Source organism: Mycolicibacterium bacteremicum (assembly GCF_002086115.1).
In the GTDB taxonomy this organism is placed as follows: Bacteria; Actinomycetota; Actinomycetes; order Mycobacteriales; family Mycobacteriaceae; genus Mycobacterium; species Mycobacterium bacteremicum.
Genome location: NZ_MVHJ01000001.1, coordinates 172,506 through 287,848 on the forward strand (window position 1 = coordinate 172,506; position 115,343 = coordinate 287,848).

A 115,343-nucleotide genomic window follows, 5' to 3' on the forward strand; every position below is an offset into this window, starting at 1 on the left:
AACTGTCCGACTTCTGGAAAACGCTGACGCCAAATGTTCAGAGTCCGGTTTCCGGAGCGCCCGACCGTCCGGAACCGTCCGACATGACGGAGCCCGACGCTTGGTCACCGCGCGCCGAGCGTGCTGTGAAGTAGCTGTACTTGACTGATCTTGATCATCGATAGTTGCGGCGGGAAAGGTGTGGCGTGGCGCGTTCGACGTGGCTGGTCAGTTCGAACGCCTCGATCGGTCCGTTCCTGCCCCCGGGTGTCCGCGCCGCGACTACGAGTGGCGCCGACCGCACGGTGTGGTGTACTTAGCGCCGACAGACGGCGTCTGCAGCAACCCCGCACGGGTAGTCCGCAAGGCAGCGTGCGGCGGGACGCGAGATAGGCAAGGAGAGTTCTTTGGCGGGCACAGTCCTTCCATCCTCGTCGAACATCGTTCCTGTGAGAGCTTGGAGTTGGGCCTGATGAAACTGAGTGTGATCGGAACGGGCTACCTCGGCGCCGTCCACGCCGCCTGCATGGCAAAGATCGGGCATGAGGTCGTCGCCTACGACACCGACGAGAAGAAGATTGCCGCACTGGCCGCTGGGACCTCTCCGTTCTTCGAGCCCGGATTCGATGAGCTGCTCGGTGAGGTGCTGGCCACCGGCCGATTGCGGTTCACCCAATCCGTCGAGGATGCGGTGTCGGGCGCCTCGGTGCACTTCGTCTGTGTCGGCACGCCCCAGCTGGCGGGTTCGGATGCGGCCAACATCTCATATGTCGACAGTGCGTTCCGGTCCGTCGCGGTCAACGCCGACTGCGACGGCCTGATCGTCGGAAAGTCCACCGTGCCGGTCGGTACCGCGCAGCGACTGGTCGGTGAGGTCGCCGCGACCTCCTCGCCGCACCGGTTGGAGGTCGCCTGGAACCCGGAGTTCCTCCGCGAGGGCAAGGCGATCGAGGACACGCTGCAACCAGACCGCTTGGTGTTCGGCGTGACCTCCGAATATGCCGAGAAGACGCTGCAGGAGGTGTACGGGCCCCTGCTGGACGCAGGCACCCCCCACCTGACGGCCGACCTGCCGACCTCCGAGCTGGTCAAGGTTGCCGCCAATGCCTTTCTGGCGACCAAGATCTCGTTCATCAACGCAATGGCCGAAGTGTGCGAGATCGTCGACGCCGATGTGGTCACCCTCAGCCGCGCGCTGGGTTACGACGAACGCATCGGCAAGCGGTTCCTCAACGCCGGGCTCGGTTTCGGCGGCGGCTGCCTACCCAAGGACATCCGCGCCTTCAGCGCGCGAGCCGGTGAACTTGGCGCCTCGGACGCGCTGAGGTTCCTGCACGAGGTCGACAAGATCAACCTGCGTCGCCGGGAGAAGGCCGTCTCGGTCGCGCGCGCGGTCGTCGGCGGTGAGTTGCTGGGCAAGAGCATCGCGGTACTGGGCGCGGCCTTCAAGCCCAACAGTGACGATGTCCGCGATTCGCCGGCACTCAACGTCGCGGCCGCCATGCACCTCAAGGGCGCCGATGTCCGCGTGCACGATCCGAAGGCCATCGAGAACGCCAAGGCGCGGTTCCCCACCCTGGGCTACTTCGATGACGTGGAACAAGCCTGCCGCAACGTCGATCTCATCGTGCTGGCCACCGAGTGGGACGAATACACCGGCATCGATCCCGCGGCGTTCCGGGCGGTGGTCAAGGAGCCGCGTCTGCTGGATACCCGCAACGCGCTCGACCGGCAGTACTGGTCCGGCGCCGGGTGGCAGGTGTACAGCCTGGGCAGGGGTGGACTGACCGCGTGACCCGGATCGAGGTGATCATCCCGGTCCGGGACATGGCGGGACACCTACCGAAACTTCTGGCCCCCACCCTCGACCAGCTCGCCGACGGGGATCGGGTGACCGTCGTCGACGACGCGTCCACCGACAACACCGCGGCCGTGGCCCGATCGCTGGGCGCCAACGTCGTGACGGTGTCGAAGAGTCGCGGCCCGTATTACGCACGGCAGTTGGCGGCCAGCAGGTCCGATGCCGATGTCCTGCTGTTCACCGACGGGCGCTGCCGTCCGTTGCCGGGACTGCTGGAGGCGCACCGCGGACTTCAGCAGCAACCCGGAGTCGCGCTGTCCTGTACAAACGTCCGCACACTGACCGGTCCCACGCTGGCCGCCAAGTTGGCGGCGGCGATGCAGCCATTCATGTTGCCCCGCGGCGGTGGGGCGATGAAGGCGACCATCGGAATGGTGCCGCCCAAGCCGGATTACTTCCCGACCGCCAACCTCGGTATCGACCGGGCGGCCTTCGTCGCGGTCGGCGGCTTCCGCTCGATGCGCGGCGGGGGAGACCTCGACATCTGCTGGCGCATCCAGGAACAGGGCCTGGGGACCATCGCCACCGACACCCGGGTGCTCATGGAATGGGAACCGCGGACCGCGATGCGGGACCTGGCCAGCCAGTGGAAGCGCTACGGAAACAGCAACGCCTACATCCGCTGGGCCAATCGCAATGACGGCGCGGCGGCGGGGGTCCACGTGCCGGCCAAGACCTCGCCGAAGGAGGCCTGGTCGATTTTGCGGGCCGAATTGCAGCGCCCACCAAGCGAACTGCTGGCCAACGCGCTGGTGGGCCTCGCATTCCAGTACGGCTACTTCACCGCGACGTTGAAGCGCTCGGAGTTCGAGATGCCCGCCCCTTTCGACATCGCGGCGGACTGAGCTCGCTCAGCCCTCCTGCTTACCGCCCTCGACGGCCGCGCGGTAGCCGCGCACCGTGATGGGCACGAACACAGCGCCGATCACCACGGTCCAGAGGACCATGAGCAGCACCGGTTGCAGCAGCGGTCCACCGGAGGACAGCGCCCGCATGGTCGCCGCGGCGGGTGCGACAGGCTGATACTCGGCCAACGGTCGCAGCAGCGCGGGAATCCGGTGCAGGGGAATCAGCGTCGCGAACGCCAAACCCATGCACGCGGACTGGATCCACGTGAGAATTACCCGGGCCTTGGGTTGCAGAGCAAGTGTGATGACGATCGTCGCGAACGACACCACCAGGATCGAGGGGATCAACAGGTAGAACGCGAATCCGAACCCGTTGCCCGCGAAGCGGAACCCCATGGCGTAAGCGACCGCGACCACCAGCGCTGAGCCGAGAAAAGTGCGGATCGCCTCGGCGATCAGCGCGCCGAGCAGTACCGATGTCCGCCGGACCGGCATGAGCCACATCCGGGTGAGCAGTCCGCTGTCGCGGTCGTAGGGGACCACGAGGCCGGCGCCGACGGCGGCCGACATGGCGCCTGCCAGCGTGCAGACCGGGATCAACAGATCCAGACCGCTGTTTCCGGTGAGTCGGACCATCGACTTGCCGACCAGCAGGCCGTAGATGACCAGCAGGCCGGTCGGGAACAGCAACGCCTGCACGGGAACCATCGGGAAGCGGCGCCACTGGAGGAACAATCGGCCGGCGAAGATCCAGGCCTCGCTCAGGAGTGCATGGCGATACGCGGTTTCAGCTTTCACGATTCGCGTCCCTGCAGTCGAACGGCCATGGCCCCGAACACGATCAGCATTCCCACGCACCATGCCAAGGCCGTGAGCAGTGTGCCTGTCTCCAGCTGGCCGCTGGTGAATCCGCGCAACGTATCGATGATCTGTGAGATCGGCTGGTACTGCACGAACGGGTGAATCCAGGACGGGAACGCGTCGACGGGCACCAGGCCGGTCGACAGCACCACGAGGACCACCTGGGGAATCATCAGGAGCTGGCTGGCCACCTCCGGCCGGCCGGCCTTGGTCCCGATCACATCGGCGCCGAAGGACAGGGCCAGCGTCAGCAACAGGGACAGCAACACGAACGCGGCGAAATAGCCGAATCCGGTGGTGAACCGGAAGCCCAGGATGTAGGCCCCGAGGATGGATGCGGCCAGGCCGAGCACACCGCGAATCAAGCAGAAGTTCATCCGCGCGAGCAGCATCGCGTATGGCGAGATCGGCAATGTCCGCATGCGGGTATCAAGCCCGCTGACCTTCGCCCAGGCCGCACGGTCGGTGGTGGTCAGCGCCCCGAACAGCATGGCCTGCACCACGATGGCGGGCAGGATGTACTGCTGGTAGCTCATTGCTCCTGTAGGGATCACATCGCGCAGTAGCAGCGCCAGGCCGATCAGACCCGAGATGGGCACCAGTACGGCGAACGCCAGGTCGAGCTGACCGCGGCGCACCACGCGCGCGGTCAGGATGCCGGTTGCCGTCACGTCGAGGTGACCGGGGTGGTCAGGTGCAGGAACACCTCGTCCAGCGACGGCCTGCGCAGCGAGATGTCGATCAACTCGACCTCGATCTCGTCCATCCGACGGAATACCTCGGTCAGGGTGGCGACACCGTTGGGTGCGGGCACAGACACCGTCGAGGCGTCGGCGTCCACCTCGACCTCGTCGAAGTCGGACAGCGCGGCGGCGATCCGGGCCAGGTCGGCCGGATCCAGCGGGGTCATCTCGCAATAGCTCGAACCGGTCTGGCGCTTGAGCTCGTCGGCGGTGCCGCTGGCCACGATCTGTCCAGCGTTGAGGATGACGATTGAATCGCTCAGGATGTCGGCCTCTTCGAGATACTGCGTCGTCAGCAGGACCGTGATGCCTTGAGCTTTCAGGCTCGACACCAGATCCCAGACATCGCGGCGGCTGCGCGGATCCAGGCCCGTCGTCGGCTCGTCGAGGAACAGCACCTTGGGCAGCACGACCAGGGACACCGCGATGTCGATGCGCCGCCGCATGCCACCGGAGTAGCCCATGACCAATCGATCGGCTGCGTGTCCCATGTCGAACTGGGCGATCAGCTCCTCGGCCCGGGCGCGCGCCTGGGCGCGGCTCATACCGCGCAGGCGGCCGAAAAGAACCAGGTTCTCGCGGCCGGTCAGCCGCGGATCCAGTGCGGCATCCTGACCGGTGACCCCGATATGGTGCCGGACCTTCGCCGGTTCCTTGGCGACGTCGTAACCGGCGACGATGGCCTGCCCCGAGGTCGGCATGAGCAGGGTGGACAAGATCTTGACCGTCGTGGTCTTGCCGGCCCCGTTGTGCCCCAGCAATCCGCACACCGAGCCGGTCGGCACGGAAAAGCTCACGTCACGAAGGGCGGGAACGCCACCGCCGAATGTCTTGGCGACATTGATGAGCTCGATCACGGAGTCATACGATACAGCCGACGGGAGATATCTGAGACCTACGGTACGACGCCCGCTGCGCTGCCGTGGCCTCAATCTCCGGTGCTGCGCGAAAGGGTCGCGACCACCGTGGTGATCGTCAGCACGACGAGCAACGGGTAGATCAGCAGCAGGTCGAGTCGGATGTTGGCGTCCTGGCCCTCCGTGACGATGAAGAACTCCCAGAACCCGTAGCCGAGCCAGGCCAGTGCGGCCGCGGCCGCCCACCGCGAACGCTTCCACCACCAGAGGGCCGACATGGCCGCGCCGGCGGGCAGCGTCAGCCATGGATGGGTGATCAACAGGTCCACCCGGCGAGCATGCCGGGGCCACGGACCCGGGCCGAAAACCGACACGCCGCGCGGCACGCCGACGGGCCCAATTCCTCCCGCGCGTCCGGCCGGAGCTGTCGGTGCCGCGCCCTAGACTGACTGGCCTATGGGTACCGGTGCCACCCCTTCTGGGTCTTCGAGCTTCGTGCATCTGCACAATCACACCGAATACTCGATGCTGGACGGCGCTGCCAAGGTCAAGCCGATGATCGCCGAGGCGCAGCGCCTGGAGATGCCGGCCATCGGGATGACCGACCACGGCAACATGTTCGGCGCCAGCGAGTTCTACAACGTCGCCACGGCCGCCGGCATCAAGCCGATCATCGGTATCGAGGCCTACATCGCTCCGGAGTCACGATTCGACACCAAGCGCGTGCTCTGGGGCGACCGCAACCAGAAGGGCGACGACGTCTCGGGCTCCGGTGCCTACACCCACATGACGATGGTCGCCGAGAACGCGACCGGGCTGCGCAACCTGTTCAAACTGTCGTCGATGGCCTCCTTCGAGGGACAGCTGGGCAAGTGGTCGCGGATGGATGCCGAGCTGATCGCCGAGCACGCCACGGGCATCATCGCCACGACCGGGTGTCCGTCGGGGGAGGTGCAGACCCGGCTACGGCTCGGGCATGAGCGGGAGGCCCTTGAAGCCGCCGCCAAATGGCAGGACATCTTCGGTAAGGAGAACTTCTTCCTGGAGCTGATGGATCACGGCATCGAGATCGAGCGCCGGGTCCGCGAAGGCCTGCTGGAAGTGGGCCGCAAGCTCGGTATCCCGCCGCTGGCCACCAACGACTGCCACTACGTGACGCGCGAGGCCTCGCAGACCCACGAGGCACTGCTCTGTGTGCAGACCGGCAAGACACTCTCCGATCCGACCCGGTTCAAGTTCGACGGTGATGGCTATTACCTGAAGTCCGCCGCCGACATGCGGGCGCTGTGGGATCTCCAGGTCCCCGGCGCGTGTGATTCGACCCTGCTGATCGGTGAGCGGGTCCAGTCCTACGCCGATGTGTGGTCGCCGCGCGACCGGATGCCGGTGTTCCCGGTGCCGGAGGGCCATGACCAGCAGACCTGGCTGACGCACGAGGTGATGACCGGCCTGGCGGAGCGGCGGTTCCCGGGCGCGGCGATTCCGCAGGAGTACATCGATCGCGCCAACTACGAGATCAAGGTCATCTGCGACAAGGGCTTCCCGGCCTACTTCCTGATCGTCGCCGACCTGATCAACTACGCCCGCTCGGTGAACATCCGGGTGGGCCCGGGTCGTGGGTCCGCGGCCGGTTCGCTGGTGGCCTACGCCATGGGCATCACGAACATCGACCCGATCCCGCACGGTCTGCTGTTCGAGCGGTTCCTGAACCCTGAACGCCCGTCGGCACCCGATATCGATATCGACTTCGACGACCGCCGCCGCGGTGAGATGGTGCGCTACGCCAGCGACAAGTGGGGCAGTGACCGCGTGGCGCAGGTCATCACCTTCGGCACCATCAAGACCAAGGCCGCACTCAAGGACTCGGCCCGGGTCAACTACGGTCAGCCCGGTTTCGCCATCGCCGACCGCATCACCAAGGCGCTGCCGCCGCCGATCATGGCCAAGGACATCCCGCTGTCGGGTATCACCGATCCCAAGCACGAGCGGTACAAGGAAGCCGCCGAGGTCCGCGGGCTCATCGACACCGATCCCGATGTGCGCACCATCTACGAGACCGCCCGCGGCCTGGAAGGCCTGGTCCGCAACGCCGGCGTGCACGCCTGCGCGGTGATCATGAGCTCCGAGCCGCTGGTCGACGCGATCCCGCTGTGGAAGCGCCCGCAGGACGGCGCGATCATCACCGGCTGGGACTACCCGTCGTGTGAGGCCATCGGCCTGCTGAAGATGGACTTCCTGGGGCTGCGCAACCTCACCGTCATCGGTGACGCGCTGGAGAACATCAAGGCCAACCGCGGCATGGACCTGGACATGGACCATCTGCCCCTCGATGATCCGGCGACCTACGAACTGCTCTCCCGCGGTGACACCCTGGGGGTGTTCCAGCTCGACGGCGGGCCGATGCGCGATCTGCTGCGTCGCATGCAGCCGACCGGCTTCAACGACATCGTGGCCGTGCTGGCGCTGTACCGGCCCGGCCCGATGGGCATGAACGCGCACAACGACTACGCCGACCGCAAGAACGGTCGCCAGCCGATCACGCCGATCCATCCCGAGCTCGAAGAGCCGCTCAAGGAGATCCTGGCCGAGACCTACGGCCTGATCGTCTACCAAGAGCAGATCATGTTCATCGCCCAGAAGGTCGCCTCCTACACCATGGGCAAGGCCGACGCGCTGCGAAAAGCCATGGGCAAGAAGAAGCTTGAGGTGCTCGAGGCCGAGTACAAGGGCTTCAAGGAGGGCATGACGGCCAACGGTTTCTCCGAGGCCGCCGTGAAGGCCTTGTGGGACACCATCCTTCCGTTCGCCGGATACGCGTTCAACAAGTCACACGCCGCCGGGTATGGCCTGGTGTCGTTCTGGACCGCCTATCTCAAGGCCAACTATCAGGCCGAGTACATGGCCGGTCTGCTCACCTCTGTCGGTGACGACAAGGACAAGGCCGCGATCTACCTGTCGGACTGCCGTCGGCTCGGAATCACCGTGCTGCCACCGGATGTCAACGAGTCGGTGCACAACTTCGCCTCGGTGGGCGCCGATATCCGCTACGGCCTCGGCGGTGTGCGTAACGTCGGCGCGAATGTCGTGCAGTCGATCATCAACGCCCGCAACGAGAAGGGCAAGTACACCGATTTTTCGGACTACCTGAACAAGATCGACATCGCCGCTTGCAACAAGAAGGTGACGGAGTCGTTGATCAAGGCCGGCGCCTTCGACTCGCTGGGGCACCCCCGCAAGGGTCTGTTCCTGGTGCATGCCGACGCCGTCGACTCGGTGCTGGGCACCAAGAAGGCCGAGGCCATCGGGCAGTTCGACCTGTTCGGCGGCGGCGACGCCGACACCGGCATGGAGTCGGTGTTCACCATCCCGGTACCCGAGGGCGAATGGGAGGACAAACACAAGCTCGCCCTCGAGCGCGAGATGCTGGGTCTCTACGTGTCCGGGCACCCGCTCGACGGCGTCGCCCATCTGCTCAGCGCGCACGTCGACACCCAGATCCCGGCCATCCTGGAAGGCGATATCGCCAACGACACCCAGGTGCGCATCGGCGGCATCCTGGCGTCGGTGAACCGACGGGTCAACAAGAACGGCCTGCCGTGGGCGTCGGCACAGGTCGAGGACCTGACCGGCGGCATCGAGGTGCTGTTCTTCCCGCAGACCTACTCGGCGTTCGGCGCCGACATCGCCGATGATGCGGTCGTCATCGTCGGGGCGAAGGTGGCCATCCGCGACGACCGGATCTCGTTGATCGCCAATGACCTTGTGGTACCGGACTTCTCGAATGCCCAGGGCGACCGGCCCGTCGCGGTGAGCCTGCCGACCCGGCAGTGCACGGTGGACAAGGTCACCGCACTCAAGCAGGTGCTGGCGCGCCATCCGGGCACCTCGCAGGTGCACCTACGGCTGATCAGTGGCGAACGCATCACCACGCTCGAACTCGACCAGTCGCTGCGCGTGACACCGTCCTCGGCGCTGATGGGGGACCTCAAGGCGCTGCTGGGCCCCGGCTGCCTGGGCGGCTGAGGACCGATCTCAGTCCGGCAGGACCTCGAATTCCCGTATGCGCCGATCAAGCTCGTCGGCGCTGAAACTCGTGGTGCTGTGGAATACGGCGATCCGGTCGGCCACATATTCGTCCGGCTCGGCGAACTCGGTGATCACGTGGTACTTGCGACGACGCGCATAGTCGTCGACTGCGAGCGTCCACCCGTCGCGCCCGTGCAGCATCCGCAACGCCTTCAGCGCACAAGCGACCCGGAAGCGCCCGTCGACGAGGACGAAGTCGGGCGTCTTTCCGCCGGCGAGGCTTTGTGCTGGAGGGTCGGAGTATCGCCGGAAAGCGTCCAGCCTCTCCGAATCTGCGGTCTTCCAATGCAGGGGGCGTCCGCGGCCGCCGGTCTTGCCGATATCCGCGTGGACGAATGTCTGCCTCATTGGATCGGCAAACCCTTCATCCGTGATCTTCTTCTCGACTGCGTCGAGGAACTCACGATCTGAATCGACCGCCACGAACTCCACTCCGAACTTCGCCGCGGTGTACGTCGAGCCGCCCGTGCCGAACTCCAGATACCGGTCGGTGTTCTTGATGGTGTCCAGGAACCAGTCGGTGGCCGTGCTGCTGCCGAACCATGGCTGGTTGTAGATCTTGATGCCCAAAAAACGACGCTTGAGCAGGAATTCGTAATCCTCAAGATCTCTCACAGAACCCCTTGATGCGTAGACGATGCGCGATGAATTGACCGGAAGCAGTGGCTGTCGGCCGTGCTCCGTTCGGCGCCGCCAGTCTACGGAGTGCACACGCACTACCTGGATTACTTTGTGCCCCTTGCCGGATACAGATACCGGATCGAGACAGTCTTGGCGCTAACGGCGTGCGGTGATGCTGCCGACCAGCCACACCAGCGTCGCGGCGCCGGCGGCGGTCAGCACCGCGGTGCCCATGCTCACGGTGACGACACCGACGAGCAGCAGCATGACGACACCGACGATCACGGCAAGCAACTTGTACACCGGCCAGGGGATGCCGGCGATCGCGATTTCGGTGTGGGTGGTCACGCCTACACGATAACTCTGATCCGAGAGTTCGGGCAACCGAAACTCTGGATCCGGTGTGTCGCGTCAGTCATATCAATTTTCATGGACCGCCCAGGTGGTGGCACCATTGTCGGGGTGTCCACCGATCTGAACCAGAGCACTTCGCCGCTGACCGCCACCGACGTGGACGAGGCCGCCGAGCGAATTTCCGGGGTGGTCACCGTCAGCCCGTTGCAGTTCAGCGATCGGCTCTCCCAGATCACCGGCGCCCAGGTCTATCTCAAGCGGGAAGACCTGCAGGCGGTCCGGTCGTACAAGCTGCGTGGTGCGTACAACATGCTGATGCAGCTCACCCCCGGCGAACTCGCCGCGGGCGTGGTCTGCTCCTCGGCGGGAAACCACGCCCAGGGCTTCGCGCTGGCCTGCCGGTCGATGGGCGTGCACGGTCGGGTCTACGTACCTGCCAAGACGCCGAAGCAGAAGCGTGACCGCATCCGCTACCACGGCGGTGACTTCATCGAGCTCATCGTCGGCGGCAAGACCTATGACCTGGCCGCCCAGGCCGCCCTCGATGACGTTGCCCGCACCGGCGCGACCCTGGTCCCGCCGTATGACGACCCACGCACCATGGCCGGCCAGGGCACCATCGCGGTCGAACTGCTCGACCAGCTTCCCGGCGAACCCGATCTGGTGGTTGTCCCGGTCGGCGGCGGCGGATGTATCGCCGGCATCACCACCTATCTGGCCGAGCGCACCACCGGCACCGCGGTTCTCGGCGTCGAACCGGCCGGCGCCGCGTCGATGCTCGCCGCGCTGGCGGCGGGCGCGCCGGTGACCCTGGACCACGTCGATCAGTTCGTCGACGGTGCCGCCGTCGCCCGGGCCGGCACCCACACGTTCGCGGCGCTGGCCGCAGCAGGGGACATGCTCTCCATCACCTCGGTCGACGAGGGCGCGGTCTGCTCGGCGATGCTGGACCTGTACCAGAACGAGGGCATCATCGCCGAACCGGCGGGGGCGCTGTCGGTGGCCGCGCTGCTGGAGGCCGACATCACCCCGGGGGCGACGGTGGTGTGCATCATCTCCGGGGGCAACAACGACGTCTCGCGCTATGGCGAGATCCTCGAACGCTCCCTGGTGCACCGCGGCCTCAAGCATTACTTCCTGGTCGACTTCCCGCAGGAGCCCGGGGCGCTGCGCGGCTTCCTGGACACCGTGCTCGGGCCCAACGACGACATCACGCTCTTCGAGTACGTCAAGCGCAACAACCGGGAAACCGGCGAGGCGCTGGTCGGCATCGAGATGGGATCGGCCGGTGATCTCGATGGCCTGCTCAAGCGGATGCAGGCCTCCGACGCCCATGTCGAGCTGCTGGAGCCGGGTTCACCAACATATCGCTACCTGACCTGATACGCCGAAGTCGTTGTGCGACACGATCACTATCCAAAGTTGCGTTCGGCGAGCGCGATCACGCTCGGCAGCCGTTCAGCAATCTTTGCCACATAGCCGTCGTGATCGTCGAGCACCGCAGTGGTCGTGACAGGCATGTCGCTGAGCTGTGGGTCGGCGCCCACGCAGCATTCGGGCATGCCGAACATCTCCATCAGGCCTTCGACCTTGCCTTGCGTGGAAACGATCACCGCCGGCGTCCCCATTCGCAAGGACATCACGCCCAGATGCATACGCCCGGTGACGACAGCGGTCGCACCTGCGCAAAGGCCGCGGACGACATCGGGCAGTTGTAGCGAGGACACCCGCGGCAACGGATCGGTCACCGCTGCGACGATCTGATCGAGTGCGTGTTGATCGTCGGCGGTCTTTCGGGACACATGCGGCAGCAGCACCGGGGTGATACCCCTGGCCCGCACACTGCGGATCACCTCGACATAGGACGCCACCTGTGCCGACTTGCCGACCAGTCCACTGGCGTTCACCAGTACATAGCGCTCACCGTTAGTGACCCCGATCTGATCGAGCACCCGGCGTGCGGCGTCCCGGTCCGCTGAGTCCTGGGTGAAGACGACATCGGCGGCCGACGCCGGCTGCACGCCGATCTTGTCCAGCCGGCGGTGGCTCGCCGGGTCGCGGGCGTACAGCACCACACCCGCATCGCTGGCCCTCTTCACCGCCCGGACGGCCCGCGCCCGGGCTTTCGGACTCCAGCTGAAACCGAGCACGGCCGCCGGGACGCCGTGCTCGACGGCTATCTGCGCCATGCGGGCGCGGGCGATCGAGGCGCGTAGGCAGTAACGGCCGTCCATGATGTCGGCGCCGACGATGCGGACGGAGGACGCATCGTTCAGCAAACTTCGATACCGCCGCACATCCCGGCGACGCGCGAGCCCTCGGCCATAGATGAGATCCGGGAGCACGATTTCGGTAAGTGCGCGCCCCGTCGCCGGGAGGTGCTCGAGTTGCACGTCACCGGCCTTGCGCACGATCAGGTGGACATCGCCGACGATGTTGTGCAGGGCACTCTCGACCAGCGCCTGATCACCGATGTTGCCCGCGGCCGGCGGCGCGATGACCACTGTTGTCATGCTTTCGCATTCCTGTGATGTTTTGTATGAGCGGCGGGGAAGGGATAGTCGCGCAGTGCGAGCTTCTGAGAATACTTACAGGTTCCGTCGTGACATGGCACCGAGAGCCCCCTAACGAGCGGGCCGAGGGGCCGTCTGGCGGGCAGCACGCGGGCGTGACGACGGGGCGGCCATCCCGACGGCATACCGGTCCTGCCGAATCGACGACACCGCCACCCGGCTGTCCTCGGCCGGATATCCGACCGCCACCATCATGATCACGACCTCGTTCGGAGGAAGACCGATCTCCCTGCGCAAACCCCTGTCCTTCGCCTGGGTCGTGCTCCAGTTCAGGCAACACGTTCCAATCCCACGTGCGTGCAGGGCATACACCAGCGTCATCGCATAAAGCCCGCCATCGACAAACGCCTGATTCCGCTCGGAGGGCGCCACCATTGTTTCGAGATCGTGCGTGATCAACAGCGTGAAGCTCGCGTCGGCGCCGAACCCAGTATTGCCGTTCTGGTACTTGAGAAGCGCATCTGCTGCTGGTCCGCGGGCGAATACTCTTATTCGGGATCCTTGACGATTGCACACCGACGGCGAGTTGTCGGCGATCCGTGCCGCCTCCTCGATATCCGACAACGCAACGGCTGATTTGGCAAAGTGCCGTACGCTCTCCCTGGACTCGATGAGATTGTCGAATGCCTCCACGCTTGGAAAGCTGGCAACCGTACGCGGTTTCGTCCCGCCGAGTGTTAGGTCGGGGGAGTCCGGCAGTAGCGCCGTCCGCAGTTCTGCTGTCAACCACTTCGGTGCCGGCACGCCAGACGCATCGAAGTGCGCAAAGTAGGCGGCTAGCGCCCCATGGGCCATTGAACGAGCGTGCTCCACGTGATGTTCGCCGGAGTGCGGAAGTCTGTCCAAGTTCCGCTTGAGTCGCGGCAGCACGTCCTTCCCGAACCATTCTTTCGGAGCTCTGAGCGCGAGCCCCTTCTCGATCCGGTGCGCGTCCATGACGACCCGAGCCGTCAAACGGGTACCGCGCGCACCGAACAGCCCGGAGTGGCGGCGGAATTGCTTCCAGTCAGAAATGTATTGATGCGCCAGCAGCAATTCGTCGCGAACGCGTACGGTTCCCGGGACGTCGTCGATCGAGTATTTCATCGGGTGCGATATTCCTCCGGCAGACGAAAAGCGACGGAGTGGTGTGACCACTCCGACCAAGACTATCGCTGACGGCCGCACCGCACGTACGCAAGTCGAGCGGCGACAAGTCCAATCAAGGCTCCTGCAGAGTCCGCAGCACCGCGAACGACTGTCCCGGAATGCGGGTGCCGTCCCCGTCGGGTGCCGGTTGCTCCCAGGCCAACACGACCTCACCCGTGACCGGCACCGTCACCGCGGTATCGGCCAGGTTGCAGACCACCGCGAACTCGCCGCGATACATGATGATCCAGCGCGCCGCCTCGTCGTAGTCGATGCGCAGATGCGTCAGCCACGGATCGGCGAAATCGGACTCGTTGTGCCGCAACGCGATCAGGCCGCGATATGTGTCGTGTAGGCGGGCGTGCACACCGTCGTCGACCTCGCCCCAGTTCAGCTTGGACCGTTCGAACGTCGCCGGGTCCTGCGGGTCGGGGATCTCGTCGGCATCCCATCCGTGCGCGGCGAACTCGGCCTTGCGGCCCTCTGCGGTGGCGCGCGCCAGTTCCGGCTCGGGGTGCGAGCTGAAGAATTGGAACGGACTGCTCGAGCCCCACTCCTCGCCCATGAACAACATCGCGGTGTAGGGCGATCCCAGCGCCAGGGCGGCCTTGACCGCCAGCTGTCCGGGTGTCAGGTTCTGTGACGGCCGGTCGCCGACGGCCCGGTTGCCGACCTGGTCGTGGGTCAGCGTGTATGCCAACAGCCTGGTGGCGGGGATGGTCGCGATGTCCAGCGGCCTACCGTGCCTGCGGCCGCGGAAGGACGAGAACGTGCCGGCGTGGTAGAAGCCGTGTGCCAGGGTCTGGGCCAGGGTCTGCATCGACCCGAAATCGCTGTAATAACCCTGCCGTTCGCCCGAGACGGCGGTGTGGATGGCGTGGTGGATGTCGTCATCCCATTGGGCGGTCAGCCCGAGCCCACCCTGCGCGCGCGGGGTGATGGTCCGGGGGTCGTTCATGTCGCTCTCCGCGATCAACGACAGCGGACGCCCCAACTGCGCTGCCAGATCGTCGGTTTCGGCCGACAACTCCTCCAGGATGTGGATGGCGGTGGTGTCCACCAGTGCGTGCACCGCGTCCAGCCGCAGGCCGTCGGCTCCGAAGTCGCGCATCCAGCGCAACGCACAGTCGATGATGTAGCGGCGCACCTCGTCGGCACCCTCATCGGCGATATTGATCGATTCGCCCCACGGATTGCTGCCGCTGGACAGGTACGGCCCGAACCGGGGCAGGTAGTTGCCGGACGGTCCGAGGTGGTTGAACACCGCATCGATGAGCACACCGAGTCCGTGGGCATGGCAGGCATCGACGAAGCGCACCAGCGCATCCGGCCCGCCGTAGGGTTCGTGGACCGCGTACCAGAGCACGCCGTCATAGCCCCAGCCGTGGGTTCCGCTGAACGCATTGACCGGCATGAGCTCGACGAAGTCCACGCCGAGATCCACGAGGTGGTCCAACTTCTCGGCGGCCGCATCGAGCGTGCCCGCCGGCGTGAACGTGCCGATGTGCAGTTCGTAGATGGTGGCGCCCTCGATGGAACGTCCGGCCCAGGGTGCCGGCCCGGTGGCCGGCCGCCACAACTGGGACGGGCCGTGTACGCCGTCGGGCTGGCGTGCCGAGCGCGGGTCGGGCAGCGCGGTGTCATCGTCGTCCAGGACGAACCCGTACCGGCTGTCTGCGGGCGCGTCCACCTCGGCGCGCCACCAGTTCCCGGTGTCGCGCACCATCGGGTGCCGGGTACCGTTCACCTCCAGCTGCACCCGGTCGGGTCGGGGAGCCCATACTTCGAATGTGGTCATCAGGCACGCTCCAGCAGCACACCGGGCAGCTCGGCGAACAGGTCGGCCGCGTTCACCGCGCCGGTGAACCCACGGCCGGTCAGCCGATCGACCCACTGACCCTCGGGCAGCGTCAAACGGGTCTCCTCCCAGCCGATTTCCTCCAACCGCGCGGTCCATCTGCGGACTGCCACCACGACGTCGTCACCCCGGCCGAAGGCCACCACGTGGTCGGCGGCCGACCCGTCGGCGAGCAGGGCACGGTATCCGCCGGACAGGTAGGTCTCCGGCCGCTCGCGCCGGGAGCGCAGCGCCCCGTGTACGACGCGCATCTTGGGATCGGACAGCTCCGCCAGCGCGGCACGCCGCGCCGCATAGTTGACCGGTCGACGGTTGTCCGGGTCGACCAGACTGTCGTCGAGCAACTCGGTGCCCTGGTAGACATCGGGGACACCGGGCACCGTGAGTGCCAACAGCTTCTGGCCGACCGCGTCATTGTGGCCGTGCGGGTGCAGCTGGCCGACCAGCGCGGTCAGCTCGGTGGCCACCGGCCCGTCCAGGACGGCATCGAGCCAGTCGTGTACGGCCCGCTCGAACTCGCTGTCGGGGTCGTTCCAGGTGGTGTGCACCGCCGCCTCCCGGATTGCCTTCTCGGCATAATCGTGCAACCGCGTGCGCAGCTCGTCGGACACCTCGCCGTCGGTGGGCCAGACGCCGAAGATGTTCTGCCACAGGAAGAGCCCGGTTCCGGGGTCGGGCGGAATGACCACCTGCGACCACCGCGCGATACGGTCGGCCCACAGCGCCGGAACCTGGGACAGCACCCCGATACGGGCCCGGACGTCCTCGCTGCGCTTGGTGTCGTGGGTGGACGTGGTGACCATCGCGTGCGGCCACAACCGCGCCCGGGCCGCGGCCCGGGTGTGAAACTCGGCGGCACTGACGCCGAAGAAGTCGGGTTCACCGCCGACCTCGTTGAGTGTCACCAGCCGGGCGTCCCGGTAGAACTGGCAGTCCTCGACGGCCTTGGCGGTGACCGCCCCACACAGTTGCTGGATGCGTTTGGCGGATTCACCGGCACCGGCCAGCGCGGCCGAGATGATCTGCAGGGGTGCCGCGAGATCTGGTCGCGCCGCGATGGTTTGGCCGACCGCGACCGGCCCGAGGGCGGCCAGCGCGGGATAGTCGAAGCGGTATACCCCGATGTGGGTGAGCAGGGCGGTGACGGCCTCGGGCAGCTGTGGGTGATCCGACCCGGTCTCGGCGACGATGGTGCGGTGCACGCGGGCCAGCTCACTGGCCAGGGTGACGGTCGCCGCGCGGGTCTTCAACTCGGCGACCTGCGCCTCGTAATCGCCGTCCTGGCCGTAGAGTCCGGTCAGTTCGGGCTCGGCGGCGGGGTCGATGAACACCCCGCCGACCTCGCGCAACGCGTCGTAGCCGGTCGCGCCGTCGACCGGCAGCGCGGTGTCCAGAGCCTCGTCGGGGGCCAGAATCTTCTCGATCACGATCCAGGCCGCCGGACCGACCAACTCGCGCAGCCGCTGCAGATAGTCGGCGGGATCGGTCAGGCCGTCCGGATGGTCGATGCGCAGCCCGTCGACCAGCCCTTGGTCGAACCAGCGCGCCACCTCCCCGTGGGAGGCCGCGAAGACCGCCGGGTCCTCCTGTCGTAGCCCGGCCAGCGAGGTGATGGAGAAGAAGCGGCGGTACCCGCACACGTTGTTACGCCAACCGATCAGCGAGTAGTGCTGACGCGCATACACCTCGGCGGCGCTGCCCTCGCCGGTACCGGGCGCTATCGGCCACGTCCGGTCCCCGAGTCGCAGCACCTCACCGTCGATGCTCAGGTCGGCCACATCGTCGTCGGATCCCAACACCGGCAACACAACTCGGCCGCCGGCCAGATCCCAGTCGATGTCGAAATAGCTGCTGTAGCGGGAATCCCGGCCGTGGGTGAGTACGTCCCACCACCACGGGTTGGTCGCCGGGTCGTCGACGCCGACGTGATTGGGCACGATGTCGACGATCAGTCCGAGACCCCGTTCGCGCGCACCGGCCGCCAGCGCCGCCAGGCCCTCGGGTCCGCCGAGGGCAGCCGAGACCGAGGTGGGGTCGGTGACGTCATAGCCATGGGTGGAGCCCTCGGCTGCGGTCAGGATGGGGGACAGGTACAGGTGCGAGACACCGAGATCGTCCAGGTAGTCGAGCAGATCCACCGCCTCGGCGAAGGTGAAGGCGTCACCGCGCATCTGAAGCCGATATGTGGAGAGCGGGACACCCATCAGCCGTTACCGCCTAGGTCGTTTTCTTGAGCACCCGAAGCGAGCGCGGCTGCAGGCAGATCTTCTCGCCCGCAGATGTGGTCACCTCTTCGGCACCGGCGGGTTCGCCGGTGTCCAACGCGGTTACCCACTTTTCGGCGTAATCATCGGAGGGCAACACGAAATCCAGCGGTTCGTCGTGTGCGTTGAAGCACAGCAGAAACGAATCGTCGCGGACCCGCTCACCGCGCGCGTTCGGTTCCGGGATCGCGTCACCATTGAGGAACACCGCAATGCTCTTGCCGAAACCAGAACCCCAGTCCTCCGGGGTCATCTCGGCCCCCGCCGGAGTCAGCCAGGCGATATCGCGTTCCTGCTCGCCGCTGCGGATCGGATTGCCGGCCAGGAACCGCCGGCGGCGGAACACCGGATGCTTCGTGCGCAGCGCCACCGCCTTGCGGGTGAACTCCAGCAGCGCGGCGTTGTCGGCCAGCTTCGACCAGTCCACCCAGGCGACCGGCGAATCCTGGCAATAGGCGTTGTTGTTCCCACCCTGGGTCCGCCCGATCTCGTCACCGTGGCTGATCATCGGGGTGCCCTGGGACACCATCAGGGTGGCGATCATGTTGCGCATCTGGCGGGCCCGCAGTTCGAGGATGTCCGGGTCGTCGGTGGGGCCCTCGACCCCGCAGTTCCAGGACCGGTTGTGGCTCTCGCCGTCCCGGTTGTCCTCACCGTTGGCCTCGTTGTGCTTCTCGTTGTAGGACACGAGGTCGGCGAGGGTGAAGCCGTCGTGGCAGGTCACGAAGTTGATGCTGGCACCGGGGCGTCGCCCGGTGTGTTCGTAGAGATCCGAGGACCCGGTGAGCCGGGAGGCGAACTCGCCGAGGGTGGCCGGCTCGCCCCGCCAGTAGTCGCGCACGGTGTCGCGGTACTTGCCGTTCCACTCGGTCCACAGGCCGGGGAAGTTGCCGACCTGATATCCGCCCTCGCCGACATCCCAGGGCTCGGCGATCAGCTTGACCTGGCTGATCACCGGGTCCTGCTGCACCAGATCGAAGAATGCGCTCAGCCGGTCGACATCGTAGAACTCACGGGCCAGGGTGGAGGCGAGATCGAACCGGAAGCCGTCGACGTGCATCTCCAGCACCCAGTAGCGCAGTGAGTCCATGATGAGCTGCAGGGTGTGCGGATGCCGCGCGTTGAGGCTGTTGCCGGTGCCGGTGAAGTCCTTGTAGAACTGTTCCTCGCCGTCGAGCAGCCGGTAGTAGGCGGCATTGTCGATGCCGCGGAAGTTCAGGGTCGGCCCCAGATGGTTGCCCTCCGCGGTGTGGTTGTAGACCACGTCGAGGATCACCTCGATACCGGCCGCGTGGAAGGCGCGGACCATTGCCTTGAACTCGGCGACCGCGCCGCCGGCGTGGCGGTTGGCGGCGTACTCCGAGTGGGGTGCGAAGAAGCCGAAGGTGTTGTACCCCCAGTAATTTCGTAGCCCCAGATCCAGCAGCCGGTGGTCGTGCAGGAACTGGTGCACCGGCATCAGCTCGATGGCGGTGACGTTGAGCGACTTGAGGTGTTCGATGATCACCGGATGGGCCAATCCGGCGTAGGTACCGCGCAGCTCCTCGGGGATGTCGGGGTGCTGCTGGGTCATGCCCTTGACGTGCGCCTCATAGATCACCGTCTCGTGATACGGGGTCTTCGGCGCGCGGTCGGAACCCCAGTCGAAGAACGGGTTGATCACGACACTGGCCATCGTCTGGCCCAACGAGTCCACCGCCGGGTCGGCCGGAGTAACCGCGGGGTGTTCGGACTCCAGATCGTAGGAGAACAGCGCCTGGCTGAAGGTGAAGCCGCCGTGGAAGGACTTGCCGTACGGGTCGAGCAGCAGCTTGCTCGGATCGCACCGGTGACCGGCCGTCGGGTCCCATGGCCCGTGCACGCGGAATCCGTAGCGCTGTCCGGGGCTCACCGTCGGCAGGTAGGCGTGCCAGACGTAACCGTCCACCTCGTCGAGCGGGATACGTTGTTCGGTACCGTCCTTGGCGATCAGGCAGAGATCGACCTGGGTGGCCACCTCGGAGAACAACGAGAAGTTGGTGCCGGCACCGTCATAGGTGGCGCCCAGCGGGTACGGCGTGCCCGGCCAGACCGTGGTGACCATCTCACCACCAGCCGGTCGCCGCTGCGAGCTGACGGCCGAGTTCGTTCGTCATGGTTCGCACGTATGTCGTCGAGAGGTGGTGAGAGTCGTGATACATCAACACATTTCCCTCCACTACTCGGCAGAAGTCCGGTCGGCACACGGCGTCGGTCATATCGAGCGGCTTCAGGTTGGGGAACCGTTCCACATAGTCCAGGGTGGGGTTGTGGTCGGACAGTACCGCAGCGCGCTTGATGCCGCAGGAGATGGCGTCGCCGCCGCCGGCCAGGCAGTCGGCCGGGAAATACGGCTTGTTGTTGCGGACCAGCCACGGGGTGTCGCGCATCGCCAGCACGTCGATACCGGCATCCGAGAAGGCTTGCCAGATACCGAGATACTGGCTCGGCATGACATCACCGGGTTTGATGTTCCACGGCCGGGTGGACGTGGTGAACACGAAATCGGGCTTGTCGGCCAGTAGTTCGGGCATCACCTTCTCGTTCCACTCCCGGCATTTCGGGTAGGGGCGGTTGTCGCCCATCACGAGTGGTTTCTGCTCGGTGGTCAAGGGGCAGCCCATCTTCAGGTAGGTGACCACCTTGAAATTGTGCAACCGGCCCAGCAGATCCAGCGCGGTGATCCAGTGCTCGGCGTGCGACCCACCGGCCAGCGCGATGGTGCGCTGGGCCGCGGCGTCGCCATAGGTGCAGTTGATGACATCCACGTTGTCGAAATCGCTGATGCAGCCTGCCGGGGTGGATTCCGGGATGTCGTTCTTGGCCTCCAGCACCGTCGGGCGCATGGGGAGCTTGGGCACCTTGGCGTTGTTGATCAACGCCCGTGCCCCGGGATAGTCACGTGCCGAGAGCCCGGAGAGCTCCTTGCCGCTGGCCCGTTCGACGGTGACGTGCTCGCGCCAGGTGAACGACGTGGCGGTCAGGGTGACGCCGAGCAGGGTGACGATCGAGCCCAGCACGATGGTCGGGCGGCGTAACCGCTGTCGCCACGGGATCACCGTCGCCGTCGCGCTCGACCGGGCCGGCGCCCGGTACCGCAACGGGGTCTCGACGAAGCGCATCGTCAGCCACGCCAGCACACCGGAGATCAGCAGCACCACCGCGCCGTCGACGAAATCGACGTGTTCCTTGCCGCTGTAGGCGAGCCAGAAGATGAGCAACGGCCAGTGCCACAGGTACAGGGAGTAGGCGATCGAGCCCAGCCACACGAACGGGCGCGTCGCCAGCACCCGGTTCGGCAGCGGGAGTTTGCCGTCCGACCGCGGGTCGGCAGCGCGGTTGGCCGCTGACAGGATGAACAGCATGGTCGCGCCGACCGGGACCAGCGTCCACGGGCCGGGGAACTCGCGCACACCGTCGATCAGCCAACCGCACGCCAGGATGGCGGCCAGCGCGATGGTGGCGACGACGGTGCGCAACCACATCGGCCAACGCACGTAGGGCACCAGAGCGCCCACCAGCGCACCGAGCGTCAACTCCCACGCCCGGGCGAAGCTGTTGTAGTAGGCCACGGCCTGATCGGTGTTGTGCGCGATGATCGCGTAGACGAAGGAGGCGACGGTCACGCCGACCAGCACGACCACGAACACCGTCCGCAGGTGCCGGCCCAGACGGCCGCGTAGCAGGTAGGCCAACGCCAAGATCAGGATCAGGAAGGCGATGTAGAACTGGCCCTGCACCGACATCGACCAGATGTGCTGCAGCGGGCTGACGGTCTCACCGGCCCGCAGATAGTCGGCAGCGGTGTTGGCCAATTCCCAGTTCTGGTAGTAGCCCAGGCTTGCCAGGCTCTGGTCGGCGAACGTCTCCCAGCGGGTTTCGGGCTGGATGAGGATGGTCAGCACGGCCGCGGCGGCGAGCACCACGATCAGCGCGGGCAGCAGCCGTCGCACCAGCCGGACGACCTCCGACACCGGCCGGATCGCCGTGGCCTCGTCGAGCGCCGAGCGCAGCAACCGGCCGCCGAAGAAGAAGCCCGACAGCGCCAGGAAGACGTCGACGCCGCCGGAGACCCGCCCGAACCAGACATGGAACACCGCGACGAGCGCGATGGCCACACCGCGGAGTCCGTCGAGGTCATGCCGGTAGAAGCCCGAGGCGCGGGTTCCGGTTCCGGTGCCGGCGGGCCGTGCGGGCCCGGCATCCGAACCGGTGCGTGCCGCAGGTCGGGCTGGAGCGAGGGTCATCATGGTCGGGGAGTCAATCTACCCAATTATCCTGGGTGCCTCAGGCCACGGGCGTGGCGTCACAGCGACCGGGCGAGGCGATAGTGTCCGGACCCATGCCCGCGTTGACGCCGGCCGAGATCAGTGCGATCGATACCGCGCACATCTGGCACCCCTACAGCACCATCGGCCCCGGCGCGCTCGCGCCGGTGGTGGCGACCGCCGCGCGCGGCGCCTGGCTCGAGCTCGATCACCGCGGCCGCCGGATCGACGCACTGGACGCGATGAGCTCGTGGTGGACCGCCGTGCACGGGCACGGCCACCCTCGGCTCGACGCCGCCATGTCCGCGCAGCTGGCCACCATGAACCACGTCATGTTCGGTGGACTCACCCACGAGCCGGCCGCCCGACTGGCCCGGCTGCTCGTCGACATCACGCCCCCCGGGTTGGAGACCGTCTTCTACAGCGACTCCGGGTCGGTGTCGGTGGAGGTGGCCGCCAAGATGGCCCTGCAGTACTGGCGCAGCCGCGGCCGGCCCGCCAAACACCGGCTGATGACCTGGCGCGGCGGCTACCACGGCGACACCTTCACGCCGATGAGCGTGTGTGATCCGGACGGCGGGATGCACGCGATCTGGAGCGATGTGCTGGTGCGCCAGGTGTTCGCGCCGCAGGTGCCCGGCCCGTTCGACCCGGCGTACGTCGCGGCATTCGAGGCGCAGCTGGTCGAGCATGCCGACGAGCTGGCCGCGGTGATCGTCGAGCCGGTGGTGCAGGGTGCCGGTGGCATGCGCTTCCACGATCCGCGTTATCTGGTCGAGCTGCGCCGGATCTGCGATGCGCACGGCGTGCTGCTGATCTTCGACGAGATCGCCACCGGATTCGGTCGCACCGGCGAGTTGTTCGCCGCCGACCATGCCGGCGTCAGCCCGGACATCATGTGTGTGGGCAAGGCGCTCACCGGTGGCTATGTCACCTTGGCGGCCACGCTGTGCACCGCCGATATCGCGCGGACCATCAGCACCGGCGACCCCGGGGCCCTGATGCACGGGCCGACCTTCATGGCCAACGCCCTGGCCTGCGCGGTGTCGGTGGCCGCGGTCGAACTGCTTCTCGAGGGCGACTGGCGCGCCGCGGTCGGCGGGATCGAGGCGGGCCTGCGGGCCGGCCTGGAGCCGGCCCGCGGCTTGGCGTCGGTCGCCGATGTCCGGGTGCTGGGCGCCATCGGTGTCATCGAGATGGTCGCGCCGGTCGACATGGCGGTCGCCACCGAGACGGCGCTGGCACACGGACTCTGGCTGCGGCCCTTCGGCCGGTTGGTCTACGCCATGCCGCCGTTCATCTGTACGCCCGCCGAGGTCGATCAGATCGGTGCCGGCATGGTCGCGGTGGCGCGTGCATTAACCTGAACGGTGTTCAAGTGTCGAAAGGACGTCCATTGACACGCACCGGTCTGTCCCCGCTGGCCTGGCTCGCCGGCGTCGAGGAGCGCCGCCGCGCGCAAGGGTTGCGCCGCTCGCTGCGGGTCCGCCCGCCCGTCGGCACCGAACTCGACCTGGCCTCCAACGATTACCTCGGGCTGTCTCAGCACCCGGATGTGCTGGCCGGCGGGGTCGAGGCGCTGCGTACCTGGGGTGCCGGCGCCGGGGGATCACGCCTGGTCACCGGCAATACCGAGCTGCACGAGGAGTTCGAGGATGCGCTGGCCGCGTTCGTCGGTTTCGAGTCGGCCCTGGTGTTCTCCTCGGGGTACACGGCCAACATCGGTGCGCTGGTCTCGTTGACCGGCCCGGGCACGCTGCTGGTCTCCGACGCGCTGACCCACGCCTCGATCGTCGATGCCTGCCGCTTGTCCCGGGCGCGCGTGGCGGTGACCGCGCACCGCGACATCGCGGCGGTGGCCGATGTGCTGTCGACCCGATCGGAGGAACGCGCCGTCGTGGTCACCGAATCGGTGTTCAGCACCGATGGGGTGTTAGCGCCGCTGCGCGAACTGCACGAGGTGTGCCGGACGTTCGGGGCGCTGCTGGTCGTCGACGAGGCGCACGGTCTCGGGGTGCGCAGCGCCGGCGGGCAGGGTCTGCTGCACGAGGTGGGGCTGGCCGGTGCACCCGATGTGGTGATGACGACGACGCTGTCCAAGGCGCTCGGCAGCCAGGGCGGTGTGGTGCTCGGGCCGGCCGCGGTGCGGGCCCACCTGATCGACACCGCGCGCCCGTTCATCTTCGATACCGGCCTGGCCCCGGCCGCGGTGGGTTCGGCATTGGCCGCGCTGCGGGTGCTGATCGAGCAGCCGCAGCTCGCGGCGACGGTGCTGGCCAGGGCCGCCGAGCTGGCCGAGATCTGCGATGTCGCCGAACAACCGACCTCGGCGGTGGTCTCGGTGATCCTCGGGGACCCGGAAGTCTCCGTCGCCGCGGCGGCGGCGTGCCTGGAGCGCGGGGTGCGGGTCGGGTGTTTCCGCCCGCCGACGGTGCCGGCCGGGACCTCGCGGCTGCGGCTGACGGCCCGGGCCGCGCTGACCACCGAGGAGATGGCGTTGGCGCGGGCTGTGCTGACCGAGGTGCTCGGTCTCTCGAGATGAGCGGGGCCTGCGGGGAAACAGCATGACGATCCTGATGGTCACCGGCACCGACACCGGTGTCGGCAAGACGGTGACGACGGCAGCGCTGGCCTGCGCCGCGCGGCTGGCCGGCGTGGACGTGGCGGTGTGCAAGCCGGTGCAGACCGGCACCCGGGACGGCGACGATGATCTGCGCGAAGTCGGTCGGCTCGCCGGAGTCGCCGCGCTGCACGGCGGGTGGCGCTATCCGGAGCCGCTCGCCCCGGTCGCGGCGGCAACCCGCGCCGGATCGGCCCTACCCACCCGGGACGAGTTGCTCGACGCCGTGCGCGCCGCCGACGCGCCGGGGCGGTTGACCATCGTGGAGGGTGCCGGCGGTCTGCTGGTCGAACTCGGCGTCGACGGTGTGACGCTGCGGGATCTGGCCGCGGCATTGTCGGCGCCGGTGCTGGTGGTGGTCGGACCCGGTCTGGGCACCCTCAACCACACCGCGTTGACGCTGGAATCGCTTGCCGGACAGGGGCTGGAGAGCGCCGGTCTGGTCATCGGGTCGTGGCCCCCGCAGCCCGGGATCGCCGAACAGGGCAACCGGGCCGCCCTGGCGGACCTGGGGCACATCCGGGCGGTGTTGCCGGCCGGCGCGGGTGCTGCCACCCCGCAGGAGTTCGAGACGGTCAGCGCCCAGGCCTTCGATCCCGCCTGGGTCGCGGGGCTGGGGTAGCGGTGGTCCATTCGGTGGAGTTGACCCTCGATGAGGCAGGCGATGCCGCGGTGCGCCGGATCTGGACCGCGCTGCAGGATGCCGACCTGCCCAGCCAGGCCAACCACACCGGGGCCAGCAACCGGCCGCACACCACGCTGACCGTCGCCGAGGAGATCTCGGGTGCGGCCGACGCCGAGCTGGTCTCGATGCTGCCGAAGCTGCCGTTGCCGTGCCGCCTCGGCGCGCCGGTGGTGTTCGGGCACGGTCGCTACACGGTGGCGCGGTTGGTCGTCCCGTCGGCCGAACTACTCGCCGTGCACGCCGACGTGCATCGGATCTGCTTGCCGCACATGCCCTCCGGCGCGCTGCACCACACCGAACCCGGGCAGTGGACGGCACACGTGACGGTGGCCCGTCGGGTGCGCGCCGAACAGGTCGCCGACGTGCTGGCCATCGCGGCCGGTGCGGAGATCGACGGCGGTTTCGCCGGCCTGCGGCACTGGGACGGCAACGCTCGGGTCGACCACGCGATCAGCGGATGACGGAGTCGTACGCAGCCATCCCGTCGACCAACAACGTCAGTCCGAAGGCGAAGCGCTGGCCGCCGTCACCGGCCAGTGCGGACTGGCTCTCGGGGAGCTCGGCACCCGCGGCGTCCCACTGCAACCGGGATTGCTCGTCGACGGTGAACCCCAGCACGTAGTAGACGACGGTGCGGGCCGCGAGCTCGCTGTGCCGGCCCGCCACACCGGCGTCGGTGGCCGCGGCGCTCAGCCCGGCCACGATCTGCGTCATGGCCTCGGACTGGCCGGCGGCGAAGCTCGCCGACACCAGTTCGGCCCCGTCGGTATGCGACAGCAGCGCGTCGCGCAACCGGCCGCAGACCGCCGTGAGCTGCTGCTGCCAGCCGTCGGCCGTCGGCGCGTCCAGCGCGGGCTGCAGGATCCGGTCGGCCACCGCGCCGAGGAGTTCCTGTTTGTTGGCGAAATGCCAGTACAGCGCCCCCGGGCTGACGGAGAGCTCACGCGCGAGCCGGCGCATGGTCAGGTCGGCGATCCCGAAGTTGTCGAGCAGCGACACCGCCGCGTCGACGACATCCCATTTGTGGAGCTGCACGTCATTACCTTAACCTGAACACCGTTCAAGCCTGAACAGTGTTCAACAGGTCGGCCGCCACGGATTCCACCCGCTCGCCGACAGGTTCAAGACGGAGGATCTCTGGTGACCGACATTCTGGCAGTGGCACGCGAACAGGTACTCGAGCGCGGGGTCGGCCTCGATCAGGACCAGACGCTGCAGGTGTTGCAAACCCCCGATGATCAACTCGACGCGCTGCTGGAGCTGGCGCACGAGGTGCGGATGAAATGGTGCGGCCCGGACGTCGAGGTCGAGGGCATCATCAGCCTCAAGACCGGCGGCTGCCCCGAGGACTGCCACTTCTGTTCGCAGTCCGGGCTTTTCGCTTCACCGGTGCGCAGCGCCTGGCTGGACATCCCCAGTCTTGTGGAGGCCGCCAAGCAGACCGCCAAGACCGGTGCCACCGAGTTCTGCATCGTCGCCGCGGTCCGCGGACCCGACGAGCGGTTGCTGGCGCAGGTGGCCGCCGGCATCGAGGCCATCCGCAATGAGGTCGACATCCAGATCGCCTGCTCGCTGGGCATGCTCGACCAGGAGCAGGTGGACCGGCTGGCGGGCATGGGCGTGCACCGCTACAACCACAACCTGGAAACCGCCCGATCCTTCTTCACCAATGTGGTGACCACCCACACCTGGGAAGAGCGGTGGGACACCCTGCGCATGGTCCGTGAGGCCGGCATGGAGGTCTGCTGCGGCGGCATCCTGGGCATGGGGGAGACGCTGGAGCAGCGCGCCGAGTTCGCCGCCAACCTGGCCGAGCTCAACCCGCACGAGGTACCGCTGAACTTCCTCAACCCGCGTCCGGGCACCCCGTTCGGCGACCTGGAGGTGCTGCCGGCCGCCGAGGCGCTCAGGGCGGTGGCCGCGTTCCGGCTGGCGCTGCCACGAACCATGCTGCGCTTCGCCGGCGGTCGCGAGATCACCCTCGGCGACCTGGGTGCCAAGCAGGGCATCCTCGGCGGGATCAACGCGGTGATCGTGGGCAACTACCTCACCACGCTGGGCCGCCCGGCCGAGGCCGACCTGGAACTGCTCGACGATCTGCAGATGCCGATCAAGGCGCTCAACGCGACGCTGTGACGCGGGCTGCAAGACTGACAGTGTGATGATCGACGAATCCCCGGCCCTGCCCGCACCCGTCGGCGCCGGCGTCTACAACGTCTACACCGGTGCCGAACTGGGTGCCGCCGCGGGCACGGTCATCCCGACCGCCGCCGAACTCGGTCTGGAACCACCCCGGTTCTGCGCCGGGTGCGGTCGCCGGATGATCGTGCAGGTGCGGCCCACCGGGTGGTGGGCGAAGTGCTCGCGGCACGGCCAGGTGGACTCGACCGACCTGGACACCCGCCGGTGACGATGACGAATCCGACTGCGGCACCGACCATCTCACGAACCGGCGCGGCGTTGCGGGTGTTCGCCTGCGTCCTGGTCGCCGGTGTTCCCGCCGGCGCCCTGTGGGCGTGGCTGGCCCCGCCCGCGCAGGGCATCGTCGCGCTGACCCGCGCCGGCGACCGGGTGCGCGCCTACCTCGGTAATGATTCCGACCAGTTGTTCCTCGGGGCCTTCCTGCTGGTGGGATTCCTCGGCGTGATCGCGGTGGTGGCCGCCGTGGTGGCCTGGCAGTGGCGCGCGCATCGCGGGCCGGTGCTGCTGGCCGGGCTGGCGGCCGGCGCCGCCGGGGCGACCGCTGTCGCCGCCGGTGTCGGCGCGGTGTTGGTGCGCTGGCGCTACGGGGTCATCGACATCGACACCGCACCGGTCAGCGAGGCCGACCGGGTGTACTACGTCAACGAGGCGCCCGCGGTCTTCTTCGGGCACGGACCGTTCATGATCGCCGCCACGATCCTGCTGCCGGCCGCGGTGGCGGCCATGACCTACGCCCTGATGGCGGTGTCGGCCTCGCGTGACGACCTGGGTGCCTGGCCGCCCGTGCAGCACGGCGGGGTGTACCCGCCGGTGCCGGTGCCCGTCACACCGGCCGGCGCGGCGGCGGATCAACAGCCGCCCGGGCCGCAGCAGATCTCGCAAACGTAGACCCCACAGGCGTCACGCGGGCAGGTAAGTTGTCGGGCGCGCTACCACATGTCAGCAAATTGTGGTTTGCGTCAATAGTCAACTCCTCTACGGAAGTGCGCCATGCCGTTTCTCGAATACGTCCCGACGCCCACGTGGCTGCAGGCCTCCCGCCGCCGGATGGTCGACAAGCTGCCGGTTCTGACGATGCGCAAGGCGTTGTATCTGATGATGATCCGCAAGCGGGGCAACTTCACCGAGCCGAGCACCTTCAACGAGAAGGTGAACTGGCGGATCTTCAACGACCGTCGCGACCGGATCGTGCGGGCCTGCGACAAGATGTGGATGAAGGAGATGGCCCGGGAGGCCTATCCCGGGGATGATCTGCGGATCCCCGCGACGTACTGGTCGGGCACCGACCTGCGCGACGCCCCCGACCTGAACTCGCTGCCGCCGTGGGTGCTCAAGCCGAATGCCAGCAGCGGCCGGGCGGTGTTCGGCCCGGACCCCGGTCTGGACCTGACCGAGTTGCAGGCCCGGACCAGGACCTGGTTCCAGGAGACGCCACTGGAACTGGGCGAGTGGGGGTACAGCGCCGCACGGCCGCAGCTGCTGCTCGAAGAGCGAATTCCGACCCCGGACGGATCGGCCCCGGTGGACTACAAGTTCTTCGTGTTCAACGGCCGCGTGGAACTGATCCAGGTGAATCGGGGCCGGTTCGCCAAGCATCAGACCACCACGTTCCTGGACGCCGACTGGCGCCGGTTACCGGTGCGCTGGCGTATCCAGCAGACCGGTGACGAGCCCCGCCCGCTGGAACTGGACAAGATGCTCGACATCGCCCGGGTGCTGGGCGCGGACTGGGATTTCATCCGGATCGACCTGTATGCCGTCGACGGTGAGGTCTGGTTCGGCGAGTACACCCCGTACCCGGGCAGCGGCCTGCTGCGCTACAAGCCGATGACCTTCGATCTGGAGCAGGGTCTGCACTGGCAGCTGCCGAGCAAGGAAGACGTCGCGCTCGGCCGGCCCTGACGCTGAATTTCCAGCAACTTATCATCTTGGTTATCCGCCTGTAACACGCTGGGTGATCTAGCCTCAGAGTCGGTGTCAGCGCATTCCGCGCGCTGCGCTCGACGTCCCGGGGGTAGACATGCCTGCACTTACGCACCGCGATACCCCGGCGGCGTTGTCGGCGCCGCGGCGGATGGTCGTCTCGGCGATCCCGATCCCGGTGCTGCGCCACGCGCTGTTCTTCGCGATGATGGGCCGCCGCGGTCATTTCCGGAACCCCAGGACCTTCAACGAGAAGGTGAACTGGCGGATCTTCAACGACCGGCGGGACCGGATCGCGGCGGCCTGCGACAAGACCCGCATGAAGCAGATGGCCCGCGCCGCGTATCCGGATGGCGATCTGCGGATTCCGGACACCTACTGGTCGGGCACCGACCTGCGCGACGCCCCGGACCTGGACGCCTTGCCGCCGTGGGTGCTCAAACCGAACGCCAGCAGCGGCCGGGCGCTGTTCGGTCCCGACCCGCGGCATGACCTCGCGGAGCTGCGCGCACAGACCCGGAGCTGGTACGACGAGACGCCCGCGGAGATGGGCGAGTGGGGTTACGGGGTGTCCGGTTCCGGCCTGCTGCTCGAGGAACGCATCCCGACGCCCGACGGCTCGCCGCCGGTGGACTACAAATTCTTCGTGTTCGCCGGGCGGGTGGAGATGATCCAGGTCAACCGGGACCGGTTCGGCCGAAATCCGACGGTGACATTTCTCGACGCCGACTGGCGCAGGCATCCGGTCCGGTGGACCAAGCTTGCGGTGGCCGACGAACCGCGGCCCGCCGAACTGGACAAGATGCTCCACATCGCGCGCGTGCTGGGTGCGGATTGGGATTTCATCCGGATCGACCTGTATGCCGTCGACGGTGAGGTCTGGTTCGGCGAGTACACCCCGTATCCGGGCGGCGGCCTGTACCGCTTCAAGCCCGAGGCCTTCGACCGGGAGCTGGGGCGGCACTGGACGCTGCCGACGGTGGCCGACGTTCGCCCCGGTCGGCCCTGATCAGCGGTCCAGCACCGACAGCGGCAGCCGGTGAAGTGTCCTGCCGGTCAACACCTTTGCGGTGATGACCGCCAGCCGTGCCATCCCGCGGTAGGTGGACGGGTTGAACAGCGTCGGCCACTTCGTACGGGCCAGATTCGCACCCAGCGGGCGGTCGGCGAACCGGTCGGACAGCCAGCGCAGCGCCATCGGCGCCGACATCGGGTGCAGCAGCAGATGTTCGCTGAACATGTCGCGGTGATACGTCACGTGCGCGCCACCGGATGCATAGGTGTCGGCGAGTTCGTCGATACCGTCGACGGAGATGATCTCGTCGTGGACGGCCTGGATGATCAGCACCGGCGGGGTCGGCACCGCCGCCCCGAGTTTGATGTCGGCGAACACATGCTGCACCTCGGGCGTGGACAGGATCTGCTCCAGAGGCTGGTCGAGCATGTCGCCCATGTCGGTACGCCACAGCCGCACGATCGCCTCGACCGTGGTCATGTGGTGCAGCCGGTCCAGCAGCGCGCGACCGTGTTCGCTGGCGTGCTCGGCGATGATCTTCTGCAGTCCGGGATACACATCGGCCAGCGCGGCGACGACGAGCGCCGGTAGCGCCGAGGCGAACGTGCCGTTGAGCTTGCGGAAGGTGCGGCCCAGATCGCCCACGGGTGAACCGAGGACCGCGCCCACGATGTTGAGCTCCGGGGCGTAGCTGCCGCTCATTTCCGCGGCCCAGGCGCTGGCCAGCCCGCCACCCGAATAGCCCCAGAGCCCGATCGGGGCCTGCGCGGACAGCGTGAGCTGCTCGGAGCTCAGCGCCGCGCGCAACCCGTCGAGGATGCGGTAGCCCGGTTCGAGCGGGGTGCCCCAGGTGCCGTTGACGCCCTCGTGGTCGGGCACCGACACCGCCCAGCCCTCGGCCACGGCCGCGGCGATCAGCAGCATCTCGAACTGCGGCACCGAGCCGGGCGCCACCGCGTGCCTACGCAGCGCATACGACGGGAAGCACCTCGAGGAGATCGCGTCGATGGCGCACTGATAGGAGACCAGCGGACAGACGTGTTCGGGGCCGCGCTCAGCGGGCATCACCACGGTGGTGGCGGCGACCTCGGGCCGATCGTTCATATCGGTGGTCCGGTAGAGCAGTTGGACGGCCCGAATCTGCTGGGGGATCAGACCGAGGAAGGCCAACTCGACGTCGCGGCTGCGCAGCACGGTGCCCGGGGTGGCGTGCCGAAAACCCTCCGGCGCGACGTAGAAGGGGTCGTCCTTGGGCAGCTGTGGGCGCGCGGCGCGATCGAGTGCCTCGTGCGGGACGGCGCCGATCCACTCGGCATCCGATACGGCGGAGCTGCCAAAGTCCATCCGGGCATTGTTGCTTAAGAAGGGTCTAAGAATCCAGTCCGAATCACCCCGGTGGCCGCAATGCTGCGAATTCGTCGGTCACTCGATACCTGTCCTCGGTGAACCGGTACAGCGCCGCGGGACGTCCACCGCTACGGCCCGACCGCGCCGTCGTCCCCGTCCTGGTGATGACGTGGCGTCGTTCCAGCACTCGCTGCAGGTTCGTCGCGTCGACCGGGTGGCCGAGTGCTGCGCTGTAGATGTCCCGCAGCGTCGACAGTGCGAATTCCCTTGGTGCCAGCGCGAATCCGATGTTGGTATAGGACAGCTTGGCAACCAGTCGGGCGCACGCGTTCTCGACCATGGTGCCGTGGTCGAAGGCCATCGGCGGCAGCGCCGAGACCGGGTGCCAACGCGTGTCGGGCGGCAGGGCCGGGGTCGCGGGGGAGGGTACCAAGCCCAGGAAGGTGGAGGCGATGGTGCGCGCGCCCGGGACCCGGGTGGGGTCGGAGAACACGGCGAGCTGCTCCAGATGGGTCAGTTCCCGCAGGTCGACCTTCTCGGCGAGCTGACGCCGCACTGAACTGAACATGTCCTCGTCGTGCCGTAGCCGGCCGCCCGGTAGTGACCATGCACCCCGTTCGGGGTCCATCGCGCGTTCCCACAACAGCACGCTGAGCTGCGGATTCTTCGTGTCGAGCCGGCGAACCTGGAGCACGACGGCGAGTACCTCGTGTTCGGTGCTACGATGAGCCATGTTTTCGATCATAAGTCGAAAACCTCGGTAGGCAAAAGGAGACTGCCATGACGGTCCTGGATCGCACCGGCGCACCCAGCAGCGTGCTGGCTTCACGCATCGTCGACGGCCCCGGTGGCTACAGCGGCATCGTGCCCGACGGGCAGTGGGCCGCGGAGGTGCGCCGACTCGCCGATCTGCGCAACGCGACACTGCTGGCACACAACTACCAGCTGCCGGCCATCCAGGACGTCGCCGACCATGTCGGCGACTCGCTGGCCTTGTCGCGCATCGCGGCGGAGGCCGCCGAGGACACCATCGTGTTCTGCGGGGTGCACTTCATGGCCGAGACGGCCAAGATCCTCAGTCCGGACAAGACGGTGCTGATACCCGATCAGCGGGCCGGCTGCTCGCTGGCCGACTCGATCACCGCCGACGAGCTGCGGGCCTGGAAGGACGAGTTCCCCGATGCCGTCGTCGTCTCGTATGTCAACACCACCGCCGCGGTCAAGGCGCTCACCGACATCTGCTGCACCTCGTCGAACGCCGTCGAGGTGGTGGCGTCCATCCCCGCGGACCGCACGGTGCTGTTCTGCCCCGATCAGTTCCTCGGTGCACACGTCCGTCGCGTCACGGGCCGTGAGAACCTGCACGTCTGGGCCGGCGAATGCCATGTGCACGCCGGTATCAACGGCGACGAGCTGGCCGACCAGGCCCGCGCACACCCGGATGCCGAGCTGTTCGTCCATCCCGAGTGCGGATGCGCCACCTCGGCGCTCTATCTCGCCGGCGAGGGCGCGGTGCCCGAGGACCGGGTGAAGATCCTGTCCACCGGCGGCATGCTCGACGCCGCACGCGAGACCGCGGCCCGTCAGGTACTGGTGGCCACCGAGGTCGGCATGCTGCACCAGCTGCGCAGGGCGGCACCGGAAGTCGAGTTCCTGGCGGTCAACGACCGGGCGTCGTGCGGCTACATGAAGATGATCACCCCGGCAGCGCTGCTGCGCTGCCTGGTCGAGGGCGCCGACGAGGTGCATGTCGACTCAGCGACCGCCGAGCTGGCCCAGGCCAGCGTGCAGCGCATGATCGAGATCGGGCAGCCCGGCGGCGGGGAATGACCGGCCCCGGGGGTCGCAGCGCAGCGACCCGGGGAACCAGCTCATGCGGTGGGGCCGGATTCTGGCAACAACGCGCTGACGTCGTCGTCATCGGCACCGGGGTGGCCGGACTGGTCGCCGCGCTGGCCGCGGTGCGGGCGGGCCGGAAGGTCGTGGTGCTCAGCAAGATCGCCGAGACCGCGACGTTCTACGCACAGGGCGGCATCGCCGTCGTGTTGCCGGACAACGATGATTCCGTGGCGGCGCACGTCGCCGACACGCTGGCGGCCGGTGGCGGGCTCTGCGATGCCGAGGCGGTGGGCTCCATCATCGCCGACGGGTCCGCCGCGGTCGCCGAGCTGGTCGCGCACGGAGCGCGTTTCGACGAGTCCCGGCCCGGGCGCTGGTCGCTGACCCGCGAGGGCGGACACACCCGGCGCCGCATCATCCACGCCGGCGGTGACGCCACCGGGGCCGAGGTGCAGCGTGCGCTGAATCATGCTGCGGCGCAGTTGGACATCAGACACAATCACGTCGCCATCCGAGTCTGCCACGACGACGAGGCGGTCACCGGGGTGCTGGTGCACAGCGCCGCCGGACCCGGCCTGCTGCATGCGCCGTCGGTCATCCTGGCCACCGGTGGACTCGGCCACCTCTACGCGGCCACCACCAATCCGGAGGGATCGACCGGCGACGGTGTCGCCCTGGCGCTACAGGCCGGGGTGCCGGTCAGCGATATCGAATTCGTCCAGTTCCACCCGACGATGCTCTACACCGGGCCGGCGGGGGGACGGCGCCCCCTGATCACCGAGGCGCTGCGCGGCGAGGGCGCGGTCCTGCTCGACCGGCGCGGCGACGCGGTGACCGCGGGCGTGCACCCGCTGGGCGATCTCGCGCCGCGCGATGTGGTCGCGGCCGCGATCGACGCCCGGCTGCGTGCCACCGGCGACCGCTGCGTGTACCTCGACGCGACCGGGATCGATGACGTGGCCGCCCGCTTTCCCACCGTCACCGCCGCCTGCCGGGCCGCCGGCATCGACCCGGTGCGCCAACCGATCCCGGTGGTGCCGGGCGCGCACTACAGCTGCGGAGGCGTCAGCACCGATGTGCACGGGCGCACCGGGCTGGCGGGACTGTTCGCCGCCGGCGAGGTGGCCCGCACCGGTATGCACGGCGCGAACCGGCTGGCCTCCAACAGCCTGCTGGAGGGGCTGGTCGTCGGTGGCCGGGCCGGCCGCGCGGCTGCCGAGCATGCCGGGCAGGCGGGACCCGTCCGCGCGGTGCCCGACGCCGCGCCGCGCCTGCCGATGCTCGACCGCACCACCCTGCAGCACGCGATGAGCCGCGACGCGTCGGTCGTCCGCGACGCCGCCGGTCTGGACCGGCTGACCGCCGTGCTGGCCGGTGCCGTCCGAGGACCGGTGACCGACCGGGTCACGGTCGAGAACGCGGCGCTGACGCTGACCGCGCGCGCCGTCGCGGCCGCCGCGCAGACGCGTACCGAATCGCGCGGTTGTCACCATCGTGGCGACCATCCCGACACCCATGCGGCACAGGCACAAAGCCTCACCGTCCGACTCGACGAATCCGGCGACCCGATCGTGGTCGCACCACTGGGAGTGAGCTGATGAACGGATTGACCGAGCTGTCCGAGACCGAACTCGGCGAGGCCCGCGCGCTCATCGGGCGCGCGCTCGAGGAGGACCTGCGGTACGGACCGGATGTCACCACCCTGGCAACCGTGCCGACCGACGCGGTGATCACCGCCTCGATGGCGACCCGCGAAGACGGCGTCGCCGCCGGTATCGATCTCGCGCTGCTGGTGCTGGATGCGGTGCTGGGCCAGGACGGCTATACCGTGCTGGATCGGCTGGCCGACGGTACCCGGCTGCAGGCCGGCCACACCCTGCTGCAGGTGCGGGCACCCGCGCAGGGGCTGCTGACGGCCGAACGCACCATGCTGAACCTGGTCTGTCACCTGTCCGGGATCGCCACCGCCACCGCCCGCTGGGTGGACGCGGTGGAGGGTACCGGCGCGAAGATCCGCGACACCCGTAAGACCCTGCCCGGCATGCGCTCACTGCAGAAGTACGCGGTGCGGGTCGGCGGTGGCGTCAACCACCGGATGGGCCTCGGTGACGCCGCCCTGATCAAGGACAACCACGTCGCAGCGGCGGGTTCGGTGCTGGCCGCGCTGAACGCGGTCCGGGCGGCGGCACCGGATATCGAGTGCGAGGTGGAGGTGGACTCGCTGGAGCAACTCGACGAGATCCTCGGAGCCGGTGTCGAACTCGTCCTGCTGGACAACTTCCCGGTGTGGCAGACCCAGATCGCGGTGCAGCGCCGCGACACCCGGTCACCGGAGACGAAGTTGGAGTCTTCCGGTGGCCTCTCCCTGGAGTCGGCCGCAGCCTATGCGGCCACCGGCGTCGACTACCTCGCGGTCGGGGCGCTCACCCACTCGGTGCGGGTGCTCGACATCGGCCTGGACACCTAGCCTCCCGGCGCGTCAGCCGTCGCTGCCGTCGGCACCGTTGCGGCTACCCGAATCGGACCCGGTGCCCGTGCCGCCGCTGCCGCCGGAGCCACCCGGGCTGCCGATACCGCCCGAGCCACCGTCGCCGCCGTTGCCGCCGCGCCCGATTCCGCTTGTGGCCGAACTGCTTCCACCGTCTCCGCCGTCGCCGCCGCGGCCACCGGGGCCGGCGCCCGCCCCGCGACCACCGTTGCCGCCGTGTCCGCCCGCCGAATAGCCGTCGTCGGTCTGGGCGGAACCACCGGATCCGCCGGTCCCGCCGGATCCACCCGCCGTGGCGCTGCCTCCGTCGCCACCGGATCCGCCGAAGGAACTGGTGCCACCGGCGGCAGCGCCGCCGCCACCGCCACGTCCGGCATTGCCGTTGGTGGAGTTGCCACCCTGGCCGCCGCGGCCGCCGACGCCGTCGCCGGTCGCGGAGTCACCGTCCCCGCCCCGGCCGCCGTTTCCGCCGTTGCCGAACAGTCCACCGCGGCCGCCGTCACCGCCCGCCGCCCCGCCGGCCTGCCTGTCATCGGTGGAGAGTCCGCTGCCGCCGGCGCCGCCATCGCCTCCGGACCCACCGAGAACACCGCCGTTGCCACCGCGTCCGCCGGCCCCGCCGTAGTTGCTCGACGAGCCCGAATCGGTGTTGGTGCCGCCGGTCCCGCCCTTGCCGCCGTTGCCGATCACGCCGGCGTCGCCACCGTCGCCGCCGCGGCCACCCAGATCGCCGTTGCCGCCGGCTCCGCCGTTGCCGATCAGCCCGGCCTTTCCGCCCGCGCCTCCCGGCCCGCCATTGACGCCGTCACCGCCGCGACCGCCGTTGCCGAACAGCAGGCCGCCGTTACCGCCCTTCTGGCCCGGGGCGCCGGCCGCACCGTTGCCGCCCAGTAGGCCGCCGTTGGCGCCGGGTTCGATGCCGTCGCCGATGAGCAGGCCGCCGGGGCCGAACAGCACCTGCGGATCGAACGGAACAGGTTCGGCCGCCGCCGCGGACGCCTCGCCGATCCGGCTGGAGCCGGTGGGCGTGGTGGCGGCTGCGAAGCTGGTGGGCAGGATGAAGGCCGGGATATCGCGCTTCGCGGTGGTGGCGATGTCGTTCTCGGAATCGACCGCTGTGCGGACGTCCGGTGCCCGGTTCGGCTCGATCGGCCCCGTGGCGGGAGCGGTCTCGACGGCACCGGCATACAGGGCGTTGGGGGTCGGCGAGGCTGTCGCCACCAGTGGTTGCGATGCGTTCGCCGGGCGGATGGCCGGAGCCGCGAGCACCGCACCGGAATCGATGTGGCCGCCCGGCGTCGGTGCGGTCGCCGGGGACAGATCCACGCCGCCGAATCCGGTGGCGGCCACCACCCCGGCAGTCAGGGCCGAGGCCAGAACTGTGCGGTGTGCCGTCACAAGAACGGTCGGCCTCATGAACAATTTCCCTCCGGTCGGCTGGATCGGTCTCGAGCGTCATCTATACACGCCGCCCGTCTGCGTGGATAGCTCTGCTTTCGACGAAAAGGCTTGCGGTGCAAGGCGACACACGAACACGGATATCAACTCGATTCCGGCCCGACAGAATTGGGCAACCCGCGGCGGGCGTCGCGGGCGGGTGTCACGAGCGCTTAGGCCCCGCGAGCCCAGGTGCAGCTACGGAGCGGTCGCCGACCGCGGCTTTGCTGGGTGGGACGGGCGCGCGCGGAAAGCCGGACCCCATCCATCAGGTGGTTGTGCGCGCGTCGCACGGCCTTCTTCGCATGCCGGCCAGTGTCCGCGGTGGTCCGACCACCGGAATATCAGGCCGGTGCCCCGCGGCGCACCAGAGACAGCACGACGGCCGCCACGGCGAACATCGCCGAGATGGCGCGGTTCAAGATCGTCTGCTGCCGGGCGTTGTTCAGCCAGCCGACCAGCCGCCCGGCGAGCCCGGTGTACACACCCATCACCACGATGTCGACGACGATCATGGTCAGCCCGATCGCCAGATACTGCGGCAGCAGCGGTGCGTCCGGCGTGACGAACTGGGGCAGGGCGGCCAGGAAGAAGACCAGCCCCTTGGGATTGGTCGCGTTGACCAGGAACCCACGCAGCACCAGGCCGCGCCTGCTGCTCACCGCCGCCGCACCGATCTGTTCGCGTAGATCGCGCGGTGCGGTGCGCCATTGCCGGACCGCCAGGTAGCCCAGGTACGCCACCCCGAGCCATTTCACCACCGTGAATGCCACCGCCGACCCCGCGACGACGGCACCGACGCCCGCGGCCACCAGCACCAGCTGCAGCATCAGCCCGATCTCGAGCCCGATGACGCTCCACCAGCCGCGGCGCAGCCCATCGGTCATCCCGGTGGCCATCGACTGCACCGCGCCGGGCCCGGGAGCAATGCTGATCGCGATGGCGGCGCCCAGGAACGCCAGCCACACCTGCCAGGTCATGACCGAAATTCTGTCAGGTCTGCGCAACCGGGTTTACGGCATCGGGTCCGATCGCCGCGAGTCAGGCGATGTCGGCGACGAAGACCCCGGTCTTGCGCAGCATCAGGCGCGCGATGAGCGGCAGCGAGCGATCCACCGTGCCGGCGGGCAGCACGCGCGGATTCACCAGGTGCAGGTCCTTGCCCGACACCCGGATGTCGGCCGCACCGGCGGCCAGTACGTTCTTGACCCAGTTCGTCTTGCCGTGGATCAGACCGATGGCCAGGATGTCGCCCTTGCGGTACGAGGTGACCGGCGTCTCGTATGCGGTTCCCGAGGTGCGGCCGGTGTGCTTGATCACACTCATCCCGGGCAGCTTGCGGCTCAGCGGTGTCATCAGTGGATTGATGTACTTGATCTGGAATTTCTCCAGCGCCGGCGGCACCAGCATCGGCACGCCTGCGGCGTTGTTTGGGTGATCCTTGCGCGACGGTGACGCGGACATGGCGGCTCCCGAATTCGATTTGGCCTGCTCTGGGACAATAGACCCGTGACGTCATCAGGATCCCTCATGTCCCGCATCGACCTGCGCGGTGCGGACCTGTCCGCGGCCCGCCTGCGCACCACGCTGCCGCGTGGCGGGGTCGACGTGGATGCGGTGATCCCGAAGGTCCGCCCGATCGTCGATGACATCGTGGCGCGCGGCGCGGTCGCCGCACTGGAATACGGCGAGACCTTCGACGGAGTGCGTCCGGAGACGGTCCGGGTGCCCGCCGAGAAACTGGCTGAGGCGCTCCGTTCGCTCGACGCCGACGTCCGGGCCGCCCTCGAGGTCGCGATCGAACGCACCCGGAGCGTGCACGCCGACCAGCGCCGCACCGACACCACCACCACGCTGGGGCCCGGCGCGACCGTCACCGAACGCTGGGTGCCGGTCGAGCGGGTCGGGCTCTACGTCCCGGGCGGCAACGCGGTCTACCCGTCGAGCGTCGTGATGAACGTGGTGCCCGCCCAGACCGCGGGCGTCGACTCACTGGTGATCGCCAGTCCGCCGCAGGCCTCGAACCCGCCCGGATTCCAGGGCCTGCCGCACCCGACGATCCTGGCCGCCGCCGCGCTGCTCGGCGTCGACGAGGTGTGGGCCGTCGGCGGCGCGCAGGCCGTGGCGCTGCTGGCCTACGGCGGTGCCGACACCGACGGCGCGCCCCTGGATCCGGTGGACATGATCACCGGCCCGGGCAACATCTATGTGACCGCCGCCAAACGGATCTGCCGCTCCCAGGTCGGCATCGACGCCGAGGCCGGGCCCACCGAGATCGCGATCCTGGCCGACCACACCGCCGATCCGAGGCACATCGCAGCTGATCTGATCAGCCAGGCCGAGCATGACGAGATGGCGGCCAGCGTGTTGGTCACCGACAGCGTCGCGCTGGCCGATGCCTCCGATGCCGAGGTGCGGGCGCAACTGGAGACCACCGCACACCGTGAGCGCGTCACCACCGCGCTGACCGGAAGGCAGTCGGCCATCGTGCTGGTCGACGATGTCGAGGCCGGGCTCAAGGTGGTCAATGCCTACGCCGCCGAGCATCTGGAGATCCAGACCGAGGACTCCGCGGCGGTGGCGAGCCGGATCCGTTCGGCCGGAGCCATCTTCGTCGGCGCCTGGTCGCCGGTGAGTCTGGGCGACTACTGTGCCGGGTCCAACCACGTGCTGCCCACCGCCGGGTGCGCCCGGCACTCCAGCGGCCTGTCGGTGCAGACCTTCCTGCGCGGCATCCATGTCGTCGAGTACGACGAGGCCGCCCTCAAAGATGTTGCCGGACATGTCATCACGCTGTCCAAGGCGGAGAACCTGCCGGCCCACGGCGAGGCAGTCCGACGACGGTTCGAAAGGTGAGCACCATCGCTGCAGCATCGAGGATCACCCTGGACGATCTGCCGCTGCGGGACAACCTGCGCGGTAAATCGCCCTACGGCGCACCGCAACTCGCGGTGCCGGTACGGCTGAACACCAATGAGAACCCGCACCCGCCCACCCAGGCGCTCGTCGACGATGTCGCCGAATCCGTCCGCGACGCCGCCGCCGAACTGCACCGCTACCCGGACCGGGACGCGGTGGCCCTGCGCACGGATCTGGCCGGCTATCTGAGCACCCAGACCGGTGTCGAGGTGAGCGTGGACAACGTCTGGGCAGCCAACGGCTCCAACGAGATCCTGCAGCAGCTGTTACAGGCGTTCGGTGGACCGGGCCGGAGCGCCATCGGTTTCGTGCCGTCCTACTCGATGCACCCGATCATCTCCGACAGGACCCAGACCGACTGGCTGGAGGCGGCCCGGGCCGAGGACTTCGGCCTGGACACCGACCGTGCCGTCGCCGCGATCACCGAACACCGGCCCGATGTGGTGTTCCTGGCCAGTCCCAACAACCCGTCGGGCCAGAGCGTCACACCTGACGAGTTGCGCCGGGTACTCGAGGCCGCACCCGGGGTGGTCATCGTCGACGAGGCCTACGGGGAGTTCTCCTCCCAGCCCAGCGCCATCGGACTCATCGCCGAGCACCCGGCCAAGCTCATCGTCACCCGCACCATGAGCAAGGCCTTCGCCTTCGCCGGCGGGCGGCTGGGCTACCTGATCGCCGACCCGGCCGTCATCGACGCCATCCTGCTGGTCCGGCTGCCCTATCACCTCTCGGTGCTCACCCAGGCCGGTGCCCGGGCCGCCCTGCGGCATGCCGAGGAGACGCTGGGCAGTGTGCAGACGCTGATCGCCGAGCGCGGCCGGATCACCTCCGCGCTGACCGGCATGGGCTATCGGGTCATCCCCAGCGACGCCAACTTCGTGCTCTTCGGCGGCTTTGCCGACGCCCCGGCCGTCTGGCAGCGCTATCTCGACGCCGGCGTGCTGATCCGCGACGTCGGCCTGCCGGGCTTCCTGCGGACCACCGTCGGGCTGGCCGAAGAGAACGACGTCTTCCTCGATGTGAGTGCCACGATCGCCGAATCCGGCGTCCTAACGGAGAACCAAGGAGCCTCATGACCCGCCGCGCGAAGGTCGAACGCACGACCCGCGAATCCGACATCGTCGTCGAGATCGACCTGGACGGCACCGGTCAGGTCGACATCGACACCGGTGTGCCGTTCTTCGACCACATGCTGACCGCACTGGGCAGCCACGCCAGCTTCGATCTGACCGTGCACGCCAAGGGTGACACCGAGATCGAGGGGCACCACACCGTCGAGGACACCGCCATCGTGCTGGGCCAGGCGCTCGGTCAGGCGCTCGGCGACAAGAAGGGCATCCGCCGCTTCGGCGACGCCTTCATCCCGATGGACGAGACATTGGCGCACGCCGCCGTCGACGTGTCCGGCCGGCCCTACTTCGTGCACACCGGCGAGCCGGATTACATGGTGGAGTTCACCATCGCGGGATCCAGCACGCCGTACCACACCGTCATCAACCGGCATGTGTTCGAGTCGCTGGCCTACAACGCCCGGATCGCGCTGCACGTCCGCACCCTCTACGGCCGCGACCCGCACCACATCACCGAGGCCGAGTACAAGGCCGTCGCCCGGGCGCTGCGCCAGGCCGTCGAGTTCGACCCGCGGGTCACCGGGGTGCCGTCCACCAAGGGCACGTTGTAACCGTGGGGCTTTCGAAGAAGGTCACCATCCTGGACTACGGGTCGGGCAATCTGCGCTCGGCGCAGCGCGCCCTGGAACGTACCGGCGCCGAGGTCGTGGTGAGCGCCGATGCGACCGCCGCGCTGGAGGCCGACGGTCTGGTGGTACCCGGCGTCGGCGCCTACGAGGCATGCATGGCCGGGCTGCGCGAGATCGGCGGGGAGCGGCTCATCGCCGACCGGCTGGCCGCCGGCCGGCCCGTGCTGGGTGTCTGCGTGGGAATGCAGATCATGTTCACCGAGGGTGTCGAGTTCGGTGTGCAGACCCACGGGTGTGCCCAGTGGCCCGGGGCGGTCACCCGTCTGGACGCGCCGGTCATCCCGCACATGGGCTGGAACGTCGTCGATGCGCCCGAGGGCAGCACCCTGTTCAAGGGGCTCGACGCCGACACCCGGTTCTACTTCGTGCACTCCTACGCCGCGCAGACCTGGACCGGTGCCGCCGATGCGAAGCTGACCTGGGCCACCCACGAGGTGCCGTTCCTGGCCGCTGTCGAGAACGGTGCGCTGTCGGCCACCCAGTTCCACCCGGAGAAGAGCGGCGACGCCGGCGCGACGCTGCTGCGCAACTGGGTCGACAGCCTCGACTGAGCAGACAAGTAAGGTAACCGCACGTGTCATTGATTCTTCTTCCCGCCGTCGATGTCGTCGAGGGCCGCGCGGTGCGTCTGGTGCAGGGCGTGGCCGGCAGCGAGACCGAGTATGGCTCCGCGCTGGACGCGGCCCTGGGCTGGCAGCGCGACGGTGCCGAGTGGATCCATCTGGTCGACCTCGACGCCGCCTTCGGGCGCGGCTCCAACCGTGAGCTGCTCGCCGAGGTCGTCGGTCAACTCGACGTGGCCGTGGAACTGTCCGGTGGCATCCGCGACGACGAGTCGCTGCGCGCAGCGCTGGCCACCGGCTGCCGCCGGGTGAACCTGGGCACCGCCGCACTGGAGAATCCGCAGTGGTGTGCCGCCGCGATCGCCGAGCACGGCGACAAGGTTGCCGTCGGCCTGGATGTGAAGCTGGAGGACGGCGAGTACCGGCTGCGCGGTCGCGGTTGGGAAACCGACGGTGGCGATCTGTGGCCGGTCCTGGATCGCCTTGTCGGCGAAGGGTGCTCGCGCTTCGTCGTCACCGATGTCACCAAGGACGGCACCCTCAACGGTCCCAATCTGGAGCTGCTCTCCTCGGTGACCGATCGAACCGACGCACCGGTGATCGCCTCGGGCGGCGTGTCCAGCATCGACGATCTACGGGCCATCGCCACCCTGACCGATCGCGGTGTCGAGGGTGCCATCGTCGGAAAAGCCCTTTACGCCGGGCGATTCACCCTTCCCGAGGCGCTCAGCGCGGTCAGCGGCTGATGCTGCGACCCGAGCAGTTGGCCGACCTGGTCGCGACGGCCACCGAGATCCTCGACGAGGCCTCGGGCCCGTTCGTCGCCGGCCACCGCGCCGACTCGGCTGTCCGCAAGCAGGGCAACGACTTCGCCACCGAGGTGGATCTGGCCATCGAGCGGCAGGTGGTCGCCGCCCTGACCGAGCGCACCGGCATCGGGGTGCACGGCGAGGAGTTCGGTGGAGCCCCGGTGGATTCCGAGCTGGTGTGGGTGCTCGACCCCATCGACGGCACGTTCAACTACGCCGCCGGTTCGCCGATGGCCGCGATTCTGCTCGGACTGCTGCACGAGGGAACTCCGGTCGCGGGGTTGACCTGGCTGCCGTTCGTCGGAAACCGGTACACCGCCGTGGTCGGTGGGCCGTTACGCGACAACGGTACCGAGCTGCCCGCGCTGTCGACCACCGGGCTGGCCGAGTCCATCATCGGCATCCAGACCTTCAACATCGACTCGCACGGCCGGTTCCCGGGTCGCTACCGCGTGGAGGTGCTGGCCAACCTCAGCCGGGTGTCGTCCCGGGTGCGGATGCACGGTGCCACCGGGGTGGACCTGGCCTATGTGGCGGCCGGGATCCTGGGCGGTGCCATCAGTTTCGGGCATCATGTCTGGGATCACGCGGCCGGGGTGGCGCTGGTGCGCGCGGCGGGTGGCATCGTCACCGACCTGGCCGGCCGACCGTGGACCGTCGAATCGAAGTCGGCGCTGGCCGCTGCGCCGGGCATCCACCAGGACATCCTGGAACTGGTGGCCGCCGCGGGCGCACCGGAGGACTACTGACATGAGCGTCGCAGTCAGGGTCATCCCGTGTCTGGACGTCGACGACGGCCGGGTGGTCAAGGGTGTCAACTTCGAGAACCTCAGGGACGCCGGTGATCCGGTCGAGCTGGCCGCCGCCTACGACGCCGCCGGTGCCGACGAACTGACCTTCCTGGATGTCACGGCGTCCTCGGCCGGGCGCAGCACCATGCTCGAGGTGGTGCGTCGCACCGCCGAGCAGGTCTTCATCCCGCTGACCGTGGGTGGCGGGGTCCGTTCGGTGGCCGATGTCGACATCCTGCTGCGTGCCGGTGCGGACAAGGTCTCGGTGAACACCGCCGCGATCGCACGGCCGGAACTACTGGCCGAACTGTCCCGCCAGTTCGGTTCGCAGTGCATCGTGTTGAGCGTGGATGCCCGCACCGTGCCCGAGGGCGAACCGCCGACCCCGTCGGGCTGGGAGGTCACCACGCACGGCGGACGGCGCGGCACCGGGATCGACGCTGTCGAATGGGCCCGGCGCGGAGCCGAACTCGGGGTGGGGGAGATCCTGCTCAACTCGATGGATGCCGACGGCACGAAGGCCGGTTTCGACCTGCCGATGCTGCACGCGGTCCGCGAGGCCGTCTCGGTGCCGGTGATCGCCAGCGGCGGGGCGGGAGCGGTCGACCACTTCGCGCCCGCGGTGCACGCCGGTGCCGATGCGGTGCTGGCCGCCAGCGTCTTCCATTTCGGTGAGCTCACCATCGGTGAGGTGAAGGCCGCGATGGCCGCCGACGGGATCACCGTCCGATGAGCGCAGCGACATCGGCGAATCGAAGCGAGGTCAGATGATGGCACTCGACCCCGCCATCGCCGCAAGGCTCAAACGCAATGAGGCCGGATTGTTCACCGCGGTGGTGCAGGAGCGCGGCAGCGGTGACGTCCTGATGGTCGCCTGGATGGACGACGATGCGCTGGCCCGCACCCTGGAAACCCGGGAGGCCACCTACTTCTCGCGTTCGCGCGGCGAGCAGTGGATCAAGGGCGCCACCTCCGGGCACACCCAGTACGTGCACTCGGTACGGCTGGACTGCGACGGGGACAGTGTGCTGCTGCAGGTCGATCAGGTCGGCGGTGCGTGCCACACCGGCGACCACAGCTGCTTCGACGCCGACCAGCTGCTCGACGAGAGCTGACCGGTTTTGTCGGTGCCATCGGCAACAATGCTCTGATGACCGACGGCAGGGTGGCCACCGACAGTGCCGCCGAACGAAAAGCGCGCGGCGCCTTCTTCACCCCGACGGCCATCACCCGGTATCTGGCCGACTGGGCGGTGCGCGGGCCCGGCGACAGCGTCTTCGAGCCGTCGGCCGGTGATGCGGCCTTCCTCGTCGCGGCCACCGAGCGGCTGCGCAGTCTGGGCGTGGAGCGGCCGCAACTGCACGGTGTGGAGATCCACGCGGCCAGCGCCGCCACCGCCCGCCGCCGGGTCGCCGAGGCGGGCGGCCGGGCCACCGTGCGCACCGCCGACTTCTTCGACGTCACCCCGCGGCCCGTCCACACCGCCGTGCTGGGCAACCCGCCCTACATCCGCTACCAGGACTTCCGCGGTAAGCAGCGGGCCCAGTCCCGGCGGGCCGCGCTGCAGGCCGGGGTGACACTGTCGGCGTTGGCGTCGAGCTGGGCGGCCTTCACGGTGCACGCGGCGCTGTTCCTGGCGCCCGGCGGACGGATGGCTCTGGTACTGCCCGCCGAGCTGCTCAGCGTCAACTACGCCGCCGCGGTCCGCAAGTTCCTGTTCGACCGGTTCGCCAGCGTCGAACTGGTGATGTTCGACGAGCAGGTCTTCCCCGGCGCGGAGGCCGATGTGGTGCTGCTGCTGGCCGACGGTTTCGGTGCGGGCCCGTCCGGACACGCCGTCATCCACCGCGCCCGCAATGCCGATTCGCTGAATGCCGAACTGGTGCAACGTCATTGGTCGCCTGCCGACCCGTCGGACAAGTGGGTCAGCGGGCTCATCGGGCATCGCCCGGTCGACGCGCTGCACGCCCTGCAGGCCGGCGGCCGCTTCGATGTGCTGGAACGCTGGGGTGAGACCACGCTGGGCATGGTCACCGGCAACAACGGCTACTTCGCGTTGTCTCCGGCGCGGGTGGCCGAACTCGGGCTCGAGGCCGAGGACCTGCTGACGCTCTCACCGCCGGGCAGCGCCCACCTGCGCGGGCTGGCGCTGTCGGCGCAGCAACTGGCCGGCCTCGGCGCGCAGGGGCGGTCGGTGCATCTGTTCCGGCCCGGCGAGCGACTCTCGGCCGCAGCCCGGCGTTATGTGGAGGCCGGACAGGCCGCCGGGGTGCACCTGGCCTACAAGTGCCGGGTGCGCACGCCGTGGTATCGGGTTCCGTTGCTGGCACCGGCGGACCTGCTGCTGACCTGCATGAACGCCGATACGCCGCGGCTGGTCACCAATCGCGCGCACGCCCATCACCTCAACTCGGTGCACGGGGTGTATCTGCGCGCCGAGACGGCCGCGCTGGGGCGCGATCTGCTGCCGCTGGCAGCGTTGAACTCGGCGACGCTGCTGCATGCCGAGATGGTGGGACGCGCCTACGGCGGCGGTGTGCTCAAGATCGAACCGCGCGAAGCCGACCGCTGGCTGGTACCGGCACCCGATCTGCTCGCCGACCGGGCGGCGCCGCTGCGGGCGGTGCGGCGCCAGGTGTCAGGTCTGCTGTCCCGCGGTCGGTTGCTCGATGCCGTGGCGGTCGTCGACGACGCGCTCGGCGTGGACACCGACCTGGAATCGGTTCGGGCGGCTCGTCATTCGCTGGCATCGCGGAGGGCGGTAAGGTCGCGGCGTGCCCGCTGAACCGTCCACCAAGGCCACCGCGTGGGCCATCTTCGACCGCATCGTCGCCGATGCCGCGCCCGGCGGGGAACACAGCAACCCGTGGGTCCGCACCGCGGAGACGCTGACCTACCTGCCGGATTTCCGGGTGCTGCGCAAGCTGCTCGGTGTGCCGCTGTACCTGGATGCGCCGTCGACCACCGGGGTGCCCGCGCTGGCGCTGGATGTCTGGCTGTCCTATGAACTGCGCCGCGCCGGCTTCGACCCGGACGCGGTATGGCCGCGGCCGACCGATCCGCGCATCATGCCCAGTGCGATCGCCCATCTGCTGCAGGCACTGCCCCTCAAGGAGCGCCACCTCATCGAACAGCGGTTGCAGCGGTCGATGAAGGGGGTCTCGGCCTCCAGCGCGAGCGTGCTCGGCAAGCACTACATGAAGCAGGTCGACGTCATCATGTCCGACTGGGATACCGGCCCCGAACTGCTGATCAGCACCAAACGGATGGACTCCAGCTTCGGCAAGAACGCCGCCAACCGGGTGGAGGAGAGCTACGGCGACGCCAAGAACCTCCGGCTGCGCCACCCGCTGGCCGCGCTGGGCTTCGTCTACGGGTTGCGCTCGACGATCCTGACCTCCGAACCGGACAAGGCCGAGTGGATGATCGACCTGCTCGGCAAGCTCGGTACCGAGGACGACGCCTATCACGCCGTCGCCCTGGTGATGATCGACCACGAGGCCGATATCGCCGAGTCCCCGGAGGATGAGGTCGACAGCCTCGAAAAGGCGGATCCGGAAACTCTTTTCGAGATCGTCGACGTCGAGACCGCGGCCGTCGACGAGGCGATGGCCGCGCTGCCCAACGTTGCGATCCGCCATGACGCGGTGCCGGCGCACCTGCAGCCGGCGCGGTTTCTGGCGTCGATGGCCAACCGCGTCATCGACACCTCACCGGTGACCCGGCACCGTGAGGCCCGTCGCCGTCGCAACGAGGCGCCCGCAGGGTGACCCACCCCGTGCCCCGGGTCCGGTCGCTGCGCTAACCGCGGCCCTTGGCCCGTGCGGTCCACCGGCCGTCCTCGAAGCCGACCATCACCGGATGGTGAAACGCCTCGCTGACGTGCTCGGTGGTCACCGTGTCCCGGACGGGCCCGCTGGCCACGGTGCGGCCCTCGCCGATCAGCAGCGCATGGGTGGTGCTGATCGGTAGTTCCTCCAGGTGGTGGGTGACCAGGATCGACGCCATCTCCGGGTGCGTATCGTCCAGCGTGTCAATGGTTTCCAGCAGCTGTTCGCGGGCGGCGACATCGAGGCCGGTGCTCGGTTCGTCGAGCAGCAGCAGTCGCGGTTCGGCGATCAGCGCGCGGGCGATCAGGGTGCGGCCACGCTCGCCCTGGGACAGCGTGGGCCATACCGCCTCGGCGCGGGCCGACAGCCCGACGGTGTCGATCAACTCGTCGGCGCGGCGCAGCTGTTCGGGACTCGGGGTCCATCGGGCCGCGGTGTCGATGGTGGCGGTGAAGCCGGTGAGCACCACCTCGCGCACCGTCAACGGATACTGCAGGCGGTGGCGCGGGTTGACGTGACCGATCGACCGGCGCAGCACCGTCAGATCGGTCTTGCCCATCTGCGCACCCAGGATCTTCACGGTTCCGCTGCTCGGAAACGTCACTGCCGCACAGAAACCGAGCAGCGTGCTCTTGCCCGCGCCGTTCGGGCCGAGCAGCGCCCAGTGCTCCCCGCTGTGCACCGTCAGCGAGATGCCGTCGATGATCTGCTTGCCGTCGCGACGAAAGGTGACGTCGATGATCTCCAGGACCGGGGTCACGTCAGCGGGCCCGCAGGACCTCGAGCGCCTTGTCGGCGTGGGTGTCCATGCTGAACTCGCTGGAGATGACCTGCAGGATGCGGCGATCGGTGTCGATCACGAACGTCGTGCGCTTGACCGGCATCAGCTTGCCCAGCAGTCCGCGCTTGACGCCGAAGGCGGTGGCCACCGTGCCGTCGGCGTCGGAGAGCAGCGGGTAGTCGAAGCGCTGCTGATCGGCGAACTTGGCCTGCTTGTCGACCGAATCGGTGCTGATCCCCACCCGGGAAGCCCCCACGGCGGCGAACTCACCGGCCAGATCACGGAAGTGGCAGGCCTCCTTGGTGCACCCCGGCGTCATCGCGGCCGGATAGAAGAACAGCACGATCGGGCCGTCGGCCAGCAACGAGGTGAGGCTGCGTACGGTGCCGGTCTGGTCGGGCAGTTCGAACTCGGCCACCTGATCGCCGGTCTGCAGAAGCGTCATGGCTGCCCACGCTACGCCCAGCGGCTGTTCGGCGTCTGGGAGGATTGTCCGCGTGCAACGACCAACGCCCGCCGACACCCTGGCCGTCACGACGCCCCGCGCCGACTTCCGGGACCTCGCCGCCGGCCACCGGGTGGTGCCGGTGACCCGCAAGGTGCTGGCCGACAGCGAAACCCCGCTGTCGGCCTACCGGAAGCTGGCCGCCAACCGACCCGGCACTTTCCTGCTGGAATCCGCGGAGAACGGCCGGTCCTGGTCGCGCTGGTCGTTCATCGGTGCCGGCGCCCCGTCGGCGCTGACGGTGTGTGACGGCGAGGCGGTCTGGCTGGGCACCACCCCGCAGGACGCCCCGTCCGGTGGCGACCCGCTCGCCGCGCTGCGCACGACGCTCGATCTGCTGGCCACCGCGGCGCTACCCGGGCTGCCTCCGCTGTCCTCTGGACTGGTCGGGTTCTTCGCCTACGACCTGGTGCGTCGGCTGGAGCGGCTGCCCCACCTGGCCGAAGACGATCTCGGGTTGCCCGACATGCTGCTGCTGCTGGCCACCGACATCGCCGCCGTCGACCACCACGAGGGCACCATCACGCTGATCGCCAACGCGGTGAACTGGAACGGCACCGACGAACGCGTCGACGAGGCCTATGACGACGCGGTGCGCCGACTCGACGTGATGACCGCCGCGCTGGCCGAACCGCTGGGATCCAGCGTCGCGACCTTCAGCCGGCCGGTTCCGCAGTACCGCTCCCAGCGCACCGTCGAGGAGTACACCGCGATCGTCGACAAACTGGTCGGCGATATCGAGGCCGGCGAGGCGTTCCAGGTGGTGCCCTCGCAGCGCTTCGAGATGCGCACCACCGCGGATCCGCTCGACGTCTACCGGATGCTGCGCGCGACCAACCCCAGTCCGTACATGTACCTGCTGAACGTGCCGGATGCGCAAGGCGGCCTGGACTTCTCGATCGTCGGCTCGAGCCCGGAGGCGCTGGTGACGGTCAAGGACGGCAAGGCCACCACCCACCCGATCGCGGGCACGCGGTGGCGCGGTGACACCGAGGAGGAGGACCTGCTGCTGGAGAAGGAGCTGCTGGCCGACGACAAGGAACGCGCCGAGCACCTGATGCTGGTGGACCTGGGCCGCAACGACCTGGGCAGGGTGTCCGAGCCCGGCACCGTGCGGGTGGAGGACTACAGCCACATCGAGCGCTACAGCCACGTCATGCATCTGGTGTCCACGGTCACCGGGCAGCTCGCCGAGGGCAGCACCGCACTCGATGCGGTCACCGCCTGTTTCCCGGCGGGCACCCTGTCGGGCGCGCCGAAGGTGCGGGCCATGGAGCTCATCGAGGAGGTCGAGCTGACCCGGCGCGGCCTTTACGGTGGCGTGCTGGGCTATCTGGACTTCGCCGGCAATGCCGACTTCGCCATCGCCATCCGGACGGCGCTGATGCGCAACGGCACCGCCTACGTCCAGGCCGGCGGGGGAGTCGTGGCCGATTCCAACGGCCCCTACGAATACAACGAGGCCACCAACAAGGCCAAGGCGGTGCTGGCCGCCGTCGCCGCCGCCGAGACCCTCGGCGAGCCGCTGCACAGCGAGTCGCCGTGATCCGGCTCGCGCAGGCGCTACTGGTGCTGGCCGCGCTCGCCCTGTGGGTGGCCTCCCGCCTGCCCTGGGTCGACATCAGTTCGGCCGACGGTCTGGGCCAGCCAAAGACCACGACGCTCAACGGTGCCGCCTGGTCGACGGCCCTGGTGCCGCTGGCGCTGGTGCTGCTGGCGGCGGCCGTCGTCGCGCTGGCGGTGCGCGGCCGTCTGCTGCGGGTGGTGGCGCTGCTGGTCGCCGCGTGCAGCGCCGGGATCGGCTATCTGGGCGTCAGCCAGTGGGTGGTGCACGACATCTCGGTGCGCGGCGCCGGCCTGGCCGAGGTGCAGGTGGCCGATCTGGTGGGTTCGCAGCGGTTCTATGCCGGTGCCGGCACCGCGCTGCTCGCGGCGGTGATCACGCTGGTCGCGGCCGTGGTGCTGATGCGTTCGGCCGGTACGGCCACGGCGACAAACGCCCGGTACGCCGCACCGGCGGCCCGCCGCGAGGCGGTGCGCACGGAGACCGCCGAGGGGGCCGCCGGCATGTCGGAGCGCACCATGTGGGACGCCCTGGACGAGGGCACCGATCCGACCAGCGAAGCACCCCCGGCTGCGGCCGATGACGGCAGCGACCCGGACAACAAGGGTCGGTGACGGCCGGTGCAGCGCTGGCGACTAATCTTGGGCAGAACGCTCCGACCGACCGAAAAGGACGATGGCCAATGACGGCGACCGTGCTCGACTCCATCATCGAAGGAGTCCGCGCCGACGTTGCCACCCGGGAAGCCGCCGTGAGCTTCGCCGACATCAAGGCGCGGGCCAAGGATGCTCGCCCTGCCCTGGACGTGATGGCCGCGCTCCGCGCACCGGGTATTGCCGTGATCGCCGAGGTCAAACGCGCCAGCCCGTCACGCGGTGAACTCGCCTCCATCGCCGACCCGGCGCAGCTGGCGACGGCCTACGAGGATGGCGGCGCGCGCATCATCAGCGTGCTCACCGAGGAGCGCCGGTTCAACGGCTCGCTCGACGATCTGGACAGGGTGCGCGCGGCGGTGTCGATCCCGGTGCTGCGCAAGGACTTCATCGTCGGGCCGTACCAGATCCATGAGGCCCGCGCCCACGGTGCGGACATGCTGCTGCTGATCGTGGCCGCACTGGAGCAGAAGGCGCTCGAGTCGATGCTCGACCGCACCGAGTCGCTCGGGATGACCGCGCTGGTCGAGGTGCACACCGAGGAAGAGGCCGACCGCGCGCTGGAGGCCGGCGCCACCGTCATCGGGGTGAATGCCCGCGATCTGAAGACGCTGCAGGTCGACCGCGACTGCTTCGCCCGGATTGCACCGGGTCTGCCGACCGACATCATCCGGGTGGCCGAATCCGGCGTCCGCGGCACCGCCGATCTGCTCGCCTATGCCGGTGCGGGCGCCGATGCAGTGCTCGTCGGGGAGGGGTTGGTGACCAGCGGCGACCCGCGCGGAGCGGTGTCGGAACTGGTCACCGCGGGTGCACACCCGTCCTGCCCGAAACCCGCTCGCTGATCTTGACCAGATGAGCGGCTCAGTCGAAGAGGCGTTGTGAACATGGGCGATATCGCCGGATTGCCGAACACCAGTGCAGCACTGGCCGAACCCACCAGCCATGACCCGGACGCCAGGGGACATTTCGGCGCCTACGGCGGCCGACTGGTGCCCGAGGCGCTGATGGCCGTCATCGAAGAGGTCACCGCGGCGTACGAAAAGGCGCGCAACGACCAGACCTTCCTCGATGAGCTCGACCGCCTGCAGCGTCACTACAGCGGGCGGCCGTCACCGCTCTACGAGGCCGAGCGGCTGAGTGCACACGTCGGCGGTGCGCGGATCTTCCTGAAGCGAGAAGACCTCAACCACACCGGATCTCACAAGATCAACAATGTGCTCGGGCAGGCGCTGCTGGCCCGCCAGATGGGCAAGACCCGGGTGATCGCCGAGACCGGCGCCGGCCAGCACGGTGTCGCCACCGCGACCGCATGCGCGCTGCTCGGCCTGGAATGCGTCATCTACATGGGCGCCGTAGACACCGCGCGGCAGGCGCTCAACGTCGCCCGGATGCGTCTACTCGGCGCCACGGTGGTGTCGGTCGAGTCCGGCTCGCGCACCCTCAAAGACGCCATCAACGAGACGTTCCGCGACTGGGTTGCCAACGCGGACAACACGTATTACGCGTTCGGGACGGCCGCCGGGCCGCACCCGTTCCCGCTCATGGTGCGCGACTTCCAGCGGATCATCGGCATGGAGGCGCGCGTTCAGATCCGCGAGCAGGCCGGCCGGTTGCCGGATGCGGTGGCCGCATGTGTCGGCGGCGGATCGAACGCGATCGGCATCTTCCACGCCTTCATCGATGACCCGGCCGTGCGGCTGATCGGTTTCGAGGCCGCCGGCGACGGGGTGGAGACCGGTCGGCATGCCGCCACCTTCACCGGTGGTTCGCCGGGGGCGTTCCAGGGTTCGTTCTCCTATCTGTTGCAGGACGAGGACGGCCAGACCATCGAGTCCCATTCCATCTCGGCCGGTTTGGACTATCCCGGCGTCGGGCCCGAGCACGCGCTGCTCAAGGACGTCGGGCGCGCGGAGTACCAGCCCATCACCGATACCGAGGCGATGGACGCGTTCTCGCTGCTGTGCCGGACCGAGGGCATCATCCCCGCGATCGAGTCGGCGCATGCGGTGGCAGGTGCGGTGAAGGTCGCGGCCGAACTCGGTCCGTCGGCCATCGTGCTGGTCAACGTCTCGGGGCGCGGCGACAAGGACGTCGAGACCGCTGCCAAGTGGTTCGGATTGCTGGAGGAGAAGTCGTGAGCCGGCTTGCGGCAGTGTTCGAAACCTGCCGCACGGAGAGTCGGGCGGCGTTGATCGGCTACCTGCCGACGGGATACCCGACCGTCGACACCTCGATCGAGGCGATGACGGCACTGGTCGAATCGGGTTGCGACATCGTCGAGGTCGGGGTCGCGTATTCCGATCCCGGGATGGACGGTCCGACGATCGCGCGGGCGACCGAGACCGCGCTGGCCAACGGCGTGCGGGTCTACGACGCGCTGCGGGTGGTCGAGGCCATCAGCAATGCCGGCGGGTCCGCGGTGGTGATGACGTACTGGAATCCGGTGCTGCGTAAGGGAGTCGATACGTTCGCACGCGACCTCGCCTCGGCGGGCGGCCTCGGCCTGATCACACCGGACCTGATTCCCGACGAGGCCGACGACTGGATCGCCGCCTCGGATGCCAATGGGTTGGATCGGATCTTCCTGGTTGCGCCGTCCTCGACGCCGGAGCGGTTGGCCGCGACCGTGCAGGCCTCCAGCGGTTTCGTCTACGCCGCGTCCACCATGGGCGTGACCGGGGCGCGTGACGCGGTGTCCAACGCGGCGCCGGAGTTGGTGAGCCGGGTCAAGGCCATCTCCGACATCCCGGTGGGCGTCGGCCTGGGTGTGCGATCCCGGCAGCAGGCCGCCGAGATCGGTGCGTACGCCGACGGCGTGATCGTCGGGTCGGCGCTGGTGTCGGCCCTCGATGAGGGGGTCGATGCGGTGCGGGCGCTGACCGCCGAGCTGGCCGAAGGTGTGCGGCAGGCGGTTCGCGCATGACGGTGAGCACGCTGGCCTACATCCCGAGTCCCGATCAGGGTGTCTGGTTCATCGGCAGCGTGCCACTGCGGGCGTATGCACTGTGCATCATCGCGGGCATCGTGGCCGCGCTGGTGATCGGCGACCGGCGGTGGGCCGCGCGTGGTGGTGAGCGCGGCGTCATCTACGACATCGCGCTGTGGGCCGTCCCGTTCGGTCTGGTCGGCGGGCGGCTCTACCACGTACTGACCGACTGGCCCACCTACTTCGGTGAGGGCGGGGCCGGTCTGGTCGCGGCGTTCCGCATCTGGGATGGCGGCCTGGGAATCTGGGGTGCGGTGGCGCTCGGTGCCGTCGGCGCGTGGATCGGGTGCCGGCGGCGGGGGATCCCATTGCCGGCGTTCGGTGATGCGATCGCCCCGGGAATCATCCTGGCGCAGGCCATCGGGCGGCTGGGCAATTACTTCAACCAGGAGCTCTATGGGCGGGCGACGACCGTGCCGTGGGGTTTGGAAATCTACGAGCGCCGCGATGCCGCCGGGTTCCGCGACACTCTCAACGGGGTGTCCACCGGCCAGGTCATCGGGGTGGTGCATCCGACGTTCCTGTACGAATTGCTGTGGAACCTGGCGGTGTTCGCGGCCCTGATCTGGGCCGACCGGCGTTTCAAGCTGGGGCACGGCAGACTCTTCGCGCTGTATGTGGCGGGTTATTGCCTGGGCCGGTTCTGGATCGAGCTGCTGCGCAGTGATACCGCGACGCTGATCGCCGGGATCCGGGTCAACTCGTTCACTTCGACGTTCGTGTTCATCGCCGCGGTGGTGTACATCATGGTCGCGCCGAAGGGTCGCGAGGCGCCGGCGACACTGGCCGGGAATCAGGCCCGCCAGCTCGCGGTCGAGGACCTGGACACCAAGGTGATCGCCACGGGTGCCGCCGGTGGAGTCGCCGGCGTTGCCGTGGCATCCGGCGGTGGCGGTGCCGGGGTGTCGGAGGCTGCCGACCGGGCCGACGCCGAGGAGGTGGCCGTCGAGACCGAGGTGCTCGAGGTTGTCGAGCCGGATGATGCGCCGACGAGCGCTCAGACCGGGCCCGACGACGCGGCGGCCGATGAGTCTGCGGCGGAAGCGGAGTCCGACTCGCTCGTCGAGGCCGAGGCTGCCGACAAGGCCGAGGTGGCCGGGGGCGATGAGGCGCGCGAAAACGGTGAGGTCGAGCAGGACGCACCCGAGGCAGAGCTACCGACGGTGACCGACGCCGACGCTCCCGACGGCTCCGATAACGATTCTGAACCTGGCGCTGTCGAGGATGAGGTCGAAGGGTCGGCCGAGGCGGAGGCCGCCGATGAGTTCGAGGCCGAGGCCGCCGAGGATGACGCGGTGCTCGACGGTGACGCACCGGCCGACGCGGACGGCAATGAGCAGGACGGGCCGGAGGCCGAACTTCTTGCGGTGACCGGTGTCGAACCGGACAACGCGGAGGAGGTGCCCGGCGAGACGTCCGATGAGGCCGATGTTGTCGGTGCGACCGATGCCGCTGGTGATGCCGAGACCGGCGTGGCCGATGACGGCGAGACCGAGGCGCAGGCCGGGTCCGAGCCGGCGACGGCCGTCGAGGGTGAGCCCAGCGACGAGGATTCCGACGACGGCATCGAAGCAGAAAGCGAAGCTGAAGCGGCCGACGTTTCGGCGGAGGCCGAAGGTGATGCCCCCGCCGTTGACGACGCGACCGATGCGAATGCCGACCAGCCCGAAGCTGATTCACAGCCCGCTGCGACGGCAGAAGGCAACATCGAGACCGCCGACGATGACGTAGCGGCGGACCGCGAGGGTGCCGACGCCGACGGTGGTGACGCGGCGGGTGCCGACGCCGACGCGACGCCGACCGGCCCGGAGGCCGAGCTGCTCGCGGTCAGGAGTGTCGACCCGGCGCCGGCAGCCGGGCAGTCTGACGTGTCCGGGGAGTCCGATGAAGCCACGGCGGACGAGTCCCCGCTGACCGAGGACGACGCCGACGGTGCTGTGGCGGATGGGTCGGTCGCCGAGGCGGAGGACGGTACCGACTCGGCTGTGGGCGGGCCGGCTGAGTCCGACGTACCTGCGGAGTCCGCCGATGAGGAGTTCGAAGAGTCCGCCGACGCGGAGTCTTCGGAGGCTGCAGGCGCTGACCCTGGCGACGCCGAGGGCGGGGGCGACGGCGAGGCCGCGGGTCAGCCCGAACCGGACGCAGATACCGACACCGAAGCTGACTCCGAGGCGGCGGATGCCACCGGTGTCGAGGGCGATACCGACGCCGACGCTGAGCCCGCGCCCGAGGAGTCCGTATCCGAGCCCGCGGACGAGTCCACGATTGACCCCGAGATCTCTGCCGAAGCCGAGGACACTCCCGAAGCCGAGGACACGTCCGACGGCGACGACGGCCCGGAAGCCGACACCACATCTGAAGCGGAGGACAGTCCCGAAACCGACGGGACCTCAGAAGCCGAGGATAGTCCGGACGCGGCGGCCACCCCGACTCCGGTTCAAACACCTACTCCGGCAACGTCACCCGCCCCATCGCGCAAGCGGTGGTGGCAGCGCCGCCGCTGAGAACGCCTATCGGTCCTCGCCGGCGTCTTCTTCGCGACGTCTGAGAAGTTCTTCGGGATGGTGATAGTGGTTCAGGGTGTCTTGGCCGGTGTCGAGTAACGGCGGCGGATGCCAGTGCACGCGGCCGTCGGGGCCGACGCTGGTGGTCCACCCGGTATCGAAGGCCAACTGATTGTCGGGGGCGCAGCCCAAACCGAGTCCGGTGATGTCGGTCTGTCCGCCTGCGCTCCAATCTTGTTCGGCGTGCATGCCCTGACACCCCGCGCCTTTGACGGGGCAATTGGGCATGGTGCAGCCACGGTCGCGACTGATCATGACCAGTCGTTGAGCTTTGGACGCCAGGCGTTTCGACCGCGCGAGGTACAGCGGTTCGGCGGTGTGCTCGCGGTAGACGATGAGGTAGTGATGGGCGTGCGCAGCCAGTCGGATGAGGTCGCGGATCGGCATCGTGGTGCCCACGGAGGTACGCGCGATCCCGGCCGCGCTCTGCAGTTCGGACAGAGTGGTGGAGACGACGACGGTCACCGGTAGGCCGTTGTACTGACCGAGTTGCTTGGACATCAGCGCGTTGCGGATGACCGCTTTGAGTGCATCGTGATTGCGCTGGGCCGCGGTGCGGTTGTCGCGTGCGGCGGCACTGGCTGCGGCGTCGTCGAGCAGGCTGCGGCGCTGTTGGAGCTCGTCAGCCGACAGGGCGGCGGGTTCGGGGTGTGCCAGGGCGGCGTCGAAATCATCGCGACGGTGTGCGAACGGCTCGGGTGTGGGAATGGCGGCCTCGTCCAGGCCGCTGACCTCAGGCGAGTCAATGGGTGGGAGCGGCGCCGTACTCGGCTCCGGTGGCTGCGGCGCGGGCGTCGGCGCATGCGGTCCGGGCTCACTCGGCGTCGTCTCGGGCCCGGTTGTCGTCACCGGTCTGGCCGACGGTACGGGTAGCCCGTCAATATCCAGCGGATTGGGGGTCGGATTGGGCACCGGGTGCTCGTCGGCGGGATTGTTGACTCCAGGTGCAGCCCACACCTGATTCATGGTCTTGAGGTAGGCGCCCAATTCGGGGTCGACCCACCCGGAAACCCGGATCAGGCCATCGGCATCCTGGCGACCCAGGGTTATCCCGCGCTCGTGGGAAGCCACATCGGGACTGTCGCCATCGGGGTTGAGCGTGTAGATCGCGTACTCGGCGACCTCGCGCAACGTGCGCGGAGTGATCCCGGTCGCGGCCTGGACCAGATCAGCCTCCAGCTCTGCGCACCGGTGGCGGTCGGCGTACCGGGCGGCCCGCACGACCGCGGTCCTGATCTCCTGGACATGATCGAGCGTGATACTGCCCTCGGCCAGCGCCGCGGCGCACGCGGCCAGCGTCGGCTCCAGCGGCTGGCCGTCCATGCTGTGGCGGGGGCCCAGATCGGCGGCATCGCGCACCCGGTCGGCGGCCTCGGCCTCCGTGATCCGCAGTCGGATGGTCAAGACCTGCGCCCAGGTACGGGCGCCGATCTCCTTGGGGGTGGCCTGCGCCTGCAGGGCGGCCAGGATGCGGTGATCGATCACGGCGGTGGTGCGGTGTCGATGTTCGCGACGTGACTGCAGCGCCAGCAGATCCGCCGGGTCCACCCGTGTCACATCGAGTGCGGCCAGCTGCTCGCAGGCGGCGTCATAGCCATCGAAGGCCGTCAGCACGACCTCTCGATCCGACACCTGATTCGCAAGCATGTTCGAATTCTACCGCTGCCGACCGACGCGCCGCGGTGGTTGTCCACAGGCTGCAGACTTATCCACAGATACCGAAAAGGCCTTGCGCACAATCGATTCGATGAGTACAAGCCGTCCTACGTGGCGGCCCTAAGACACCCCGGGATACCCGTCACCGGGCATCGCCGGAATGTTTCGGTGCGGTTTCCACGATGCTTCCACCGTGAATCCCGGGGCGCACCATGGCCGTCGGGTCCGGTGTGAGTAGGTGTTGACAGAGCCGACACGGTCGTGCAACGGACGCGGAATGGCCGAAACGTAACTTTTGCCTCAACCGTTTCCGCTGCTGGGAGGAATCCGTGTTCAACACACGCCGCAATCGCGATATCGCGCACTGGGATGCCGAAGATGTCCAGGCCTGGGAAGCAGGTGGCAAGGATGTCGCCAAGCGCAACCTGATCTGGTCGATCTTCGCTGAGCACGTGGGCTTTTCGGTCTGGTCCATCTGGTCGGTGATGGTGCTGTTCATGCCGCAGGATGTCTACGGCATCGATGCCGCCGGCAAGTTCTACCTGGTGGCGGTGCCGACGTTGGTGGGCGCATTCATGCGAATCCCGTACACCATCGCCCCGGCCCGCTTCGGCGGGCGCAACTGGACCATCGTCAGCGCACTGCTGCTGTTGATCCCGTTGGCGCTCACGCTCTGGGTGATGTCGCAGCCCGGCACGTCCTACACCACCTTCATGCTCGTGGCGGCATTCGCCGGCCTCGGCGGCGGCAACTTCGCCTCGTCGATGACCAACATCAACGCCTTCTACCCGCAACGACTGAAGGGGTGGGCGCTCGGACTGAACGCCGGCGGGGGCAACATCGGCGTGCCGGTCATCCAGCTGATCGGCCTGCTGGTCATCGCCACCGTGAGCAATACCGCGCCCTACCTGGTCTGTGCGATCTACCTCGTGCTCGTCGGTCTGGCCGCGCTCGGTGCGGCGTTCTTCATGGACAACCTGGGTAACCAGCGCTCGAACCTGGGCGCCATGGTCGAGGCGATGCGCTTCAAGCACTCCTGGGTGATGAGCTTCCTGTACATCGGCACGTTCGGATCGTTCATCGGTTTCAGCTTCGCATTCGGTCAGGTGCTGCAGATCAACTTCCTGGCCGGCGGCGACACCCCGGCGCAGGCATCGCTGCACGCCGCGCAGATCGCCTTCCTCGGACCGCTGCTCGGATCCATCTCCCGCCCCTTCGGCGGCAAGCTCGCCGACAAGATCGGCGGCGGCAAGATCACGCTGTACGTGTTCGTCGCGATGATCTTCGCCGCCGGAATCCTGGTCAGCGCAGGCATTCTCGACGACGGTATGGCAGGTGCGCCCACCGGTGGCCAGATGGCCGCGTACGTCGCAGGATTCATCCTGCTGTTCATCCTGTCCGGCCTGGGCAACGGTTCGACCTACAAGATGATCCCGTCCATCTTCGAAGCCAAGGCGCAGGGACACGACGAGTGGAGCCGCGAGGAGAAGGCGGCCTGGTCACGCAGCATGTCCGGTGCCCTCATCGGTTTCGCCGGCGCGGTCGGTGCCCTCGGCGGCGTGTTCATCAACATCGTGCTGCGGATGTCCTACGTCAGCGACGCGAAGTCCGCGACCAACGCGTTCTGGGTCTTCCTCGGGTTCTACGTGATCTGCGCGGCCGTCACCTGGTTCGTGTTCCTACGGCTCTCGTCGTCGAAGGCCACCGTCAGCGCGACGCTGCCGGAGTCGGTGGCCACCGCATAACCGGACGTACTCGACCTCATGACGCGCTCACCGCGGGGATGAGCGCGTTGTGAGGTCGAGTTTTCCTTGCCCTAACGTCGCCACAAAGGAGCCGGAACAGTGCCAGCACACGATGGTGGCATGTCGGTGACCACGCGGACCGCCTGCTCGTACTGCGGGGTCGGCTGCGGTATCGAGGTCACCACGAAGTCCGATCGGATCACCGGTCTGCCGGTCATCGCCCAGGTCAGCGGCGACAAGCTGCACCCCACCAATTTCGGCCGGCTGTGCACCAAGGGTGCCACCCACGCCGAATTGATGGCGGCCACCGACGGTCGGCTGACCACCGCTCTGGTACGTCCCGAACGCGGTGCCGACCCCGTCCCCACTCCCGTCGAAGAGGCCGTCGCCGAGGCGGGACGACGGCTGCGGGCCATCGTCGACGAGTACGGTCCGGATGCGGTTGCCCTCTACGTCTCCGGGCAGATGTCCATCGAGGCGCAGTATCTGGCCACCAAGCTGGCCAAGGGCTACCTGCGTACCGTCCACATCGAGTCGAACTCCCGGTTGTGCATGGCCAGCGCCGGCACCGGATACAAGCAGTCCCTCGGTGCCGACGGCCCGCCCGGGTCGTACACGGACTTCGATTCGGCGGACCTATTCTTCGTCATCGGCGCCAACATGGCCGACTGCCACCCGATCCTGTTCCTGCGGATGGCTGATCGGCTCAAGGCGGGCGCCAAACTGATCGTGGTGGACCCGCGGCGCACCGCGACCGCCGACAAGGCCGACCTCTACCTGCCGATCGCGCCCGGCACCGACCTCGCACTGCTCAACGGCCTGCTGCATCTGCTCGTCGCAGCAGGCGACATCGACGAGGAGTTCATCGCCGAGCACACCGAGGGCTGGGACGCGATGCCGGCCTTTTTGGCCGACTACACCCCGGACGTCGTGGCGACGATCACCGGTCTGCCCGAGGCCGACATCCGTACCGCCGCAGCGATGATCGCCGCGGCAGGGGAGTGGATGACCTGCTGGACCATGGGTCTCAACCAGAGCACCCACGGCACCTGGAACACCAATGCCATCTGCAACCTGCATCTGGCCACCGGTGCGATCTGCCGACCGGGCAGCGGGCCGATGTCGCTGACCGGTCAGCCCAATGCCATGGGCGGCCGCGAAATGGGCTACATGGGACCGGGATTGCCGGGGCAGCGGGCCGTGCTCTCGGCTGAGGACCGGGCGTTCTGCGAGGACCAATGGGACCTCGACCCCGGCACCATCCGCAGCGACGTCGGCCCCGGGACGGTCGCCATGTTCGAGCAGGCCGCTGCCGGCGACATCAAGGCATGCTGGATCATCTGCACCAATCCCGTTGCCTCGGTGCCGAACCGGGCCACCGTCATCGCCGCCCTGCAGGCGTGCGACCTCGTCATCACCCAGGACGCCTACCGCGACACCGCAACCAACCGCTACGCGGACATCGCGCTACCCGCCGCCCTGTGGTCCGAGAGTGACGCGGTGATGATCAACTCCGAACGCAACCTCACCCTGTTGCAGCAGTCCGTGCCGCCGGTGGGCGAGGCGCGCCCCGACTGGGAACTGATCTGCGGTGTCGCCGAGTATCTGGGATTCGGTGACGATTTCGCCTACAAGTCCAGTTCGCAGATCTTCGACGAGATCCGCCGCTTCTCCAATCCACGCACCGGCTACGACCTGCGCGGCGCCAGCTATGACCGGCTGCGCGAGTCCCCGCTGCAATGGCCCTGCCCACCCGATGACAACGATGATCGTCATCCCATCCGCTATGTCAATGACGGTGTCTCGCAAACCCTGCACGTCGACGCCGACGGGCACCGACCCCGGTTGGCGTTTCCGACACCGTCGCGGCGGGCTCGGTTCTTGGCCCGGCCGCACATGGACGCACGCGAACTGCCCGACGACCAGTACCCGATGGTGCTCAACACCGGTCGGCTGCAGCATCAGTGGCACACCATGACCAAGACCGGTCGGGTCGACAAACTCAACAAGCTCAACGGCGCGCCGTTCGTCGAGATCCACCCCGAGGACGCGGCCGCCTCGGGCATCACCTCGGACCATCACGTCGAGCTCACGTCCCGGCGCGGGCGGGCCGTGCTGCCGGTGTCGATCACCGACCGGGTGCGGCCCGGCAACGTGTGGGCCCCGTTCCACTGGAACGACGAGCACGGTGAACACCTCACCGTCAACGCGCTGACCAACGACGCTGTCGACGCGGATTCCCTGCAACCCGAGCTCAAGGTCTGCGCGGTCCGGTTGTGCCCGGTCGAGGTGCCACGCCCGGACCCACTGCAATTGAACATGACTGCACCGCAGTTCACCGATGACGAGAAGCTGTACCTGTCCGGATTCTTCACCGGTCTGGACGCGAACCCCGACGGTGTCCCGGTGCTGCCGCCCTCGGCGCCGGTGCGCCCGCAGGTTCGGCTGTGGGTGGACGGACTGCTGGCAGGCACCTACTCGCGCAAGCTCGCCGAGCCGACCACCGGGCCCCTGGTGCTGTGGGCATCCCAGACCGGCACTGCCGAGGAGTTCGCGGCCCGGCTGGCCGGCCGGATCACCGGCGCGCGGCTGATCACCATGAACGATGTCTCCCTGGACGATGTCGCGGCGGCCGAGGACGTGCTGTTCGTCACCAGCACCTTCGGCGACGGCGGCCCGCCGGACAACGGTGCCGAATTCTGGGACCGGTTGTCCGGTGCCGATGCGCCGGCCCTGCACGGCGTGCGCTATTCGGTGCTCGGCATCGGGGACCGGGCCTACGACAACTTCTGCGGACACGCGAAGGCGCTGGACACCCGACTCGCCGAACTGGGCGCCACCCGGGTGCACGAGCGGGTCGATTGCGAATCCCACGATGACGCACCGATGGTCGCCTGGGCCGACCTGGTGACCCAGGCGGAGCCGCCGACAACACCGCGCGCCGCGCCGCTGACCCGCAACAACCCGGCGACCGTTCCGTTGAGCCGCAACATCCGGCTGACGCCCGAGTCGGCCCGAAAAGAGGTGCGCCAGTTCGGCTTCGACATCTCCGAACACGTCGCGGAACACGGGGTGGCCTATGCCGCCGGTGATGCACTGGGCGTGTTCGTCAGCAACGACGACGCGTCGGTGGCCGCCTGGCTGGCCGCGACCGGACTGTCCGGTGACGAGATCATCGAGGTCGACGGTGCCGAGACCGATCTGCGTGCCGCGCTGATGTCGGCCTATGACATCTGCCGGGTGACACCGAACCTGCTGAACTTCGTCGCCGAACGCTGCCCACAGGCCACGGTGCTGCGCCGCGCCCGGGAGAAGCTGGACGGCTGGCTGACCGACCGCAATGGTCTCGACATCGTCGAGGAGTTCGCCGTGCGGGCGGACCCGGCGGAATGGCAGGACGCGCTGGTGCGGCTGACGCCGCGGCAGTACTCCATCTCGTCCAGCCCGTTGGTGAGCCCGACCGAGGTGCAGTTGACGGTGTCGGTGGTGCGCTACCGCGGAGCCCGTGGCGTCGCCCGCGGCGGAGTGGCGTCGACGTTCCTGGCCGACCGCGCGCAGACCGCACCGGTCTTCGTGCAGCGCTCGCCGAACTTCCGCCCGCCCGAAGACCCGGCCACGCCGATGATCATGGTCGGCCCGGGCACCGGGATCGCACCGTTCCGGGCGTTCCTGCAGGAGCGCCGCGCGCTGGGCCACCGGGGTCGCAATTGGCTGTTCTTCGGCGATCAGCACCGCAGCGAAAACTTTTACTACCGCGACGACGTGCAGGACATGGTCGACGACGGCTTCCTCAACCGGCTGGACCTGGCATTCTCGCGGGACCAGGCACGCCGGGTCTACGTGCAGGACAGGATGGCCGAACGCGGTGCCGACCTATGGCGCTGGCTGGAGGACGGCGCGCATTTCTACGTGTGCGGGGACGCCGCGCGGATGGCCGCCGATGTCGACGCGGCCCTGGTCACCATCATCCGTAAGCACGGGTCGCTGTCCGCCGAGGCCGCCCAGGACTACAAGAAGGATCTGGTCGCCACCAAGCGGTATGTGCGCGATGTGTACTGATCGTGCGCGCGCAATGCCGGCGCGCACAATGGAGCGGTGAGCGACGAACCAGACGCCTGTGTCCGGGTGTACGGCTCCCGTGTGCACAACCTGCGCACGGTGGATGTCGCCGCGCCACGGGATGCGTTCGTGGTGTTCACCGGGGTCTCCGGGTCCGGCAAGTCCTCGCTGGCCTTCGGCACCATCTATGCCGAGGCGCAGCGGCGCTACTTCGAATCGGTGGCGCCCTACGCGCGGCGCCTCCTGCTACCCAATGACGCCCCCAAGGTCGATGACATCACCGGATTGCCGCCCGCGGTGGCGCTGCAGCAGCGTCGCGGGGCCACCAGCAGTCGCTCCACCGTCGGGACCGTCACCACACTGTCGAACCTGTTGCGAATGCTGCTGTCCCGGGCCGGCAGTTATCCGCCTTGTGCGACCGAACGGCTGGATTCCGACGCCTTCTCGGCCAACACCGCGGTCGGGGCCTGCCCGGAATGCCATGGCCTCGGCCGCATCCACCGGGTGACCGAGCGGACGCTGGTGCACGACCCCACGCTCACCATCCGCGAGGGCGCCGTCTCGGCCTGGCCCGGCGCCTGGCAGGGCCAGAATCTGCGCGACATCCTCATCACCCTCGGCTACGACATCGACAAGCCCTGGCGCAAACTGCCCAAGCGGCAACGTGACTGGATCCTGTTCACCGACGAGCAGCCGACGGTCGAGATCGACCCGAGCCGGCATCCGGTCATCGCCGAGTACTACTACAACGGCACCTTCTCCAGCGCCGAACGCCACATCCGGCACACCCTGGCGAACTCGCAGAGCGCGATGATGCGCCGTCGGGCGCTGCAGTACGTCGACAGCATCGACTGCCCGGTGTGCGGCGGGTCCGGGCTCCGGCCCGAGGCACTCGCGGTGACCTTCGCCGGCCACAACATCGCCGAACTGGTGTCGCTGCCGCTGCACACGCTGGCTCAGGTGCTCGAACCCGCCGCGAGCAGAACCGAATTCGACGCGGCGTACGAGTCCACCGAGTCCGGTGAGCACACCGAGGTGGCCACCATGATCGCCGCCGACCTGGTGGGCCGCATCGCCGTGCTGGTGGACCTCGGGCTCGGCTATCTGAGCCTGAACCGTCGCACCCCCTCGGTGTCGCCGGGGGAACTGCAACGCCTGCGCCTGGCCACTCAGCTGCGCGCCGGGCTGTTCGGCGTCCTCTACGTCCTCGATGAGCCGTCGGCGGGTCTGCACCCGGCCGATACCGAGACGCTGCTGGTGGTGCTCGACCGGCTGCGCCGCGCCGGGAACTCGCTCTTCGTCGTCGAACACGACATGGACGTGGTGCGCCGTGCCGACTGGATCGTCGATGTGGGCCCCGGCGCCGGCGAACTGGGCGGTGAGGTGCTCTACAGCGGCCCGGTGGCCGGCCTGGCCGCTATCGAGCGCTCCGTGACCCGGCGCCACCTGTTCGACCCGCAGCACCGCGGGAACCGCGCACCGCGGACTCCGGTGGGCGTCCTGCGCCTGCGGGGCATCACGTTCCACAACCTGCGCGACGTCGATGTCGACATCCCGCTGGGTACCTTCGTCGCCGTCACCGGGGTCTCCGGTTCGGGTAAGTCGACACTGGTGTGCAAGGTGCTCGGTGATGTCATCGCCGCGCAGCTCGGCACCGCCGAGGTGGTCGAGGAGGCGGTCGACGGCGAGAGCGAACTGCTCGACATCGACCACGACGCGAGCATCGGGGTGACGGTGGGCGGCGCCGAGATGATCGGGCGGCTGGTCACCGTGGATCAGAAGCCGATCGGACGTACGCCGCGGTCGAATCTGGCCACCTATACGGGCCTGTTCGACGCCGTGCGCAGGACGTTCGCCGATACCGACGAGGCCCGCGCGCGCGGGTGGAACGCGGGACGTTTCTCGTTCAATGTCGCCGCCGGCCGGTGCGAGACCTGTCAGGGCGAGGGCTTCGTGTCGGTGGAACTGCTGTTCCTGCCCGGCACCTACGCCACCTGCCCGACGTGCCACGGCGCCCGCTACTCCGAGGAGACTCTGGAGGTCACCTACCGGGGGCACAACATCGCCGACGTGTTGGCCATGACGGTCGACGAGGCGGTGGACTTCCTGGCCGATCTGCCCGCGGCGTTGCGCAGTCTGGACACCCTGCGCGACGTCGGGTTGGGATATCTGCGGCTGGGCCAGCCCGCCACCGAGCTCTCCGGCGGCGAAGCCCAGCGCATCAAACTGGCCACCGAGCTGCAGCGCGCCAAGCGCGGCCACACGCTGTATGTGCTCGACGAACCCACCACCGGTCTGCACCCCGCCGATGTCGAACTGCTGGAGCAACAGCTGCACCGACTGGTCGAGGCCGGCAACACCGTCGTGGTGGCCGAACACGACATGTCCGTGGTGGCCGGCGCCGATCACGTGATCGACCTCGGTCCCGGCGGTGGTGCCGACGGCGGCGCCGTGGTGGCGGCCGGGACCCCGCACCAGGTGGCCACGCACCCGTCGAGCCGGACCGCGCCCTATCTGACCGCCGCGCTCATCGGCCCAGCGTGAATAAAAGTCGGCTGTCGGCCGTTACACCTCACGTATCAATGGAGACGTGGGGTAGGAGACACGGAACATGAGTTGGCACACCGGTGACACTGTGACCGCCAGCCGCGAGATCAACGCAATGGACGTCCAGACGGTGCCCGAGGGCGCGGTCGGGACCATCGAACAGACCACGGTCTTCGGCCAGCCGAAGGTCGTGTGCTTCACCGTGCCCACCGTGTGGGGCACCAAACGGGCGTGTGTGCCCGTGCATCGCGGCGATATCAACTAGTTCGGACGTCAGAGGGCGTCGATATCGCGCGCGGCGCCCTTGTCGGCCGACAATGCCAGCGCCGCATAGGCGCGCAAGGCCGGCGACACCGTGCGTTGGCGGTCCTTCGGTCGGTATCCGCCGGAGGCCTCCAGCGCGCGGCGGCGCCGGTCCAACTCCTCGTCGGGCACATCCACCTCGATACTGCGGTGCGGGATGTCGATGGTGATCAGGTCGCCATCGGCCACCAGCGCGATGGCACCGCCGGCCGCGGCCTCGGGGGATACGTGGCCGATCGACAGCCCCGACGTTCCGCCGGAGAACCGGCCGTCGGTGATCAGCGCGCACTGGGCCCCCAGTCCCCGGCCCTTCAAATAGGCTGTCGGATAGAGCATTTCCTGCATCCCGGGTCCACCCTTGGGCCCTTCGTAACGGATCACCACCACATCGCCGGGCTGCACCCGCTTGTTCAGGATGGCGTCCACCGCGTCCTCCTGGGACTCCAGCACCACCGCGGGCCCGGAGAACTTCCAGATGGATTCGTCGACACCGGCGGTCTTGACGATGCACCCGTCCACCGACAGGTTGCCGCGCAGCACCGCCAGCCCGCCGTCGGCGGAGTAGGCGTTCGCCACGTCGCGGATACAACCGTTCTGGGCATCGGTGTCCAGGCTGTCCCACCGCTCGGACTGCGAGAACGCCGTGGCCGACCGCACACATCCGGGTGCGGCGTGGAAGAGTTCGACGGCTTGCGCACTGGGTGAGCCACCGCGAATGTCCCACTCGCGCAACCACTGCGCCAAGGATTCCGCATGCACGGTATGCACGGTCTCGTGCAGGTGCCCGCCCCGCCACAGTTCACCGAGAATGGCGGGGATGCCGCCGGCGCGGTGCACATCCTCCATCAGATAGTGGCCGTTGGGCGCGACCTTGCACAGGCACGGGACCAGCTGGCTGCGTTTCTCGATGTCTTTGAGGGTGTAGTCGAGCCCGGCCTCGCGCGCGGCGGCCAGCAGATGCAGCACGGTGTTGGTGGACCCGCCCATCGCGATATCGAGTGCCATCGCGTTGTCGAACGCGTCGCGGGTGGCAATCGCGCGCGGCAGGACGCTGGTGTCGTTCTGGTCGTAGTACCGCCGGACGATGTCCATGACGGTGGTACCGGCCTTCTCGTAGAGCGCGCGCCTGGCGGTGTGGGTGGCCAGCACCGAACCGTTGCCGGGCAGGGCCAGTCCCAGTGCCTCGGTGAGGCAGTTCATCGAGTTCGCGGTGAACATGCCCGAACACGAACCGCACGTCGGGCAGGCGGCCTCCTCGATGCGCGCGATGTCGTCGTCGGATACGTCGGTGTTGACGGCATCGGCGATGGCCGACACCAGATTGAGTCGGGTGCGCACGGTGCCGTCGACGAGCACGGCCGTGCCGCCCTCCATCGGACCGCCGGAGACGAACACAGTGGGAATGTCCAGCCGCAGCGCCGCCATCAGCATCCCCGGAGTTATCTTGTCGCAGTTCGAGATACACACCAACGCGTCGGCGCAGTGCGCGTTGACCATGTACTCCACCGAGTCGGCGATCAACTCACGCGACGGCAGCGAGTACAGCATCCCGCCGTGGCCCATGGCGATGCCGTCGTCGACGGCGATGGTGTTGAACTCGCGGGGCACACCCCCGGCGGCCGAGATGGCGTCCGAGACGATGCGGCCGACGGGCTGCAGGTGGGTGTGTCCCGGAACGAACTCGGTGAAGCTGTTGGCCACCGCGACGATCGGCTTGCCGATATCGGAGCCCGCCACCCCGGCGGCGCGCAGCAGTGAGCGCGCACCGGCCATGTTCCGACCGTGGGTGACCGTGCGGGATCTGAGCTCTGGCATGCCACACACCGTGCCATTCGCCGCGTCTACGTGGGAAGACGCTGCTGATACTAGTACTGACACCACTACCCTGTGAGCGTGGACAAACGCAACAGACAGCGCAGCGCGCTCGGGGATTTTCTGCGGGCGCGCCGCGAAGCGGCACCGCGTGCAGAACTGGGCTTCCCGGCGACCCCGCGGATGCGTACCACCGGCCTGCGCCGTGAGGAGGTCGCGGTGCTGTCCGGGGTGAGCGCCACCTGGTACACCTGGCTCGAGCAGGGCCGCGAGATCAACCCGTCCAAACAGGTGCTCGACGCCGTCGGCCGCGCGCTGCGTCTGTCACCGGCCGAACAGGATTACGTGCTGGCCCTCGGCGGCTACCGCGCGACGCCCAGCGCCGGCGACGTGACCGGCCCGCCACCACCGCACATCCAGCGCTTCCTGGACGCACTATCGGGATATCCAGCCTTCGCCATCGGGCCCAGTTGGACCATCGTCGCCTGGAACCGCGCCTATGCCGCGCTGTACCCGAACGTGCAGACCACACCCGCCGCGGACCGCAACCTGCTGCGGCTGGTGTTCCTGGACCCCGCAATCCGAGAGTTGTTGCCGGACTGGCAGATCGACAGCCGGCGCTTCCTCGCCGAGTTCCGTGCCGAGGCCGGTCCGCGGGTCGGCGAGCCGGTCTACACCGAGCTCATCGACCGGTTGTTCGCCGACAGTGAGCATTTCCGGGCCGGCTGGCAGGCCAGCAGCATCGAGCGGTTCGCCTCCCGGGAGCGCCGCTTCTTCCACCCCCGGGTGGGTGAGTTGCTGCTGGAGCACCATCAACTCACTCCGGCGGACGCACCGGACATCCAGATCGTGGCGTATCTACCCGTCCCCGGTAGCGGCGCCGCAGAACGCTTGGCGGAGTTGATCGGTTGAAAGAAGAACGTGTGTCCGAGGGGGGACTTGAACCCCCACGCCCGTTAATAGGGCACTAGCACCTCAAGCTAGCGCGTCTGCCATTCCGCCACTCGGACATTGCTCCGCGCCGTCGGCGAGGAGCGACTAAGGCTAACGGATAGGGGCGGCCGGACCCAAACCAGGCGGTGGCGCGGGTCGACCCGGACGTCCCAAACGGCCGCTCCGGTGGTACGAATGGACACTGTGACCACCCCGGCGAGCGCCGCTGACGAGGTCGTCGACCTCGTCAGCACCCTGATCCGTTTCGACACCTCCAACACCGGAGATCCGGCCACCACGCGCGGGGAGGCGGATTGCGCCCAGTGGGTGGGGGATCGGCTGCGTGAGGTCGGCTACCGCACCGAGTACATCGAGGCCGCCCCCGGTCGCGGCAACCTCTTCGCCCGGTTGCCCGGGGCCGACCGGGACCGCGGGGCCCTATTGATCCACGGTCACCTCGACGTCGTGCCCGCCGAGCCCGCCGACTGGAGCGTGCACCCGTTCTCCGGCGCGGTGAAGGACGGCTATGTCTGGGGCCGCGGCGCGGTCGACATGAAGGACATGGTCGGCATGATGATCGCCGTCGCCAGGCACTTCAAACGCGCCAACATCGTGCCCCCGCGCGATCTGGTGTTCGCTTTCGTCTCCGATGAGGAACACGGCGGCACCTACGGCGCGCAATGGCTCGTCGACAACCGGCCGGACTTGTTCGAGGGCATCACCGAGGCCATCGGCGAGGTCGGGGGATTCTCGCTGACCGTGCCGTCGCGCCACGGCGGCGAACGTCGGCTCTACCTGGTGGAGACCGCCGAGAAGGGCATCGCCTGGATGCGACTGTCCGCGCGCGGCCGGGCCGGGCACGGCTCGATGGTGCACCAGGACAACGCCGTCACGACGGTGGCCGAGGCCGTCGCCAAACTCGGCAGGCACCGGTTTCCCCTGGTCCTCACCGAACCGGTGGCGCAGTTCCTGCAGGCCGTCTCGGAGGAAACCGGGTACGAATTCGACGTGGACTCACCCGATCTGGAGGGCGCCATCGCCAAGCTCGGCGATATCGCCCGCATCGTCGGGGCGACCCTGCGCGATACCGCCAATCCGACGATGCTCAAGGCGGGTTACAAGGCCAACGTGATTCCGGCGACCGCCGAGGCGGTCATCGACTGCCGGGTACTGCCGGGGCGGCGGGCCGCTTTCGAACGCGAGGTCGACGAGCTCATCGGGCCCGACGTGGTGCGCACCTGGGAGCGTGACCTGCCCTCGGTCGAGACGACCTTCGACGGTGACCTGGTCGACGCGATGAACGACGCGCTGCTGGCCGTCGATCCGGAAGCCCGCATCGTGCCGTACATGCTCTCCGGCGGGACGGATGCAAAGGCGTTCTCCCGGTTGGGTATTCAGTGCTTCGGATTCGCCCCGCTGCGGCTTCCGCCGGATCTGGATTTCGCCGCGCTGTTCCACGGCGTCGATGAGCGGGTACCCGTGGACGCATTACAGTTCGGCACCGAGGTGCTCGAACATTTCTTGACCCACTGCTGATCAGTCCGACCCACTGCTGACGACGAGAAAGGCCGATATGCCCACCGACCCGTACGCCAACCTGCCCACGCTGCCGACCTTCGAGCTGACGTCTGAGACGGTGACCGACGGCCAGCCCGCCGGCAACGATCAGGTCAGCGGCATCATGGGCGCCGGCGGTAACGATGTCTCACCGCAGCTGAGCTGGTCGGGCTTCCCGGAGGAGACCCGCAGCTTCGCGATCACCGTGTACGACCCCGACGCGCCCACCCTGTCCGGGTTCTGGCACTGGGCCGTCGCCGATCTACCCGCCTCGGTCACCTCGCTGCCCGCCGACGCCGGGAACGGCGACCCGCTGCCCGGCAACGCGGTGACGCTGACCAATGACGCCGGCATCAAGCGCTTCCTGGGTGCCGCGCCGCCGGCCGGGCACGGCCCGCACCGCTACTACGTGGCCGTGCACGCGCTGCCCGTCGAGTCGCTGGAGCTGCCCGACGGCGCGACCCCGGCCTATCTGGGCTTCAACCTGTTCGGCCAGGCGATCGCCCGTGCCGTGCTGCACTACACCTACGAGCAGAAGTAGCCGCCGACTGGCTGCGAGCGTGCGTGGACTCTGCCGACTGATCGGCGAGTTGCCCGCAGACGCGCACGCTCGCCGTCAGGTGAAGGAGGTTTCGGCGCCGACGGCCTCCGAGAGCGAGGCGAAGCCGCCCTCGCGCAGCCGGCGCGCCAGCCCGTCGTGGATCTGCTTGGCGTACAGGCCGCCGGCGTAGACGAATCCGGTGTAGCCCTGCAGCAGTGATGCCCCGGCCAGGATACGAGCCCAGGCGTCATCGGCCGTTTCGATACCGCCGACGCTGATCAGCACCAGCCTGTCACCGACGCGCGCATACAGCCGGCGCAGCACCTCCAGGGCACGGTGCGCCACCGGTGGGCCGGACACCCCGCCGGCGCCCAGCGCTTCGACGCCCGGGGTCCGCAGCCCGTCGCGGGACACCGTGGTGTTGGTGGCCACGATGCCGGCCAACCCCAATTCCACCGCGAGATCGGCGATGTCGTCGATATCGGAATCCGACAGGTCCGGTGCGATCTTCACCAGCACCGGCACCGTGGCGACCTCGCGGACCGCCGCCAGGATCGGCCGCAGCGAGGCCACCGCCTGCAGATCGCGCAGACCCGGCGTGTTGGGCGAACTCACGTTCACCACCAGGTAGGAAGCCAGGTGCCCGACCAGCCGCGCGCTGGTCACGTAATCCTCGACGGCCCGCTCGGCCGGGGTGACCTTGGTCTTGCCGATGTTCACCCCGATCGGCACATCGGCGGTGTGCCCGCCCAGCTGTTGCGCCAACGCGGCGGCACCCCGGTTGTTGAAACCCATCCGGTTCAGCAGGCCGCGATCCTCGGGCAGCCGGAACATCCGCGGCCGGGGGTTGCCCGGCTGCGCTTCGGCGGTGACGGTGCCGATCTCGGCATAGCCGAATCCCAGCGCGCCCCAGGTCTGCAGACCGTGACCGTCCTTGTCGAAACCGGCGGCCAGCCCGAGCGGGCCGGGGAAACGCACGCCCCACACGGTGCTGGCCAGGATCGGATCGGCAGGCGCCAGCCGGCGGGCCAGCATCCGGCGGCTCACGCCGGCCGCGGCGGCCAATCGCAGGACCGCGAAGACGAAGGCGTGGATGCGTTCGGGCGCGACGAGGAAGAATCCCCGCCGCAGCAGGCGGTAGATCACAGGGCGGGCTGCTCTCCGAGCGTCGTCTTCTTGCGGCGCAACAACACCCGGCGGCTACCGTCGGTGTAGAGCCGGACCCTGGTCAGCTCCCAGCCGCGGTACTGCGCCTCGATGGACAACCGCACCGAGGCCGACAGCCGGGTGACGTCCGGCGGCAGCTTCAGCGGCACCCACTCGTACTCGTCGGAGAGGTCACCGGCCCAGCCGGCCGGCATCCGTCCACGTGCCACTGTCGTCATGGCCTGCTCGCCCCCTTGATCGCCTGCACCCCGGCGCCGGCGCCCGACACCACGTAGAGCGTGTCCGCGTTCTCGTCGAAGGCCAGGATGTCGGGTTGCCGCACAGTTCTATAACGCACCTTCTCGACGGGAATTCCGGTCGCCAGATCGTATCCAACGACGGTGTTGCTCGCCGTCTGTGACACCCAGGCCAGCGTCGGGGACCCGGCCACCCCGTATGGCGTGTCGGGAACCGGGTAGCGCTGGCGCAGGATCAGCGGTTCGGTGCCGTAGACCAGCAGCGCTCCGCCGCGGGTGTCGACGACGAGTACCCGCCCGGCCGGGTCGACGGCCATCGAGGTGGCGCCTTCACCGGCCCGCAGTGCCTGTTCCTGGGCCGTCCCGTCGGCGTCGATCTCGGTCACCGAGGTCTGGCCCCGGTCCAGCGCGACGATCGAATCGTCGTCGGTGACAAGCGCATCGACGCGGGCGAAATTCTTCAGGGTGGCGCCGACCTCGGTGTCCGAGCTCAGCGTGTACACCGCGCCGTCGGCGCTGCCGAGGACCAGGCCGCCGCCGTAGTGGCGGGCGATCGCGGTGAATTCGGTGTCGCCCTGACCGTCGACCTCCACCGGGGTGGCGGCGCCGACGGCGATATTGACCCGCAGATAGCCGCCCCGGGTGGACAGCCACAGCGTTCCCGACCCGTCACCGGTGAGCGCGGTGGCCGCGGCGGGGAGGTTGACGGTGCGCACCGGACCGGTCGTCGGTACCACCGTGAGGCGGTCGGCCGGGCCCAGCACGACCAGCGAGGCGGTACGGATATCGAAGGCGGCGGCCAGAGCGGGCCCGGCCAATGGCGTCACGGTGCCGTCGACAGCCCCGCTGACCGGTGGCGAGACGGCCGGCGTCGCGACGGGAATGGTCGGTGGTGGCGAATCGACCGGTGACGATGAGCATGCCGAAGCGGTGACGACAACCAGCGCCAATGCAGAAGCGGTCCGGACCCGAAATGCGGATTTCGTATTCAATGGCCCCTCAGAACTCCTCATTCCGTATTCATCGTGCTTCCGCTTTCAAACTTTGCGCAAAGTTTGGCAAGTGGAACGTAAACGTCAATTTGTGGGTATGGTGCGAGCTATGGCACTGGCGCCGGAAACCGAACTGTTGGCAGCAGAGTTTGCCATCGAGCATGTCTCGACCGGCGTACACGCCAGCGGGTTCGGCACGCTCGGCGACGGCCGCAGCTTCTCCTTTCACGTCGAGGACCGCTCCAGCCTGGTCGTCGAGGTGTACCGGCCCCGGCTGAGCGGTCCCGTCCCGCAGCACGAGGACATCATCGCCCGCTCGACACGCAGCCTGATCGACATCGATGTCACCGATGAGCGCAGCGTAGCCGCCACCGTGCGGGACGCGATCGCCGGAGCGGAGCCGGTGCGCGCACCGCGCTGACCCGAGGCCCACGGTACGGTCGTCCGCGTGGTTAGAGATTCCCGTGGTTAGAGATGCCCATGGTTAGAGATGTCCATGGTTGAGATGTCGTGGTTGCAGGTCGTCGTGCTTGCCGTGGTCCAGGGACTGACCGAATTCCTGCCGGTCTCCTCGTCGGGCCACCTCGCCATCGTCTCCGAGGCGTTCTTCGGCGGTGATGCCGGCGCGTCGTTCACCGCGGTGGTGCAGATCGGCACCGAGGTGGCGGTGCTGATCTATTTCGCCCGCGACATCGGCCGTATCCTCACCGCCTGGTTCGGCGGCCTGCGCCATCCCGACCGCCGGACACCGGACTACTGGCTGGGCTGGTGGGTGATCATCGGCACCATTCCGATCGGGGTGTTCGGCTTCACGCTGCAGCACTTCATCCGTGACGACATCCGCAACCTCTGGATCATCGCGACCGCGCTGATCGTGTTCTCGTTCGTCATCGCCGCGGCCGAGTACCTGGGCAAGCAGACCCGCGCCATCGAGCAGTTCACCTGGCGGGACAGTCTGATCATCGGCTCGGCACAGGCGCTCGCACTGATTCCGGGTGTGTCGCGGTCCGGTGTCACGATCAGCGCCGGGCTGTTCCTCGGCCAGAAACGCGAAGCCGCGGCCCGGTTCGGCTTCCTGCTGGCCATTCCCGCGGTGCTGGGGTCGGGGCTCTACGAACTGCGGCACGTCTTCGAACCGGGCACCACCGGCATGAGCGCCACCGTCGCGCAGATCGTGCTGGGCACCGTCATCGCCTTCGTGGTCGGCTACGCCGCGGTCGCCTGGTTCCTCAAATTCCTGGTCAACCACAGCATGTACTGGTTCGTCGGTTACCGGATCATCCTCGGCGTCGTGGTGCTGGCCCTGCTGGGCACCGGGGTGCTGGCCGCCTGATGATCCCGCCCACCGCGAGGAACCGCCCGTGACCGTCATCCTGCTGCGGCACGGCCGCTCAACCTCGAACACCGCGCACACGCTGGCCGGCCGCTCCGAGGGTGTCGACCTCGACGACCGGGGCCGCGAGCAGGCCCAGGCCGTGGTCGCACGGATCGGGGATCTGCCGGTCAAGGCCATCGTGCGCTCACCGCTGCTGCGCTGTGCCAACACCGTGGCCCCGCTGGCTGCCGCGCTGGGCATCGAACCCGTCGTGGAGGACCGCATCATCGAGGTCGACTACGGGGCCTGGACCGGACGCAAGATCTCCGAACTGTTCAAGGAGCCGTTGTGGAAGGTGGTGCAGGCCCAGCCGAGCGCGGCCGTCTTCCCCGAGGGCGAGGGGCTGGCACAGGTCCAGGCCCGCGCCGTGGCAGCGATCCGCGAACACGACCGGCAGCTGTCGGAGACACACGGTGGCGATGCACTGTGGATCGCCTGCACCCACGGCGACGTCATCAAATCGGTGCTCGCCGACGCATTGGGCACCCATCTGGACAGCTTTCAGCGCATCACCGCCGACCCGGCCTCGATGAGCGTCATCCGCTACACCGACACCCGGCCGTTCGTGCTGCACGTCAACCACACCGGTGACGGGCTCACCGCCGCGTTGAGCGCCAAGCCGGCCGCCGCACCAGCCGGTGACGCGGTTGTCGGCGGCTCCACCGATTGAGTCGCGCCACTACCGGCTATTTTGAAAGGTGCCATGGCCCGCGCAATTCACGTCTTCCGCTCACCCGACCGCTTCGTGGCCGGGACCGTCGGGCAGCCCGGGAACCGCACGTTCTACCTGCAGGCCGTCCACGACAAACGAGTGGTGTCGGTGATGCTGGAGAAGCAGCAGGTCGCCGTGCTGGCCGAGCGCATCTCGGCACTGCTGGTGGAGATCAACCGGCGCTTCGGCACCCCGATCCCGCCGGACACCGGCGAAATCGACGACCTGCACCCGTTGGAGATGCCGGTGGACGCCGAGTTCCGGGTGGGCACCATGGGCCTGGGCTGGGATTCCGAGGCGCAGACGGTCGTGGTCGAACTGCTGGCGGTGTCGGACACCGAGTTCGACGCCTCGGTGGTGCTCGACGACGCCGAGGACGGGCCCGATGCCGTCCGGGTCTTCCTGTCGCCGGAATCGGCCCGCGAGTTCGCGACGCGCTCCAACCGCGTCATCTCCGCGGGTCGGCCGCCGTGCCCGTTGTGTGACGAACCACTCGATCCCGAGGGCCACATCTGCGTGCGCACCAACGGGTATCGGCGCGGCGCCTTCGGCGGGACAGACGATGAACCGCCCTTCTGACGCCGATGTCGCCGAGCTGCTGACCACCGGTGAACTCAGCGTCATCGGCCGTATCCGCTCGGCGAGCAACGCGACGTTCCTGTGCGAATCCACAGCGGCCGGACGCAGCGTGCACTGCGTCTACAAGCCGGTCGCCGGTGAGGCGCCACTGTGGGACTTTCCCGACGGCACACTGGCCGGCCGGGAACGCGCCGCCTATCTGGTGTCGGATGCGCTGGGCTGGGAGATCGTGCCGCACACCGTGATTCGGGACGGTCCCGCCGGCGCGGGCATGGTGCAGCTGTGGGTCGACCAGCCCGGTGACGGGTTGACCGACGTCCCGGAGCCCGACGACGACAGCCTGGATCTGGTGGACCTGGTGCCGGCCGGGCCGCTGCCCACCGGTTACCTGGCCATCCTGCAGGCCTATGACCAGGCCGGGGATCCGGTGACCCTGGTGCACGCCGATGACGACCGGCTGCGGCGGATGGCGGTGTTCGACGTGCTGATCAACAACGCCGACCGCAAGGGCGGCCACATCCTGGCCGGGGTGGACGGACGGGTGCGCGGTGTCGACCACGGTGTGACGCTGCACACCGAGGACAAGTTGCGCACCGTGCTGTGGGGCTGGGCGGGCAAACCCGTCGACGACGATCTGCTCACCGCCGTCGCCGAGTTGGGGGTCCGCATGCGCGACGGGCTCGGCGAACAGCTGCGCGAACACATCACCACCCGCGAGGTCGCCGCGCTGAACGCCAGAATTGTTGCGCTGCTCGATGATCCGGTGATGCCATCACCGGACCGGCACCGCCCGATCCCGTGGCCGGCCTTCTAGGCGCGGGTACCGGACCCGTCGGGCCGACGACGCCAGGCAATACTGATGGGCGTGACTTCCGCTGCGCAGACCGACGCCGACGTGGCCGCCGTGGTGGCCGCCGAAGCCGGGGAACTGCTGCTCGCCGTCCGGGAGGAGGTCGGCTTCTATGACTCCTACGATCTGGGCGATGCCGGCGACCGGCGCGCCAACACCCTGATCCTCAAGCGCCTCGCCGAGCTGCGCCCCGGCGACGCTGTGCTGTCGGAGGAGGCGGTCGACGATCTGTCCCGGGTGCACGCCGACCGGGTCTGGATCGTCGACCCGGTCGACGGCACCCGGGAGTTCTCGATGCCCGGGCACACCGATTGGGCGGTGCACATCGCGCTGTGGCAGCGGCACGGTCACGCTGCCGGAGCCGCTCCGGCGGCGACCGGTGACCAGGGCGCCATCACCGATGCCGCCGTGGGACTGCCTGCGCTGGGCCAGGTGTACCGCACCGACACCGTCACCCCGCCGCCGCCACGGCGGCCCGGACCCATTCGGATCACCGCGAGCACATACCGTCCCCCAGCGGTGCTGTGGTGGCTGCGCGAGCAGATGGACATCGAGGTGGTGCGCATCGGCTCGGCCGGCGCGAAGGCGATGGCCGTCGTCCGCGGTGATGTGGACGCCTACATCCACGCAGGTGGGCAATGGGAATGGGATTCGGCGGCCCCGGCCGGCGTGGTGCAGGCCGCCGGCTTGCACGCCACCCGACTGGGCGGCGCACCGCTGGTGTACAACCGCCGCGACCCGTATCTGCCGGATCTGCTCATGTGCCGGCCCGAGTTGGCCGGGCCGCTGCTCGAGGTCATCCGGTCCGCCTTCTGAGGGCGGGCGGGAATGAACCTGCCGTCGAACTTGTCGGTTCCTGGCGGAAGCCACATCCACCGGAGGGCACAGGTGAGCGAACACTTTAGAGTCGACGTCATGCAGTCCTGGCCGGCGCCGACCGTTCCCACGTTGCCCGGCACCGGTGTGCCGCTGCGGCTCTATGACACCGCCGACCGGCAGGTTCGCCCGGTGGCGCCCGGGCCGACCGCAACCATGTACGTCTGCGGGATCACCCCCTACGACGCGACCCATCTGGGCCACGCGGCCACCTATCTGACGTTCGACCTGGTGAATCGGGTGTGGCGAGACGCCGGCCACGACGTGCACTACGTACAGAACATCACCGACGTCGACGATCCGTTGTTCGAACGTGCGGCCCGCGACGGCATCGACTGGCGCGAACTCGGCGACCGGGAGACCCAGCTGTTCCGCGAGGACATGACCGCGTTGCGGGTGCTGCCGCCGCGTGACTATGTCGCCGCCACCGACGCGATCGCCGAGGTGATCGAACTGGTCGAGAAGATGCTGGCCGCGGGCGCCGCCTACATCGTCGACGATGCCCGGTATCCCGATGTCTACTTCCGCGCCGACGCGACCGTGCAGTTCGGCTACGAATCCGGCTACGACCACGAGACGATGTCGCGGCTGTTCGCCGAACGCGGCGGCGACCCGGACCGCACCGGCAAGGCCGACCCGCTCGACGCGCTGCTGTGGCGCATCGAGCGTCCCGGCGAGCCCAGCTGGCCCTCGCCGTTCGGTGCCGGTCGCCCGGGGTGGCACGTGGAGTGTGCCGCGATCGCGCTGACCCGCATCGGCACCGGACTCGACATCCAGGGCGGCGGTTCCGACCTGATCTTCCCGCACCACGAGTTCTCGGCCGCGCACGCCGAATCCGCGAGCGGGGAGCGCCGCTTCGCCCGGCATTACGTGCACTCCGGGATGATCGGGTGGGACGGCCACAAGATGAGCAAGAGCCGGGGCAATCTGGTGTTGGTGTCCCGGTTACGGGCCGACGGGGTGGATCCGTCCGCGGTCCGGCTCGGCCTGTTCGCCGGGCACTACCGCGCGGACCGGTTCTGGAGCGATGACGTCCTGCGGGAGGCACAGGACCGGCTGCAGCGGTGGCGGGCGGCGGCGGCGCTGCCCGCCGGACCCGATGCCACCGACCTGCTCAACCGGGTTCGCGGATATCTGGCCGACGACCTCGACACCCCTAAAGCCCTTGCCGCCATTGATGGTTGGTGTACCGACGCGACCACCTACGGCGGCAGCGACACCGCGGCACCGCGGCTGGTCGCCGACCTGACCGACGCGCTGCTGGGTGTGGCGCTGTAGCCGACGAGTACGTTGACGGCCATGAGCTCACTGCACGGCAAGGTCGTCTTCATCACCGGGGGAGCGCGCGGCGTCGGAGCCGAACTGGCCCGCCGGCTGCGCCGCAAGGGCGCGAAACTGGTGCTCACCGATCTGGACGAAACACCGCTGACCGAACTGGCCGCCGAACTCGGCGGCGAGGCCCATGTGCTGACCGCCTTGGCCGACGTGCGGGATCTGCCCGCGATGCAGAAGGCCGCCGAGGCCGCCGTCGCCCGGTTCGGCGGAATCGACATCGTGGTCGCCAACGCGGGCATCGCCAGCTTCGGTTCGGTGCTGCAGGTCGACCCCGACGCGTTCCGGCGGGTCGTCGACGTCAACATCATCGGGGTGTTCAACACCGTCCGGGCGACCCTGCCCGCGGTCATCGAACGCCGCGGTTACGTGCTGGTGGTGTCCTCGCTGGCAGCGTTCACCTCCGCACCCGGGCTGGCCGCCTACCACGCCTCCAAGGCCGGTGCCGAGTACTTCGCCAACACCCTGCGCCTGGAGGTGGCACACCGCGGCGTCGACGTGGGGTGCGCCCACATGAGCTGGATCGACACCCCGCTGGTGCAGGACGCTAAGGCCGACCTGTCCACCTTCCGCGAGATGCTCACCCGGATGCCCGGGCCGCTGAAGAAGACGACCACGGTGCAGGCCTGCGGCGCGGCGTTCGTCCGCGGTATCGAGCGGCGCAGCAAACGGATCTACTGCCCGAACTGGGTCGGCCTGTTCCGCTGGGTCCGGCCGGTGGTGTCGACCACCGTCGCCGAACGCGATATCCGCCGGTTCACCCCGGAACTGCTGCCGCAGTTGGATGCCGAGGTCGCCGGGCTGGGCCGCTCGCTCAGCGCACGCACCGAGGCGCTGGAGGACTGACGGCCGGGCTGGATGTGGCCGCTCAGCGGCCGGGCTGGATTTGGCCGCTCAGCGGCCGCGCCGGCGCAGATACCGCTCGAACTCCGCGGCCAGCGCGTCCCCGTCGATCTTGCCGAGCGCCTCGTTCATGTCGACCTCGGCGTCGCCACGCTCCTCCAGGGACTGCACGTACTCGGCGATCTCGTCGTCCTCGGCCGTCATCTCGGTGACCGCCTGCTCCCACTCCTCGGCTGCGGCCGGCAGATCCGCCAGCGGAACCTCGATGTCGAGCACATCCTCCACCCGGCGCAACAACGCCACCGTGGCCTTCGGGTTCGGCGGCTGCGAGACGTAATGCGGCACCGCCGCCCAGAACGTCACCGCGGGAATGCCGGCCTGCACGCAGGCGTCCTGGAACACCCCGGCGATACCGGTCGGTCCCTCGTACCGGGTCTCCTCCAGACCGAAGAACTTCGCCGAGTCCGCCGAGTAGGCGGCACCGGAGACCGGGACCGGCCGGGTGTGCGGCGTATCGGCCAGCAGCGCACCCAGGATCACCACGGTGTCCACGTTGAGCTTGTCGGCGATCGCAAGCAGCTCCGAACAGAAGGTGCGCCACCGCATGTTGGGTTCGACGCCGTGCATCAGCACGATGTCGCGGTCGCTACCCGGCGGGCGGCAGTGCGAGATCCGCATCGACGGCCACACCAGCTCACGGGTCACCCCGTCGATCTGCCGGATCACCGGGCGGTTGACCTGATAGTCGTAGTAGGTCTCGTCGTCGATCTCAACGATGGTCTCGGCCTCCCAGATGGAGTCCAGGTGCTCCAGCGCGCCACTGGCCGCGTCACCGGCGTCGTTCCAGCCTTCGAAGGCCGCGACGACGACCGTGTTCTGCAGTTCCGGCAGGCCGGGTCCGCTCGCATCCGAAGGTGTCACACTGCCAGCGTAAGCCCTGCGCGGCGGTCATGAGCCCCGGCAGGCCGCGTGGCGAACGGACGTCGGATCCGCGGTTCGGCCCCGGCGCGTCGCAAATCGATTTGGTCGCGCCGATTATCCTGTTCACATGGCCGTCGACGATGCCGGCCGACCGGCCGCATGCCCCGAAATACGTTCGGCGGCAATCTGGTTAACCACGATGGCGGCGGTATTGCCCGGTGGGCCCCGGTACGGGTCGATCGCGGCGACGAGATGGGCGTCGGAGACGTCGTCAGCGTGACGACGTAGACTTTTGATCGTCGAGAGGCGTTGCAACGGTTGCTCGGGGGAGATCGGTTCCCCTCGGCATCCGCCACGCTCGGCAGAGTCAAGGACGCCTTCCGCCATGGAAGGAGTGCACGTGACCGCTGTTGAATCCGGCGCAGTCGAGACGAGCACCGCTGCGTCGAGCGGCTTCACGCCGAACATCCGCCCGGACTGCACCGCCGACCTCACGGCCGCCCTCAAACAGCGGATCATGGTCATCGACGGCGCGATGGGCACGGCGATCCAGCGCGACCGGCCCGACGAGGCCGGCTACCGCGGCGACCGGTTCACCGAGTGGCCCACCGCGCTGCAGGGCAACAACGACCTGCTCAACCTGACCCAGCCGCGGATCATCGAGGCGATCCACCACGAGTATCTCGAGGCGGGTGCCGACATCCTGGAGACCAACACGTTCAACGCGAACGCGGTCTCGCTCGCCGACTACGACATGGTCGACCTGGCCTACGAGCTCAACTACGCCGGTGCCGCGCTGGCGCGCAAGGCCGCCGATGAGTTCAGCACCCCGGACAAGCCCCGCTACGTCGCCGGCGCCATCGGACCCACCACGCGTACCGCGTCCATCTCACCCGACGTCAACGACCCGGGCGCCCGCAACGTCTCCTACGACCAGCTGGTCGCCGCGTACCTGGAGGCCGCCAACGGCCTGGTCGACGGTGGTTCCGACCTGATCATCGTCGAGACGATCTTCGACTCGCTGAACGCCAAGGCCGCGGTCTTCGCCGTCGAGACGCTGTTCGAGCAGCGCGGACGGCGCTGGCCGGTGATCATCTCCGGAACCATCACCGATGCGTCCGGCCGCACCCTGTCCGGCCAGGTCACTGAGGCCTTCTGGAACGCGATCCGGCACGCCAAACCGCTGGCGGTCGGTCTCAACTGCGCCCTGGGTGCCCCGGAGATGCGGCCCTACATCGCCGAGATGGCGCGTATCGCGGACACCTACGTCTCCTGCTATCCCAACGCCGGGCTGCCCAACGCCTTCGGTGAGTACGACGAGTCCCCGGAGCGTCAGGCCTCTTATATCGCCGAGTTCGCCGACGCCGGGCTGGTCAACCTCGTCGGCGGCTGCTGCGGCACCGCGCCGCCGCACATCGCCGAGATCGCCAAGACCGTCGAGGGAAAGCCGCCGCGCGAGGTGCCGGAGATCGAGGTGGCAACCCGGCTGTCGGGCCTGGAACCGCTCAACATCACCGACGGTTCGCTGTTCGTCAACATCGGTGAGCGCACCAATATCACCGGCTCGGCGCGGTTCCGCAACCTGATCAAGGCCGAGGACTACGACACCGCGCTGTCGGTCGCCCTGCAGCAGGTCGAGGTCGGTGCGCAGGTCATCGACATCAACATGGACGAGGGCATGATCGACGGCGTCGCCGCGATGGACCGGTTCACCAAGTTGATCGCCGCCGAGCCGGATATCAGCCGCGTCCCGGTGATGATCGACTCCTCGAAGTGGGAGGTCATCGAGGCGGGCCTGAAGAACGTGCAGGGCAAGCCGATCGTCAACTCGATCTCCATGAAGGAGGGCGAGGAGAAGTTCATCCGGGAGGCCCGGCTGTGCCGCAAATACGGCGCCGCCGTCGTCGTGATGGCCTTCGACGAGCAGGGCCAGGCCGACAACCTGGAGCGCCGCAAGGAAATCTGCGGGCGCGCCTACCGGATCCTGACCGAGCAGGTCGGGTTCCCGCCCGAGGACATCATCTTCGACCCGAACTGCTTCGCGCTGGCCACCGGTATCGAGGAGCACGCCACCTACGGCATCGACTTCATCGAGGCCTGCGCCTGGATCAAGGAGAACCTGCCCGGGGTGCACATCTCCGGCGGTATCTCCAACGTCTCGTTCTCGTTCCGCGGTAACAACCCGGTCCGCGAGGCCATCCACGCGGTGTTCCTGTTCCATGCCATCAAGGCCGGCCTGGACATGGGCATCGTCAACGCCGGCGCGCTGGTGCCGTACGACTCGATCGACCCCGAACTGCGGGACCGCATCGAGGACGTCGTGCTCAACCGTCGCGAGGACGCCGCCGAACGGCTGTTGGAGATCGCCGAGCGGTTCAACAAGACCGAGAAGTCCGAAGACCCCGCGGCGGCGGAGTGGCGCTCGCTGCCGGTGCGGGAACGGATCACGCACGCGCTGGTCAAGGGCATCGACGCGCATGTCGACGACGACACCGAAGAACTGCGCGCCGAGATCGCCGCGGCCGGTGGCCGACCGATCGAGGTGATCGAGGGTCCGCTGATGGACGGCATGAATGTCGTCGGCGACCTGTTCGGCTCGGGAAAGATGTTCCTGCCGCAGGTGGTGAAGTCGGCCCGCGTGATGAAGAAGGCGGTCGCCTACCTGCTGCCGTTCATCGAGGCGGAGAAGGAAGAGATCGCGGCCGCCGCCGGGGCGAGCGAAGCGACGGGGGATGGTAGGGCCTCGAAGGACACCAACGGCACCATCGTGATGGCCACGGTGAAGGGCGATGTCCACGACATCGGCAAGAACATCGTCGGTGTCGTGTTGCAGTGCAACAACTACGAGGTGATCGACCTCGGCGTGATGGTGCCTGCCGAGAAGATCCTGGCCGCGGCCAAGGAGCACAACGCCGACATCATCGGGCTCTCCGGTCTGATCACGCCGTCCCTGGACGAAATGGTCAACTTTGCCGTCGAGATGGAACGCGAGGGATTGGAGATCCCGCTGCTGATCGGCGGCGCCACCACCTCGCGCGCCCACACCGCGGTCAAGGTGTCACCGCGGCGCAGCGGTCCGGTCGTGTGGGTCAAGGACGCCTCGCGTTCGGTCCCGGTCGCCGCCGCACTTCTCGACGACAAGCAGCGGCCGGCACTGCTGGAGGCCACCGAGAAGGACTACGCGTCCCTGCGCGAGCGGCACGCCCAGAAGAACGAGCGGCCGATGGTGACCCTGGAGAAGGCGCGCGCCAACCGCACGCCGATCGAGTGGGACGGCTACACCCCGCCGGTGCCTGCCCAGGGCCTCGGGGTGCGTGAGTTTCTCGACTACGACCTGGCCGAGCTGCGGGAGTACATCGACTGGCAGCCGTTCTTCAACGCCTGGGAGATGAAGGGCCGCTTCCCGGACATCCTGAACAATCCGGCGTCGGGCGAGGCCGCCCGCAAGCTCTACGACGACGCCCAGCAGATGCTGGACACCGCGATCAAGGAGAAGTGGCTGACCGCCAACGGGGTCATCGGCTTCTTCCCGGCGAACGCGGTCGGAGACGATATCGCGGTCTACACCGACGAGACCCGCACCGAGGTGCTGACCACGCTGCGCAACCTGCGCCAGCAGGGTGAGCACCGCGACGGCATCCCCAACCGCAGCCTCGGCGACTTCGTCGCGCCGAAGGACACCGGGTCGGCCGACCATATCGGTGCCTTCGCCGTCACCGCGGGCCTGGGCAGCGCGGACAAGATCGCCGAGTTCAAGGCCGACCACGACGACTACAGCGCGATCCTGCTGGAGTCGCTGGCCGACCGGCTCGCCGAGGCGTTCGCCGAGCGGATGCACGAGCGGGTGCGCAAGGAGTTCTGGGGCTACCAGCCCGACGAGCACCTCGACAACGAGGAGCTGATCGGCGAGAAGTACGTCGGGATCCGGCCGGCGCCGGGCTACCCGGCCTGCCCGGAGCACACCGAGAAGGAGACCCTGTTCGAGCTGCTGGACGTGACGAAGCGGACCGGCATCGAGCTGACCGAGTCGATGGCGATGTGGCCGGGTGCCGCGGTCAGCGGCTGGTACTTCTCGCATCCGCAGTCGCAGTACTTCGTCGTCGGCAGGCTGGCCCAGGACCAGGTCGCCGACTACGCCAAGCGCAAGGGGTGGACCCTGCAGGAGGCCGAACGCTGGCTGGCGCCCAACCTGGGCTACAACCCCGAGGACTGAGCCGACACGGACAACCGTTGCCCCCCAGCGTGATCGGACGGTGCATCCGAATCGGTCGGCGGGCCGGGTGTGCCCGGTCACAGAATCGTCTTGTCGGGCAGCCGGTCACGCTGGGCGCGGTTGAATTTCGCCCGGCACCAGCGGCGATGAGACAATGGGTGCATGCCTGCAGAGTTGAGGGCCGTTTTGTTCGATATGGACGGTACGCTCGTCGACTCCGAAAAGCTGTGGGACATCGCGATCCAGGAGTTGTACCGCCGCCACGGCCGGGTGTTGTCGCCGCAGGTGCGCACCGCCACGATCGGCGGGTCCGCGGACTCGGTCATGAAGATCGTCTACGCCGACCTGGGTCTGCGGCCCGACCCGGCCGACATGGCCGCCACCGCGGACTGGATGCACGACCGTGTCGGGCAACTGTTCGCCCAGGGATTGCCGTGGTGCGCAGGGGCCCGGGAAATGCTCGAGGCGCTGTCCGGCGCCGGTGTCACCATGGCCCTGGTCACCAACACCCGGCGTGGGTTGACCGAGAAGGCGCTCGACAGCATCGGCCGAGACCACTTCACCGTGACGGTCTGCGGGGACGAGGTGCCCACCGGCAAGCCCGCCCCGGACCCCTACCTGCGCGCAGCGGACCTGCTGGGCATGAACCCGGCGCAGTGCCTGGCCGTCGAGGACTCGGTGACCGGAACGACCGCGGCCGAGGCGGCCGGGTGCGCGGTGCTGGTCGTCCCGAACGAGATCGAGGTCCCCGGCGGGCCGCGCCGCCGGCACGTCGAAACACTGGCCGGGCTCGATGTGGGCGATCTGCGGGCCGTCTATTGCGACGTGGCCGGCACCTGGGACGAACGCAGCGCCTGAATTTGCGTTCTGCCCGGCAATGCTCATGATCGTGCTGAGTTTTTACCTCGCCGGGACCGGGTGCTGATTCGTACCTTCGAACGCTGTGATCAACCACCCCCTCACGCGTCGACGCGCACTGCAACTACTCGGTCTCGCCGGTGGCGCCGCCGTCTTCGGCCCGACGCTTGCTGCCTGCGGCTCATCGGGCAGCACCACCGCTCTGCCGAAGACCGCACCGGTCTCGGGTTCCTTCGCCGGCGTGACGCTGAAGCTGCTGGTGAACCAGCCGCACGTCACTTCGTTCCGCGACATCCTGGCGCCCGCCTGGAACAAGGAGACCGGCGGCACGCTCGAGGTGACCGCTGCGCCCTACGATCAGCTCACCAGCAAGCAGATCCTCGATGTGCAAAGCGGCACGGGTGAATTCGATGTCTTCGACTATTTCTACTTCGGTCTCGGGGATCTGGTTGACGCCGGCGCGCTGGTCGACCTCACCGAGTGGATCGACAACAACGGCGACGCCATCGCCGTCGATGGGTACCTGCCCTCGATCTACGACCCGTACACCCTGCTCGACGACAGTCGCTACGGGTTGCCCTACGACGGAGACGTCCACATCCTGTTCTTCAATTCCGAACTGCTGGAGCGCTACCGGGTAGAGCCCCCACGCACCTGGGACGAGTACGACGAGGTCGCTGCGAAGATCACCACCGACGCCCGGGGCGCGGCGTACGGGGCCATCGTGTCCGGGCAACAGGTTCCGATGATCCTGGGTTGCTCCTACATCAACCGGCTCACCGGCTACGGTGGCAACCTGCTGACCGCCGACGGCAAGCCGGATCTGACCTCCGCGGCGTCGATCGCCGCGCTGCGTCATCTGGTCGACGTGGCGCCCGCGGCGCTGCCGACTCCACTGCAGGTCGGGTTCGACCAGGCCAACCAGTCGTTCCTGAGCGGCCAGGGAGCATTGCTGGACACCTGGACCGATATGGCACTGCGTGCAGAGGATCCGGCGGCGTCCAAGATCGCCGGCCGCTGGGGCGCGGTGTCGCTGCCCGTCGGCGGATCCAATACCACGCCGCGCACCGCCTTGGATGCGGGTTTCGGGCTCGGCATCTCGACTGCGTCGAAGAACCAGGATGCCGCTGCGGCGTTCCTGAACTGGGCGACGGCCGCGCCGCAGAACCTGGCGGTGTCATCGACCGCGGGAGCAGGTATCGATCCGGTCCGCGGCGAGGTACTCGACTCCGAGGGATACGCCGAGGTCGTCACCGCGGCGGTCGGACCGATCCGGCAGGGGCTGCACGGTGATCCGCTGGTGTGGCCGAAGGGTAAGGGCGCCCCGAAGTTGTTGCAGGATCTGGTCGATCAGTTGGCGCTCGCGATCGACGGTACCCAGACCGTCGAGCAGTCCCTGGAGAACGCGCAGCGCAGTTGGGAGAGCGCCGCGACATGATCCGTCGCGTCCCGACCTGGCTGGCGTTGCCTGCCGTCGCCGGACTGGTGCTGTTCCTGGTCTATCCGACCGGGTACCTGATCGCCCTGGCGGTGACCGACTCGTCGTTGGGGAATCCGCTGCGCGCCTTCACCGGGTCGGCCAACTTCGGTACCGCCTTCTCATCGCCGGCGTTCGTTCCCTCGCTGTGGCGCTCGACGGTGTTCGCCGTCCTGGCCACGGTGGTGACCACCGGCCTCGGAATGGTGCTGGCCGTGTTGCTGCGTGCGCGCGGTACCCGGTTCGGTGCCGTCGGGGCATTGCTGTTGCTGCCGTTGGTCACCGCCCCGGTGCTGATCGGAGTGGCCTGGAAACTACTGCTGGCACCGGCCGGCGGGGGACTGGCCGAGGTGTTCGCCGCGGCCGGATTCGCCGGGGCGAACCCGCTGGGTTCCGGGCTGGGTGCGTATCTGGTGCTGCTGGGAATCCACATCTGGCAGTGGACGCCGTTCGCGGTGCTGGTGCTGTTCGCCGCGCTGGGGGTGGTGCGGCCCGAGCTGCAGGAGTCGGCCCGCATCGACGGGGCCGGACCGTGGCGAACCTTCGTGACCGTGACCTGGCCAGCGGTCGCGCCGACCGCGTGGGCGGTGCTGGTTCTCGAGCTGGTGATCGGATACCGGGTGTTCGACCTGATCGTCGTCATCACCTCGGGCGGGCCCGGTTTCGCGACCACACTGGCGCCGTACCTGATCTACCAGACCGGGTTGCGCGGGAGCTTCGACATGGGAACGGCGGCGGCACAGACATTGGTGTTCGCCCTGGTGGTAGGCGCGGTGGCGACGGTGCTCACGGCGGCCCGGGCGCGCAGCGTGAAGGCCGAGCAGCCATGACCCGCCAGGTGCTGATCCGGTCCGCGCTGGCGTTGGTGGTGCTGGTCACCCTGGTGCCGGTCGGCTATCTGGTGTCGCTGGCGGTCCGGCCGGCCTCAGATGTGCTGAACTCCAGCCTGTTTCCCGGCGCATGGACACTGGACAACTTCACCTCGGTGTTCGACACCATCGCGTTGGGCACCATGCTGCAGAATTCGTGGGTGTCGGCGCTGGGCGCGGCGGCGCTCGCGGTCCTAATCGCCACGCCGACGGCCTATTTCACGGCGCGGCGCTTCGGCGGGGAGCGGTTGCTGACGGTGTTGTTGGCTGCCTACTGCGCCCCGCCCATCGTGGCGGTCATCCCGTTGTTCTTCCTGTTACGCAGCGTGGGCCTGACCAACAGCGTGGTGGGGTTGATCATCGTCAACGGTGTCGCCAACGTCCCGGTGGCGGCCTGGCTGCTCGACGGTTTCGTGCGGCGCATCCCGGTCGAGATCGACGAGGCCGCCGTCATCGACGGATTGTCGGTGGCCGGTGCGTTCGTCAAAGCAGTGCTGCCGTTGCTGTGGCCCGGCGTGATCGCCGCGTTCCTGGTGGTGTTCTTCCTGTCCTACAACGATTTCCTGTTCGCCGTCTATCTTGCCGTCACAAAGGAGAGTCAGACATTGACCGTCGGCCTGTCGCTGTTCCAAGGCGACCGTAACGTCCAGTTCGGGCAGCAGGCCGCCGCCGGACTACTCGGAATCCTGCCGGTGTACGTGCTCGCGCTGGCGGCGCAGCGCTTCCTGGTGGGTGGACTGGCAACGGGGGCCACCAAATGAGCGCACCGGCCACCGGCAAGTCCGTCGAGATACGGGATCTGAGCAAGAGTTTCGGCGGCGGCGCCGTCGTCGACGGATTGGATCTGGCGCTGCGTGCGGGCTCGTTGACCGTGCTGGTCGGCCCGTCTGGCTGCGGCAAGTCGACCACCCTGCGGATCGTGGCGGGGCTGGAATCGGCCGATGCCGGCACGGTGCACATCGGCGGGCGTGATGTCACTGCGGTGACGCCGAAGCAGCGCGATGTGGCGATGGTCTTCCAGAACTACGCGTTGTATCCGCAGCTCAGTGTCGCGCGCAATATCGCCTTCCCACTGCGCAATGCCGGTGTCGGCAAGGAGCAGGCGGCCGCACGGGCGCAGCAGGCGGCCGAGCGGGTCGGCATATCGGAGTTGCTGGATCGAAAGCCGCGCCAGCTCTCCGGCGGGCAGCAGCAGCGGGTCGCGATCGCCAGGGCGCTGGTGCGCACGCCGTCGGTGTTCCTGTTCGACGAACCGCTGAGCAATCTCGACGCCAAGTTGCGTGTCGAACTGCGTTCGGAGATCCGCCGGCTGCAACAGGAGTCCGGGATCACCGCGCTCTATGTGACACACGACCAGGAGGAGGCGATGACCATCGCCGATCAGTTGGTCGTGCTGAAGGCGGGCCGGATAGCCCAGCGTGGCACTCCCGAGGAGCTCTACAGCCGACCGGCCAACACCTTCGTCGCCGGATTCATCGGGTCACCGAGCATGAACCTGGTACCCGGCCGGGCACTGGCCGGGATCTTCCGGTCCGACGCCTCCTGCCCAGTCGATCCGAGCATTGCCGGTGACATCGTGTTGGGGGTCCGGCCAGAGGATCTCGTGGTCGAACCGGATGGGGCGGGCGCCGGCCGGGTGGACCTCGTGGAACTACTCGGGCCGCGTTATGTCGTCATCGTCACGATCGGCGGCCACCGGTTGACCGCCGTCGTCGAGGCGACCGTGATGGCCCGGTGGGGCGGTGCTCCGGCACCGGGCACCGCGGTCACCGTGCGGGTACGACCGGGCGGCGAGCACCTCTTCGATGCCGCGACGGGGGAGCGGCTGCTCGCGCACTGAGCGAACAATCGGCACGAACCCACCGTCAACACGGCGGTTTCGCGTCCGGCCGGGCCAGGGTATGTGCCATCGTGAAGTGTCACGCATCACTGTCTGCTGCGGAAGGACGAACCGATGACGCACGGTCCGGTCGGAGGGGACGAGGCATCGTTCCTCGATGACGATTCGAATTTCAGCTCGGGCCGCACCGCCGTGCGGATCGCAACGGTCGCCGCGCTGGGCGGCCTGCTCTTCGGCTACGACAGCGCGGTGATCAACGGTGCCGTCAGCTCCATCCAGGAGGATTTCGGTATCGGCAACGCCGAACTGGGATTCGCCGTCGCCTCCGCACTGCTGGGGGCCGCACTGGGGGCGATGACCGCGGGCCGCATCGCCGACCGGATCGGCCGCATCGCGGTCATGAAGATCGCCGCGGTGCTGTTCCTGATCAGCGCGTTCGGAACCGGCCTGGCACACGATGTGTGGACGGTGGTGCTGTTCCGCGTCGTCGGCGGTATCGGGGTCGGTGTCGCATCGGTGATCGCGCCGGCCTACATCGCCGAGACATCACCGCCGCAGATCCGCGGCCGGCTCGGATCGCTACAGCAACTGGCGATCGTGTTGGGCATCTTCGCCTCGTTCGCCGTCAATTGGCTGCTGCAGTGGGCGGCCGGCGGCCCGAACGAGGTGCTGTGGCTGGGCCTGGATGCCTGGCGCTGGATGTTCCTGGCGATGGCGGTGCCCGCGGTGCTGTATGGCGCGCTGGCCTACACCATCCCGGAATCACCCCGGTATCTGGTTGCCAGCCACAAGATTCCGGAAGCGCGCCGGGTGCTGAGCATGCTGCTGGGGCAGAAGAACCTGGAGATCACCATCACCCGCATCCAGGACACCCTGGAGCGCGAGGACAAGCCGTCCTGGCGTGACCTGCGCAAGCCGACCGGCGGCGTCTACGGCATCGTCTGGGTCGGTCTGGGCCTGTCGATCTTCCAGCAGTTCGTGGGCATCAACGTCATCTTCTACTACTCGAATGTGCTCTGGCAGGCGGTCGGTTTCAGCGCCGACGAGTCGGCGGTCTACACCGTGATCACCTCGGTGATCAACGTGCTGACAACCCTGATCGCCATCGCCCTGATCGACAAGATCGGCCGCAAACCGCTGCTGCTCATCGGATCGGCCGGCATGGCGGTCACGCTGGCCACCATGGCGGTGATCTTCGCCAACGCCACCGTCAACCCCGACGGCACCCCCAGCCTGCCCGGGGCGTCCGGGGTGATCGCACTGATCGCCGCCAACCTTTTCGTGGTCGCCTTCGGCATGTCGTGGGGACCGGTCGTCTGGGTGCTGCTCGGCGAGATGTTCCCGAACCGGATCCGCGCCGCGGCGCTCGGTCTGGCCGCCGCCGGCCAGTGGGCAGCCAACTGGGCCATCACCGTGACGTTCCCAGAGTTGCGCGACCACCTCGGCCTGGCCTACGGCTTCTACGCGCTGTGTGCGGTGCTGTCGTTCGTGTTCGTGACCAGGTGGGTGCGCGAGACCAAGGGCGTCTCGCTGGAGGACATGCACGCGGAGTTGCTGAGCGAGGACAAACCGGCCACGACGTGACCGCTGCGCCAAGCCTCACGGGGTGATCTGCGACACGTCGGACGCACCATTACCTTGTGTGCGGATCATGACCGAGCAGTGGAGGTGAGCGGGTGAACCGGTTGCCGGGGCGCGACACCGCCGCGCTCACCGTGCCCGCCGTGCTGGTGGTGGCCCTGGCGCTGACGATGGTGCTCGGCCGCGACGCGGCGTTCATGCCCACCCTCAACGATGCGTTGTCGCTGGCCCTGTCGGCCTACGCCGCCGGCTGTGCCATCGTCGCCGCCCGCACCGAGGACGGACCGTCGCGGCGGGCGTGGCTGATCCTCGCCATCGCGCTGGTCGCGTGGGCGACCGGTGACGCGGTCTGGCTGGTATACGACGTGTTGCTGCGCCAGCCACCGTCACCGTCCCCGGCCGACCTGTTCTACCTGGCATTCAGCGTGCTCGTGGCGGCCGGACTGGCTCAGTTGCTCGCCTCGGGAACGCTGGTGTCGCGACTCCATTTGGCACTCGACGCGCTGACCGTATCGCTGTGCATCTTCCTGCTGGCCTGGATCTTCAGTCTCAATCGCGTGGTCGACATGCTGCGCGATGACGGCGTCGATCTGACGCTGGCGTTGGTCACCCCGGTGGTGGACATGGTGGTGCTGTCCATCGCCGTGCTGGCCCTGGCCCGGTCCCGGCGGCGCCGTCCGGTGGCGCTGGCGATCGTCACCGGCGCCATCGCCCTGATCACCATCGCCGATGTCGCCCTGGCGTTCCTGCTGATCGAGGGCCGCTACGAAACCGGTAACCCGATCGACCTGTTGTGGGCCGCCGCGATGGCCCTGTTCGCCGTCGCAGCGGTGGTGAGCCGACGGCCCGCACCGGCACCGAACCGCCCTGCGCCGGTGCCGTCGCACTCCTCGCTGTGGTTGCCCTACGTCCCGTTACTGCTCGTCGGGGTGATCGGCCCGGCCATCGTGATGCGCGGGTTCGAGAGCGTGCTGGTGCAGATGTTGATGGTCGTCGTCTGCGGTCGGCAGATCCTGTCGGCGTGGGACAACCGCAGGTTGCTCGCGGATGCGGCCGATCAGGCGCTCCGCGATCCGCTGACGGGCCTGGCCAATCAGACGTTGTTCGACGAGCAGCTGGATCATGCGATGTTGCTGCGCACCCGCGATGACCGGCCCATCACCGTCATCGTGCTGAACCTCGACGACTTCTCCCTGGTCAACGACAGCCTCGGGCACTCGATGGCTGACCGGCTGCTGGCCGAGGCGGGACAACGCTGCATCGAGTCGGTGCGCACCGGCGACACCGTCGCCCGGCTGGGCGGGGACGAATTCGCCGTGCTGCTGGAGGGCGGCGCCGATGACCACCAGTTGGTGTCGCGCCGGCTTTCCGACGCGTTCGGCCTGCCGTTCGTCGTCGACGGCCAGGAGGTGTTCCTACGGCCCAGTATCGGGATGGCCACCGCGACCGATGCCGAGCCCACGCTGACCGCGCAGGCGCTGCTGACGCGTGCCGATATCGCGATGTCCGCGGCGAAACGCTCCAAGACCGCCGAGATGAGAATCTTCGACGACGAGCTCGCCTCCACCCACGCCGATCTGACCGACCGTCGCGACAACGGCGCCGCGGGCGGCGGTGCCGAACAGATCCGGTTGCTCGGCGAGTTGCGCGATGCGATCGACCACGGCCGCATCGAGGTCGCCTATCAGCCGAAGGTGAACCTGGTCAGCCGCAAGGCCAGCGGTGTGGAAGCACTGCTGCGGTGGCCACACCCGCGCCTGGGCACGCTACGACCCGACACCTTCCTGTCGTTGGTGCGCAGGCATGGCCTGATGCGCCCGGTGTCCGATCTGGTGGTGAACAAGGTGCTCGACGACGCCGCCGGGTGGCGATCACGGGGGTGGGACATCCCGGTCGCGATCAACCTGTTCGCCCCGATGTTGCGCGATACCGACCTGCCCGCGGAGCTGTGCCGGCGCCTCGACGACCGCCGGTTGCCGCACGGTCTGCTCACCGTGGAGATCACCGAGGACCTCGTGCTCACCGAGCTGGACACGGTCACCACGGTGCTGCAGGAGTTGCGCGGACGGGGAATCCAGGTGGCCATCGACGATTTCGGGAGCGGATATTCGGCGCTGTCCTACCTGCGCGACCTCGTCGTCGACGAGGTCAAACTCGACCAGCACTTCATCGCCGGGGTCACCACCGATCGGCGGGCCGCCGCCATCGTCGGCGCCGTGATCGAGCTGACCCGCACCCTCGGGATCGCGGTGGTCGCCGAGGGCGTCGAGGACGCCGACACCGCGGACTGGCTGACCCGGCACGGCTGCGATACCGCGCAGGGCTTCTACTTCAGCACGCCGCTGGAGCCGGCCCGGGTACTCGACGCCGTCAACCGACTCGGGTCGGCGACGCAGCCGCATTGACCGCCGTGGCGCAATCCCGTTGGGCGTTCCGTCGCGCCCGTGAAACAATCGTCGTCCGTGAAGACCTTCGACGCCCTGTTCGCCGAACTCAGTGAGAAAGCGCAGACCCGCCCGGCGGGCAGCGGTACCGTTGCCGCGCTGGACGCCGGGGTTCACGGTCTCGGCAAGAAGATCATCGAGGAGGCGGGCGAGGTCTGGCTGGCCGCCGAGCACGAGAGCAACGAGGCGCTGGCCGAGGAGATCAGCCAATTGCTCTACTGGACCCAGGTGCTGATGCTGTCCCGGGGGCTCGGCCTCGACGACGTCTACCGGAACCTGTAACCGTGTTGCGCGTCGCCGTGCCCAACAAGGGCGCACTCAGCGAATCGGCATCAGAGATCCTGTCGGAGGCCGGCTACCGCCGGCGTACCGATCCCAAGGACCTGACCGTGATCGACCCGGCCAACAACGTCGAGTTCTTCTTCCTGCGGCCCAAGGACATCGCGATCTACGTCGGTTCGGGTGAACTGGACCTCGGCATCACCGGGCGCGACCTGGCCGCCGACGCCGACGCGCCGGTCAAGGAGCGGTTGGCGCTCGGCTTCGGGTCTTCGACGTTCCGCTACGCCGCGCCGGCCGGCCGGGACTGGCAGGTGGCCGAACTGGCGGGCAGGCGGATCGCCACCGCGTACCCGAATCTGGTCCGAAACGACCTCGCGGCCAAGGGAATCGACGCCACCGTCATCCGGCTCGACGGCGCGGTGGAGATCTCGATCCAGCTGGGCGTGGCCGATGTGATCGCCGACATCGTTGGTTCGGGACGGACCCTGCGACTGCACAACCTGGTGGCCTTCGGGGACTCTCTGTGCGATTCGGAGGCCATCCTGATCGAACGGGCCGATTCCGAACCCGACCCGGCGCGCGACCAGTTGGCCGCCCGGGTTCAGGGTGTGGTGTTCGGCCAGCAGTACCTGATGCTCGACTACGACTGCCCCCGCACGGTTCTGGAGCAGGCCACCGCCGTCACACCGGGCCTGGAATCGCCGACGATCGCGCCGCTGGCCGATCCGGAGTGGGTGGCGGTGCGGGCACTGGTGCCGCGCCGGACCGTCAACACCATCATGGACGAGCTCGCCGCGATCGGGGCCAAGGCCATCCTGGCGTCGGATATCCGGTTCTGCCGGTTCTGATCCGGCGGTGGATCACCCGGCCCACCGCCGCCCTGCGTGTTAGCGTCGCGAGGTCAGCTGGTCCGGCGCGGAGGTGGTCATGACGGTGGTCCTGGTTCTGTTGTTGGCGTTGCTCATCGGCGTGGTTGCCGGTCTGCGCGCGCTCACCCCGCCGGCCGTGGTGGCCTGGGGTGGTCTGCTCGGGTGGATCGACCTGGACGGCACCTGGGCCGACTGGTTGACCCACCCGATCACCGTCACGGTGCTGACGATCCTGCTGGTGGTCGAACTGGTCACGGATCAGTTGCCCAGCACACCGCCGCGCACGGTGACCATGCAGTTCGCCGCGCGACTGTTCACCGGTGCCTTCGCCGGTGCGGTGCTGGTCAGTGGTGTCATCGGTGACGCATCGGGCGGCAACGTGGTCTCCGGTATCGGCGCCGGCGTGGTCGGCGCGGTAGTGGGCACCATGGGCGGATACCGGGCCCGCAAGGCACTCGTCGAGCGCAACGGCGGCAAGGATCTCCCGGTGGCTCTCGTCGAGGACGTGATCGCGGTGGTGGGCGGATTCGTCGTGGTCTTCCTGGCATCGCTGATCTGATGTCGCAGACAACGCATTTCGACGCCATCATCGTGGGCGCGGGGCAGGCCGGGCCGCCGCTGGCCGGCCGGCTCACCGATGCCGGCCACCGGGTCGCGGTGATCGAGCGCAAGCTGGTCGGCGGAACCTGCGTCAACTACGGCTGCATCCCCACCAAGACGCTGGTGGCCAGCGCTCACACGGCGCACATCGCCCGCCGCGCAGCCGATTTCGGCATCGGCACCGGCACGGTGACCGTCGACATGGCCAAGGTCAAGGCCCGCAAGGACGGCATCGTCGAATCCGACCGCAGCGGGGTGGAATCCTGGATCGAGGGGATGGACGGTGCGACGTTGCTGCGCGGGCACGCCCGTTTCGTCGATCCGCACACCATGGACGTCGACGGTCGGCGCATCAGCGCCGACCGGATCTTTCTCAATGTCGGCGGCCGGGCGGTGGTGCCCAACCTGCCGGGCCTGTCCGATATCGAGTATCTGACGAATGTATCCGTGCTGGAACTCGACAGTGTCCCTGAACATCTCGTCGTCATCGGGGGCAGTTACATCGCGCTGGAATTCGCGCAGATGTACCGGCGGTTCGGGGCTGCGGTCACCGTGATCGAGCGCGGAGCGCGACTGACCTCCCGCGAGGACGAGGACGTGTCCGCGGCGATCCGCGAAATTCTGGAGGCCGAGGGCATCATCGTGCACACCGGCGCTGACGACATCCGATTCTTGAAGCGGGACAACGGTTTCGAAGTGACACCGCGGGCCGGCGCCGAGGCGATCACGGGCAGTCACGCGTTGATCGCCGTGGGGCGCGCACCCAATACCGACGATCTGGGCCTGGACAAGGCCGGCGTACGTACCGATGCCCGCGGCTATATCGAGGTCGACGACCAGTTGCGCACCTCCGTCGAACACATCTGGGCGATGGGCGACTGCAACGGCAAGGGCGCGTTCACCCACACCTCGTACAACGATTTCGAGATCGTCGCGGCGAACCTGCTCGACGACGACCCCCGCCGGGTCAGCGACCGGGTACCGACCTACGCGCTCTACATCGACCCGCCACTCGGCCGCGCCGGACTGACCGCCGCCGAGGTGCTGCGCTCGGGCCGAAAGGCGCTGGTGGGCAAGCGTCCGATGACCAGGGTCGGCCGCGCGGTGGAAAAGGGGGAGACCCAGGGCTTCATGAAGGTGGTGGTGGACGCCGAGACCGGCGAGATCCTCGGGGCGTCGATCCTCGGTGTCGGCGGCGACGAGGTGGTGCACTCGATCCTGGACATCATGACCGCGAAACTGCCCTACACCGCGATATCGCGCACCATGCACATCCATCCGACCGTCAGCGAACTGGTACCCACGCTGCTTCAGGACCTCAAACCGCTGACGTAGCCGCCCGTCCGGCGGTGAGTTGGGCGGTCACCAGCGCCACGCGCCGGCCCAGATGCCTGAAGGTGGCCAGGTCTGCGGGATGGACGCCTTGCGGGTCGGCGTCGACATCGGTCTGCGCCCCGGCGCCCAACCAGAACCCCAGCCTGTTCAGGTCGTGCTCGCTGCCTGTGCCGCTGTTCCAGCCGGGCCCCAGGCCCAGGTTGACCCAGTGCATGTGGTGCTGGGCGGCGAAGACCGACAGCGAGGTCAGCGCGTTGAGCTTGTCTCCGCTCTTGGCGCCCGAGTTGGTGAACCCGGCGGCGACCTTGTCCCGCCAGGCACCGGTCATGCAGCGTCGCCCGGTCTGTTCGGCGAAAGTCTGGAAGCCGGCCGAGATGTTGCCCATGTACGTCGGCGCACCGAAGATGATGGCATCCGACCCGTCCAGGGTGGTCCAGTCCGCGTCGGTCAGGGTGTCCAGCGTCAGCGTGCTGACGCGGGCGCCACCGGTGCGGGCGCCGTCGGCAACTGCGGCGGCCAGCGTGGCGGTGTGCCCGAAACCGGAGTGGTGGGCGACCGTGACGGTGGGTGGGGTATCAGACATGGTGAACCTCTGTTCCGGTGTAGATCGTCTGCGCCAGTTGGCGATACCGCTCGTTCCACGGCGGCAGTGGTGTGTTGTCGAACAGCGCGCGCAGCCGATCGAGAAACGCGTGGGTCCCCGGGCGGAAGCCGCTCGCGTTGCGGACGCCGAGACCGCGGTGGGTCAACAGCAACCGGGTTCCACCGTTCTCGGCGTGCAGTTCGTAACGCACCACCCCGGGTTCCACGATGCGCTGCTGCCATTCGTGTTCCAAGACCCGCGGCGGGTCCCATACGGTGATTCGCCCGGTCATCCGCTTGGCCTCGTCGGGACCCGGCGGGTCGGCGGGAATCATGACGATTCGTCCGTCGAGGCGGGGCTCGATCTCGGTGTGGCCCATCCACCGGGCGCGCTGGGCCGGCTCGGTGATCGCCGCCCATACCGTGGCGGGCGGCTGTGGGAACCAGCGTTCGAAGCGCAAGGTGGCACGGTCTCCGTCGACGACGAGTTCGCCGGGCGTATCGGTCATGTCGGCTCCGTGTCGTCGAGGTGACGCGCCAGCGCGTCCAGATGTGCCGACCAGAAGTGCCGGTAGCGGTTGAGCCAGTCGTCCATCTCGACCAGACCGTCTGCGCGCAGCGCATAGATGCGGCGCTGGGCGTCCGAGCGCACTTCCACGAGACCGACCTCCCGCAGCACCCGCAGGTGCCGCGACACCGTTGGTTGGGTCAGCCCGGGCAGGCTCGCGACGAGCTCGCCGGCCGAGCGCTCCCCGTCACGCAGCGCGTCCAGCAGTACGCGTCGACTGGGCTCGGCAACCGCCTCGAAGACATCCACATCCCGAGGATTGCATATCGTCTATATAGATGCAAGACGATATTCACTGGTGAGTGGCCCGCAGTAACCGCAACTGGCCGATCTCGGCGCCGTTTTTGGTCAGCTCGACGTTGAGCCACAGCGCCGTGTCCAGCAGCGGCCGCTCGACGCCTGCCCCCCACGGAAACGACAACGGCCGTGCGAGGTCGTCGTCTGTCAGCTCGTTCAGCAGGCTGTGCCAGCGTCGCTGCAGGGCGCGGATCTCCGACACGGCGTGTGCCGGGCCGGGCCAGCGAACGGCGGCTGCCGCCCGCGGCGGTTCTCCGGCGACGACATCCAGCGTCGCCGACCACCAGAAGATGATGTGCCAGGTGAGCCACCCGATGGTGGGCACCGGGAGCGGGTCGGGTTCGGACTCGGCCCAGTCGGCGACCCACCCGCCGGTCGCATCGGGATGCAGGGTCCACACCAGATCGGTCGGTGCCCACAGGAAGTCGTCGTCGGTCAGGGCCGAGAGGTGCAGGTCGGTCAACGCCCAGGCCACGTCGAACTGACGGCGCAGCGCGTCGATCACCGGACGCGCTGGACCAGCAGGGTCTGCGCCGAGGTACCGATGAAGCCGTCCCGGTCGTAGATCTCGGCCGTCGTCACCCCGATACCGTCGGGGCCGATGGAACCCCGGGCACGCAGACCGAAATCCGTCCCGCGCGGAACCCGGTGCAGATGCACGGCGGTGTCGGTGTTCATGAAGACGAAGCGGGTCGGGTCCAATGCGGCGCCGATCCCGTTGGCCGAATCGACCACCTGGGCCAGCCGCTGCAGCGGGGTCGTCGGCTCGTCGTCGACCAGCGGGACCAACGGACTCATCCAAGCCTCCGCGGCCGCACCCGGTGTGGCGGTCTGGCTGCGCCAACTGACCGTCTCCAGATATCCCGGGGCGCCCATCCAGCCGTGCGGATTGTCCACTGCCGCACCCTCGGTCAGCGGCGGGTACCGGTCGGTGCGGACATCGGCGGTGTCACTGGTGGCCAGCAGCCACGCACTGACCCGGGCCACCGGGCGTTCCGGCGCATCGGTGGCACTCATCTCCGCGACGGCCAGGGTGATGCGCGCACCCGGCCGCTGCACCCACGCCCGCACCTGCACGGGGGCCACCGGGATGGCGCCCAGGATGTCCAGCAGTAGCCGACCCACCCGCAGCTGCGGCCGGTCATCGTAGAGCTCCTCGATGGCCTTGGTCAGCAGGGCCAGCGGCGGTGAGCCGTGCTGGATGGCGGCATCCCAATTGCTCGCCGTACCGATCGTCGATTCGAACAGCTGGATCTCACCGTCGGATCCGAGCCGCCGATAGTGCGGGGTGCGCGGTCCGACGGTGTGCGACGCGGTCATTCGGCCGGCGCCTCCGGCCAGCCCGGGTAGGGCGGCGGCGTGCCGCCGAACTCGGGGCACAGCGCCCGGTGCGCGCACCAGTCGCACAGTTTGGACCGCTTGGCCCGGAAATCCCCTGTGCTGCCCGCGGATTGGATGGCGCGCCAGATCGCGGTCAGGGTGCGCTCGAATCGCACCAACTCGTCGGGATCGGGGGAGTAGTCCAGCAGCTGACCGTCGGCGAGGTAGATCAGCCGCAACCGGGCAGGCAGCACGCCGCGGGACCGCCACAGCGCCACCGCGTAGAACTTCATCTGGAACAGCGCCTTGGCCTCGGCCAGCGCCCACAGCTCCGACGGCGCCCTGCCGGTCTTGTAATCGACCACGCGCATCTCGCCGGTGGCCGCGATGTCGATGCGGTCGACGAAGCCACGCAGCAGGGTGCCGTCCTCGAGCTCGACCTCGACCCGTTGCTCGCAACTGTCGGGATCGAACCGGGTGGGGTCCTCGAGCCGGTAGTACCCGGACAGCAACTTGCGGGCGTCGCGTACCAACTCTGCCCGTAGGTCCGCGTCGAGGTCGCGGCCGAGTTGCTCGTTCTCGGCGGCGACACGGTCGAGCGCGGTGTCGACGAGGGTCAGCGCGGTGTCATGGCCGCGTTGCGCGGCGGGCAACGCATAGAGATCCTCCAGCGCGGCGTGCACCACCGACCCGCGCAGCTGCGCCGGGGACACCGGCTCGGGCAGCCGATCGATGGCCCGGAAGCGGTACAGCAATGGGCACTGCTTGAAATCACCGGCCCGGGACGGGGACAGGGCGGGGCGCCGACCGGTTACCGGTCCGGTTGTGGTGGCGACGCTCATGCCCCGAGCCTATGCCCGGGCCCCGACAATTCCTCGGCAATCCCGGCGTGGTCGGCCTCCGCGCGTCTGGCAGGCTAGGGCCCCGTGGCAATCACTGGTCCGTTCGTCGTCGGCGATCGCGTGCAACTCACCGACGCCAAGGGGCGGCACTACACGATGGTGCTCGCCCCCGGCGCGGAGTTCCACACCCACCGCGGCGCGATCCCGCACGACGGGGTGGTCGGACTGCCGGAGGGCAGCGTCGTCAAGTCCACCAACGGCGATCCGTTCCTGGTGCTGCGCCCGCTGTTGATCGACTATGTGCTGTCCATGCCGCGCGGCGCGCAGGTCATCTATCCCAAGGACGCCGCCCAGATCGTCCACGAGGGCGATATCTTCCCCGGGGCGCGGGTGCTGGAGGCCGGGGCCGGCTCGGGGGCGCTGACGTGTTCGCTGCTGCGGGCCGTCGGTCCGAGCGGGCAGGTCATCTCCTACGAGGTGCGCGACGATCACGCCGTGCACGCCATCCGGAATGTCGAGACGTTCTTCGGCGAGCGACCGGCCAATTGGGACCTGCGCATCGCCGATCTGAACGAGCACCCCACGGGAGACGGCACCGGGGCGAGCGCAGCGACGGGAGATGACACCGGGGCGAGCGCAGCGACGGGAGATGACACCGGGGCGAGCGCAGCGACGGGAGACGGCACCGGGGCGGGCGCAGCGCGGCCGGACAACGAGGTGGACCGGGTGGTGCTGGACATGCTCGCGCCCTGGGAGGTGCTCGACACGGTGGCCGGCGCGCTGGTGGCCGGTGGGGTGCTGATCGTCTATGTCGCCACCGTCACACAACTGTCCCGCACGGTCGAGGCGCTGCGCGAACAGCAGTGCTGGACCGAGCCGCGGTCCTGGGAGACCATGCAGCGCGGGTGGAACGTCGTAGGCCTGGCGGTGCGGCCACAGCACAACATGCGCGGTCATACCGCATTCCTGATCTCGGCGCGCAAGCTCGCTCCGGGCACGGTCGCCCCGACACCGCTCAAACGTCGCAAGCAGCAGGTCTAGCGGTCATTCATCGTCGCTGCGGTGCAATCCGCGGCGGGTGGACAGCAGGTCGAACTCGGGCCGGGCCGCAACCAGCCGCTCGGCGGCGTCGAGCACCTCGACGACATGCGCGCGGTCGGCGGCCACCACCGATACCCCGATATTGGCACGCCGGTGCAGCTCCTGGGCCCCGGTCTCGGCCGCGGACACGGTGAACCGGCGCCGCAGTTCGGCGATGACGGGGCGGATCACCGATCGCTTCTGCTTGAGCGAGTGCACGTCGCCGAGCAGCAGATCGCAGTCGAGCCAGCCGATCCACATCGGTATCAGCGGGGGGGTGTCGGCAGCGGTGTCTGCGCCTGCAGCTCGAGCAGTTGGTCGGCCGTGTCGCGGGTCAACTGCCAGGCACCCTCGTGCAGGGTGAACTGCATCGGGAAGGTGAACGGCGCGGTGCCGGGGATCGGATTGGCGGGCGCGACCGTCACGGTCGCCACGACATCGCCGTAGTCGGTGTCCGACCACACCAGGTCGGCGGCCTGGAAGGTCAGTGGGGCCAGGCCGGCGTCGACGGTCGCGGTGGCGAACCGGTCCAGTGCGGCGGCATCCTGCGGCGTCGCGAACTGCACCAGCGGCACCTTCTGTTCACCGGGAATCGAAGGGTCGGCCAGCCGGCTCAGCACGCCGGTGAGCGCCTCGGGTGCCGGCAGCGGGGCTGCGGGCGCCGACGCATCCGCCGCGGCCGAGGCGGTGGTGGTCTGCTCGGGCGCGGGCGGCACCGGCTCGTCGCCACACCCCGACAGCATGAGCGCCGCCACCGAGGTGACGGCGCTCAATGCCAACTTCGGTCGGAGCGAAGTGACGGGGGATCCGGCGCGGCGCATGGCCTGCGGTCAGCCGGCCGCCGACAGCAGCGCCAGTGCGGACTGCTTGGTGACCTGCCAGCCGGTGGGGCTCGGCCCGGCGATGAAGGTCACGGGCTGGGTGGCGGTGCCGCCGGTGGCGGCGGTCGCGGTCACGTTGGCCGTGGCGATCGGGCCGTTGACGTCGATATCGGCCACGTTGAAGGTCAGCGGGAACTTGCCCTCGCGCGCCGCGTTGTTGTACGCGCGGTCGGCGGCGATCGACTCGATGCGTCCGACGCCACCCTGGATGTAGGGGGCCTTGCCGGAGAACGAACCGGGACCGGCGAGCGCGGTCAGGGTCTGGGTGAGCGGCGCCGCCAAATCGGGTGCGGGCAGCTGCGGCAGCGGGGTATCCCACACGACGGGGGTGATCGCCGGGGCGCTGCTGGCTGTAACCGACGACACGCCCGTCGCTGCAGCGGTAACCAGACCGGCTGCCGCGGCGCTGGTTACGAAGCCGGTGACGAGGGTTTTGAGGAGCACAGTGGTCCTTTCTACGGGGCCAAGTATTCAGTGAGGTTAACAGCGTTGCTGGTGTGTCGAATTCCTAGACCACACACAAAGGCTGAATCGCCGGTAGCGTTGAAGTTGTTACTGCACCAACATTCGGTGCGGGAGGGAGCGCAACTATGAGTGAATCCGAGCGTTCGGGCTTTTCCGCCGAGGATGCTGCCGAACTGGAGAGGTTGCGCCGCGAAGCCGCGGCACTTCGTGAACAACTCGAACAGACGGTGGGCGCGGGCAGTGGCCTGCGGACCGCCCGCGATGTCCAGCAGCTCGAGGCGCGCATCGATTCGCTGGCCGCGCGCAACGCCAAGCTGATGGACACCCTCAAGGAGGCCCGCCAGCAACTGCTCGCGCTGCGCGAGGAGGTCGACCGGCTCGGACAGCCCCCGAGCGGTTACGGCGTGCTGTTGGCCACCTACGAGGACGAGACGGTCGACGTCTTCACCTCCGGCCGCAAGATGCGCCTGACGCTGTCGCCCAACATCGAGGCGGCCTCGCTCAAGCAGGGGCAGACCGTCCGGCTCAACGAGGCGCTGACGGTGGTGGAGGCCGGCACCTTCGAAGCGGTCGGGGAGATCAGCACCCTGCGCGAGATCCTCGACGACGGTCACCGGGCGCTGGTGGTCGGCCACGCCGATGAGGAGCGCATCGTGTGGCTGGCCGAACCACTGGTCGCCGCGGAGTTCCTGCCCGAGGGCGTGGAGGTGGCCGCCGACGATCTCGAGGACGGGCAGCCGCGCAAGCTGCGTCCCGGCGATTCGCTGCTGGTCGACACCAAGGCCGGATACGCCTTCGAGCGCATTCCCAAGGCCGAGGTGGAAGACCTGGTGCTCGAGGAGGTCCCCGACGTCAGCTACGGCGATATCGGTGGCCTGACGCGTCAGATCGAGCAGATTCGCGATGCCGTGGAACTGCCGTTCCTGCACAAGGATCTCTACCGGGAGTATGCGTTGCGCCCACCCAAGGGTGTGCTGCTCTACGGTCCGCCCGGGTGCGGTAAGACGCTGATCGCCAAGGCGGTCGCCAACTCATTGGCCAAGAAGATGGCCGAGTTGCGCGGCGAGGAGTCCCGGGAGGCCAAGAGCTACTTCCTGAACATCAAGGGACCCGAGCTGCTGAACAAGTTCGTCGGCGAGACCGAGCGGCACATCCGGCTGATCTTCCAGCGGGCCCGCGAGAAGGCGTCCGAGGGCACCCCGGTCATCGTGTTCTTCGACGAGATGGATTCGATCTTCCGGACCCGCGGCACCGGCGTGAGTTCGGACGTGGAGACCACGGTCGTGCCGCAGCTACTGTCGGAGATCGACGGTGTGGAAGGCCTGGAGAACGTCATCGTGATCGGTGCCTCCAACCGTGAGGACATGATCGATCCGGCCATCCTGCGGCCCGGCCGCCTGGATGTGAAGATCAAGATCGAGCGACCGGACGCCGAAGCGGCGCAGGACATCTTCAGCAAGTATCTGACCGAGGATCTGCCGGTCAACGCCGATGATCTCGACGAGTTCGGTGGCGACCGCGCGCTCACGGTCAAGTCGATGATCGAGAAGGTCGTCGACCGGATGTACGCCGAGATCGACGACAACCGCTTCCTGGAGGTCACCTATGCCAACGGTGACAAGGAGGTCATGTACTTCAAGGACTTCAACTCCGGAGCCATGATCCAGAACGTCGTGGACCGCGCGAAGAAGTACGCCATCAAGTCGGTGCTGGAGACCGGGTCGCGGGGTCTGCGTATCCAGCACCTGCTCGATTCGATCGTCGACGAGTTCGCCGAGAACGAGGACCTGCCCAACACCACGAACCCGGATGACTGGGCCCGCATCTCGGGCAAGAAGGGCGAGCGGATCGTTTACATCCGCACGCTCGTCACGGGCAAGAGTTCGTCGGCCAGCAGGGCGATCGACACCGAGTCCAACCTGGGCCAGTACCTGTAGGGCATCACCGGCCGACCGCGGCGGCGATCGCACTGAGCTCCTCGAGCACCAGCGCGATCGCCGGCCGCGCTTCGGCGCCGCTGCGGGTGACCGCCTCGATGCGGCGCGCCAGCCGGATGTCACCGATGGGCCGCCGGACAAGATCGCGCGCCAGCGCGACATACCGGGGCAGCAGAGCAATCCCGACACGTGCGCCCACGAGTTCTTCGACCACGCGGAAGTCGTTGACCCGCTGCGTGATCCGCGGTGTCAGCCCCGTCACGGTGGCGATCGACTTGAAGACGTCGTCCACCATCAGTCCACCCTCGACGCCGATCCAGTCCTGATCGGCGAGTTCGGACAGTGCGAGCACGGGCCGCCCCGCGAGCGGGTGGCCGGGCCACAGCAACACGTCGAGGGGTTCGCGCAGCAGCACCGTTGAGGCGAATCGCGGTTCCCAGGGGCCGGTATCGCGGTCGTCGCGGTGCACGACCACCACGTCGAACTCGGTGAGTTGTTGCCGCGCTTGGGAAGCCGCGACGTCGATATCGCGGCCGATTACCTCGACGCCACGCGCCCGCGCGTTGACGATCAGCGGTGCCAGCAGCATCGCCGCGCCCGATGGGAACAGTGACACCGTCACCCGTCCGCGCGCGGTGCTGCGGTAGCTGGCCATGTCGGCCTGCGCCCGGTCCAGCGCCGCGAGCACCCGATCGGCGTGTTCCACCAGCACCCGTCCGGCATCGGTGAGTCGCACCCGACGACCCGCGGGCTCCAACAGCGTCACCCCGGCCTCGCGTTGCAGCGTCTTGAGTTGTTGGGATACCGCGGACGGGGTCATCGACAGCACGTCGGCGACCGCGGCGACCGTCCCATGGTCGGCGAGTTCGCGCAGCATCCGCAGGCGGAACGCATCCATGTAGCAATTCTAAGGCTATACGTAAGAACAAGTAGCTGGACTACATGGTCAGTGGACGGCCACGCTGTTCCGGTGTCCCGCTACCGTGCCGATCTCGCGTTGCTCGCCGTGGCTGTGGTGTGGGGGTCGAGCTATCTGGCCATCAAGGAGTCGGCGGTCCCGGATGGGGTGTTCGGCTTCCTTGCGGTGCGTTTCACCCTCGCCGCGATGGTGCTGGCCGCGCTGCTGGGGCGACGGCTCAGCCGGGTCACGCGAGCTGAGCTGTGCTCCGGAGTGCTCTTCGGCTCGATCCTGGCCGCCATCTGCGTGTGCGAAACCTACGGTGTGACAAAGACATCTGCGTCGAACGCCGGGCTGATCATGGCGCTGACCGTGGTCATCACACCACTGCTGGGTCGAGGCGGTGTCGCTCCGTTGTTCTATCTGCCCGCGGCCGTGGTGACACTCGGCTGCGCCCTGCTCAGCCAGTCCGGGGGTTTCGCCGCTCCAGGTGTCGGTGACGCATTGGTGGCCCTGGCCGCCGTCCTGCGAGCCGTGCACATCACGGTGATGTCCCGGCGTTCGGGTGCAATGGATCCCGCGGCGGTCACACTGGTGCAGCTGTGCACCGTGGCGGTGTCGACCGCGGCTCCGGCGGCCGCGCTGGGTCAGGCCGACCTGGTGCTGCAGATGTCGGCCCGACAGTGGATGTTGACCGGCTATCTGGCCGTGGCGTGCACGGTGTTCGCATTCGGGGTGCAGATGTGGGCGGTACGCCGCAGCACGCCGGCGCGGGTCGCGCTGATGCTGGGCACCGAGCCGCTCTGGGCGCTGCTGATCGGAATCGGACTGGCGGGGGAGTCACCGGGCACGGCCGGAATGCTGGGTGCCGCAATGATTCTCGCGGGTGTCAACTGGGGACGCGCGGTGGCGGCCCGGCCGCCCGGACATGCAAAGAGCCCGCACCACGCCGGTGCGGGGCCGTGCACATCGAGCGTCAGCAAAGGTGGACGATGGCGGTCTTGTAGATGAAGTTCGCGTCCTCGTAGTTGACGTTCTCGTTGGTGTTCTCGTAGATGGCATCGAGCGTGACCTGCATGGGTACGCCGTTGGCCAGGTCCTGGCAGACCGAGTAGCCCAGGTCCAGTGCGACATCCTGTGCAGTGTCGCCGTACCCGTACTCGGTCAGCGCCGTGAAATAGCCCGTCTCGTCGGCGCTGGCCGGAGCGGCGAGCGCAACACCGGCTGCGAACATCGCAGCGACGGCGGGCAGCACAAATTTCCTCATGTTCGTCATCCCTTCATCCCGTGTTGCGCAGTTGATTGCCCGCACCGGGTTTTTCGAGGCGATGCGCAGCGTAGGGATCATAAGTCCGACTCTGCCAGTTTGCAGGGCAATCCCTGAGACTCAGCTGCGAGACTCCCTCTCCAGATAAGCGTCCCGGCCCGCCAGGCTGACGGCGACGTCCGCGATGAGCGGTTCGAAGAAGCGTTGCCGGTAGAGCGGGTCGACACTGGTGCTCACGGTGAAGTACAGACCCGACAGCACCGCCACGAACAGCGAGGTGTGCACCATCGTCTGTGGAATGGGGATGTGTACACCGAACCATGTTCCGGCACAGGGTGGTTCACCGACATCGCAGGTCTGCTCGCTGGCCCACAGCACGGTCACCTCATGCGGGATGGCGATGACGCCGAGAGCGAGGAAGAACGCGAACAGGCCGGCGGTGAACAGCACCACCTGGATGGCCTGGGACACCACCATGACCGCCACCACGTTGACCTGCTCGGCCCGCGAAAGCGGGCTGCGGGCCGGCTGGTGCCCGGCCGGCGGCGCCAGCGGGGTCCCGGCCAGCAGCCGGGCCGGATCAGTCGGCCCGGCCCGGTCCTCACGCAGCGCCTGCACCTCGTCGCGAATCGTGGTGACCATGAACACCAGCGCCACCACCGCCAGGAAACCGATTGTCTCCCAGAGTCGTTGCCGGGTCATGCGGGCCGCCAGCTGCCACAGCTCGCCGGTGAAAAAGACCACCACGGTCAGCATCAGCAGCGGCAGGGCGCGGCTCATCAGGGTGCCGAGCGCGCCCAGCTGGACCCAGGCGAAGCGGAATGCCCAGGCGGCAATCGATCCGAAGCCCAGATATGTCAGCCAGATCGCGACCAGCGAGATGAACAGGAACAGCGGGACTTCAGCGGCCGCAGCGGCCGACCAGCCGTCGACCGTCACCGGCATCACGATGACGAAGATGGCCATCACCAACCAGGCACCCCACCGTCGGCCCAGATCGCCCAGCGCGGTGTCGACATGGTGCAGGGCATAGAGGGCGAACGGTGCGGCGAGCAGGATCACCGCGATGACGCCGAGGCGCAGGGCATAGCCGTAGTCGGGACCGTCACCGGTGACCTCGGCCAGCAGCATCGTCACCGCCGTCAACGCGCCCACGGAGCTGATCATCGGTGCCGACCGCTCGATCAGACCTCGGGACCGCACCCGACGGGTCAGCACCAGCGGCAGCCCGCGGTGCAGGAACCACTCGTGCACCTGCTCGTCGCTTGTTCGTGGGCTGGAGTCGGACACCGCCATATTGTGCGGTATCGACGGCCGACTGTTTGGCACAGTGGACGGATGCGACGTGTGCTGAGCCGGCCGGGCGAATGGGGGATTTCGGCACGGTCGGCGTTCGTGGCCGCCAGTGTGGTGCTCGGCGCGCTCGCCGTGACGGCGATCGTGGTGTCCTGGGTGCTGTATCAGTCGATGTTGACGGGGGTGGACAACGCCGCGGCGGCGCGGGTTGCCCGCGTGGCCGGCGTGGTCGCCACCGGTGGGCCGGCCGGCCTGGACGCCGAACTGCTCTCCACCGACACCAGGATCCTCGCGGTTCAGGTGATCGATGACCAGGGCGCGGTGGTGCGGCGCTCACCCGGCGCGCCGGATACGCCGCTGATCCCGATCGACCAGATCGGGCCGGGCCCGTTGATCGGTATGCCCGAACACAATTCGGCGCTGGGGCCGATCCGGTTCAGTGCACAGAGCATCACCGGGCCCGATGCGGACCGCTACATCATCGTCGTCGGAGAGGGCAGCCGTGCGGTGACCTCGACGGTCACCACCGTGATCGGCGCGCTCGCCGTGGCGGCACCGGTGGTGATCGGGGTGTCCGCCGCCGCGACCTATCTGCTGGTGCGTCGCTCCATGCGGTCGGTGGACGATATCCGGTCCCGGGTCGCCGAGATCACCACCTCGGATCTGACCGGGCGGGTGCCGGTGCCCGAGGGGCGCGACGAGATCGCCGCGCTGGCAGTGACGATGAACGAGATGTTGGCCCGCGTCGAGGCCGGCCACGCCGCCCAACAGCGCTTCGTCGGCGACGCATCCCATGAGCTGCGCAGCCCGTTGGCCACCATCATCTCCGCGCTCGAGGTCGCCCAGGCCCACCCGGAGTTGCTCAACACCGAACTGGCCCAGCACACCCTGATGCCCGAGGCGCAACGGATGCGCTCGCTGATCGACGACCTGTTGCTGCTCGCCCGCGCGGACGAGCGCGGCTGGAACCTGCGCCGCGATGATGTCGACCTCGACGATGTGGCGGTCACCGAGGTCGAACGGTTACGCCGGGAAGCGCGGGGGAGTGTGCAGGTGACTGCCGCCATCGAACCGGTGCGGGTCAGCGGCGATCCCGGTGCGCTGGCCCGGGTGCTGCGCAACCTGCTCGACAACGCGGCCCGCCATGCCGCATCGGTGGTCGAGATCGAATTGCGCAGCGTCGGTGAGGATGCGGTGCTGACCGTCGGCGACGACGGCCCCGGGATCCCGGCCGGCGACCGGCGCCGGGTCTTCGACCGGTTCGTGCGCCTCGACGAGGGCCGGTCACGCGATGCCGGCGGGACGGGTCTGGGGCTGGCCATCGTCGCCGAGATCGTCGCCGCACACCGGGGCCGGGTGAGCATCGCCGACCGGCCCGGCGGCGGCACCCGAGCGGTGGTTCAGCTGTCTGCGGCCAGCCGGTAACCGACGCCGCGGATGGTCTCGATGGTGCTGGTGCCGAACGGGATGTCGATCTTGCGCCGGACATAGCCGACGTAGACCTCGACGACGTTGTCCGGTCCGTCGTAGTGGGCGTCCCAGACGTTGTGCAGGATGTCGGCCTTGGTGACCGCGACGTTCTTGTTGCGCATCAGGTACTCCAGCAGACCGAACTCGCGCGGTGTCAACGACAGCGCCTTGTCGCCACGTTGTACCGTGCGCCGGCCGGGATCGACCGACAGGGATCCCGCGGTGAGCACCGGCGGTTGGTGCGGCGCGGCGCGGCGCACCAGCGCACGTAACCGGGCGACCAGCACGATGAACGAGAACGGCTTGGTCAGGTAGTCGTCGGCACCCAGGTCGAACGCGTCGGTCTGGTCGTACTCGCCGTCCTTGGCGGTCAGCATGAGCACCGGGGTCCACACCGATTTGGCGCGCATCCGGCGCAGGACCTCGTAACCGTTGAGGCCGGGCAGCATGATGTCGAGCACCACGACGTCGAAATCGTTCTCGCACGCCTGCCAGAGCCCGTCCACGCCGTTGGACGCCTCGACGACGACGAAACCCTCGGCGCGCAAGCCGATGGCCAGGGTGGAACTCAACCGGGGTTCGTCCTCGACGATCAGCACTCTCATAACGTCCTCATGTCTACCGCCTGCCACGCAGGTCGTCACCTACGCACATCATCCCCGCATCATCGATGCGAGTATCGCGGTCACATCATCGAACACAAGGTCACGATCGGGTAACGACCGTATCGTCGAGGGCCCGCTGAAATTGTCGGGCTTTGCGCTGGTCGCAGTGCCACCCGCCGCCGGGCAGCGCCGCCCATCACGGTTGATCCGCGACAACGCTTCTGACTACGGTCGAGGAACCGAAGACACGAAACCTGTTCAGATCGAAAACGCACTCGGTGGTGACTCTTACTGAATATGAACGGCTTGACCAAGGCTCCGGATCAATCCCGCGGGTCCGACGAGATCGAGGCGCATGTATTGCGCCGCCCCCACGGTTCCGACGCCCTTGCCATCCGGCGCATCGTCGCCGAAACCGGTGTGCTGGACCTCAATTCGACCTACGCCTACCTGCTACTGGCCACCGATTTCGCCGACACCTCCATCGTCGCTGAAATCGGCGGTCGCATACAGGGTTTCATCACTGGCTATCAACCGCCGCGCCGACCTGAGGTGTTGTTCGTCTGGCAGGTCGCCGTCGCCCCGGCGGCCCGAGGCATGGGCCTGGCCGCCGCCATGCTCGACTACCTGAGCGACCGCATCCGCTCCGACCGGCCCGGGGCGCCGCTGACCGTCGAGGCGACGGTGGCGCCGGACAATGAGCCCTCGCGAGCGTTCTTCGGCGCCTTCGCGCGCCGTCACGGTGTGCCGCTGACCGAACGGCCGCACTTCACCGCGGCGCAGCTCGATCCCGACCTGATGCATGCCGATGAACCGCTGCTGTCCATCGGACCGTTGACCGCACCCATCTCGGTCTGACTGAGCGCTGCAGCACCGCAGTGCACCACACCATCTCGTCTGAGATGGCTCGATATCCATTGGAGGATGTTTCTTGCTGCTCGAACCGACCCTGCTCCACGACGCCGCATCACTGACCGAGGCCGATCTTCCGGAGGTGTACGCGTCGGTGGAGTCCGAGGTCCGCAGCTACTGCCGCGCATGGCCGACGACATTGGCCACCGCGCGGGATTCCTGGGTCACCGACACCGAGGGTCGCACCTTCCTCGACATGTTCGCCGGTGCCGGCGCGCTGAACTACGGACACAACAACCCGATTCTCAAGCGCGCGCTGCTGGACTACCTGGCCGCTGACGGCATCGTGCACTCGCTCGATATCGCCACCGCCGCCAAGCAGCGCTTCCTGGAGACCTTCGACCGGCTGATCCTCACCCCGCGGGGACTCGACTACAAGGTGCAATTTCCCGGCCCGACGGGGGCGAATTCGGTGGAGGCTGCGCTCAAACTGGCACGCAAGGTGACCGGCCGCGAGTCGATCATCAGCTTCACCAACGCATTTCACGGGATGACCCTCGGCGCGCTGTCGGTCACCGGCAACTCGATGAAGCGTGCCGGAGCCGGTATCCCACTGGTGCACGCCACCCCGATGCCCTATGACAACTACTTCGGCGGCGTCACCGAGGATTTCGGATGGTTCGAGCGGGTGCTCGACGACTCCGGCAGCGGCCTGAACCGGCCCGCCGCGGTGATCGTCGAAACCGTCCAGGGTGAGGGCGGGCTCAACGTGGCCCGGATGGACTGGCTGCGCGCCCTGGCCGACCTGTGCCGCGACCGCGACATCCTGCTGATCGTCGACGATGTCCAGATGGGCTGCGGCCGCACGGGCGGGTTCTTCTCCTTCGAGGCGGCCGGCATCGTTCCCGATATCGTCACGCTGTCGAAGTCCATCAGCGGCTATGGGCTGCCGATGGCCCTGACGCTGCTGCGCCGCGATCTGGACGTATGGTCGCCCGGCGAGCACAACGGGACGTTCCGCGGCCACAACCCGGCCTTCGTCACCGCTACTGCCGCACTCGAAACCTATTGGACGAATACGGAGTTCGCGCAGGAGACGGCCGACAAAGGTGCGTTACTGCGGGACGGGCTGGACCGTATCGCCGCACCGCTCGAGGGGGTGTCCGCACGCGGGCGCGGGATGGCCCAGGGTCTGCGTTTCGACCGGTCCGAGTTGGCCGAACAGGTGTGCCGGGCCGCCTTCGACCGGGGTGCGCTGATGGAGACCAGTGGCCCCTCCGACGAGGTCGTGAAACTGCTTCCGCCGTTGACCACCACCCGCAGCGATCTGGAAACCGGCCTGCAGATCCTCGCCGACTCCGTCGCCGCCACCGTCTGAGAAACCCACGCCCCGAAACGAGAGGTTGATTTTCATGATCGTCCGTACCACCACCGAGATCACCGGCACCGAACGTGACGTGGCAGCCGGCGCCTGGCGCTCCAAGCGCATCATCCTGGCCGGCGACGGCGTCGGATTCTCCTTCCACGAGACCGTCATCGAATCCGATTCGGTCAGCGAATTCCACTACCAGCATCACGTCGAAGCGGTCTGGGTGGTCGAGGGTGCCGGCACCCTGACCAATCTGGAGACCGGCGAGCAGCATGACCTCGAACCCGGCACCATGTACCTGCTCGACGGCCACGAGCGTCACCGCGTCACCTGTAGCCGGCAGCTGCGGATGCTGTGCGTGTTCAACCCGCCGGTGACCGGCACCGAGGTGCACGACGAAACCGGCGCATACCCGGCGCCGCAGGAGGTCGCGTCTGCATGAGTTCCGCGGTCCTGCAACGCCTGCACGATCCCTACCCGAGCCGGTTGAACCATGCCGTCACGCCTGTCGAGCGCTGGGAGCCGACGGTGTGGTGCGAGGAGACCTCGGACGGCCCGCTGGGCGCCGCCGATCTCGACCGGTTCGCCGACGACGGCCACCTGAGCCG

107 protein-coding genes and 1 tRNA gene (1 of these 108 only partly in view) are annotated in these 115,343 nt (G+C 68.3%); 67 read left to right on the plus strand and 41 right to left on the minus strand.

The window, feature by feature from the left end:
* Positions 1 to 451: 451 nt before the first annotated feature.
* Positions 452 to 1,774: a UDP-glucose dehydrogenase family protein gene (locus tag BST17_RS00785; RefSeq protein ID WP_083054606.1), complete on the plus strand. Its 1,323-nt coding sequence runs from the start codon at positions 452 to 454 to the stop codon at positions 1,772 to 1,774.
* Positions 1,771 to 2,685, plus strand: a complete 915-nt coding sequence (locus BST17_RS00790) for a glycosyltransferase (RefSeq protein WP_234807487.1) — start codon at positions 1,771 to 1,773, stop codon at positions 2,683 to 2,685. The genes BST17_RS00785 and BST17_RS00790 overlap by 4 nt, the downstream gene beginning before the upstream one ends.
* A gap of 6 nt (positions 2,686 to 2,691) precedes the next feature.
* Here the strand turns inward: BST17_RS00790 and BST17_RS00795 are convergent, their stop codons facing one another.
* From BST17_RS00795 to BST17_RS00810, 4 genes are all read right to left on the minus strand, one after another.
* A complete protein-coding gene (locus BST17_RS00795) occupies positions 2,692 to 3,486 on the minus strand; it encodes an ABC transporter permease (protein ID WP_083054608.1) in 795 nt (264 codons plus the stop codon).
* Complete coding sequence (locus tag BST17_RS00800) at positions 3,483 to 4,220, minus strand: ABC transporter permease (protein ID WP_083054610.1); 738 nt, start codon at positions 4,218 to 4,220, stop codon at positions 3,483 to 3,485. Before BST17_RS00800 ends, BST17_RS00795 begins: the two co-directional genes overlap by 4 nt.
* Positions 4,217 to 5,149, minus strand: a complete 933-nt coding sequence (locus BST17_RS00805) for an efflux ABC transporter ATPase subunit, DrrA-related (RefSeq protein WP_083054612.1) — start codon at positions 5,147 to 5,149, stop codon at positions 4,217 to 4,219. Before BST17_RS00805 ends, BST17_RS00800 begins: the two co-directional genes overlap by 4 nt.
* 71 nt (positions 5,150 to 5,220) lie before the next feature.
* Positions 5,221 to 5,478 carry a hypothetical protein gene (locus tag BST17_RS00810; RefSeq protein WP_083054614.1) on the minus strand — a complete coding sequence of 86 codons (258 nt, stop codon included), beginning with the start codon at positions 5,476 to 5,478 and terminating at the stop codon, positions 5,221 to 5,223.
* A 127-nt stretch (positions 5,479 to 5,605) separates the two neighbouring features.
* Here BST17_RS00810 and dnaE point away from each other — a divergent pair, with 127 nt between their 5' ends.
* On the plus strand, positions 5,606 to 9,172 hold the full coding sequence (gene dnaE, locus BST17_RS00815; RefSeq protein ID WP_083054616.1) for a DNA polymerase III subunit alpha: 3,567 nt from the start codon (positions 5,606 to 5,608) through the stop codon (positions 9,170 to 9,172).
* 9 nt (positions 9,173 to 9,181) lie between these two features.
* Here the strand turns inward: dnaE and BST17_RS00820 are convergent, their stop codons facing one another.
* Both BST17_RS00820 and BST17_RS00825 read right to left on the minus strand, forming a co-directional pair.
* The gene (locus BST17_RS00820) at positions 9,182 to 9,850 is read right to left on the minus strand and encodes a class I SAM-dependent methyltransferase (RefSeq protein ID WP_133053491.1); all 669 of its coding nucleotides are present in this window, start codon (positions 9,848 to 9,850) and stop codon (positions 9,182 to 9,184) included.
* Between the two features lie 162 nt (positions 9,851 to 10,012).
* Positions 10,013 to 10,204, minus strand: a complete 192-nt coding sequence (locus BST17_RS00825) for a hypothetical protein (RefSeq protein ID WP_083054620.1) — start codon at positions 10,202 to 10,204, stop codon at positions 10,013 to 10,015.
* A gap of 114 nt (positions 10,205 to 10,318) precedes the next feature.
* Between BST17_RS00825 and ilvA the strand changes: the two genes are divergently transcribed.
* Entirely contained in the window at positions 10,319 to 11,593 is a 1,275-nt protein-coding gene (gene ilvA / locus BST17_RS00830; protein WP_083054622.1) for a threonine ammonia-lyase IlvA, read from the plus strand.
* Positions 11,594 to 11,622: 29 nt separating this feature from the next.
* Here ilvA and BST17_RS00835 read toward each other — a convergent pair whose 3' ends face one another.
* The 6 genes from BST17_RS00835 to BST17_RS00860 all read right to left on the minus strand — a co-directional run bounded on the left by BST17_RS00835 (position 11,623) and on the right by BST17_RS00860 (position 22,301).
* Positions 11,623 to 12,723, minus strand: a complete 1,101-nt coding sequence (locus tag BST17_RS00835; protein ID WP_083054624.1) for a polysaccharide pyruvyl transferase family protein — start codon at positions 12,721 to 12,723, stop codon at positions 11,623 to 11,625.
* Positions 12,724 to 12,834: 111 nt separating this feature from the next.
* Entirely contained in the window at positions 12,835 to 13,869 is a 1,035-nt protein-coding gene (locus tag BST17_RS00840) for a nitroreductase family protein (RefSeq protein WP_207573542.1), read from the minus strand.
* Positions 13,870 to 13,984: 115 nt separating this feature from the next.
* Positions 13,985 to 15,709: a malto-oligosyltrehalose trehalohydrolase gene (gene treZ / locus BST17_RS00845; RefSeq protein ID WP_083054626.1), complete on the minus strand. Its 1,725-nt coding sequence runs from the start codon at positions 15,707 to 15,709 to the stop codon at positions 13,985 to 13,987.
* The gene (treY, locus tag BST17_RS00850) at positions 15,709 to 17,973 is read right to left on the minus strand and encodes a malto-oligosyltrehalose synthase (RefSeq protein ID WP_083054628.1); all 2,265 of its coding nucleotides are present in this window, start codon (positions 17,971 to 17,973) and stop codon (positions 15,709 to 15,711) included. Before treY ends, treZ begins: the two co-directional genes overlap by 1 nt.
* A 13-nt stretch (positions 17,974 to 17,986) precedes the next feature.
* Positions 17,987 to 20,116: a glycogen debranching protein GlgX gene (glgX, locus tag BST17_RS00855; RefSeq protein ID WP_083054630.1), complete on the minus strand. Its 2,130-nt coding sequence runs from the start codon at positions 20,114 to 20,116 to the stop codon at positions 17,987 to 17,989.
* Between the two features lies 1 nt (position 20,117).
* Positions 20,118 to 22,301, minus strand: coding sequence for an acetyltransferase SucT (locus BST17_RS00860; RefSeq protein ID WP_083054632.1), 2,184 nt, complete (start codon positions 22,299 to 22,301; stop codon positions 20,118 to 20,120).
* A 92-nt stretch (positions 22,302 to 22,393) separates the two neighbouring features.
* On the opposite strand from BST17_RS00860, the gene BST17_RS00865 reads away from it, so the two are divergent.
* Genes BST17_RS00865 through BST17_RS00880 form a run of 4 tightly spaced genes read left to right on the plus strand, consistent with a single transcriptional unit; the run spans position 22,394 to position 26,085 of the window.
* Positions 22,394 to 23,686, plus strand: coding sequence for an adenosylmethionine--8-amino-7-oxononanoate transaminase (locus BST17_RS00865; protein ID WP_083054634.1), 1,293 nt, complete (start codon positions 22,394 to 22,396; stop codon positions 23,684 to 23,686).
* A 29-nt stretch (positions 23,687 to 23,715) separates the two neighbouring features.
* Positions 23,716 to 24,861 carry an 8-amino-7-oxononanoate synthase gene (locus BST17_RS00870; RefSeq protein WP_083054636.1) on the plus strand — a complete coding sequence of 382 codons (1,146 nt, stop codon included), beginning with the start codon at positions 23,716 to 23,718 and terminating at the stop codon, positions 24,859 to 24,861.
* 22 nt (positions 24,862 to 24,883) lie between these two features.
* Positions 24,884 to 25,561, plus strand: coding sequence for a dethiobiotin synthase (bioD, locus tag BST17_RS00875; RefSeq protein ID WP_083054638.1), 678 nt, complete (start codon positions 24,884 to 24,886; stop codon positions 25,559 to 25,561).
* Between the two features lie 2 nt (positions 25,562 to 25,563).
* Positions 25,564 to 26,085: a 2'-5' RNA ligase family protein gene (locus tag BST17_RS00880; RefSeq protein ID WP_083054640.1), complete on the plus strand. Its 522-nt coding sequence runs from the start codon at positions 25,564 to 25,566 to the stop codon at positions 26,083 to 26,085.
* On the opposite strand, the gene BST17_RS00885 is transcribed toward BST17_RS00880, so the two are convergent.
* Complete coding sequence (locus BST17_RS00885) at positions 26,075 to 26,659, minus strand: TetR family transcriptional regulator (RefSeq protein ID WP_083054642.1); 585 nt, start codon at positions 26,657 to 26,659, stop codon at positions 26,075 to 26,077. The two genes, BST17_RS00880 and BST17_RS00885, sit on opposite strands and share 11 nt — an antisense overlap.
* Before the next feature lie 105 nt (positions 26,660 to 26,764).
* Here BST17_RS00885 and bioB point away from each other — a divergent pair, with 105 nt between their 5' ends.
* The 5 genes from bioB (at position 26,765) to BST17_RS00910 (ending at position 30,758) form a co-directional block, all read left to right on the plus strand.
* On the plus strand, positions 26,765 to 27,760 hold the full coding sequence (gene bioB, locus BST17_RS00890) for a biotin synthase BioB (protein ID WP_083054644.1): 996 nt from the start codon (positions 26,765 to 26,767) through the stop codon (positions 27,758 to 27,760).
* Between the two features lie 25 nt (positions 27,761 to 27,785).
* A complete protein-coding gene (gene bsaP, locus BST17_RS00895; RefSeq protein ID WP_109749941.1) occupies positions 27,786 to 28,034 on the plus strand; it encodes a biotin synthase auxiliary protein BsaP in 249 nt (82 codons plus the stop codon).
* A gap of 2 nt (positions 28,035 to 28,036) precedes the next feature.
* Positions 28,037 to 28,714, plus strand: coding sequence for a DUF2567 domain-containing protein (locus BST17_RS00900; RefSeq protein WP_083054646.1), 678 nt, complete (start codon positions 28,037 to 28,039; stop codon positions 28,712 to 28,714).
* 102 nt (positions 28,715 to 28,816) lie between these two features.
* Positions 28,817 to 29,728, plus strand: a complete 912-nt coding sequence (locus tag BST17_RS00905; protein WP_083054647.1) for an ATP-grasp fold amidoligase family protein — start codon at positions 28,817 to 28,819, stop codon at positions 29,726 to 29,728.
* Positions 29,729 to 29,846: 118 nt separating this feature from the next.
* The gene (locus BST17_RS00910; RefSeq protein ID WP_083054648.1) at positions 29,847 to 30,758 is read left to right on the plus strand and encodes an ATP-grasp fold amidoligase family protein; all 912 of its coding nucleotides are present in this window, start codon (positions 29,847 to 29,849) and stop codon (positions 30,756 to 30,758) included.
* Here the strand turns inward: BST17_RS00910 and BST17_RS00915 are convergent, their stop codons facing one another.
* Both BST17_RS00915 and BST17_RS00920 read right to left on the minus strand, forming a co-directional pair.
* Positions 30,759 to 32,108 (minus strand): lipase family protein, encoded by a 1,350-nt coding sequence (locus BST17_RS00915; RefSeq protein WP_083054649.1) that lies wholly within the window; start codon positions 32,106 to 32,108, stop codon positions 30,759 to 30,761.
* Between the two features lie 43 nt (positions 32,109 to 32,151).
* Complete coding sequence (locus tag BST17_RS00920; protein WP_083055234.1) at positions 32,152 to 32,844, minus strand: NUDIX hydrolase; 693 nt, start codon at positions 32,842 to 32,844, stop codon at positions 32,152 to 32,154.
* A 47-nt stretch (positions 32,845 to 32,891) separates the two neighbouring features.
* On the opposite strand from BST17_RS00920, the gene nadA reads away from it, so the two are divergent.
* Genes nadA through nadC form a run of 3 tightly spaced genes read left to right on the plus strand, consistent with a single transcriptional unit; the run spans position 32,892 to position 36,417 of the window.
* The gene (gene nadA / locus BST17_RS00925) at positions 32,892 to 33,941 is read left to right on the plus strand and encodes a quinolinate synthase NadA (RefSeq protein ID WP_083054651.1); all 1,050 of its coding nucleotides are present in this window, start codon (positions 32,892 to 32,894) and stop codon (positions 33,939 to 33,941) included.
* Entirely contained in the window at positions 33,938 to 35,548 is a 1,611-nt protein-coding gene (locus BST17_RS00930; protein ID WP_083054653.1) for an L-aspartate oxidase, read from the plus strand. Before nadA ends, BST17_RS00930 begins: the two co-directional genes overlap by 4 nt.
* Positions 35,548 to 36,417: a carboxylating nicotinate-nucleotide diphosphorylase gene (nadC, locus tag BST17_RS00935; RefSeq protein ID WP_083054655.1), complete on the plus strand. Its 870-nt coding sequence runs from the start codon at positions 35,548 to 35,550 to the stop codon at positions 36,415 to 36,417. The genes BST17_RS00930 and nadC overlap by 1 nt, the downstream gene beginning before the upstream one ends.
* 12 nt (positions 36,418 to 36,429) lie before the next feature.
* Here the strand turns inward: nadC and BST17_RS29140 are convergent, their stop codons facing one another.
* The 3 genes from BST17_RS29140 to BST17_RS00950 form a co-directional block, all read right to left on the minus strand.
* Positions 36,430 to 37,854, minus strand: coding sequence for a PGRS repeat-containing protein (locus BST17_RS29140; RefSeq protein ID WP_165762182.1), 1,425 nt, complete (start codon positions 37,852 to 37,854; stop codon positions 36,430 to 36,432).
* 365 nt (positions 37,855 to 38,219) lie between these two features.
* The gene (locus BST17_RS00945; RefSeq protein WP_083054657.1) at positions 38,220 to 38,855 is read right to left on the minus strand and encodes a LysE family transporter; all 636 of its coding nucleotides are present in this window, start codon (positions 38,853 to 38,855) and stop codon (positions 38,220 to 38,222) included.
* Positions 38,856 to 38,916: 61 nt separating this feature from the next.
* On the minus strand, positions 38,917 to 39,339 hold the full coding sequence (locus tag BST17_RS00950; RefSeq protein WP_083054659.1) for a nitroreductase family deazaflavin-dependent oxidoreductase: 423 nt from the start codon (positions 39,337 to 39,339) through the stop codon (positions 38,917 to 38,919).
* A 66-nt stretch (positions 39,340 to 39,405) separates the two neighbouring features.
* On the opposite strand from BST17_RS00950, the gene hisD reads away from it, so the two are divergent.
* Genes hisD through BST17_RS01000 form a run of 10 tightly spaced genes read left to right on the plus strand, consistent with a single transcriptional unit; the run spans position 39,406 to position 48,486 of the window.
* A complete protein-coding gene (hisD, locus tag BST17_RS00955) occupies positions 39,406 to 40,731 on the plus strand; it encodes a histidinol dehydrogenase (protein WP_083054661.1) in 1,326 nt (441 codons plus the stop codon).
* Positions 40,732 to 40,736: 5 nt separating this feature from the next.
* Positions 40,737 to 41,870: a histidinol-phosphate transaminase gene (locus BST17_RS00960; protein ID WP_083055237.1), complete on the plus strand. Its 1,134-nt coding sequence runs from the start codon at positions 40,737 to 40,739 to the stop codon at positions 41,868 to 41,870.
* Positions 41,867 to 42,475 (plus strand): imidazoleglycerol-phosphate dehydratase HisB, encoded by a 609-nt coding sequence (gene hisB / locus BST17_RS00965; protein ID WP_083054663.1) that lies wholly within the window; start codon positions 41,867 to 41,869, stop codon positions 42,473 to 42,475. The genes BST17_RS00960 and hisB overlap by 4 nt, the downstream gene beginning before the upstream one ends.
* 2 nt (positions 42,476 to 42,477) lie before the next feature.
* On the plus strand, positions 42,478 to 43,104 hold the full coding sequence (hisH, locus tag BST17_RS00970) for an imidazole glycerol phosphate synthase subunit HisH (RefSeq protein WP_083054665.1): 627 nt from the start codon (positions 42,478 to 42,480) through the stop codon (positions 43,102 to 43,104).
* Between the two features lie 23 nt (positions 43,105 to 43,127).
* Entirely contained in the window at positions 43,128 to 43,862 is a 735-nt protein-coding gene (priA, locus tag BST17_RS00975; protein WP_083054667.1) for a bifunctional 1-(5-phosphoribosyl)-5-((5-phosphoribosylamino)methylideneamino)imidazole-4-carboxamide isomerase/phosphoribosylanthranilate isomerase PriA, read from the plus strand.
* Positions 43,862 to 44,674: an inositol monophosphatase family protein gene (locus tag BST17_RS00980; RefSeq protein ID WP_083054669.1), complete on the plus strand. Its 813-nt coding sequence runs from the start codon at positions 43,862 to 43,864 to the stop codon at positions 44,672 to 44,674. Before priA ends, BST17_RS00980 begins: the two co-directional genes overlap by 1 nt.
* 1 nt (position 44,675) lies before the next feature.
* On the plus strand, positions 44,676 to 45,449 hold the full coding sequence (gene hisF / locus BST17_RS00985) for an imidazole glycerol phosphate synthase subunit HisF (RefSeq protein ID WP_083054671.1): 774 nt from the start codon (positions 44,676 to 44,678) through the stop codon (positions 45,447 to 45,449).
* Positions 45,450 to 45,486: 37 nt separating this feature from the next.
* Positions 45,487 to 45,831: a phosphoribosyl-AMP cyclohydrolase gene (gene hisI / locus BST17_RS00990; RefSeq protein ID WP_083055240.1), complete on the plus strand. Its 345-nt coding sequence runs from the start codon at positions 45,487 to 45,489 to the stop codon at positions 45,829 to 45,831.
* A 35-nt stretch (positions 45,832 to 45,866) separates the two neighbouring features.
* Positions 45,867 to 47,501: an N-6 DNA methylase gene (locus BST17_RS00995; protein WP_109749942.1), complete on the plus strand. Its 1,635-nt coding sequence runs from the start codon at positions 45,867 to 45,869 to the stop codon at positions 47,499 to 47,501.
* Complete coding sequence (locus tag BST17_RS01000; protein WP_083054674.1) at positions 47,491 to 48,486, plus strand: hypothetical protein; 996 nt, start codon at positions 47,491 to 47,493, stop codon at positions 48,484 to 48,486. The genes BST17_RS00995 and BST17_RS01000 overlap by 11 nt, the downstream gene beginning before the upstream one ends.
* Positions 48,487 to 48,517: 31 nt before the next feature.
* Here BST17_RS01000 and BST17_RS01005 read toward each other — a convergent pair whose 3' ends face one another.
* Positions 48,518 to 49,306, minus strand: a complete 789-nt coding sequence (locus tag BST17_RS01005; protein ID WP_083054676.1) for an ABC transporter ATP-binding protein — start codon at positions 49,304 to 49,306, stop codon at positions 48,518 to 48,520.
* Between the two features lies 1 nt (position 49,307).
* On the minus strand, positions 49,308 to 49,772 hold the full coding sequence (locus tag BST17_RS01010) for a peroxiredoxin (protein ID WP_083054678.1): 465 nt from the start codon (positions 49,770 to 49,772) through the stop codon (positions 49,308 to 49,310).
* Here BST17_RS01010 and BST17_RS01015 point away from each other — a divergent pair.
* The 6 genes from BST17_RS01015 to lgt all read left to right on the plus strand — a co-directional run bounded on the left by BST17_RS01015 (position 49,771) and on the right by lgt (position 57,542).
* Positions 49,771 to 51,378, plus strand: a complete 1,608-nt coding sequence (locus BST17_RS01015; RefSeq protein ID WP_407937715.1) for an anthranilate synthase component I — start codon at positions 49,771 to 49,773, stop codon at positions 51,376 to 51,378. The genes BST17_RS01010 and BST17_RS01015 overlap by 2 nt on opposite strands.
* Positions 51,375 to 52,010: a TIGR02234 family membrane protein gene (locus BST17_RS01020; protein ID WP_083054682.1), complete on the plus strand. Its 636-nt coding sequence runs from the start codon at positions 51,375 to 51,377 to the stop codon at positions 52,008 to 52,010. Before BST17_RS01015 ends, BST17_RS01020 begins: the two co-directional genes overlap by 4 nt.
* 68 nt (positions 52,011 to 52,078) lie before the next feature.
* Positions 52,079 to 52,894 carry an indole-3-glycerol phosphate synthase TrpC gene (trpC, locus tag BST17_RS01025; RefSeq protein ID WP_083054684.1) on the plus strand — a complete coding sequence of 272 codons (816 nt, stop codon included), beginning with the start codon at positions 52,079 to 52,081 and terminating at the stop codon, positions 52,892 to 52,894.
* A 42-nt stretch (positions 52,895 to 52,936) separates the two neighbouring features.
* Positions 52,937 to 54,190: a tryptophan synthase subunit beta gene (gene trpB / locus BST17_RS01030; RefSeq protein ID WP_083055245.1), complete on the plus strand. Its 1,254-nt coding sequence runs from the start codon at positions 52,937 to 52,939 to the stop codon at positions 54,188 to 54,190.
* A complete protein-coding gene (gene trpA / locus BST17_RS01035; RefSeq protein ID WP_083054686.1) occupies positions 54,187 to 54,975 on the plus strand; it encodes a tryptophan synthase subunit alpha in 789 nt (262 codons plus the stop codon). Before trpB ends, trpA begins: the two co-directional genes overlap by 4 nt.
* Positions 54,972 to 57,542, plus strand: coding sequence for a prolipoprotein diacylglyceryl transferase (gene lgt, locus BST17_RS01040; protein WP_083054688.1), 2,571 nt, complete (start codon positions 54,972 to 54,974; stop codon positions 57,540 to 57,542). The genes trpA and lgt overlap by 4 nt, the downstream gene beginning before the upstream one ends.
* A 6-nt stretch (positions 57,543 to 57,548) precedes the next feature.
* Here the strand turns inward: lgt and BST17_RS01045 are convergent, their stop codons facing one another.
* Positions 57,549 to 59,249: a DUF222 domain-containing protein gene (locus BST17_RS01045; protein ID WP_083054690.1), complete on the minus strand. Its 1,701-nt coding sequence runs from the start codon at positions 59,247 to 59,249 to the stop codon at positions 57,549 to 57,551.
* A gap of 338 nt (positions 59,250 to 59,587) precedes the next feature.
* Here BST17_RS01045 and BST17_RS01050 point away from each other — a divergent pair, with 338 nt between their 5' ends.
* The 4 genes from BST17_RS01050 (at position 59,588) to BST17_RS29145 (ending at position 67,874) form a co-directional block, all read left to right on the plus strand.
* A complete protein-coding gene (locus tag BST17_RS01050) occupies positions 59,588 to 61,003 on the plus strand; it encodes a nitrate/nitrite transporter (protein ID WP_083054692.1) in 1,416 nt (471 codons plus the stop codon).
* Positions 61,004 to 61,123: 120 nt separating this feature from the next.
* Positions 61,124 to 65,062 (plus strand): bifunctional nitrate reductase/sulfite reductase flavoprotein subunit alpha, encoded by a 3,939-nt coding sequence (locus BST17_RS01055; protein WP_083054694.1) that lies wholly within the window; start codon positions 61,124 to 61,126, stop codon positions 65,060 to 65,062.
* Between the two features lie 36 nt (positions 65,063 to 65,098).
* Positions 65,099 to 67,606, plus strand: a complete 2,508-nt coding sequence (locus BST17_RS01060; protein ID WP_083054697.1) for an excinuclease ABC subunit UvrA — start codon at positions 65,099 to 65,101, stop codon at positions 67,604 to 67,606.
* A gap of 67 nt (positions 67,607 to 67,673) precedes the next feature.
* The gene (locus tag BST17_RS29145; RefSeq protein ID WP_083054699.1) at positions 67,674 to 67,874 is read left to right on the plus strand and encodes a hypothetical protein; all 201 of its coding nucleotides are present in this window, start codon (positions 67,674 to 67,676) and stop codon (positions 67,872 to 67,874) included.
* 8 nt (positions 67,875 to 67,882) lie between these two features.
* Here BST17_RS29145 and ilvD read toward each other — a convergent pair whose 3' ends face one another.
* Positions 67,883 to 69,727, minus strand: a complete 1,845-nt coding sequence (gene ilvD / locus BST17_RS01070) for a dihydroxy-acid dehydratase (protein ID WP_083054701.1) — start codon at positions 69,725 to 69,727, stop codon at positions 67,883 to 67,885.
* Positions 69,728 to 69,805: 78 nt separating this feature from the next.
* Here ilvD and BST17_RS01075 point away from each other — a divergent pair, with 78 nt between their 5' ends.
* The gene (locus tag BST17_RS01075) at positions 69,806 to 70,636 is read left to right on the plus strand and encodes a helix-turn-helix transcriptional regulator (RefSeq protein WP_083055248.1); all 831 of its coding nucleotides are present in this window, start codon (positions 69,806 to 69,808) and stop codon (positions 70,634 to 70,636) included.
* Positions 70,637 to 70,648: 12 nt separating this feature from the next.
* On the opposite strand, the gene BST17_RS01080 is transcribed toward BST17_RS01075, so the two are convergent.
* Positions 70,649 to 70,734 (minus strand) — tRNA-Leu (locus BST17_RS01080).
* A gap of 118 nt (positions 70,735 to 70,852) precedes the next feature.
* Here BST17_RS01080 and BST17_RS01085 point away from each other — a divergent pair.
* Together BST17_RS01085 and BST17_RS01090 are read left to right on the plus strand one after the other, a co-directional pair.
* Positions 70,853 to 72,193: a M20/M25/M40 family metallo-hydrolase gene (locus BST17_RS01085; RefSeq protein WP_083054704.1), complete on the plus strand. Its 1,341-nt coding sequence runs from the start codon at positions 70,853 to 70,855 to the stop codon at positions 72,191 to 72,193.
* 37 nt (positions 72,194 to 72,230) lie between these two features.
* On the plus strand, positions 72,231 to 72,755 hold the full coding sequence (locus tag BST17_RS01090) for a YbhB/YbcL family Raf kinase inhibitor-like protein (protein WP_083054706.1): 525 nt from the start codon (positions 72,231 to 72,233) through the stop codon (positions 72,753 to 72,755).
* 75 nt (positions 72,756 to 72,830) lie between these two features.
* Here BST17_RS01090 and BST17_RS01095 read toward each other — a convergent pair whose 3' ends face one another.
* The 3 genes from BST17_RS01095 to BST17_RS01105 are packed head-to-tail and all read right to left on the minus strand — an operon-like array spanning position 72,831 to position 75,171.
* The gene (locus BST17_RS01095; protein WP_165762192.1) at positions 72,831 to 73,898 is read right to left on the minus strand and encodes a quinone-dependent dihydroorotate dehydrogenase; all 1,068 of its coding nucleotides are present in this window, start codon (positions 73,896 to 73,898) and stop codon (positions 72,831 to 72,833) included.
* Positions 73,898 to 74,140 (minus strand): DUF5703 family protein, encoded by a 243-nt coding sequence (locus tag BST17_RS01100; RefSeq protein ID WP_083054710.1) that lies wholly within the window; start codon positions 74,138 to 74,140, stop codon positions 73,898 to 73,900. Before BST17_RS01100 ends, BST17_RS01095 begins: the two co-directional genes overlap by 1 nt.
* Positions 74,137 to 75,171 carry a YncE family protein gene (locus tag BST17_RS01105; protein WP_207573543.1) on the minus strand — a complete coding sequence of 345 codons (1,035 nt, stop codon included), beginning with the start codon at positions 75,169 to 75,171 and terminating at the stop codon, positions 74,137 to 74,139. The genes BST17_RS01100 and BST17_RS01105 overlap by 4 nt, the downstream gene beginning before the upstream one ends.
* An 88-nt stretch (positions 75,172 to 75,259) precedes the next feature.
* On the opposite strand from BST17_RS01105, the gene BST17_RS01110 reads away from it, so the two are divergent.
* The 8 genes from BST17_RS01110 to BST17_RS01145 all read left to right on the plus strand — a co-directional run bounded on the left by BST17_RS01110 (position 75,260) and on the right by BST17_RS01145 (position 81,720).
* On the plus strand, positions 75,260 to 75,571 hold the full coding sequence (locus BST17_RS01110) for a hypothetical protein (protein ID WP_083054714.1): 312 nt from the start codon (positions 75,260 to 75,262) through the stop codon (positions 75,569 to 75,571).
* A gap of 84 nt (positions 75,572 to 75,655) precedes the next feature.
* Positions 75,656 to 76,483, plus strand: a complete 828-nt coding sequence (locus BST17_RS01115; RefSeq protein WP_083054716.1) for an undecaprenyl-diphosphate phosphatase — start codon at positions 75,656 to 75,658, stop codon at positions 76,481 to 76,483.
* 28 nt (positions 76,484 to 76,511) lie between these two features.
* Positions 76,512 to 77,195 (plus strand): histidine phosphatase family protein, encoded by a 684-nt coding sequence (locus tag BST17_RS01120; RefSeq protein WP_083054718.1) that lies wholly within the window; start codon positions 76,512 to 76,514, stop codon positions 77,193 to 77,195.
* Between the two features lie 33 nt (positions 77,196 to 77,228).
* A complete protein-coding gene (locus BST17_RS01125) occupies positions 77,229 to 77,816 on the plus strand; it encodes an Rv2134c family protein (protein ID WP_083054720.1) in 588 nt (195 codons plus the stop codon).
* Complete coding sequence (locus BST17_RS01130) at positions 77,800 to 78,630, plus strand: Rv2133c family protein (RefSeq protein WP_083054722.1); 831 nt, start codon at positions 77,800 to 77,802, stop codon at positions 78,628 to 78,630. The genes BST17_RS01125 and BST17_RS01130 overlap by 17 nt, the downstream gene beginning before the upstream one ends.
* 45 nt (positions 78,631 to 78,675) lie before the next feature.
* Complete coding sequence (locus BST17_RS01135; RefSeq protein WP_083054724.1) at positions 78,676 to 79,482, plus strand: 3'(2'),5'-bisphosphate nucleotidase CysQ; 807 nt, start codon at positions 78,676 to 78,678, stop codon at positions 79,480 to 79,482.
* Positions 79,483 to 79,581: 99 nt separating this feature from the next.
* On the plus strand, positions 79,582 to 80,820 hold the full coding sequence (gene mshC / locus BST17_RS01140) for a cysteine--1-D-myo-inosityl 2-amino-2-deoxy-alpha-D-glucopyranoside ligase (RefSeq protein WP_083054726.1): 1,239 nt from the start codon (positions 79,582 to 79,584) through the stop codon (positions 80,818 to 80,820).
* Positions 80,821 to 80,841: 21 nt separating this feature from the next.
* Positions 80,842 to 81,720, plus strand: a complete 879-nt coding sequence (locus BST17_RS01145; protein ID WP_083054728.1) for an SDR family oxidoreductase — start codon at positions 80,842 to 80,844, stop codon at positions 81,718 to 81,720.
* 48 nt (positions 81,721 to 81,768) lie between these two features.
* Here BST17_RS01145 and BST17_RS01150 read toward each other — a convergent pair whose 3' ends face one another.
* Positions 81,769 to 82,638: a PAC2 family protein gene (locus BST17_RS01150; protein WP_083054730.1), complete on the minus strand. Its 870-nt coding sequence runs from the start codon at positions 82,636 to 82,638 to the stop codon at positions 81,769 to 81,771.
* A 123-nt stretch (positions 82,639 to 82,761) separates the two neighbouring features.
* The gene (locus tag BST17_RS28960) at positions 82,762 to 83,025 is read right to left on the minus strand and encodes a hypothetical protein (protein WP_133053492.1); all 264 of its coding nucleotides are present in this window, start codon (positions 83,023 to 83,025) and stop codon (positions 82,762 to 82,764) included.
* Here BST17_RS28960 and metH point away from each other — a divergent pair.
* From metH to BST17_RS01210, 12 genes are all read left to right on the plus strand, one after another.
* Entirely contained in the window at positions 83,024 to 86,851 is a 3,828-nt protein-coding gene (gene metH / locus BST17_RS01155; protein WP_109749943.1) for a methionine synthase, read from the plus strand. The two genes, BST17_RS28960 and metH, sit on opposite strands and share 2 nt — an antisense overlap.
* A 174-nt stretch (positions 86,852 to 87,025) precedes the next feature.
* Positions 87,026 to 87,709, plus strand: coding sequence for an HAD family hydrolase (locus BST17_RS01160; RefSeq protein ID WP_083055251.1), 684 nt, complete (start codon positions 87,026 to 87,028; stop codon positions 87,707 to 87,709).
* An 85-nt stretch (positions 87,710 to 87,794) separates the two neighbouring features.
* Positions 87,795 to 89,147 (plus strand): ABC transporter substrate-binding protein, encoded by a 1,353-nt coding sequence (locus BST17_RS01165; RefSeq protein ID WP_083054734.1) that lies wholly within the window; start codon positions 87,795 to 87,797, stop codon positions 89,145 to 89,147.
* On the plus strand, positions 89,144 to 90,016 hold the full coding sequence (locus BST17_RS01170) for a carbohydrate ABC transporter permease (RefSeq protein ID WP_083054737.1): 873 nt from the start codon (positions 89,144 to 89,146) through the stop codon (positions 90,014 to 90,016). Before BST17_RS01165 ends, BST17_RS01170 begins: the two co-directional genes overlap by 4 nt.
* On the plus strand, positions 90,013 to 90,816 hold the full coding sequence (locus BST17_RS01175) for a carbohydrate ABC transporter permease (RefSeq protein ID WP_083054739.1): 804 nt from the start codon (positions 90,013 to 90,015) through the stop codon (positions 90,814 to 90,816). Before BST17_RS01170 ends, BST17_RS01175 begins: the two co-directional genes overlap by 4 nt.
* Entirely contained in the window at positions 90,813 to 91,895 is a 1,083-nt protein-coding gene (locus BST17_RS01180; RefSeq protein ID WP_083054741.1) for an ABC transporter ATP-binding protein, read from the plus strand. Before BST17_RS01175 ends, BST17_RS01180 begins: the two co-directional genes overlap by 4 nt.
* A 114-nt stretch (positions 91,896 to 92,009) precedes the next feature.
* Complete coding sequence (locus tag BST17_RS01185) at positions 92,010 to 93,479, plus strand: sugar porter family MFS transporter (RefSeq protein ID WP_083054743.1); 1,470 nt, start codon at positions 92,010 to 92,012, stop codon at positions 93,477 to 93,479.
* A 92-nt stretch (positions 93,480 to 93,571) separates the two neighbouring features.
* Positions 93,572 to 95,881, plus strand: a complete 2,310-nt coding sequence (locus BST17_RS01190) for a putative bifunctional diguanylate cyclase/phosphodiesterase (RefSeq protein ID WP_234807488.1) — start codon at positions 93,572 to 93,574, stop codon at positions 95,879 to 95,881.
* Positions 95,882 to 95,920: 39 nt separating this feature from the next.
* Positions 95,921 to 96,202, plus strand: a complete 282-nt coding sequence (locus BST17_RS01195; RefSeq protein WP_083054745.1) for a phosphoribosyl-ATP diphosphatase — start codon at positions 95,921 to 95,923, stop codon at positions 96,200 to 96,202.
* Positions 96,203 to 96,204: 2 nt separating this feature from the next.
* Positions 96,205 to 97,050, plus strand: coding sequence for an ATP phosphoribosyltransferase (hisG, locus tag BST17_RS01200; RefSeq protein ID WP_083054747.1), 846 nt, complete (start codon positions 96,205 to 96,207; stop codon positions 97,048 to 97,050).
* A 79-nt stretch (positions 97,051 to 97,129) separates the two neighbouring features.
* A complete protein-coding gene (locus BST17_RS01205; RefSeq protein ID WP_083054749.1) occupies positions 97,130 to 97,630 on the plus strand; it encodes a DUF4126 family protein in 501 nt (166 codons plus the stop codon).
* Positions 97,630 to 99,006 carry an FAD-containing oxidoreductase gene (locus tag BST17_RS01210; RefSeq protein WP_083054752.1) on the plus strand — a complete coding sequence of 459 codons (1,377 nt, stop codon included), beginning with the start codon at positions 97,630 to 97,632 and terminating at the stop codon, positions 99,004 to 99,006. Before BST17_RS01205 ends, BST17_RS01210 begins: the two co-directional genes overlap by 1 nt.
* Here the strand turns inward: BST17_RS01210 and BST17_RS01215 are convergent.
* Genes BST17_RS01215 through BST17_RS01240 form a run of 6 tightly spaced genes read right to left on the minus strand, consistent with a single transcriptional unit; the run spans position 98,990 to position 102,615 of the window.
* The gene (locus BST17_RS01215) at positions 98,990 to 99,589 is read right to left on the minus strand and encodes a flavodoxin family protein (RefSeq protein ID WP_083054754.1); all 600 of its coding nucleotides are present in this window, start codon (positions 99,587 to 99,589) and stop codon (positions 98,990 to 98,992) included. The genes BST17_RS01210 and BST17_RS01215 overlap by 17 nt on opposite strands.
* Positions 99,582 to 100,097 (minus strand): SRPBCC family protein, encoded by a 516-nt coding sequence (locus tag BST17_RS01220; protein WP_083054756.1) that lies wholly within the window; start codon positions 100,095 to 100,097, stop codon positions 99,582 to 99,584. Before BST17_RS01220 ends, BST17_RS01215 begins: the two co-directional genes overlap by 8 nt.
* Entirely contained in the window at positions 100,094 to 100,405 is a 312-nt protein-coding gene (locus tag BST17_RS01225; RefSeq protein WP_083054758.1) for an ArsR/SmtB family transcription factor, read from the minus strand. The genes BST17_RS01220 and BST17_RS01225 overlap by 4 nt, the downstream gene beginning before the upstream one ends.
* Positions 100,406 to 100,448: 43 nt before the next feature.
* Complete coding sequence (locus BST17_RS01230; protein WP_083054760.1) at positions 100,449 to 100,958, minus strand: DinB family protein; 510 nt, start codon at positions 100,956 to 100,958, stop codon at positions 100,449 to 100,451.
* Positions 100,955 to 101,773, minus strand: coding sequence for a thioesterase family protein (locus tag BST17_RS01235; RefSeq protein WP_083054762.1), 819 nt, complete (start codon positions 101,771 to 101,773; stop codon positions 100,955 to 100,957). The genes BST17_RS01230 and BST17_RS01235 overlap by 4 nt, the downstream gene beginning before the upstream one ends.
* Complete coding sequence (locus tag BST17_RS01240; protein WP_083054764.1) at positions 101,770 to 102,615, minus strand: RecB family exonuclease; 846 nt, start codon at positions 102,613 to 102,615, stop codon at positions 101,770 to 101,772. The genes BST17_RS01235 and BST17_RS01240 overlap by 4 nt, the downstream gene beginning before the upstream one ends.
* 84 nt (positions 102,616 to 102,699) lie before the next feature.
* Here BST17_RS01240 and BST17_RS01245 point away from each other — a divergent pair, with 84 nt between their 5' ends.
* Positions 102,700 to 103,656: a tRNA (adenine-N1)-methyltransferase gene (locus tag BST17_RS01245; protein ID WP_207573544.1), complete on the plus strand. Its 957-nt coding sequence runs from the start codon at positions 102,700 to 102,702 to the stop codon at positions 103,654 to 103,656.
* 3 nt (positions 103,657 to 103,659) lie between these two features.
* Here the strand turns inward: BST17_RS01245 and BST17_RS01250 are convergent, their stop codons facing one another.
* Genes BST17_RS01250 through BST17_RS01260 form a run of 3 tightly spaced genes read right to left on the minus strand, consistent with a single transcriptional unit; the run spans position 103,660 to position 105,020 of the window.
* A complete protein-coding gene (locus BST17_RS01250; RefSeq protein ID WP_083054766.1) occupies positions 103,660 to 103,956 on the minus strand; it encodes a DUF503 domain-containing protein in 297 nt (98 codons plus the stop codon).
* A 5-nt stretch (positions 103,957 to 103,961) separates the two neighbouring features.
* A complete protein-coding gene (locus tag BST17_RS01255) occupies positions 103,962 to 104,516 on the minus strand; it encodes a lipoprotein LppK (RefSeq protein WP_083054768.1) in 555 nt (184 codons plus the stop codon).
* Positions 104,517 to 104,525: 9 nt separating this feature from the next.
* Positions 104,526 to 105,020, minus strand: coding sequence for an MTB12 family secreted protein (locus BST17_RS01260; protein WP_083054770.1), 495 nt, complete (start codon positions 105,018 to 105,020; stop codon positions 104,526 to 104,528).
* A 146-nt stretch (positions 105,021 to 105,166) separates the two neighbouring features.
* Between BST17_RS01260 and arc the strand changes: the two genes are divergently transcribed.
* On the plus strand, positions 105,167 to 106,978 hold the full coding sequence (gene arc, locus BST17_RS01265; protein ID WP_083054772.1) for a proteasome ATPase: 1,812 nt from the start codon (positions 105,167 to 105,169) through the stop codon (positions 106,976 to 106,978).
* Between the two features lie 4 nt (positions 106,979 to 106,982).
* Here the strand turns inward: arc and BST17_RS01270 are convergent, their stop codons facing one another.
* The gene (locus BST17_RS01270) at positions 106,983 to 107,876 is read right to left on the minus strand and encodes a LysR family transcriptional regulator (protein ID WP_083054774.1); all 894 of its coding nucleotides are present in this window, start codon (positions 107,874 to 107,876) and stop codon (positions 106,983 to 106,985) included.
* A gap of 72 nt (positions 107,877 to 107,948) precedes the next feature.
* On the opposite strand from BST17_RS01270, the gene BST17_RS01275 reads away from it, so the two are divergent.
* Positions 107,949 to 108,887, plus strand: coding sequence for a DMT family transporter (locus tag BST17_RS01275; RefSeq protein ID WP_083054776.1), 939 nt, complete (start codon positions 107,949 to 107,951; stop codon positions 108,885 to 108,887).
* Here the strand turns inward: BST17_RS01275 and BST17_RS01280 are convergent.
* The gene (locus BST17_RS01280) at positions 108,853 to 109,143 is read right to left on the minus strand and encodes a DUF732 domain-containing protein (RefSeq protein WP_165762183.1); all 291 of its coding nucleotides are present in this window, start codon (positions 109,141 to 109,143) and stop codon (positions 108,853 to 108,855) included. The two genes, BST17_RS01275 and BST17_RS01280, sit on opposite strands and share 35 nt — an antisense overlap.
* 120 nt (positions 109,144 to 109,263) lie before the next feature.
* A complete protein-coding gene (locus BST17_RS01285) occupies positions 109,264 to 110,439 on the minus strand; it encodes a hypothetical protein (protein ID WP_083054780.1) in 1,176 nt (391 codons plus the stop codon).
* Positions 110,440 to 110,481: 42 nt separating this feature from the next.
* On the opposite strand from BST17_RS01285, the gene BST17_RS01290 reads away from it, so the two are divergent.
* Positions 110,482 to 111,864, plus strand: coding sequence for a HAMP domain-containing sensor histidine kinase (locus tag BST17_RS01290; protein WP_083054782.1), 1,383 nt, complete (start codon positions 110,482 to 110,484; stop codon positions 111,862 to 111,864).
* Here BST17_RS01290 and BST17_RS01295 read toward each other — a convergent pair.
* The gene (locus BST17_RS01295) at positions 111,840 to 112,514 is read right to left on the minus strand and encodes a response regulator transcription factor (protein WP_083054784.1); all 675 of its coding nucleotides are present in this window, start codon (positions 112,512 to 112,514) and stop codon (positions 111,840 to 111,842) included. The genes BST17_RS01290 and BST17_RS01295 overlap by 25 nt on opposite strands.
* A 297-nt stretch (positions 112,515 to 112,811) precedes the next feature.
* Here BST17_RS01295 and ectA point away from each other — a divergent pair, with 297 nt between their 5' ends.
* The 4 genes from ectA to thpD form a co-directional block, all read left to right on the plus strand.
* Complete coding sequence (ectA, locus tag BST17_RS01300) at positions 112,812 to 113,372, plus strand: diaminobutyrate acetyltransferase (protein ID WP_083054786.1); 561 nt, start codon at positions 112,812 to 112,814, stop codon at positions 113,370 to 113,372.
* 73 nt (positions 113,373 to 113,445) lie between these two features.
* Complete coding sequence (gene ectB / locus BST17_RS01305) at positions 113,446 to 114,744, plus strand: diaminobutyrate--2-oxoglutarate transaminase (RefSeq protein WP_234807490.1); 1,299 nt, start codon at positions 113,446 to 113,448, stop codon at positions 114,742 to 114,744.
* 34 nt (positions 114,745 to 114,778) lie between these two features.
* Positions 114,779 to 115,177 carry an ectoine synthase gene (locus BST17_RS01310; RefSeq protein WP_083054788.1) on the plus strand — a complete coding sequence of 133 codons (399 nt, stop codon included), beginning with the start codon at positions 114,779 to 114,781 and terminating at the stop codon, positions 115,175 to 115,177.
* Positions 115,174 to 115,343, plus strand: partial view of an ectoine hydroxylase gene (thpD, locus tag BST17_RS01315; RefSeq protein WP_083054790.1) — the beginning only. 736 nt of this gene lie beyond the right edge of the window; only the first 170 of its 906 coding nucleotides appear in the window; its start codon is at positions 115,174 to 115,176; its stop codon lies off the right edge, out of view. Before BST17_RS01310 ends, thpD begins: the two co-directional genes overlap by 4 nt.

Bases quoted from the DNA above. Each gene is read 5' to 3' on its own strand.
- BST17_RS00785 (WP_083054606.1), top strand. From the start codon at position 452: ATGAAACTGAGTGTGATCGGAACGGGCTACCTCGGCGCCGTCCACGCC.
- dnaE (WP_083054616.1), top strand. From the start codon at position 5,606: ATGGGTACCGGTGCCACCCCTTCTGGGTCTTCGAGCTTCGTGCATCTG.
- BST17_RS00835 (WP_083054624.1), bottom strand. From the start codon at position 12,723: ATGACAACAGTGGTCATCGCGCCGCCGGCCGCGGGCAACATCGGTGAT.
- BST17_RS00840 (WP_207573542.1), bottom strand. From the start codon at position 13,869: ATGAAATACTCGATCGACGACGTCCCGGGAACCGTACGCGTTCGCGAC.
- treZ (WP_083054626.1), bottom strand. From the start codon at position 15,709: ATGACCACATTCGAAGTATGGGCTCCCCGACCCGACCGGGTGCAGCTG.
- treY (WP_083054628.1), bottom strand. From the start codon at position 17,973: ATGGGTGTCCCGCTCTCCACATATCGGCTTCAGATGCGCGGTGACGCC.
- glgX (WP_083054630.1), bottom strand. From the start codon at position 20,116: ATGGTCACCACGGTCTGGCCGGGCACGCCGTACCCGCTGGGCGCCACC.
- BST17_RS00860 (WP_083054632.1), bottom strand. From the start codon at position 22,301: ATGATGACCCTCGCTCCAGCCCGACCTGCGGCACGCACCGGTTCGGAT.
- BST17_RS00865 (WP_083054634.1), top strand. From the start codon at position 22,394: ATGCCCGCGTTGACGCCGGCCGAGATCAGTGCGATCGATACCGCGCAC.
- bioD (WP_083054638.1), top strand. From the start codon at position 24,884: ATGACGATCCTGATGGTCACCGGCACCGACACCGGTGTCGGCAAGACG.
- bsaP (WP_109749941.1), top strand. From the start codon at position 27,786: ATGATCGACGAATCCCCGGCCCTGCCCGCACCCGTCGGCGCCGGCGTC.
- BST17_RS00900 (WP_083054646.1), top strand. From the start codon at position 28,037: ATGACGAATCCGACTGCGGCACCGACCATCTCACGAACCGGCGCGGCG.
- BST17_RS00905 (WP_083054647.1), top strand. From the start codon at position 28,817: ATGCCGTTTCTCGAATACGTCCCGACGCCCACGTGGCTGCAGGCCTCC.
- BST17_RS00910 (WP_083054648.1), top strand. From the start codon at position 29,847: ATGCCTGCACTTACGCACCGCGATACCCCGGCGGCGTTGTCGGCGCCG.
- BST17_RS00915 (WP_083054649.1), bottom strand. From the start codon at position 32,108: ATGGACTTTGGCAGCTCCGCCGTATCGGATGCCGAGTGGATCGGCGCC.
- BST17_RS00920 (WP_083055234.1), bottom strand. From the start codon at position 32,844: ATGGCTCATCGTAGCACCGAACACGAGGTACTCGCCGTCGTGCTCCAG.
- nadA (WP_083054651.1), top strand. From the start codon at position 32,892: ATGACGGTCCTGGATCGCACCGGCGCACCCAGCAGCGTGCTGGCTTCA.
- BST17_RS00930 (WP_083054653.1), top strand. From the start codon at position 33,938: ATGACCGGCCCCGGGGGTCGCAGCGCAGCGACCCGGGGAACCAGCTCA.
- nadC (WP_083054655.1), top strand. From the start codon at position 35,548: ATGAACGGATTGACCGAGCTGTCCGAGACCGAACTCGGCGAGGCCCGC.
- BST17_RS29140 (WP_165762182.1), bottom strand. From the start codon at position 37,854: ATGAGGCCGACCGTTCTTGTGACGGCACACCGCACAGTTCTGGCCTCG.
- BST17_RS00945 (WP_083054657.1), bottom strand. From the start codon at position 38,855: ATGACCTGGCAGGTGTGGCTGGCGTTCCTGGGCGCCGCCATCGCGATC.
- BST17_RS00950 (WP_083054659.1), bottom strand. From the start codon at position 39,339: ATGTCCGCGTCACCGTCGCGCAAGGATCACCCAAACAACGCCGCAGGC.
- hisD (WP_083054661.1), top strand. From the start codon at position 39,406: ATGTCCCGCATCGACCTGCGCGGTGCGGACCTGTCCGCGGCCCGCCTG.
- hisB (WP_083054663.1), top strand. From the start codon at position 41,867: ATGACCCGCCGCGCGAAGGTCGAACGCACGACCCGCGAATCCGACATC.
- BST17_RS00980 (WP_083054669.1), top strand. From the start codon at position 43,862: ATGCTGCGACCCGAGCAGTTGGCCGACCTGGTCGCGACGGCCACCGAG.
- hisF (WP_083054671.1), top strand. From the start codon at position 44,676: ATGAGCGTCGCAGTCAGGGTCATCCCGTGTCTGGACGTCGACGACGGC.
- hisI (WP_083055240.1), top strand. From the start codon at position 45,487: ATGGCACTCGACCCCGCCATCGCCGCAAGGCTCAAACGCAATGAGGCC.
- BST17_RS00995 (WP_109749942.1), top strand. From the start codon at position 45,867: ATGACCGACGGCAGGGTGGCCACCGACAGTGCCGCCGAACGAAAAGCG.
- BST17_RS01015 (WP_407937715.1), top strand. From the start codon at position 49,771: ATGGCTGCCCACGCTACGCCCAGCGGCTGTTCGGCGTCTGGGAGGATT.
- BST17_RS01010 (WP_083054678.1), bottom strand. From the start codon at position 49,772: ATGACGCTTCTGCAGACCGGCGATCAGGTGGCCGAGTTCGAACTGCCC.
- trpC (WP_083054684.1), top strand. From the start codon at position 52,079: ATGACGGCGACCGTGCTCGACTCCATCATCGAAGGAGTCCGCGCCGAC.
- trpB (WP_083055245.1), top strand. From the start codon at position 52,937: ATGGGCGATATCGCCGGATTGCCGAACACCAGTGCAGCACTGGCCGAA.
- lgt (WP_083054688.1), top strand. From the start codon at position 54,972: ATGACGGTGAGCACGCTGGCCTACATCCCGAGTCCCGATCAGGGTGTC.
- BST17_RS01045 (WP_083054690.1), bottom strand. From the start codon at position 59,249: ATGCTTGCGAATCAGGTGTCGGATCGAGAGGTCGTGCTGACGGCCTTC.
- BST17_RS01055 (WP_083054694.1), top strand. From the start codon at position 61,124: ATGTCGGTGACCACGCGGACCGCCTGCTCGTACTGCGGGGTCGGCTGC.
- BST17_RS29145 (WP_083054699.1), top strand. From the start codon at position 67,674: ATGAGTTGGCACACCGGTGACACTGTGACCGCCAGCCGCGAGATCAAC.
- ilvD (WP_083054701.1), bottom strand. From the start codon at position 69,727: ATGCCAGAGCTCAGATCCCGCACGGTCACCCACGGTCGGAACATGGCC.
- BST17_RS01085 (WP_083054704.1), top strand. From the start codon at position 70,853: ATGGACACTGTGACCACCCCGGCGAGCGCCGCTGACGAGGTCGTCGAC.
- BST17_RS01090 (WP_083054706.1), top strand. From the start codon at position 72,231: ATGCCCACCGACCCGTACGCCAACCTGCCCACGCTGCCGACCTTCGAG.
- BST17_RS01100 (WP_083054710.1), bottom strand. From the start codon at position 74,140: ATGACGACAGTGGCACGTGGACGGATGCCGGCCGGCTGGGCCGGTGAC.
- BST17_RS01105 (WP_207573543.1), bottom strand. From the start codon at position 75,171: ATGAGGAGTTCTGAGGGGCCATTGAATACGAAATCCGCATTTCGGGTC.
- BST17_RS01110 (WP_083054714.1), top strand. From the start codon at position 75,260: ATGGCACTGGCGCCGGAAACCGAACTGTTGGCAGCAGAGTTTGCCATC.
- BST17_RS01115 (WP_083054716.1), top strand. From the start codon at position 75,656: ATGTCGTGGTTGCAGGTCGTCGTGCTTGCCGTGGTCCAGGGACTGACC.
- BST17_RS01125 (WP_083054720.1), top strand. From the start codon at position 77,229: ATGGCCCGCGCAATTCACGTCTTCCGCTCACCCGACCGCTTCGTGGCC.
- BST17_RS01130 (WP_083054722.1), top strand. From the start codon at position 77,800: ATGAACCGCCCTTCTGACGCCGATGTCGCCGAGCTGCTGACCACCGGT.
- BST17_RS01135 (WP_083054724.1), top strand. From the start codon at position 78,676: ATGGGCGTGACTTCCGCTGCGCAGACCGACGCCGACGTGGCCGCCGTG.
- mshC (WP_083054726.1), top strand. From the start codon at position 79,582: ATGCAGTCCTGGCCGGCGCCGACCGTTCCCACGTTGCCCGGCACCGGT.
- BST17_RS01145 (WP_083054728.1), top strand. From the start codon at position 80,842: ATGAGCTCACTGCACGGCAAGGTCGTCTTCATCACCGGGGGAGCGCGC.
- metH (WP_109749943.1), top strand. From the start codon at position 83,024: ATGGAAGGAGTGCACGTGACCGCTGTTGAATCCGGCGCAGTCGAGACG.
- BST17_RS28960 (WP_133053492.1), bottom strand. From the start codon at position 83,025: ATGGCGGAAGGCGTCCTTGACTCTGCCGAGCGTGGCGGATGCCGAGGG.
- BST17_RS01170 (WP_083054737.1), top strand. From the start codon at position 89,144: ATGATCCGTCGCGTCCCGACCTGGCTGGCGTTGCCTGCCGTCGCCGGA.
- BST17_RS01175 (WP_083054739.1), top strand. From the start codon at position 90,013: ATGACCCGCCAGGTGCTGATCCGGTCCGCGCTGGCGTTGGTGGTGCTG.
- BST17_RS01180 (WP_083054741.1), top strand. From the start codon at position 90,813: ATGAGCGCACCGGCCACCGGCAAGTCCGTCGAGATACGGGATCTGAGC.
- BST17_RS01185 (WP_083054743.1), top strand. From the start codon at position 92,010: ATGACGCACGGTCCGGTCGGAGGGGACGAGGCATCGTTCCTCGATGAC.
- BST17_RS01205 (WP_083054749.1), top strand. From the start codon at position 97,130: ATGACGGTGGTCCTGGTTCTGTTGTTGGCGTTGCTCATCGGCGTGGTT.
- BST17_RS01210 (WP_083054752.1), top strand. From the start codon at position 97,630: ATGTCGCAGACAACGCATTTCGACGCCATCATCGTGGGCGCGGGGCAG.
- BST17_RS01215 (WP_083054754.1), bottom strand. From the start codon at position 99,589: ATGTCTGATACCCCACCCACCGTCACGGTCGCCCACCACTCCGGTTTC.
- BST17_RS01220 (WP_083054756.1), bottom strand. From the start codon at position 100,097: ATGACCGATACGCCCGGCGAACTCGTCGTCGACGGAGACCGTGCCACC.
- BST17_RS01235 (WP_083054762.1), bottom strand. From the start codon at position 101,773: ATGACCGCGTCGCACACCGTCGGACCGCGCACCCCGCACTATCGGCGG.
- BST17_RS01240 (WP_083054764.1), bottom strand. From the start codon at position 102,615: ATGAGCGTCGCCACCACAACCGGACCGGTAACCGGTCGGCGCCCCGCC.
- BST17_RS01250 (WP_083054766.1), bottom strand. From the start codon at position 103,956: ATGTGGATCGGCTGGCTCGACTGCGATCTGCTGCTCGGCGACGTGCAC.
- BST17_RS01255 (WP_083054768.1), bottom strand. From the start codon at position 104,516: ATGCGCCGCGCCGGATCCCCCGTCACTTCGCTCCGACCGAAGTTGGCA.
- arc (WP_083054772.1), top strand. From the start codon at position 105,167: ATGAGTGAATCCGAGCGTTCGGGCTTTTCCGCCGAGGATGCTGCCGAA.
- BST17_RS01270 (WP_083054774.1), bottom strand. From the start codon at position 107,876: ATGGATGCGTTCCGCCTGCGGATGCTGCGCGAACTCGCCGACCATGGG.
- BST17_RS01280 (WP_165762183.1), bottom strand. From the start codon at position 109,143: ATGAGGAAATTTGTGCTGCCCGCCGTCGCTGCGATGTTCGCAGCCGGT.
- BST17_RS01285 (WP_083054780.1), bottom strand. From the start codon at position 110,439: ATGGCGGTGTCCGACTCCAGCCCACGAACAAGCGACGAGCAGGTGCAC.
- BST17_RS01290 (WP_083054782.1), top strand. From the start codon at position 110,482: ATGCGACGTGTGCTGAGCCGGCCGGGCGAATGGGGGATTTCGGCACGG.
- BST17_RS01295 (WP_083054784.1), bottom strand. From the start codon at position 112,514: ATGAGAGTGCTGATCGTCGAGGACGAACCCCGGTTGAGTTCCACCCTG.
- ectA (WP_083054786.1), top strand. From the start codon at position 112,812: ATGAACGGCTTGACCAAGGCTCCGGATCAATCCCGCGGGTCCGACGAG.
- BST17_RS01310 (WP_083054788.1), top strand. From the start codon at position 114,779: ATGATCGTCCGTACCACCACCGAGATCACCGGCACCGAACGTGACGTG.